The sequence below is a fragment of the Amycolatopsis sp. genome (assembly GCF_025464955.1).
Taxonomy (GTDB): domain Bacteria; phylum Actinomycetota; class Actinomycetes; order Mycobacteriales; family Pseudonocardiaceae; genus Amycolatopsis.
The window spans coordinates 1-110,095 of the sequence record NZ_JAODNM010000089.1 but is presented as its reverse complement, the minus strand read 5'-3'; the positions used below and the strand labels follow the sequence as shown (position 1 = coordinate 110,095).

The window sequence follows — 110,095 nt, the reverse complement described above, 5'->3', positions numbered from 1 at the left end:
GAGGGTCACCACATTATTTTCTGGATCCTCGGCGGGCCAACCGACCTGGACAACCTGACCCTCCTCTGTGAACGCCACCACCGTCTTGTCCATTGCGGTGGTTGGGAAGTGCGGATGGGTGGTGACGGGAGACCGGACTTCATCCCGCCTGCCCATCTTGATCCGCTTCGAAGACCGAGGCGTAACACCATGCACGTGTAACAGAATATCCCGTACCAGGGCTCGTGAGTGTCGCGACCGGATCATCCGGCCGCGACACTGACGAGCCCTGACTGCATTCCCGGCACACCAGCAACTCGCCGTCGAGTTGCGAACGCGCCGCAGCACTACTGACTCCGTCCCCCGATACGAATGGGACAGGGCGCGGCGAGCTTGAGTGGTCACATCGGCACCGGTGTCACCACTGCGTGACGGGAGTGGCGCTCGGATCCGTACCACGCGCCCGCTCCGCCCCGGTCCTTGCTTCAGTAGATGGAAGCTCGGGCACTATGGCACGCCTGAACCCTCGGGCTTGTCCTGCCAATCGGTGGTCCAGAACTTGCTACAGTCGTTCGAGTTCATCCGCCCGACGCAGATCCTTGGGACGTCCGACCGCGCGGCGCATGCGAATCAAGTCAGCTCGACACAGGTAGTGGACCTCGAACCCATCCGGGTCGGCGGTAGTGTGCGCACGGTTCAGGAAGTCCCGGACGGCCAGTTTGCCCCACGGCAGCGCCGGAGTGCAGCAATCGCCGCTCACCCGATCAGACTCGAACTGGACTTTGGGTAGTAGGAACGCATCCGGGCTCGTCGGGACGGGAACGCCGTCATCGTCGATCAGTCTGCTGCCCACGGCAACGAATGCGGCAGCCAGAGCCTCGGCTTGGGCTTGATCGCCATCCCAGAGCAGGTCCAGGTCTCCGGTCAGCTCGGCGGATCCGTGCAGGATTCCGGCCACCTGTCCTATCACGACAACGCGGGCGCCGGCCGAGTGCAACGCCCTCAGGATCGGAAATGGATCGAATCCCCGCGCACTGAGGTGATCTCACCAAGATCGGGTCAGCTTGGGCCGGGTGACGCTGGATCCGGGTGGCGGCAGGGGATCCGGTGTAAAGACGGACGTGGAGTCCCTGGTAGAAGAACGCTCGCCAAAGTGATCTTCGCCCGAAGGACTCCACGTGATCGCCTATCGTGCCATGCTCGACGTGCCACGCGCACTCGCCCAGTACCTCAGCCAGCTCCTCAACGCCGAGCGTCGCGCGCGAGGTACCCGACGCCGCAGCCGCGCGTTGACCTGCTTTCAGCACGCGGTGTTCGGATTGCGCTGGTTTCGGGAAGGCCGGGACGTGCCCGCACTGGCACGGGACTGCGGTATCTCGCGGGCGACCGGTTACCGCTATCTGGACGAGGTCATCGAGGTGCTCGCCAACCAAGCCCCGGACCTGCACGAAGCGTTGCAGCGCGCCAAAGACGACGGGCTGACACACCTGATCCTGGACGGCAAACTGTTCACCTGCGATCGGCTCGGCGAGCAGGCCACCAGCGTCAAGGGCGAGCAGATCGACGCCTGGTACTCCGGCAAACACCGCGAACAGGGCGGAAACGTCCAGGCGCTGATGGAACCCGACGGGTTCCCACTCTGGTGCTCCGAGGTCGAGCCGGGCTCAACTCACGACATCACCGCGGCCCGAGAACATGTACTCGGCGCCTTGTACTGGGCCTATTCCCATCTGGACCTGCCCACGCTGGCTGACGGCGGCTACACCGGCACCGGGATCGGTGTGCACACACCGATCAAACAACCCGCCGGTAGCCAAGTGTTGGATGTAGACAACCGCACCTACAACGCCCTGCTCCGAGGATTGCGCTGCCTCGGTGAACGCGCCTTCGCGCTCCTCATCGGCCGCTGGCGAGCACTCCGCCACATCACCACCAGCCCCCGCAGGATCGGCACCATCGTCAAAGCCGCACTCGTACTCACCCATTTCGAACACGGCCGCCTGAACTGAAAGTTGATGAGATCACCTCAATCAGGACTCCTCATTGCCGACCGGGTCGATCCCAACAGCTTCGCCGATAAGGTCATTAAAATGGAAGCTCGCATCGTAAACCTGCTGCCGAACTGGTTCTGGATAGAGTTCTGCCGCCCCCTGAGTTGCGATCACGAGATCAACCATCACGTTGACAGCCAGTCTCGGAATACAGTCTTCAGACTGCCATTGAACCGCACATTCAGAGAGAACAGAAGTCAAGGCATCATACAAATTACTTTGAAACCCGTCGTTCATACGCAGAGCGACCAGGAAATCTCCCGACGCTTGAGCCAAGCGCTGTTCAACACTGTCGACCATCATATCTGCCCTATCCATGTAATAGCGTCCGGTGACACGAAGCCAACCAGCAACACTTCACTGTCCGTGCCGATGGTGCCGGCGCTTTCGTCGGCGTCGCCGTGGGTGCGGCCAGTGGCCGGCCGATCGCGCGTCAGCTCACCAGTACGCCGTACCGCGTCACGCAACAGCTCCAAGGGCATTATCGGCGCAGCACCAGGATGTCGGCCGGGAATCGGGGATCGATTTCGTAATGGGTGTCGTACTGGCTGCTGAAGCCCACCACCCGCACCAGCTGCCCGGCCGCGAGACCGGACAGGGTGATGTCGGTCTGGGTGTTGACGTAGATGGTGACCTCGCCCGAACCGTCGTTGACGAAGAACTTGTAGCCATACGGCAGATCCGACGCTGGCGCTTGGGTGATGGTGGCGACCACCCACACCAGTTTGCCCTCCGACGACTCGTTGACCGACCCGGTCAGCCTCGGTGTCGGCAGCGCAGGCAGCCACGTGCCGTGGGTGACGACCTTGGACAGGTCGCTGGGTACCACAGCAAGCAGGCCGACGCTGTCGGTCAGTGTGCCGGTGACCCGCACGAGGGTGCGCGGAGCGATATGCGGGTTGGTCGGCAGACTCACGTAGATCCCGCCGGTGAAGTCTTGGAGGCCGAAACCGTCGTCTCGGCTGGACTCGAAGGCGCCCGATGGTGTCGTCGCTGTGCCATCGACGGTGACGACGGTGCCGAGCGGCAGGGCGCGGGCCTGAGCCATCGACACGACGTGGTGGGGCGCCGGGGCCGCCGCCGCGGGCAACGCGAGCGTGCCGGAAGCGAGCACCAACAGGACAACCGAAGCGAAACGCCGCCACGAGGACATGCGGTTCCTTTCCACGCCGTGGGTAGATTCCCTTGCGCGCGAAAGAATAGCCGGGGCGTGGGCCGCCGCGCAGCTACTTCCAGCGGAAGTGGACGAAGACTCGGCCGAAGTTGTCGGAGTCCTTTTCGACGCGGTGGTAGAGGGCTTTGATCTCCTTCTGCGCGAGGAACCGCAGGACGCGTTTCTTCAGCTGGCCGGAGCCCTTGCCGGGGATGATCTCGACCAGCGGTGCCTTTTTCGCGACGGCTTCGTCGATGATTCCGCGCAGAGCCTTGTCGATGTCGCCGCTGCGGTTGTAGATGTCGTGCAGGTCGAGTTTGAGCTTCATCGCCGGTCCCCGATCAGCCGAGTGTCTGCCACCAGCCGTCGACCGCGGGTGGGTCGTCGACGTCGACGCGTTCGCCGGGGCGGGGGATGGCGAGGGAGACATCCTGCGCCTTCGCTTCGCGCCAGACCCGGTCGGCCGGTTCGGTCCAGGGGTGCAGGGCCAGGTTGAACGTCGCCCAGTGCACCGGGACCAGCAGCTTCGCCCGGAGGTCGACGGCGGTCGCAACGCCTTCTTCGGGGGTCATGTGGATGTCCGGCCAGGCCGGGTCGTACGCGCCGATCTGGATCAGTGCCGCGTCGAACGGGCCGTGCTCGGCGCCGATAGCGGCATAACCGTCGAAATAGCCCGAGTCGCCGCTGTAGAACACGCGCCGGGTGGGGCCTGCGACGACCCACGAGGTCCACAGCGTGTCGTTGCGGGTCAGCGTGCGGCCGGAGAAGTGCTGGGCGGGCGACGCCGTCAGCCGCAGCCCTGCGACGTCGGCGTGCTCGCCCCAGTCGAGCTCGATGATGCGCGCGGCCGGCACGTGCCAGCGTTCGAGGTGCGCGCCGATGCCCAGCGGCACGAGGAACGGCGCGGTCTGGGTGCGGACGAGGTCGAGCACGGTGGCCCGGTCGAGGTGGTCGTAGTGGTCGTGGGAGATCACGATCGCGTCGACCTGCGGCAGCGAGCCGAGTGAGACCGGCGGTTCGTGCAGCCGCCGCGGTCCGGCGAACTGGGCGGGCGACACCCGTTCGCTCCACACCGGATCGCACAGCACCTGGGCGCCGTCGAGTTCGATCAGCGCCGAAGCATGCCCGTACCAGGTGATGTGCAGCCCGGCCGAGTCGTTATCGGTCGGCGTGACCAGCGGGATCGGTCCCGACGGCCGCCGCAGTTTCCGGTTCTCCCCGAAGAGCATCTCCCGGGCGAGCCTGCGGTAGTTGACGCCTTCCGCCAACACCGGTGGCGCGGCGTTGCGGAAGACCCCGTCGGCGTACTGGGGCGAGTTGCGCATGCGTTCCGCACGCGCCCCGGTGGCTCGTTCGCCGAGCTCCGCGGGAACATCGCGGAGCGCCCAGGCCGTACCGGCTGCGGCCAGCCCGAGCGCCACCGCGAGTTTTCTCTTCGACATGGTTTCGAAACTACGCGTTTTCCCGGATCGGCGCCCCGACGTGGTTCAGGTGTTGCAGCGCCTGCCTCCACGACTCGATGAGGCCCGTGGTCAGGTAGGACACGCCGAGTTCGGCACAGTACGCCTCGACGAGTGGTTGCGCGCGGCGCAGGTACGCCGACGGCATGCTCGGGAACAGGTGGTGTTCGATCTGGTAGTTCAGACCGCCCATGGCGTTGTCGATCAGCCAGTTGCCGTTGACGTTGCGCGAGGTCAGGACCTGACGGCGGAGGAAGTCGGGCCGGTCGTCGCCGGCCAGCGTCGGCATGCCCTTGTGGTTCGGCGCGAAAATCGAGCCCATGTAGATGCCCCAGAGGCACTGGTGGACCAGGATGAAGACGATCGCCTTCCCGGGGGACAGCACCAGGAAGACCGCGGTGAGGTAGGCGGCGACGTGGACGACCAGCGTGGCGCCTTCGATCCAGCGGTTCTTCAACGACGGGCTGAACAGCGCGCGGAAGCCGGACACGTGCAGGTTGAAACCTTCGAGGGTGAGCAGCGGGAAGAACAGGTAGCCCTGCCACCGGCCGATGAAACGGGGGATTCCCCTGGACGCCTTGGCCTGGCCGTCGGTCCAGACGAGCACGTCGGGGTTGAGGTCGGGGTCGAGGTCCTCGTGGTTGGGGTTGGCGTGGTGGCGGGTGTGCTTGTCCATCCACCAGCCGTAGGACATCCCGATGCCGAGGTTTCCGGCGATCCAGCCGGCCAACTGGCTCGGGCGACGGGTGCGGAACACCTGGCGGTGCGCCAGGTCATGGGAGACGAGCGCGATCTGGGCGAACATCACGGCAAGGAACGCCGCGATGGGCAGTTGCCACCAGGAATCGCCGATCAGGAAAAACGCGGCCCAGGCAGCGGCGAAGAGAACGGCGATGATGCCGATCCTCGCCACATAATAGCCCGGCCGCCGGGCCATCAGGCCGGCGCTGGTGATCTCACGGCACAGCCGGGCGAAGTCGCTGCCGGTCGCCGCTGGAGGCGCCGGTTGGACGATATTGTCTGTGGTCACACGTGAGAGTGTGGACAGTCTCCCGATCGTGCACAATCAGGGGCACCCCAGTTCTCAGGGTGGGGCCTGCCCCCGGTGACACACCGTCACGCTCTCGAGCCTCACTCGGACGTGGTGTCGAGGGCTACTGGCAGCTCCCTCAAGCGGGCCAGATGCTCGTGTGGCCGTCCGAAAAGCTGTGAGCTTCCGTGTGCCCTTTTGAGGTATCGGTGCGCCGGGTGATCCCAGGTGATCCCGACCCCGCCGTGCAGCTGGATCATCTCGGCCGCGACCTGTTCGAGGGCTTCGGAACAGTGGACTTTCGCCACCGTGGCGGCCCTTTCCGAGTCCGGCGCGGCATACGCGGCCGAGCGCGCGGTCTCCACCAGGATGTGGAGGTTGGCCATGCGGTGTTTCAGTGCTTGGAAGCCGCCGATCGGCCGGCCGAACTGGTGCCGCTGCTTGGTGTGTTCGACGGTGATCTCGAGGGCTCGCGCGGCGGCTCCGGCCTGCTCGGCGGCGAGGACCGCGCAGGCGCCATTGCGTACTCTCCGCAATGCTACGGAAAAGTCACTCTCACCCAACTGCCGGGCCTGAGCACCGTCGAATTCGACGGTCGCCAGCCGCCGAGTCTGGTCCAGACCAACTTTGGAAGTGCGGCGGACCCCGGTCGATGTGACGTCCACCTCATACAGGCCCAGTCGGCCTGGGCTTTTCGCGATGACAAGCAGGATTTCGGCTCGGTCGCCGTCGAGAACGTAGTGCGCGTGCCCGGTCACCCGGTCATCCGACGTGGCTCGAAGGGGGACGTCCTCAGTGGGCCAGCCGCCTTCCTGTCCGCACCAGGCCAGCGCGCCGATTGTGCCTTTCACCAGGAGTGGCAGTAGTCGCGCGCAAGCCTCGTCCTCGCCGGAGGCGAGGATCGCTTGAGTGGTGACGATCGCCGAACCCAGAAACGGCACCGGACTCAGCACCCGGCCGAGTTCCTCGGCGACGATCTGAGCCTCCCTCAAGCCCGTGCCGAGGCCGCCGAACCTTTCCGGTACGCCGAGGCCGGCGACGCCGATTTGCTCGCACAGGGGCGCCCACGGCGCGGATTCGCGGCTGAGCAGCGCGCGTACCGCGGCACGCAGTGCCTCTTGCTCCTCGGTGAACGTCACGGTGCCACCGCGCGCAGCACCCGTGCCCGGTGGAACGACGGCGTCCCCCAAGCCCCGGCCAGTGCGCGAATCCTGGTCAGCCGCAGGCCCAGTGGGTATTCCGCGGTGTAACCGAGGGCGCCGTGGACCTGCAGGCCGGTGCGTGCGGCCAGCGTCGACGCGCGGTTCGCGGCGACCTTTGCGGCGGACACGTCACGACTGTCCAACGTGATCGCTGCCGCATACAGGAGCGGCGTGGCGAAGTCCAGGCTTGTCACGACATCCGCGAGCAGATGTTTGACCGCCTGGTAGTGCCCTATCTCTTTTCCGTACTGGCGTCGCTGTTTTGCATAGGACACCGATGTATTCAGTAGCCAGCGACCGGCTCCGAGTTGCACAGCCGCCGTCGTCAGCGCACCCAGGTTCAACGCCCGCGCCACGTCCGGTTCACCTGGCCGTCGCTCGCCCAGGGTCGTTTCGAAGAGCCGTCGGGCCGCGTCCACGGAGTCCAGTCGGCGGATCGGTGTGAAGGTGTGAAGGCCGTCGGTCTCGAGGGAAATCCGAATGTCGGCGACGTCGGCATCGAGCGCGTAGGGGACGTGGGGAGCCGCGACGATCGATGCCAGCGTCTCGCCCTCGGCGACCGCGACGAGGTCGTCGTCCTGGATCAGCGACGGCAGGACCGCCACGGTGTCGACCCATGGACCAGGGACGGCGTGGTACCCCAACTGCTCGAAGACGACCACCAGATCGGTTGTTTCGGCGTCCAGGCCGGCGAACTTCTCGGGCACGCCGAGTGCCGTGACGCCCAGCCCGGCGAGGCTTCGCCAAATCTCCAACCCGGCTTCCGGTTTGCCCTCGGCCCAAAGCCGATTCGCGGTCGCCGTGTCCGCATCGGACAGCAGTGCGGTGATACTGGCGGCGAAATCTTTCTGCTCAGCGGAAAGCGCGAACTTCATCGGTCACCCCTGGGCAGGCCCAGCAGTCGTTCGGCGACGATGTCGCGCTGGATCTGGTCGGTGCCGCCGTAAATCGGACCGGCGAGCGAGAACAGCCAGCCGTCCGTCCACTTCGGATCGATTTCGGCCGTCGCTCCGAGGAGGTCCAACGCCGTTTCGTGCAAGGCGACGTCGAGATGTGACCAGAAGAGCTTGTTGACACTGGACTCCGGACCGAGCTGACGGCCCTGCGCCAGGTCGGTCACCGTGCCGTAGGTGTAGAGCTGGTAGGCGCGGGCGTCGATCCACGCGTCGGCGACGGCGTCGGAAAACGCCGGGTCGCGAGTTTTGGCCCACAACGTGACAAGCCTGTCGGCGGCGGCGAGAAACCGGCCTGGGCTCCGCAACGACAGGCCGCGTTCGTTGCCGGCCGTGGTCATCGCGACCCGCCAGCCTTGGTGGACTTCGCCGACGACGTCGTCGGCCGGAACGAACACGTCGTCGAGGAAGATCTCCGCGAAACCGGGTTCGCCATCAAGTTGGGCAATCGGCCGGACGCTTACGCCGGGTGCGTGCAGGTCGAACAGGAAGTACGTCAGACCGTGATGCCGTGCGCTGTCCGGGTCGCTCCGGAACAGACCGAAAGCCTTGTCCGCGAACGCGGCCCGCGAGCTCCATGTCTTCTGCCCGGACAGCAACCAGCCATTGCCCGTGGGCGTGGCTCGGCTTCGAACCGAGGCGATATCGCTGCCCGCGTCAGGTTCCGACCAGGCCTGAGCCCAGATTTCCTCGCCTCGCGCCATTTTTGGCAGGATGCGACGTCGTTGGGCCTCGCTGCCATGGGCGAACAGGGTCGGCGCCAGCATGAAGATACCGTTCTGGCCGACCCGTCCCGGCGCACCTGCCGCGTAGTACTCCTCCTCGAACACCAACCAGTCCAGCAGGCTCACGTCCCGGCCGCCGAATTCCTCCGGCCACGAAACCACCGACCATCGGTCGTCGGCAAGTTTCGCTTCCCAGCCGCGGTGCTGGGCGAATCCGGATTCGGTGTCGAACGACGCCAGCGGCTCGTCCGGAACGTTGTCCGCCAACCACGTTCGTGCCTCCGCGCGAAAAAGCGCTGTACGCTCATCGAAGTCGAGGTCCATCAGCGGGTGTCCCGCATCGAGCGCGCGTTCTGGCCGCCGAGGGAATCGCCACCGGACACCTCGGCGTTGTGCGCGTGCGCGAGGTGGTGCAGGCCGAACACCGAGTCCATTCCGGACCGCAGGCCCATCAGATCCTCGGCCTGGTTGACCGCTTTCTTGGCCAGCGCCAGGCCGAACCGTGGCATGGCGGCGATCTTCCCGGCCAGTGCCAGCGTTTCCGATTCCAGGTCCGCGCGGGGGACGACCCGGTTGAGCATTCCCCATTCCTTTGCCTGGTGCGCGGTGAACCTTTCACCGGTGAAGAGGATTTCTTTGGCCACCCGCGGACCGAGGACCCACGGATGAGCGAAGTACTCGACCCCGGGAATGCCCATCCGCACCACGGGGTCGGCGAAAAACGCGTCGTCGGCGGCGACGATCAGATCGCACACCCAGGCCAGCATCAGCCCACCCGCGATGCACGCGCCCTGCACGGCGGCGATGGTCGGTTTCGGGATCTCCCGCCACCGGCGGCACATGCCGAGATAGACCTCGGCCTCGCGGGCGAACCGCGCGTCGCCGCCTTCGGCACCCACATGATCCCACCACAGCAGGGACTTGCGATCGAAGGAGACGTCCACGTCTCGCTCCGGAGACCCGATGTCGTGTCCGGCGGAGAAATGCTCGCCCGCGCCGGCCAGCGCAATCACGTTGACCTCGTCGTCGTCGACCGCTCGGGTGAATGCGGCGTCCAAGGCATAGGTCATCGCCGAATTCTGCGCGTTGCGGTACTGGGGACGGTTCATCGTGACCATGGCGACCGGCCCGCGCCGCTCGTAGCGGACTTCGTTCATCGGAACTCCTCCCGCAGGATTCGTTTGACCACCTTGCCCGAAGGGTTCCTCGGCAACGCGTCACGTAACTCGACTGATCTGGGCAGTTTGTAGTTCGCCAGGTTCTGCTTGCAGTGCGCGAGGATGTCCTCAACGGACAGTCGTGAACCTGCTCGCAGGACGACGTATGCCTTGCCGACCTCACCGAGGCGCTCGTCCGGAACACCGATCACCGCAGACTCGGCGACCCCGTCGAGAGTGGCGAGTGTCTGCTCGACCTCCGCCGGGTAGACGTTGAACCCGCCGCAGATGTACATGTCCTTCAATCGGTCGGTGATCGTGAGGTAGCCGTGCTCGTCGAGTACGCCGACGTCACCGGTGTGCAGCCAGCCGTGCTCGTCGATCGCCTCGGCTGTCGCACTGGGATCGTCGAGGTAGCCGAGCATGACGTTCGGCCCGCGCAGGAGGACTTCCTCGCGCTCGCCAATAGCGACTTCGAACCCGGAAGCTGCTCGTCCACAGGTGCGGGCGACCGTCTCGACGTCGTCGTCCGCGCGGCACATCGTCGCGACCACGGCTTCGGTCAGGCCGTACGCCGTCAGCACGGTGTCGAAGCCGAGTTGCGTATACAGGCTGTCGACCAGGCTTACCGGCACGGTCGCGGCGCCGGTGACCGCGAGCCGCAGGCTGGACAGGTCGCATGCCGCGCGGGCCGGATGGTCGAGCAGCATGCGGTAGACGGCCGGTGCACCCGGCAGCACGGTGATGCGCTCGGATTCGATCAGCCGCAGGGTTTCTTCGGCGTCGAACACGGCTTGCGGGACCAAAGTGGACCCGCGCAGGAGCGCCGCCAAGATGCCCGCTTTGTAGCCGAAACTGTGGAAGAACGGGTTGAGGACCAGATAGCGGTCGGTCTCGGTGAGCTCGGCGCAGTCCGCCCAGGCTTCGGCGACTCCGAGCGACTGGCGGTGACAGCTCATCGCGCCCTTGCTGCGACCGGTCGTGCCCGAGGTGAACAGGATGTCGCAGACGTCGTCCGCGTGTACCTCAGGGATTGTCGCGGTGCGCCCACGGATATCCCACGCGGCCGAACGGCTTGCGAGAGGAATGCGCACAGTGATCGGAGGTGATGGCCTACTCGCTTCAGCGAGTCTGTCGACGCCGAGGAATTCGTCCGCGACGAGGAACGCCTTGGCCTGGCACCGGTCGAGAATGTCCCGGATCTCCGGATCGGTGAACCGCGTACTGACCGGCACGAGCGTCGCCCCGGCGCTCAGGGCGCCGAGTGCGGCGACGACCCAGTGCCACGTGTTGGGCGAGCACAGCGCCACCCGGTCTCCGGGTTGGAGTCCTTCGGAGCTGAGGAATCGCGCGAAGTCCAGTGTCCGGGAATGGAGTTCGGCGTAGGTGAACCGGGTTTTGCCGTCCACCACCGCTTCGCGCTCGCCGAACCGTTCGGCCGCGCGAGCCAGCGCGGCCGGAACCGTCTGCGGTGAACTCGCCAAGATCCCTCCCGTGGGATCGCACGAACCTAGCAAGTGCTTGGTAGGGTAGCCTACGCACGACGTCCCCGTTTGACCAGACGTTTGACCAGAGGAGCCGCCGTGGTCGACACCGAGTTCAGGCAGCGGGTTCGCCGATGGCTCGAGGAGAACCTCATCGGCGAGTTCACTACGCTGCGTGGCCTCGGCGGTCCCGGCCGCGAGCACGAGGCGTTCGCTGAGCGCGTCGCCTGGGAGCGGCACCTCGCTGCCGCCGGGTTCTCCTGCCTCGGCTGGCCACCGGAGTACGGCGGCGAGTCGCTGGAACGGCAGGTGATCTTTCATGAGGAGTACGCGCGTTCGGGCGCTCCGGCGAAGGTGGGCCACATCGGCCAGGAGCTGCTCGGGCCGACGTTGATCGCGTTCGGCACACCGGAGCAGCAACGGCGGTTCCTGCCGCCGATCGCCGCGGTGGAGGAGCTGTGGTGCCAGGGCTATTCCGAGCCCGGTGCCGGATCCGACCTCGCGGCGGTGTCGACCAAGGCCGTGCTCGACGGCGACGAGTGGGTGGTCACCGGCCAGAAGCTGTGGACGTCGCTGGCGCATGTCGCGGACTGGTGTTTCGTCTTGGCTCGCACCGAATCGGGGTCGACACGGCATCGCGGGCTGTCGTTTCTGCTGGTGCCGATGCGGCAGCCCGGGGTCGACGTCCGCCCGATTCGCCAGCTGACCGGCACTTCCGAGTTCAACGAGGTGTTCTTCGACGGCGCGAGGACCGGCCGCGCGATGGTCGTCGGCGAGCCCGGTGACGGCTGGCGCGTCGCGATGGGCACGTTGGCGTTCGAGCGCGGAGTCGCCACACTCGGCCAGCAGGTCGGCTTCCGGCGGGAACTGCAGGCGTTGACCGAACTCGCCGAGTCGGACGGTTCCGCGCGTGACCCCGTGATCGCCGAAGGGCTCGCGCGGGCGTGGGTGGGACTCGACGTCATGCGCGCGCACGCGCTGCGGACGTTGGGGTCGCGGGAACCCGGTGTCGCCGAGGTGTCCAAAGTGGTCTGGTCGAGGTGGCATCGCTCACTGGGAGAGCTGGCCATGCGCATCCGCGGCGCCGCGTCGATGGTCGAGGAGGACGGGCCGGACGAGTGGCAGCGGTTGTTCCTGTTCAGCCGCGCGGACACGATCTACGGCGGCTCGACGGAAATCCAGCTCAACATCATCGCCGAACGTGTGCTCGGGCTGCCAAAGGAGGCGAGGCCGTGATCGTTGTCCCGGACTACCCGCGCGGGCACGACCTGCTACGGGACAAAGTGGTCGTCGTGACGGCTGCCGCGGGTACGGGTATCGGGTCGGCGGCGGCGAAACGGTGTCAGGAAGAGGGTGCGCAGGTCGTCCTCAGCGACTGGCACGAGCGGCGGCTCGCTGAGAAGGCCGATGAGCTGGGTCTGCCCGCCATCGCTTGTGATGTCACCCGGGAGGACCACGTTCAGGCACTGATCGCTGGGACCGTAGCCCGGTTCGGCCGGATCGACGTCCTGATCAACAACGCCGGTCTCGGCGGCACGAAGTCCGTTGTGGACATGACCGACGACGAGTGGACGCGGGTCATCGACGTCACGTTGAATGGCACTTTCCGCGCGACCCGCGCCGCGATCCGGCAGTTCATCGCTCAGGGCGGCGGTGGGGCGATCGTGAACAACGCGTCGGTGCTCGGCTGGCGGGCGCAGGCTGGGCAGGCGCACTATGCGGCGGCGAAGGCGGGCGTGATGGCGTTGACGCGGTGCGCGGCCGTCGACGTCGCCGAGCACGGGATCAGGGTCAACGCCGTCGCCCCCAGCCTCGCGATGCACCCGTTCCTGGCGAAGGTCACCAGCGACGAGCTGCTCGCCGAGCTGACCGCGCGCGAGGTGTCGGGGAGGGCGGCCGAACCGTGGGAAGTGGCGAATGTGATGGTGTTCCTCGCCAGCGAGTACGCGTCGTACCTGACCGGCGAAGTCGTGTCCGTGAGTTCCCAGCATGCGTGAGGTAGCGATGAAGACGTCCACCGGCTCCCGGCGAGCGGAACTGCTGGCGCTGGCGGCGAGTCTGTTCGCCGAGCGCGGCTATGTCTCGACGACCGTGCGGGACATCGCCGACGCCGCGGGCATCCTGTCCGGCAGCCTGTACCACCATTTCGACTCGAAGGAGTCGATGGCCGAAGAGATCCTCACCGGGTTCCTGGACGAGCTTTTCGGTACCTACGCCGAGATCCTCGCGGCCGGCCAGAGTCCACGGGAGACGCTGGAAGCCGTGGTCGCGGCGTCGTTCGAGTCGATCCACCGGCGTCCGGCCGAGGTCGCGATCTACCAGAGCGAGGCCAAGCACCTCATGCAGCTGCCGCGGTTCGCCTACCTCAACGACCGCAACGCCGAGTTCCGCGCACTGTGGAACGGGATTCTGACCGACGGCGTCACAGCCGGCGTCTTCCGCGCGGATCTCGACATCGAGCTGGTGTACCGGTTCATCCGCGACACCGTGTGGGTGGCGGTGCGCTGGTACAACCCCGACGGCGCATTGTCGGCCGAGGCCGTCGCGGAGCAGTACCTCGGCATCTTGCTGGACGGTATCGCGACGAAGAGGCGGCCCGCGAAGAGAAGGTAGGACACATGGCGGAGGCGTACATCATCGACGCGGTCCGGACGCCGGTCGGCCGGCGCGGTGGGGCGCTGAGCGCCGTCCACCCCGCGGACCTCGGCGCGCACGTGATCAAGGCGGTCCTCGAGCGGGCCGGCGTCGACCCGGCGCTGGTGGACGACGTCGTCTTCGGCTGCACGGACACGTTGGGGCCGCAGTCGGGCAACATTGCGCGGACGGCGTGGCTGGCGGCGGGGTTCCCGCACCACGTGCCGGGGGTGACCGTCGACAGGCAGTGCGGGTCGAGCCAGCAGGCTGTCCATTTCGCCGCGCAGGCGGTGCTCTCCGGGACGATGGACCTCGTGCTCGCCGGCGGCGTGCAGAACATGAGTGCCATCCCGATCGGCGCCGCGATGCTCGCCGGGCGGGAGTACGGCTTCGACGGCCCGTTCAGCGGTTCGAAAGGATGGCAGGAGCGGTACGGCAATGGTGAGGTCTCACAGTTCCGCAGTGCGGACATGATTGCCGATCACTGGGACATCTCGCGCGAGACAATGGAAGAGTTCGCGCTACGCAGCCATATCCGCGCTATTGTCGCGATGGACGAAGGTCGCTTCGACGCCGAAACCGTGCCGTTCGGGGATTTCCGTCACGACGAGGGGCCGCGACGGGAGACGAGCCTCGGGCAGATGGCCCGGTTGAAGCCGTTGAGCGAGGGATCGAGACTGACCGCCGCCGTGGCAAGTCAGATTTCCGACGGCGCCAGCGCGGTGTTGCTGGCGTCCGAAGCCTTTGTCGCCGCGCACGGGCTGGTGCCGCGTGCTCGTGTGCACCACCTGTCCGTGCGCGCGGCTGATCCGGTGTGGATGCTGACCGGGCCGATCCCGGCCACAGCCCACGCCCTGCGCGCGACCGGACTGTCCATCGGCGACATCGACCTGTTCGAGGTCAACGAGGCGTTCGCGTGCGTGGTGCTGGCGTGGCTGGAGGAGACCGGCGCCGACCCCGAGCGCGTCAACGTCAATGGCGGCGCGATCGCGCTGGGCCATCCGATCGGCGCGACCGGCACCAAGCTCCTGACGACCTTGCTGCACGAACTGGAGCGCCGCGGCGGCCGGTACGGCCTGCTGACCACCTGCCAGGGCGGCGGCACCGCCAACGTCACCGTCATCGAACGTCTCTCGTGAGTGTTCCGGCGCGTTAGAACCGGCCGCGACACTCACCAGATTTTACCAAAGCGCGACTTTGGTGTGCGGCGCTCCGGGCCGTGGTGAGGGATGCTGTGGCCTCGAAGATCGACTGCCGAGGAGGCTTCGTGCGTGCCTACCACTGGATACCGGTACTTCCCGCTCTCGCGCTGATCGTCATGCCGTTCCTGCCGTTCGTGAACTCCGACGGCCTGTGGCTGGGCCTGCCGAGGATGCTCGTGTGGGGCGCGTTCTGGTGCATCATGGTCACCCCGGCCCTGCTCATCAGCGAGCGCATGATGGCGCGCCGGGGTGAGGACCAATGACCACGATCGGCGTCTTCACCTTCGGCGGGATCCTGCTGATCGGCGTGCTCGGTTTCGTCGGCCGCCGCAAACCGGCCGCGGACCTCGCGGAATGGACCCTCGGCGGCCGCCGGTTCGGCGCGGTGACCATGTGGTTCCTGCAGGCCGGCGAGGTGTTCACCACCTTCACCTTCCTCGGCATGGCAGGGCTCGCGTTCAGCGGCGGCGTGGCGGCGATGTACGCGCTGCCGTATGTCCCGATCGGTTACATCATCTTGTTTTTCCTGGCCAAACGCATTTGGACGATGGGCCGGGACCGCGGCTATCTCACCCAGGGCGACTTCATCGAGGACCGCTATTCGAGCAAGGCGCTCGGCACACTGGCAGCGGTCCTCGGCGTGCTGTTCGTCCTGCCGTACCTGCAGCTCCAGATCACCGGGCTCGGGCTGATCGTCCGGCTGATCACCGGCAACGCCGCGTCCGGCACGCTGAGCATGGTGATCGGCTCCGCGCTGGTGGTGGCGTTCGTGCTCTGGGCCGGCCTGCGCGGGGTCGCGACGACGTCGTACTTCAAGGACGCGATCATGCTCGTCGTCCTGGTGGTGCTGATCGTCGCCATCCCGACGCACGTGGCAGGCGGGGTGTCGTCGGTCTTCGAGAAGATCAACCAGCTGCACCCCGAGAAGCTGATCGTCCACGCCGGCGTCAACGACCACACCTGGTTCATCACCAGCATGGTCGTCAGCGCGCTCGGGATCGGGTTCATGACGCTCCCGCACAGCTGGCCCGCGCTGATGTCCGCGCGCGATCCCAAAGTCCTGCGCCGGAACTACACCTGGATGCCGCTGTACGAACTGTGCCTGCTGATGCCGATGATCGTCGGTTTCGCGGCGATCCTGGTGATAAAAAAGGGCACGGACTCGAACGGCGTCCTGCTCACCCTGAGCAAGGACGCATTGCCGCCGTGGGCCGCCGGGCTGGTCGTGGTCGCCGCTGTCGCCACCGCGATGGTGCCGGCCGCCGGGATCCTGATCGGCATCTCCTCGCTGGTCGCGCGCAACATCGTGCGGGTCGACGCGGGTCGCAAGCAGTTCTGGGTCAACCACGGCACTGTCGTCGTCGCGTGCACGCTGGCGTTGATGCTCGGGATCTACCGGCCCGACCTGCTGGCGAACCTGTTGCTGCTCACCTACAGCGGTTCCGTGCAGCTCGCCCCGGCGAACGCGCTGGGCTTCCTGAACCGGGTGCCGGTGGGCAAGGTGCCGGTGCTGCTGGGGCTGATCGTGGGCGAGATCGTCGTCATCTGGCTGACCTTCGTCGACAAGACCCTGGTCGGGACGGTGAACGTCGGCCTGGTCGGACTCGGGCTGAACCTGGTCGTCCTGGCCGTGGCTACTCTCGTGGAAAGGAGCGTCGGACGGGCACCTGTAGCGTCGGACAAGACGGGAGAATTCGTATGACACGCACGGTTTTCACCGGTGGACTGGTGTTCGACGGCACTGGGAGCGACCTCGCCCCCGCCGACGTCGCCATCGCCGACGGCCGCATTGTGGACGTCGGCCCCGGCCTCGACGGTGACGAGGCTGTCGACTGCACCGGCAAGACCCTGCTGCCCGGGCTGTTCGACTGCCACGTGCACGTCACGGTGTCCCAGCTGAGCCTGGTCAGCCGGGTCCAGACGCCGTTTTCGTACCAGTTCTACGAAGCCGCGCGGAACCTCAAACGCACGCTGGACCTGGGCATCACGACCGTGCGCGACGCCGCCGGCGCGGACCTCGGTATCAAGCAGGCCGTCGACGACGGGTTGATCCCCGGGCCGAGGCTGCAGATCTCGGTCGGCCTGATCAGCCAGACCGGCGGACACGGTGACGGCTGGAACCCGTCCGGGCACTGTGTCCCGCTCTCGGTCGAGCATCCGGGCCGTCCGAGCGGGCTGGCCGACGGTCCCGACGAGATGCGGCGGGTCGCGCGGACCCTACTGCGAGCCGGGGCCGATGTGCTCAAGGTGTGCACCACCGGGGGTGTGCTGTCCCCGCGCGACGACCCGAGGCACTCGCAGTTCACCCCGGCCGAGCTCGACGTCCTCGTCGCCGAGGCGGCCATGCAGGGCAAGTACGTGATGGCGCACGCGCAGGGCGTCGAAGGCATCAAGAACGCCGTGCGCGCCGGCATCCGGTCGATCGAGCACGGCATCTACCTCGATGACGAGGCGATCGAGATGATGCTGGAGCGCGGCACCTGGCTGGTGCCGACGCTGGTCGCGCCGGTGAACGTGATCCGCGCGGTCGACGCGGGCGCGGACCTGCCGGATGCGATCGTCCGCAAGGCCAGGGAGGTCGTCGACATCCACCGCGAGGCCATCCGGCGCGCGATCGAAGCCGGGGTGCGGATCGCGATGGGCACGGACAGCGGGGTCGGCCCGCACGGGACGAACCTCGAGGAACTCGCGTTGATGGAAGGCTGCGGGATGAGCCCGGCCGCCGTCCTCGAAGCCACGACCGCGTCGGCCGCGCAGCTTCTCGGCCTCGACAGCGAACTCGGCCGGATCGCGCCCGGCCTGCGCGCGGACCTCGTCGTCGTCGAAGGCGACGCCTACGACCTGCCGGCTCTCGGCGGCAACATCCGCCAGGTCTGGAAGGACGGCGTGCTGGCGGTGGGGTAGCGGCGGCGTTCCCTCGGGGCCACCCTTGCGGCGTTGAACGCCACGGGGGTGGTGGCCCCGAGGGGTCTCTAGTTCGTGCCCGCGGCCGCCAGGAGGCCCGGGACCTGCATGACGTCGCCCGAGGGATAGCGCAACCTGAAGGCGCCGCAGTACTTCTCGCTCGTTCAGAGTTCGGGGGTCCGACCCCAGGCGGCGATCGCGGTCTTGTTGCAGGAGATCAGGGTGCCGTCCTTTTCCAGGACGTAGATGCCGACCTCGATGTCGTCGACGGCCGCCTGGTCACCCAGCAGTCCTCCGGGCACAAGGTGTCCGTCGGTGACGTCACCCTGAAAGGTGAGGTTCTCCAGGTCTCCCGCGGCGATTTGTTCCTTGATTCCCATGATGATCCCTTCGAGTAAAACGTTGGGGTGGGCTGCTGATCGAAGATCCAGTGCGAAGCTAACGCCAGGGATGCGGGTCGTCAACGTCGTGTTTATCCGCAGTGGCAACGCTTTTTCGGCCGAAGTGACACGTGGTTACGTGACCGTTCGGAATGTCGTCTTTGGTGCTTCCGTTCGGGGTGGTGGAAAAGAGAATGGTTCGCCACTGCGCCGAAATATCTTCGACAACTCACCGCCCGGTAATTTCCCGGACGACTCGTGCTCCATGGGGGAAGTACCTCTGGACGACCCTCGCCGGCGCATTAAGGGAACGCTAGAAATCCTAGCGCTGCTAGACTTCGGGTTCCCCGAAAACGGCGACAGGCTGCGACGGAGTGGCTACTGTTGGCTGGATCCGAGCGGCTGAAGGGGCGTCGTGGGTGATTCGAAACGGACGACCTTCCGGTCCGCGTTCGCGGTGCGGGAGTTTCGGGCGCTGTGGGCGGCGGAGGCGTTTTCCCAGGCTGGCGACCAGTTGGCGCGTGTCGCGTTGGCCGTGCTCGTGTATCAGCGGACGCAGTCGGCGGCGCTGACGGGCTTGACGTACGCGCTGACGCTCGCTCCCGCGTTCCTCGGTGGCGTGTTCCTGTCCGGCCTCGCGGATCGGTTCCCCCGGCGGGAAATCATGGTGCTCGCCGACGTGCTGCGGGCGGTGTTGATCGGGTTGGTCGCCGTGCCGGGAGTGCCGTTCGGAGTGCTGTGCGTCCTGGTGGCCGGGGTGTCGTTTTTCCAGGCACCGTTCAAGGCCGCGCAGCTGGCCCTGCTGCCCGCGGTGCTGCCGGGCGACCTCTACGTCGTGGGCATGGGCATCCGCAGCATCACGATGCAGTCCGCGCAGATGATCGGGTTCGCCGGTGGTGGCGTGCTGGTCAGCGCGATCGATCCGCATGTCGCGCTGGGCTTGGACGCCGCGACGTTCCTGCTGTCGGCGGTGTTCGTCCGTTCAGGGGTGCGCAGCAGGCCGGCGACGGCCTCCCCGGCGGAACGCAAGCCGTCGTTCGGGTCGTCCGCGGTTGCCGGAGCGAAGCTGATCTGGCGGAGTCCGGGTTTGCGGACGCTGGTGCTCGTCGGGTGGCTGTCGGCGTTCCTGATCGTCTACGAGGGCCTCGCCGCGCCGTACACCGCGGAAATCGGCGGCGGCGCGGTCGCGATCGGACTGATTCTGGCCGCCGACCCGCTGGGCAGCGTGGTCGGCGCGATGCTGTTCAGCCGGTTCGTGTCCGAAGCTCGCCGGCCCCGGATCCTCGGCGCTTTGACCGTGGTGAGCTGCCTGCCGCTGCTGGTGTGCTTCCTGAAGCCGGGTTTGGTCGCGTCGATCGCCGTGTTCGCCGTGGCAGGTGCGCTGGGGACGGCGGTGATGATGCAGTCCACAGCGTCGTTCACCCGCGGCGTTCCCGACCACAGCCGCGCGCAGGCATTGGGCCTTTCGCAGTCGGGCGTCGCGACCATCCAGGGCCTGAGCCCGCTGTTCGCCGGAGTGCTCGCCGACCGGATCGGTACGGCCCAGACCGTGGGCATTGTCGGGCTCGTCGGGCTGGTGGTGGCGGTTCCGGCGGCGGTGGCGTGGAAACGCGCGACCGCCGCCCGTCCCGACGTCTGGCTCGCTTGATTCTGTGCTTGATTCAGCCTTCACGGGTACGCATCTCAGGCCTCCTTAGGGGATGGGAACAGACCGGTTGGCCGACTGACACCGTCCGGCACAACATCTAGCCTGGGGTTATCGGACTTTTGGGCAGGACACCACGAGTATGAGTCGTTTCCGGCGTACCGCACAGCTGACCGCCCGCAAAACGCTCGCCTGGGCGTCGCGGCCGGCTCGGTGGGACGTGTGGACGACCGTTCGGCCGCGGTGGCTGGTGTACGCGCTCGCGAGCGAAGTCGGTGCTGTCGTCCTGGCCGTGTTCGGTCTGGTCACAGAGTCAGGCCGGTCGGACGTCGGGTGGTTCTCGGTGCTGCTGGTCCTGGGGGTCGCACAGGCCGAGATGTCCAGCCGGATCGAACGGATGCGGCGCTGGATGGGCGGTCAGACCCATATCAACGTCACCTCGGTCTGGTATCTGGCCGGCGCCGTCCTCCTTGATCCCGGCTGGGTGGCGCTGCTCTCGGCAGCCCTCTACCTGCACCTGTGGTTCCGCGTGTGGCGTCATGTGCGCAGCCGCCCCGTTCACCGGATCGTGGCCAGCACCGCTTGGGCCGTCCTTTCGTGCCTGGCGGCGTCGTACGTCGTTCGCGCCGTCGGCCTGGGCGGGCCGGCCGACACACCGGGCATGGGCGGCCGCGGCACGGCGATCGTCCTCACCGCGGCGGTGGTCTTCGAGGTCGTCAACGCCCTCGTCGTCTCGACCGGTATCTACCTCTACACCCGCGAGCGGTCGGTCTCGGACCTGTTCGGCACCTGGGAAGACAACGTCCTCGAGCTCGTCACACTCTGTCTGGGCGGGTTGACCGCGCTCGCGTTGGTGTACCAGCCGGTCCTGGTGCTTCTCGTTCTTCCGCCGCTGATGCTGCTGCACCGCCACGTGCTGCTCAAGCAGCTCGAGATCGCGGCCGCGACGGACGAAAAGACCGGGCTGCTCAACACCACGGGCTGGCATCGGCTGGCCACGCGCGAGCTCGCCAGGGTGGGCCGCACCAGCGGCGCCACACTCGGCGTGCTCATGATCGACCTCGATCATTTCAAGCGCATCAACGACACCTACGGCCATCTCGCCGGGGACGTAGTGCTGAAGGAGGTCGCGACGGCGATCGGCACGGCAGTCCGCGCCTACGACTCCGTCGGGCGGTTCGGCGGGGAGGAGTTCGTCGTACTGCTCCCGGAGGTCTCCGAAGCGGCCGTCGTTGTCGTCGCCGAACGGATCAGGGCGGCCATCTCGGGGTTGACGGTCCGGGTAGACCTCGGCGAGGCGCCCGTGCGGGTCACCGGGCTGTCGGCGTCGATCGGGGTGGCGATCTACCCGGACGCCGGTACGGCCGTTGAACGGCTTCTCGCGTCAGCCGACGCTGCCCTCTATCGGGCGAAAAGCACCGGTCGCAACAAGGTGGTCAGCGGGAGCTGATCACGGCTCGAGGAACAGTCCGCGCAGCGCTTCCGCGAACTGCGCGGGGTTGCGTTGCGGGGCGAGGTGGTTGCCGGGCACCTCGACGAACGGCAGGCCCAGCTCCAGCGCGAGGATCTTCGCCGGCTGGTAGTGGTACCGCCCGCGGCTGCCCACCCCGGCGATGGGCGTGATGTCCACGCGCGACTTCCGCAGGGCGGCCAGGTCCGGCAGGTAGCCGAGGAACGACGTCACCTCGCGGTCGAACAGGAAGGCCCACTCCTGCTTGTTCGACAGCCGGACCGTGCGCAGACCGGGCAGGCCGGCGCCGGCGATCTGGCTGGCGAACAGGGTGAACGCACCCAGCAGGTCACCCGATCGGGCCAACGACACCTGCTCGGCGGCCTCGGCGAGCCAGCGGTCGGCGTCCGGCATCAACCGGACCGCCGGCGGCTCGTGGGCGACCAGTTCGACCAGCGCCTCGGGGTGCCGGACGGCGAGTTCCAGACCGATCTGCGCACCCGCGCTGGTGCCGAAAACGGTCGCCTCGCCGGCGTCGATGTACTCGATGACGGCGAAGGCGTCTTCAGCGTGCCGCCGGACCGAGATGGGTCCCTCGGTGTGGTCCGTGCTGCGGAAGTGGCCTCGCCGGTCGTAGGTCACCACGGTGTACTCGTCGCTGAACTGCTTGACGAGCGCGCGGTAGTCGTCGGCCGCGCCGATCCCGCCCGAGATCATCAGCAGCGGCGGCCCGTCCCCGGTACTGCTGACGTACAGCTCGCCGCCGTCGACCGGGCAGCGGCCTTCCGTGACGAGACCTTCCGAGATCATGAATCCAGTCAAGCACAACGTTTTGTGCGCTCAGAGGTTGCCCAGCCGGTGGAGGATCCGGGCCGCGTCCGCGGTGACGGCCTCGATGAGCTCGCCGACCGCGGGCAGGTCTTCGAGCAGCCCCACGACCTGCCCGGACGCCAGTACGCCCGCGTCGGTGTCGCCGTCGACCAACCCGGCCCGCAGCAACATGGGGGTGTTGGCGGCCATCAGCACCTGTGACCAGGTTCGATCGCCGGAGCGTTGGAGCGACAGCCCGTCGCGGGCCAGTGATCGCCACGAAAGTCCGGTCAGCCGCCGAAAGCGCACGGCGTTGTGTGCCGCGCGGGCAAAACCGCTCACCGGGCCGGCGCCTTCGAGCGCGTCGACCAGGCTGGTGCGGAGGACCCGGTGCGGCAGCCCGTCCACCTTTCGGGTGACAACGGTGCCGTTCAGTCCATGCTCGAGGTAGAGGCGTTTGACGGCGTCCGGCACCGTGCTTTCCCTGGTCAGGAGGAATCGGGTGCCCATCGCGATGCCCGCGGCACCGTAGGCGAGGGCGGCGGCGAGCCCTCGTCCGTCGAAGAAGCCGCCCGCGGCGACCACCGGGATGTCGACGGCGTCGAGTACGGACGGCAGCAGGAGCGTCGTCGCGACGCCGCCAGTGTGGCCGCCGCCCTCACCGCCCTGCACGATGACGGCGTCGGCGCCCCAAGCGGCCACTTTCTCGGCGTGCCGGGCCGCGCCGACCGACGGGATGACAACGATGCCATGGTCTTTCAACCGGGCGATCAGTTCTCGGCTCGGAGCGAGCGCGAACGACGCGACCCGCACGTTTTCCCTGATCAGCAGGTCGACGCGCTGGGCGGCGTCGGAAGCGTCGGCGCGCAGGTTCACCCCGAACGGACGTGTCGTGCGGCCGCGGGTCTCCTTGATCGCGGCCTCGAGCTCGTCGAGGGTCATCGTCGCCGACGCGAGGATCCCGAGCCCGCCGGCTTCCGCGGTGGCCGAGACCAGGCGCGGCCCGGCGACCCAGCCCATGCCGGTCTGGACGATCGGGTGCTCGATTCCGACGAGTGCGGTGATTGCCGTCTTCACCCCGGGACCTCTTTGTCGCGCAAGGACTTCGGATCCAGGACTTCGCGCAGCAGGCGAAGTTCCTCTTGCGTCGGCTGCCGGGTTTCGATCGTGATCGACGTGTCGAGCGTGAACGACGTCGCGTCGGTGACTTCGTCCACGGACACGCCCGGGTGGGTCGACAGGAGCCGCGGCGCGTGGTCGGTGCCGCCGAAGTCGAGCACGCCGAGGTTGGTCACCACGCGATGGACGTCGTGGAACCGTTGGCCCGCCGCGCGTGCGAAACCGACCCCGCACACGACGTCGACCTCGTTGACGAACACCCGGGTCGCATGGCGCGGAACCCAATAGCTGGTGCGGTGGTTGACCGTGTTCCCGGGCCCGCCGCGGACACCGAGCAGCTGCTTACGGGGACGGTCGTGCCTGCCGATCGCGGAGATGTTCTGGTTGCCGTGCCGGTCGATCTGGTTGGCACCCATCACCACATGGCGTTTCCCTTGCGGCACCACGGTTTCCAGGACCTTACGGAAGGGTTGCCAGCCTTCGACCAGCTCGTCCGGAGTCAGCAGGTACGCCTCGCCGTCGGAGAGCAGGAGGTCCGGTTCGAAAGTCAGTCTGGCCAACTGCGCGCCGAGCGAAGGCAGGAAACCCATCGGGCTCGCCACGATCTCGCCGTCGCCGCGGAACAGGTCCGCACAGGCGGCGGCGACGACTTCGGCGCGAGCCGCGGTCATGCCGCGGCCCCGAACTTGGCGACTTCGGCTTGGTACCGTGCCTCGCCGCCGGACAGGAACCGGTCGACGAACGCGGGCCAGGCGTCGGGGTCTTTGGCGCTTTCGACGTAGTGGCGTTGGAAGCGCTCGTCTCGGCTGTAGTCCGGGGCCGCGGTGGTGAAATGTGCGCCATGCGGGGTTTCGACGACGCCGTCGACGTTCGCGCGGCTCAGCAGCAGGCTTTGCACTGGGCCGGACGTGCAGAGTTCGGCGGTGTCGACGACTTTTTCCACTGACACGTAACAGCGTTGGGCCGCGAGCGCGTACAGCTCGTCGAAGTACGGATCCGGGCCCAGGTACTGCGCGTTTCCGCGGGAGTCGGCCCGATTGAGGTGGATGAGCGCGGCGTCGAGCTTCAATGCGGGCACGGCGAGAAGCTCCTCCCCGTCGTCGTAGGGGGAGCGGACGGTCTTCAGTTCGGAGCTGAAGCGCACGACGTCCGAACCCATCCCGGCACGGGTCGGCAGGAAGGGAAGTCGCTGGGCGGCAGCGGAAAGCCCGAGTCCGAGCATGCCTTCGTCGTACTCCGTGACGTCGATCTCCCCGGCCTCGCGGACGCGGTTGAACCACGGGTCGAACGGGATGGTGTCGAGCGTGACGAACCCGAACACCAGCCGCCGGATCCGGCCCGCGGACGCGAGCAGCCCGACGTCCGGGCCGCCGTACGACACCACCGTCAGGTCCGTGAGGCGCGACCGCAGGATCGCCCTGACCAGTGCCATCGGTTTGCGGCGCGACCCCCAGCCGCCGATGCCGATGGTCATTCCGTCGGCGAGTTCGGCGACGACCTCGTCCGGGGTCATGCGTTTGTCAGCCATGGGTCCCCTTGCTGTTTATGAAGTCCTGGCGTGCCGCGGCGGAGGCGCCGGCCAGGTTGAGTTCGAAGGTGAAGCCCTGTTCGTACCGATAGCTGCGGTGTACCGGTTGGACGTCGATGCCGTTGATCGCCTGTTTCGCCGCGCGGATGACACGGGTGTCCTTGGCCGCAATCTGTCGCGCCAGCTTCAGCGCCGCCGCGTCGAGTTCGGCTCGCGGGACTACGGCGTACACCGAACCGTGGTGGTGCAGTTGCGCCGCGTCGATCGTGCCGGCGGTGTAGTACAGCGCGCGCATCAGATGCTGCGGGACCAGCCGCGAGAGGTGGGTCGCGGCGCCCAGCGCGCCTCTGTCCACTTCGGGCAATCCGAAGGTCGCGTCCTCGGCGGCGATGACGACGTCGGCGTTGCCCACCAGCCCGACTCCGCCGCCGAGGCAGAATCCCTGGACGGCGGCGATCACCGGGACTTCGCAGTCATAGACGGCCGAGAAAGCCGCGGCGCAACCCTGGTTCGCGCCGATGAGCGCGGCGTGCCCGGTATCGCGCTGGATCTCTTTGATGTCGACGCCCGCGTTGAACCCGCGTCCCGCGGCGCGCAGGACGACGACATGGATCGCCGGGTTCCGGCCCGTGCTCGTTACGGCGTCCGCGAGCGTGAACCAGTCGTGCACGGTCAGCGCGTTCACCGGCGGGACGTCGACGGTGACAACGGCGACGTGCGGTTCGGGACAGTCCAGGGTTACCGGCATTCGCGCCTCTTCGGGTTACAAACCTAGCACTTGCTTGGTACGTTAGCAGGGTGCCGGTGGCCCGGTACAGACCCGCGAGGAGGTTCCCGGTGTCGATCGAGCTGGGGCTGGAGGGCGCGGTCGTGCTGGTCACCGGTGGTGTCAGCGGGGTCGGGGCCGGCATCACCCGGGTCTTCCGGCGGGCCGGGGCGCAGGTGGTGACATGTGCCAGGACTCCGTCGGAAACGCTGGGATTCCGGCAATGCGACGTCCGCGAGCCGGACCAGGTCGACGGACTGATCGACGCGGTCGTCGGTGAATACGGCCACCTGGACGTGGTGGTGAACAACGCGGGTGGCGCGCCTTTCGCCCCTGCGGCAACGGCTTCACCTCGGTTCCACGCCAAGGTCGTCGGGCTGAACCTGCTCGCTCCGCTGACGGTGTCCCAGCGGGCGAACGCTGTCATGCAGACGCAGCCGTCGGGTGGGGTGATCGTGAACGTGAGCAGTGTCAGCGGTGGCAGGGCGTCGCCGGGGACGTCGTCGTACGCGGCCGCGAAGGCCGGGCTCGACAACCTGACGAAGACCCTCGCGGTGGAATGGGCGCCGAAGGTGCGGGTCGTCGGGATCGCCGCCGGCCTGGTTCGGACCGAGCGGGCGTTGCCTCACTACGGCGGCGAGGCGGGACTGGCGGCCGTCGCGGCGACTGTCCCGTTAGGACGTCTGGCTGAGCCGGACGAGATCGGCAACTGCGCGCTGTTCCTCGCGTCGCCGCTCGCTTCGTACGTCACCGGCACGACGCTCACTGTCCATGGTGGAGGCGAAGTTCCGGCGTTTCTCGGTGCCCTGGGAGGCTTTTCGTGAGCGGGATCGTTGAGGGCCGGGTGGTTGTCGTCACCGGCGCCGGCCGGGGAATCGGGCGGGCGCACGCGCTGGCGTTCGCGGCTGAGGGGGCGCTGGTCGTCGTCAACGACCTCGGTGTCAGTGCGGACGGCGGCGGCGGTTCCACCGGACCGGCTCAGGACGTCGTCGACGAGATCATGGCGTCGGGCGGCAAGGCGGTGGCGAACACCGACGACGTGGCGGACTGGGCGGGCGCGTTCCGGTTGGTGCAGCAGGCGATCGCGACCTTCGGCCGGTTGGATGTACTGGTCAACAACGCGGGATTCGTGCGTGATCGGATGCTGGTCAACCTCGGCGAGGACGAGTGGGACGCCGTTGTCCGAGTGCATCTCAAGGGGCACTTCGCGCCGTTGCGACACGCTGCGGCTTACTGGCGTGCGGAGGCCAAGGCGGGTCGGGCGCCGGAGGCGCGGGTGGTCAACACCGGTTCTGGGGCGGGGTTGCTCGGCAGCGTCGGCCAGAGCAACTACGCGGCAGCCAAAGCCGGTATCGCGGGGCTGACCGTGACCGCGGCGGCCGAACTCGCGAGGTACGGCGTGACGGTCAACGCCATCGCGCCGGCCGCGCGGACGCGGATGACCGAGACGACGTTCGCCGACGCAATGGCTGCCCGCGCGGGCGTTTTTGACGCGATGGCGCCGGAGAACGTCTCGCCGTTGGTCGTCTGGCTCGGCAGCGCGGAGTCCGCCGGGATCACCGGCCGGGTGTTCGAAGTGGACGGCGGCCGGGTGTCGCTGGCCACCGGCTGGCAGCACGGCCCGGCCGAGGACAAGGCCGCGCGGCGCCTCCCAGCCGAACTCGGCCCCGTCGTCGCCCGCCTCATCGCCGCCGCCCCCACCCCACCCTCCGCCTACGGCACCTAGCCCCTCCCCGACCCACCGCAACTCGCCGTCGAGTTGCGGTCCTTAGCGTCCGCAACCATCGCAACTCGCCGTCGAGTTGCGGTCCTTGCGTGCGCGGGTTACGCGCGTGTGCAACGGGGGAGGGGGTTAGAGGCGTTCTAGGAGGGTGGCGGTGGAGAGTGCGCCGCCGGCGCACATGGTGACCAGCGCGGTGCTGCCGTCGCGGCGTTCCAGCTCGTGGAGAGCCGTCGTGAGCAGCCGGGCGCCGGTGCTGCCGACGGGGTGGCCGAGGGCGAGGGCGCCACCGTTGACGTTCACCTTGTCCTCGTCCGGCTGATGGACTTGCTGCCAGGACAGGACAACCGACGCGAAGGCTTCGTTGACTTCGAACAGATCCGGGTCGCCGATCGTCATCCCGCTGCGTTCGAGGACGCGTTCGGTCGCCTGGACCGGACCGTCGAGGTGGTAGTACGGCTCGGCACCGACGAGCGCCTGCGCGACAATCCGCGCGCGGGGTCGCAGTCCCAGTTCGCGGGCGCGATCGGCGTCCATCAGGAGCAGCGCCGCGGCGCCATCGGAGATCTGTGACGACGTTCCGGCAGTGTGGATGCCTTCTGGAACAACGGGTTTGAGCCTCGACAAGCCTTCAAGGGTCGTCTCACGCAGACCTTGATCCTGGCTCACTGTGCCGCTGTCCGTCTTCACCGGGACGACCTCGCGCGCGAATCGCCCGTCGGCCCACGCGGCGGCGGCCTTCGCCTGCGACGCGACGCCGAACCGGTCGACGTCCGCGCGGGTCAGTCCCCGCCGGACGGCGATCCGCTCGGCGGCGCGGAACTGGTCCGGTAGGTCGATCGACCACGAATCCGGACGCGGGCGGCCGACTCCCTCGCCGCGGTTCGACCCCAGTGGCACCCGGCTCATCGCCTCGACGCCGCAGGCGATGCCCACCCTGATCGCGTCGGCCGCGATCAGCCCCGCGACGAGATGGACGGCTTGTTGCGCGGACCCGCACTGCGCGTCGATCGTGGTGGCGCCGGTCGCCTGCGGGAGCCCGGCGTGCAGCCACGCCGTGCGGGTGACGTTGCCGGCCTGCTCTCCGGCCTGGGTGACCGCGCCGCCGATCACCTGCTCGACGAGTGCCGCGTCCAGCCCCGCCCGGGTCAGCAGTGCCACCTGGGCCGCGCCGAGGACTTCGGCCGCGTGCAAGCCCGACAGCGCGCCGCCGCGCTTGCCGATCGGAGTCCGCACGGCTTCGACGATCACAGGGGTGGCCATCCAGTAAAACTAGAACACGTTACTATTTTTGGCAAGGACTCCCTGGGCTGGGCGGTATTTGATCACTCCCTGTCAAAACTGGTCCGACCAGCGCTTTCGTCTTCTCGATCGGTGAAGTAAACGGGTATCACCCAAGACTCTTCACTTAGTTAACACCGTATGCTCTAATCAGCTGTAGAACGTGTTTCAACGACAGGGAGGTCGTCGTGGTCGCTCCGCTGCTCCCGACCGGTTTCGATTTCACGGACCCGGACCTGTACGCCACGAGACTGCCGGTGGAGGAGTTCGCGCGGCTGCGGAAGACCGCGCCGGTCTGGTGGAATCCACAGCGACGCAACCTCGCCGGCTTCGGAGACGACGGCTACTGGGTCGTCACCCGGCTCGAGGACGTCAAAGAGGTCTCACGCAACACCGAGCTCTTCTCCTCGCACGAGAAGACGGCGATCATCCGCTTCGACGAGCACATGACCGAGGACAACCTCAACGCCAACCGGCTCGTCCTGCTCAACATGGACGCGCCCCAGCACACGAAGCTCCGCCGCGTCGTCTCGAAGGGCTTCACCCCGAAATCCATCGCGAAGCTCGAAGACGCCTTGCGCGAGCGAGCTGAGCGGATCGTTCACGACGCCAAGGCGAAGGGCTCCGGCGACTTCGTCACCGACGTCGCGTGCGAACTGCCCTTGCAGGCCATCGCCGAGCTGCTCGGCATCCCGCAGAAGGACCGGCTCAAGATCTTCGACTGGTCCAACCAGATGGTCGCCTACGACGACCCCGAATACGACGTCGAACCGCTCGCGGCCTCGGCGGAGATCGCCGGTTACGCCTGGAACATGGCCGAAGAGCGGCGCAAGTGCCCGATGGACGACATCGTCACCACGCTCATCCAAGCCGATATCGACGGCGAGTCGATGGCGTCCGACGAGTTCGGGTTCTTCGTGATCCTGCTCGTCGTCGCCGGCAACGAGACGACCCGGAACGCGATCACCCACGGCATGAAGGCGTTCATCGACCACCCCGACCAGTGGAAGATCTTCCAGGAGCAGCGGCCGAAGACCGCGCCCGACGAGATCGTCCGCTGGGCCACCCCGGTCGTGTCCTTCCAGCGCACCGCGACCAGGGACACCGTGCTCGGCGGCCAGCGGATCGCCCGCGGTGACCGCGTCGGGATGTTCTACAGCTCGGCGAACTTCGACCCGGAGGTGTTCGACGGTCCGGAGCGGTTCGACATCCTGCGGAAGGACAACCCGCACGTCGGATTCGGCGGCACGGGCTCGCACTACTGCATCGGCGCCAACCTCGCCCGGCTCGAAATCGACCTCATCTTCAGCGCGCTAGCGAAGACGATGCCCGACATCAGCGAGCTCTCCCCGCCGGAGCGGCTGCGGTCGAGCTGGCTCAACGGCATCAAACATTATCAGTGCAAGTACTCGTGACTCGACGTCGCGGGGGATGATGGGGCGATGACCCCGCGCTGCCTGATCGATGTCGAACTCACCCTGCGCGTGACCAAGCCCGGCAAGATGGTCTTTTCGGTGGCCGTCGCGGACCGGGCCGAGACCGAGGAGCTCCTTTTCCTCAACTCCTTTCAGACGTCCGGTCCCGGCTTTGTGCCCGAGGCCGTCGAGTTCGAGCACCGCACCCGCGCGCACATCGTGGACCTGCCGCTGGGGGAGTACTCCGTGCGGTACCGGGCCGAGCGCGAACTCGGCCCGGCCGTGCCGGAGAAACTCACCGGCGCGGACCTCGTCACCTACACCCGTCCCAGCCGGTACTGCCCGTCCGACCGCATGGGCGGGCTCGCGATGGCGCGGTTCGGCTCGCTACCGAACGTGCGCGCACAGGTCGACGCGATCGTCCGGTACGTCGCCGAGAACCTCGGGTACGTCATCGGCGCGGGCGGCCCGAACGACGACGCGATCGACAGCCTGCTCGAGGGCCAAGGCGTCTGCCGCGACTTCGCGCATTTGTGTATTTCGCTGTGCCGGGTGGTCGACATCCCGACACGGTTCGTGGCCGTCTACGCGCCGGGACTGTCCCCGATGGACTTCCATGCCGTGTTCGAGGCGGCGATCGACGGCCACTGGTACGTGTTCGACGCGACCGGCCTGGCGCCGCGGCAGAGCCTGACCCGCATCGCGACCGGACGTGACGCGGCGGACACGGCGTTCCTCGCCACCCTCGGCAGCGAGATCGAGTTCCTCGGCAGCACCGTCCTCGTCACCGCCGAGCCTGAACTCCCCGAGGACGACGGCACCACCCTCATCGCCCTCGCCTGACGCTCAGGCCGGTTTGTCGCGGCCCACTACCCACATCGAGAAATACTGCGAGCCGCCACCGTAGGCGTGGCCGAGGGCGATGCGAGCGCCGTCGACCTGGTAGTCGCCCGCACGGCTCATGACCTGTTTCGCCGCCTCGGAAAACCGGAGCATGCCGGATGCGCCGATCGGGTTCGACGACAGCACCCCGCCCGACGGGTTGACGGGCAGGCGTCCGCCGAGCGCCGTCTCTCCGGCCTCGGTGACCTTCCAGCCCTCGCCTTCGGCGGTGAAACCCAGGTTCTCCAACCACATCGGCTCGAACCAGGAGAACGGCACGTAGATTTCGGCGACGTCCACTTCGGACAGCGGGTCGGTGATCCCCGCCTGCTTCCACAGCTCGGCCGCCGCGTCCCGGCCGGCCTGCGGGTTGACCTGGTCGCGCCCGGAGAAGGTGGTCGGTTCGGTGCGCATCGCGGTGGCGTGGACCCACGCGGCGCCGCCCGGCACGGCGTCCCCCGCGGCCTCGTCGCCGATCACCATCGCGCAGGCGCCGTCCGACGACGGGCAGGTTTCGTCGTACCGGATGGGGTCCCACAGCATCTTGGACGCCCGCACCGATTCCACGGTGATGTCCGCCTGCCGAAGATGGGCGTACGGGTTCAGTGCGCCGTTGCGGCGGTCCTTCGCGGCCACGATCGCGCCGATGTGCTCGGGCGCGCCGGACCGCCGGATGTAGGAGCGGATGTGCGGGGCGAAGTACCCGCCCGCGCCCGCGCCGACCGGCATCTGGAACGGCGGCAGGATCGACAGGCCCCACATCGCGTTGGACTCCGACTGCTTTTCGAACGCGACGGTCAGCACCCGCCGGTGGATCCCGGCCTGCACGAGCGACGTGGCCACGAGCGCGGTCGACCCGCCGACCGAACCCGCGGTGTGCACCCGCAGCAGCGGCTTTCCGGTCGCGCCGAGCGCGTCGGCGAGGAACAGCTCCGGCATCATGACGCCCTCGAACAGGTCGGGCGCTTTGCCGAGGACGACGGCGTCGATCTCGTCCCACCCCACCTGCGCGTCGAGCATCGCGCGGTCGATGGCTTCCCGGAGCAGGCCGGGCATCGAGACGTCGAGTCGTTTGGCCCGGTGGTGTGTCTGGCCGGTGCCGAGTACCGCGGCGAGTTGCTTGCCCATCAGCCGATCCCTTCCAGCACGGCGACGAGGTTCTGTTGCAGGGCGGGCCCGCTCGTCGCGTGGGCGAGGGTTTTGCGTGCCTGACCGTTGAGGATCCGGTCGGCTGCTTCGCCGATGCGCGCCAGACCGGCGGAGAACATCGGATTCGCGGTGAGGGCGCCGCCGGACGGGTTGATCCGCACGTCGTCACCGAGGCCGAGGGCCGAGCGCAGGATCAGCTCCTGGTGGGTGAACGGAGCGTGCAGTTCGGCGATCTCGACGCCGTCGAGGTCGAGGCCGCGCGCGGCGGATTCGGTCGACGCCGAGCGGGTCAGATCGCGTGCGCCGAGCACCGGTGAATCGACGCGATGCTCGATCCCGGTGATCACGGCAGGGTGTTCCACGAGCTCGCGGGCACGGTCGACCGACGCCAGCACGATGACCGACGCGCCGTCGCTGATCGGCGGAATGTCGTGGGCACGCAAGGGATCGGCGACGTACGGGGTGTCGAGGAGCTCGGCGCTGTCGACCTCGCCACTTACCTGCGCGAACCTGTTGCCGACGGCGTCGGTCCGGCTGCGCGCCGCGACCCCGGCCATGTCCTGTTCGGTCCAGAGCCCGGTTTCCAGTCCGAGCCGTGCCTGGATCCCGGCGATGGCCACCGGATCCGGCCAGAGCGGCGCGACGACGTACGGGTCGAGCTGCAGGGCGAGGACTCGGCGCAGGTCCCCGGCCGACGACTTGCCGAACCCGTACACGAGCGCGGTGTCGACCTCGTCCATCCGGATCTTCAGCCAGGCTTCGTAAAGCGCCCAGGCCGCGTCCATCTCGACATGCGATTCGTGGATCGGCGGGACGGCACCGATCGCGTCCACCGCCGCGATGAACGAGAACGCGCGCCCCGCGAGGTAGTCCGAGGAACCCGAGCACCAGAACCCGATGTCCGATTTGGACAGTCCGGTGCGCGCGAAGACCTCGGCGAAGATCGGCACCAGCAGCTCGACGCCGTTGGTCGTCCCGGTGCTCGCCCGCACGTTCGGCGCCTGGGCGAATCCCACGATCGCGACTTCGGCCATGGACGACTCCTAGAGGTGGTGGGCGAACGACGCGTAGGGCGCGTCCGGTTCACCGGTCGGCTCGAAGTGGTCGATGTTCTCCAATGAAGTCCCCCATTCGTCCCGGGGCTTCCACTGGGCGCGGACACGCAGTCCCATGCGGACGTCGGCCGCGTCGCAGCCGAGCACGAGGTGCAGGAACGCGATGTCCGCGCCGTCGAGCAGGATGTACGCGGCGACGTACGGCGGTTTGATGCGCTGGCCGAGGAACGGGACGTTGACCACGCAGAACGTCGTGACGATGCCGGTGTCGGGGAGTTCGACCTCGTCGGTGGTCGGCACGCCGTCGGTGGGACACGCGCCGCGTGGCGGGAGGTAGACCTTCTCGCAGGCCGGACAGCGTTGGCCGATCAGCCGTCCTTCCCCCAGCGCGCGCAGGTAGCGGCTTTCCTCGGGGGAGACGGAGTGCTGGTAGCGCAGGTGGATCGGGGTGATCACACTGGTGACCGGCTCGCCGTCGCGCACCGGGGGCTGGGGCTTCTCGGGCCTGTCCGCCGGCTCGAAGCAGACGATGTCGCGGATGTGGCCGACCGGTTCGGCCGCCCATCGGGCGCGCACCCGCATACCGCTGCGGACATGCTCAGGATCGCCGGCGTCGACCGCGTGCAGCAACGCGGTGTCCGCGCCGTCCAGCCGGATCAGGGCCCAGGCGAACGCGTGGGAAAGCGGTTGTCCGTCAAGGGGTTCCGGTGCCCACGACCAGGAGAGGACGGTTCCTTCGTCGGCCACCGGGACGAACTCGTCCAGCGGCGCGGCGTCGACGGGGTCGTACTCGACGGGCGGCACGTGTATCCGGCCGTCGCTGCCTCGGATGCCCTCGATCCGGCGGTGCCGCAGGCCGTCGGCGAACCGGCCGAGGACCGGCCCGAGCGAGCGCGTGTAGTCGAAGCCGACGTCGAGCGGCGCGGAGAGGGGCGCTTCGATACCGGTCATCTTCGAAGTGAAACACGTTCTCGAATTGTCCGCAATGGTAGGCCCGAGACGGTTGCGCCTCGCATGGAACACGTTCTAGATTTGTGGGATGGACACCTCGCTGGGACTGTGGACCATCGCCGCCGGCGAACCGGAGCGCACGGCTGTCGTCGAGCCGGACGGTCGAGAGGTCGGCTACGGCGAGCTGGCCGCGAAGGCCAACGCGTACGCGCGTGGCTTGCGGTCGCTCGGTCTCGAAACCGGCGACGCAATCGTCGTCCTGCAGCCGAACGGGGTCGAGCTCCTGGCAGCGCAGTTCGCAGCCCTGCAGACCGGGCTGTACATCGTCGTCGTCAACTGGCACCTGATCGCGCCTGAGGTCGCGTACATTCTCGCGGACAGCGGCGCCAAGGCGTTCCTCGCACACGAACGCTTCGCCGAGGTGGCCGTCGCGGCGGCCGACGAAGCCGGCATCCCTGTCCGCGCGCGATTCGCAGCCGGACACATCGACGGCTTCCGCCGCCTAGAGGAGCTCGGCGCGGGGGAGGGCGATGGTCGCCCGAACGAGCGCACCGCGGGCTCGCCGATGCTGTACACCTCCGGCACGACGGGCCGGCCGAAAGGCGTCCGGCGTCCGCTCACGGGCGCCGACCCCGATCAGGTTCCCGGTGCGTCGACGTGGTTCTTCGGGATCTTCGGGCTCAAGCCGTTCGACGGACACGTGCACCTCTGCGGCTCCCCGCTCTACCACACGGCCGTGCTCAACTTCGTCGCGATCTCGATCCAGCTCGGCCATACCGCGGTGCTGATGGACCGCTGGGATTCCGAGGAAGCGCTGCGGCTGATCGAGCGGCACCGCGTGACACACAGCCACCTCGTGCCGACGCAGTTCAGGCGTCTGCTGGCGTTGCCCGAGCCGGTGCGCGAGCGCTACGACCTGTCGTCGCTGCGTGTCATGATCCACGGCGCCGCGCCTTGCCCGCTTGAGGTCAAACGCCGGATGCTCGACTGGTGGGGCCCGGTTGTCACGGAGTACTACGCCGCGACCGAAGGGGGCGGCACGGTCATCACCGGCGCGGACTGGTTGCGGAAACCGGGATCCGTCGGCACACCGTGGCCGGGTTCGACCGTCAAAGTGCTCGACGACAACGGCTCGGCGGTACCGCCGGGGGAGATCGGCACGGTCTACCTGAAGATGGGCGACTCGCGGTTCGAGTACCACAAGGACCGGGAGAAAACCGAGCAGACGCGGGTCGGCGACCTGTTCACGCTCGGCGACGTCGGCCATCTCGACGAGGACGGTTACCTGTTCCTGCACGACCGGAAAGCGGATCTGATCATTTCCGGCGGGGTGAACATCTACCCGGCGGAGATCGAAGGTGAGCTGATCACCCACCCCAAGGTCGCCGACGTGGCGGTGTTCGGTATTCCGCATGCCGACTGGGGTGAGGAGATCAAAGCCGTTGTGCAACCCGCGCCGGGGGTCGAAGGCGGTGACGAGCTCACCGCGGAACTCCTCGTCTTCGCCCGCGGCCGGCTCGCGAAGTTCAAGCTGCCCAAGACCGTCGACTACGTCGCCGAACTCCCGCGCGACCCCAACGGGAAGCTGTACAAGCGGAAGCTCCGCGAGCAGTACTTGGCGGATGGGGTGCGCTGAACGGAACTTCGAGCGTTCCGTCCAGCGCACGTTTCCCCGGGTTGCTCACGCCGCCGCCGTCAAAACGAGCACCCCGAAGTAGTTGGTGTAGGTAGTTAGGAAACTTTACTTACGAACAGTGCTCAGAGTAGGCCCGCGGAGACACGCGGTCAAGAATCCGGCCATCTTGAACGATCTTGGTGCCGCCGGTGGCCTACTTCCCCTGAAAGCGCGGTTTGCGATGTTCGGCGAAGGCGCGCGGTCCTTCCTTGGCGTCTTCGCTGGTGAACACTTCGATTCCGTAGCGTGATTCGACGTCGAACGCCTTTTCTTCCGGCATGCCTTCGGTGTCGCGCATCGTCCGCAGGATCGCCGAAACGGCCAGCGGGCCGTTGGCCGCGATCTGGTCCGCGAGCCCCAGCGCGTAGTCCAGCGCCGAGTTGTCCGGTACGACATGACCGATCAAGCCGATGTCCTTCGCCTCGGTGGCGGTGATGTGCCGTCCGGTCAGCAGGAGGTCCGCGGCCACCGTGTACGGGATCTGCCGGGGGAGCCGGACCGCGGAGCCGCCCATCGGGAACAGGCCCCAGCGCGCCTCGGACACGCCGAACTTCGCGCTTTCCCCGGCCACGCGGATGTCCGTGGCTTGCAGGATCTCGGTCCCGCCGGCGATCGCCGCGCCCTCGACCGCGGCGATCAGCGGTTTCGTGAGCCGCCGGCCCTTGAGCAGTCCTTCGATCCGCGACGGGTCGAAGGCGCCGCGCTCGTACGCGTCGCCCGGGGAGTTGCCGGCCATCGACTTCAGGTCCGCGCCCGCGCAGAACGAGCCCCCCGCGCCGGTCAGGACGCACACGCGGATTTCGGGATCGGCGTCGACCTGATCCCAGGCCGCGGTCATGATCGACAGCATCTCGCCGGTCAGCGCGTTCCGGGCGGCCGGGCGGTTCATCGTCACCACCAGTGTGTGCTCGCGCTTGTCGACCAGTGCGTGCGGTTCGGCCATTTCGTCATCCTTCGCCCGGGATGTTTGCCCAGAACGATAACATGTTCTACTTTGATCGGGTGGCACTCAACATCGCGGACCTCATCGAGCACGCCGTCGACGCCGTGCCGGACCGCGTCGCGGTCATCTGCGGCGACCGGCGGGTCACCTTCGCCGAACTTGAAGCACGCGCCAACCGCCTGGCGCACCACCTCGCGGCCCATGGTGTGAGCCGCGGTTCGCATGTTGGCGTATACGCCAAAAACTCCATCGAGACGGTCGAAGCGATGATCGCGGCGTACAAGCTGCGAGCCGTCGCCGTCAACGTCAACTACCGTTACGTGCACCCGGAGCTCCGGCACCTGTTCACCGACGCCGACCTCGTGGCGCTCGTCCACGAACGGCAGTACGCCGACAAGGTAGCCGGTGTCCTGCCCGAGACGCCGAAAGTGAAACACGTTGTCGTCATCGACGACGGCAGCGGCGCCGACTACTCGGGTTACGGCGGCGTGGACTACGAGACGGCGTTGGCAGAAGGCTCGCCGGATCGCGACTTCGGCGAACGCAGCGCTGACGACCTGTACATCCTCTACACCGGCGGTACCACCGGCTATCCCAAGGGCGTGCTCTGGCGCCACGAGGACATCTGGCGCGCACTCGGCGGCGGCATCAACTTCGTCACCGGCGAGTACGTGGCGGACGAATGGACGTTGTCTGAGCAGGGCAAGGCGGGCTGCCTGGTGCGGCTCCCGGCGGCACCGCTGATCCACGGCGCGGCGCAGTGGGCCGCGTTCGGCGCGCTGTTCACCGGCAGCCCGGTGGTGTTCGTGCCGCGGTTCGACGCGCACGACGTGTGGCGGGCCGTGCAGGACCATAGCGTCCAGGTGCTGACGATCGTCGGGGACGCGATGGCACGCCCCCTGATCGAGGCCTACGCCGAAGGCTCCTACGACGCCTCGTCGCTGGTCGCGGTGTCCAGCCATGCCGCGCTGTTCTCCCAGAGCGTCAAGCAGGAGTTCCTCCGGACCCTGCCCCATGTCGTGATCACCGACGCCATCGGCGCCTCGGAGAGCGGCTTCACCGGGATCGGCATGGTGAGCAAGGACGCCGACCATTCGGCAGGCCCCCGGGTCAGTTTCGGCAAAGACGCCGTCCTCCTCGACGAACTGGGCCGCCGTGTCGAGCCTTCGGCCGGCGCTGTCGGCCTGATCGCCCGGCGAGGACACGTCCCGCTCGGGTACTACAACGACCCGGAAAAGAGCAAGACGATCTTCGTCGAGCTGGATGGCGTCCGCTACGTCGTTCCCGGTGACTACGCGCGATACGAAGCGGATGGCACGGTCACGCTGCTCGGCCGCGGTTCGCAGTGCGTCAACACCGGAGGCGAGAAGGTCTATCCGGAGGAGGTCGAGGGCGCGCTGAAGTCCCACCCGGACGTATTCGACGCGCTCGTTTTCGGCATCCCCGACGACCGGCTCGGCCAGCGCGTTGCCGCGGTGATCGAGCCACGGCCCGGCCGGCCCCTGGACTTCCCCGCCATCGAGTCCCACGCCCGCGCGGAGATCGCCGGCTACAAGGTCCCCCGGACGTGGTGGGTCGCCGACGAGATCGGCCGTTCGCCCAGCGGCAAACCGGACTATCCGTGGGCGTGCCGGTACGCCGGAGAACACGAACCCGCGTTCGGCGCGAAAGGGTGAGCCATGCGGACTCCGTTGTGTGACAGATTCGGCATAGGCCTCCCGATCTTCGGTTTCACGCCGTCCGAACACGTCGCGGCGGCGATCAGCCGCGCGGGCGGACTCGGCGTGCTCGGCTGCGTCCGGTTCAACGACGCCGACGAGCTCGACGGCGTCCTCTGCTGGATGGACGCCCACACCGGCGGAAAGCCCTACGGCGTCGACATCGTGATGCCCGCGAAGATCCCGACCGAAGGCACTCCGGCCGACCTGTCGGCGCTCATTCCGCCTGGCCATCTGGCGTTTGTCGAACGCACGCTCCTCGACTTGGGTGTCCCGCCGCTGCCGGACGGCTCCGGCGAGCGCGACGGGGTCCTGGGCTGGCTGCACTCGGTCGCGCGTTCGCACGTCGAGGTCGCGCTGAAGCACCCGATCGCCCTGATCGCCAACGCTCTTGGTTCACCACCTCCTGATGTCATCGAACAAGCGCACGCGAAGGGCGTGCCTGTCGCCGCGCTCGCCGGTAAGGCCGAACACGCCGTCCGGCACGTCGAGCAGGGTGTCGACCTCGTGGTGGCGCAGGGATACGAGGCCGGCGGCCACACCGGCGAGATCGCTTCGATGGTGCTCGTGCCGGAGGTCGTCGACGCGGTGGGCGAAGTACCGGTGCTCGCCGCCGGGGGTATCGGCTGCGGGCGCCAGGTCGCCGCCGCGCTGGCGCTGGGCGCCTCCGGGGTGTGGATGGGCTCGTTCTGGCTCGCCACCGAGGAGTACACCGAGACGATGACCCAGTCCGGTGCCCTGCACCGGGCGCTGATCGCCGCCGGCTCTTCCGACACCGTGCGTACCCGGATCTACACCGGGAAACCCGCGCGCCTGCTCAAGACCCGCTGGACGGCCGCCTGGTCGGCACCCGGCGCGCCGGAGCCGCTGCCCATGCCCTTGCAGAACCTCCTTGTCTCCCACGCCCACAACCGGATCCAGGCGGCGGCCGATCCGACGGTGGTCGCCATGCCGGTGGGGCAGATCGTCGGCCGGATGGACCGGGTGCGCCCGGTCGCCGAGGTGATGGCCGAGCTCGTCGATGGTTACGACGAGGCGTTGGTACGTTTGGGGAAGACCCAGTAACCCCCAGCCCGGTAGGCCCGGTGGCGCGGTCAGAGTGCCGCGGCCGCCGCGGCGATCTTGTCCGCGAACGTGCTCACCTGCGTGTACACGCCCGGTGCGTTCTTCCGAGCGCAGCCGTCACCCCAGCTGACGATGCCGACCTGGACCCACTTGCCGTCGCCGTCAGGCCGGAACATCGGGCCGCCTGAGTCGCCCTTGCAGGTGTCGACTCCGCCCTCGGCCAGCTCTCCCGCGCAGATTTCGGCTCCGGGGATGAGCTTGCCGTAGCTCCCGCCCGCCGTGGCGCAAGCGTCGTCGTCGACGAACGGGACCTGTGCCTTGCGCAGATACCGTTGCTGGCCACCGGTTTCGCTGGTGGAGCCCCAACCTGCGATGTCGAACGTGCCGCTGTCCAACGCGGGGGACGTGGTGATGGGTAGGGTGGGGATCGAGGTGACTGGGGTAGCCAGTTTGACCAAGGCCCAATCGCCACCGGTGACGCTGCCGTAGGTCGGCGATCGGTAGGTCGAGCTCGATCTCAGGGTGATCGCTTCGCCGCTCTTCAGGTCGACCACCCCGAGGGTGGCCGTGATGGCGGTGTTCGGACCGGCCTTGACGATGCAGTGGGCCGCGGTCAGGACGATCTGCGGGGTGTACAAAGCGCCGTCGCAGCCCACCGACAATCGGACCATCCAGGGGAATTCTCCTTGTACGGCGCGAGAACCACCGACGATGCCGGGTCGCGCGGTTGCCTGGGTGGCGGCCGACGCCGGGGCGGCCACGGCAATCGCTGCCGCGGCGCAGATACCTACGACGGCGAGGTTTTTGAGCAGGCCGAACCATTTCATGGCATGCATGGGTTGGTCCTTTCACTGTCTACAGTGGAGTTTCGACGGCCGGGGAGCCCCGCGCCGGTAGATCAACTACAGCAGAGCGAGACCGCTTGGGGCAATCGCCGAGGGTGGAAGTTCTTGCCGGAAGGCGGCAATTGCCTCTTGTGGGTGAACAAAACGAAGCAAAACCTCCACTCGCGCGGCACGACTTGCCCTTTCGCTCGCAGGTCGCCATGAGGCTCTAAGCTCGCTCCTTGTGGAGCCATCCCAGTCGTTCTCCCCGGCCGAAGGCCCGGTTCGTGCCGGTATCCCCGAGCACGGGCGCATTCCGCGCTACTACGCGGTCAAGGTCGAGCTGCTCGACGTGATCGCCGAGCTGGGCGTCGGCGCCGCGCTGCCGACCGAGCGTGAACTGTGCGAACGGTTCGACGTTTCGCGGGCGGCTGTCCGTCAGGCCGTTGGCGAACTCGTCCTCGAAGGCCGCCTTCGCACGCGTCAGGGCAGTGGCACGTTCGTCGCCGGGCCGAAGCTGGTGCAGCCCCTTGCCCTGGTCAGCTACACCGAAGGCCTCCGGCTGCAGGGCATCGAGCCCGGCCGTTCGGTGATCACGCTGGAGCGTCGTCCGGCGGATCCCGGCCTCGCTGCCGAACTCAGGATCGAGCCTGGCGACGAGGTCGTGCACATCGAGCGGGTGCTGCTGGCCGATTCCGAACGGGTGGGGCTTGAGTCGACCTACCTGGTCTCGGCGCTGTTTCCGACCTTGCTGGACGTGTTCGACCCGGCCGGCTCGCTCTACGCGTGCCTGCGCGACCAGCTCGGTGTTGTGTTCGCCGGCGGTGAGGAGAGGCTGGAGACCGTGCTGGCCACGCCCAGGGAGGCGCTGCTGATCGGCACGAACCCGGCGCTGCCGATGCTGCTGATGCACCGCGTGTCGTGGGGTTCGGACGGGCGTCCGTTCGAGCGGGTGCGGTCGCTGTTCCGCGGCGACAGGCTGAGCTTCACCAGCCGCCTCGATCCGGCTTAGATAACAGAACGGTAACTCATCTGATCCAATATTCCGAGGCGCTTGGCCCCCGGTTAGCCTGGTCTCCACTTGCTGTTCGTCTTGACGGGAGACCTTTTCCTCGTGCGAATTCTCATTGTCGGTGGCGGCGTGCTGGGCACCATGCACGCGTGGCAGGCGGTCGAACGAGGCCATGACGTGGTGCAGCTCGAGCGCGAACCCGAAGCGCGCGGTGCGTCCGTGCGGAACTTCGGGCTCGTGTGGGTCGGCGGCCGGGCGTCCGGGCTCGAACTTGCGACGGCGTTGCGCGCGAGGGAGCTGTGGGCGGGGATCGGCGAGCGTGTCCCCGGCATCGGCTTCCGGGCGAACGGCTCGCTCACCGTGCTGAAGACGGACGCCGAATACGCCGTCGCGCGGGAGGTCGCCGCCGGTGGCGAGGCCTCGGACCGCGGCTACAAGCTGCTCGATCCCACCGAGGTTCGCGAGCTGAACCCCGCGCTGCGCGGTGACTTCCTGGGCGCCTTGTGGTGCGACAGGGACGCAGCCGTCGAGCCGCGCGTGACACAGCCTGCCCTGCGCGCGGCCATGGCGGCGAGCGGCCGCTACGAATGGTTGCCCGGGCGGGAGGTCCGGGAACTCACCGATCGCGGCGTCGTCGACGACCGGCGTGAGCGGCACGACGCCGACGTCGTCGTGCTGTGCACGGGCGCCTGGCTCGGCGGGCTGGTCAAGGAGATCGCCGGCGAAGTCCCGGTGCGCCGGGTACGGCTGCAGATGGCGCAGACCGAACCGCTGGGTGAGCGGCTGACGACGTCGGTCGCGGACGCGGACAGCTTCCGCTACTACCCGGCGTACCGCGGAGCGTCACTGGACGCGCTCAAGGAGGGGCAGCCGCAGGCTCCCGTCGCCGCCGGAAACGCCATGCAGCTGCTGCTGGTCCAGCGGGCCGACGGCGGCCTGACCATCGGTGACACCCATGAGTACGACGAGCCATTTTCCTTCGATGTCACCGAAGACCCGTACGACCATCTGTCCGAAGTGGCCGGTTCGCTGCTCGGCCGGCCGCTTCCCCGGATCGCCCGCCGCTGGGCCGGCGTCTACGCGCAGGCCACCGACCCGTCGGCGATCGTGCACCGCGCGCAGGTCGCCGGCAACGCCTGGCTCGTCACCGGACCGGGCGGTCGCGGCATGACCTGCTCACCTGCCATCGCCGAAGACACCGCGAAGGAACTAGGACTATGACCTCGATCGAACTCGTCGTACTGGACATGGCCGGGACGACCGTCGAGGACGGCGGGCTCGTCGAACAGGCCTTCACCACTGCGATCGGCGTCGCCGGAGTGTCCGAATCGGACGAGCGGTACGCCGGAATGCTCGACCACGTGCGGAAAACCATGGGCCAGTCGAAGATCACCGTGTTCCGGACGCTGCTCGGTGGCGACGAGGGCGCTGCGCAGGGCGCGAACGCGGAGTTCCAGCGGGCGTACGAAAAGCTCATCGCGGACGGACACTGCACGCCGATCGCCGGCGCGGAAGACACCATTCGCGGCCTGCGCGACGGCGGCATCCGCGTGGCGTTCACGACCGGGTTCGCGCCCTCGACGCAGCACGCCATCCTCGGTGCGCTGGGCTGGGAGAACCTCGCGGACCTCGTCCTCGCACCCGGCGAAGGCGTGCGCGGGCGGCCGTACCCGGACCTCGTGCTCACCGCGGCACTCAAGCTGGAGGTCACCGATGTACGGCGTATCGCCATCGCCGGGGACACCCCGTCCGACGTGCTCACGGGTGTCCGTTCCGGCGCTTCGGTGGTGGCGGGGGTCCTGACCGGCGCCGGGCGGGCGGACGACCTCGCGGCCGCCGGAGCGACCCACGTCCTCGATTCCGTCCGTGACCTGCCCGCCGTCCTGAATTCCTGACGCTGATTCTCGGCCGCGTGCAACCCGATCGGGTGGCCGATCCGTCTTCAGGGGCATGAGGCACACAGCGAAGGTCATCGGCGCGGGGCTCGTGCTGGTCGCGGCTACGGCCTGCGGTTCCCCGGCCGGCAACGCCAGTCCAGGGAGCCCGCCGACCTCGTCGACCAGCAGCCCATCGCCATCGAGCAGTGACTCGCCGACCTCGGCACCGACGTCGTCCAGCGCCCCGGAAAAGCCCACTGTGCCGAAGCAGGCTGTTCCCCCCGGTGACGCTCCTGTCCCGGCCGGGCAGGTCGACGCGTCGGCCCTGCCTCCCGGCTACCCGAGCCAGGTGTTCACCGGCAACGGCGGAACGGTGCTTTCGGTCGTCGCCGAGCAGGGCGGCTGTGAGCACGTCACGGCGGCTCCGCCGGAGCAGAACGCCCAGCACGTGGTCGTCAACCTGGTCAAGACGATCGCGCACACCGGCCAGATGTGCCCGGACTACATCAGGAACGTCACCATCTCGGTGACCCTGTCCGCGCCGCTCGCCGCACGCACCGTCGTGCTCAAGGCCACCAGCGCCTGACCCCCTCAGCCACCCGGCCGCGCCAGTACGACTCGGGGGACCTTTCGTACAGAACCGCTGTACGAAAGGTCCCCCGAGTCGCTTGCGGGAGGTCGGCTAGCTGAGCGTTAGGGCGGTGTCGTCCAGTACGAACGACGTCTGCAGTGACGAGTCCTCCGTGCCGCTGAAACCGACGGTGACGGTCTGTCCGGCGAGCGAGGAGACGTCGAACGTCTTCTGCGCGAAACCGGTGTTCGCGTTGACGTTCGAGTATGTCGCCAACGTGGTCGTGCCGGCCTTGACGGTCAGCTTGTCGTAGGCCGTCGAGCCGCTTTCCGCGGTATCGATGTGCAGCCAGAAGGTCAGCGATGCGTGGCAGCCACTGGGAATCTTCACTGACTGGGACAGCGAGTCGGTGTGCGTGGAGCCGTAGCCGTTCAACCAGGCCAGGTAGCTACCGGAGTGGGCGGCTTCGCCGGCGGACGCGTTGCTGATCACGCCAGAGGTCTGGGTCCATGGCGTGGTTCCCGTTTCGAAACCGGCGTTGCCGAGCACCTGACCGGAGCAGCCGCCACCTCCACCCGTGGGCGAGATCGTCCAGCTGAACGAGGCACTGGCGGTCGCGTTCGCGCTGTCCTTGGCCGTAGCGGTCACCGAGGACGTGCCGGCGGTGGTGGGCGTGCCGGAGATGACGCCGGTCGACGCATTCAGCGTGAGACCGGCAGGAAGCCCGGTCGCAGTCCAGGTGTACGGCGACGTGCCGCCCGACGCTGACAGCGTGAGGCTGGTCGCCGTGCCCACGGTGCCGCTCTGGCTACCCGGGTTGGACACGCTGACCGGGCCAGGACCGCCGCCACCGCCGGCGGTGAAGGCCGCGGTGCCGTTGGGTGTGCCCAGGCCGGTCGGACCGTCCCAGCCGCTGCCCGAGTTGCAGAGGACGCTCACCGAGCAGCTGCCGTTGCTGCCCGACGTCACGTCGTAGAGGTTGCCGGTGTGGGCGTACGGGTAGGTGTTGGGGGTGTCCGACGCGCCGGGGGTGCCGGCGAGCGCATAGACGGACGCGATGATCGGCGAAGACGCGCTCGTGCCGCCGTAGACGGCCCAGCCGCTGCCGCCGTAGGTCTGGTAGACCGCGACACCGGTGTTCGGGTCGGCCACCGCGGACACGTCCGCGTTGGCGCGGTTGGCGCAGTTGGTGGTGACCCCGTTCTGGACCGCGGGCTTGGCGACGTCGCTCGAGCAGCCGCTGCCGGAACCGGACCACGCCGTTTCCGACCAGCCGCGCGTGCCGCCGCCGCTGTGGTTGAGCGAAGTACCGCCGACGGCGGTCACGTACGCCGAGGACGCGGGGTAGCTGATGCCGTAGCCGCTGTCTCCGGTGCTCGCGGTGATGGCGACGCCGGGGTGGTGGAAGTAGCTGCTGTCGCTGGTGTTCTCGGTGCCGTCCTCACTACCGCCGTAGCTGTTGGAGACGTACTTCGCGCCGAGCGACACGGCGGTGTTCACCGCGGTGCCGAGGTCCGCTGTGGACGGTTGGCTCGCTTCGACCAGCAAGATGTGGCAGTTCGGGCAGATCGCCGAGACCATGTCGACGTCGAGCGAGATCTCGCCTGCCCAGCCGCTGTCCGCGGTCGGCAGCGGGCTCGTCTGGCCGTTTTCGTTGACCTTCTTGAAACATCCGTTGGCCGTGGTGCAGGCGGGCAGGCCGTAGGTGGACCGGTAGGAGGCGAGATCGGACTCGGCCGCGGGGTCGTCGTTGGAGTCGACGATCGCCACCGTCGCGCTCGCGCTGCCCGACGACGTCAGGCTGTAGGCCGAGCGGAGGTCGGCCGGGCCGTAGCCGCTGGGGGCGGCGTTCGGCGCGAGGTGGGCTTGCATGGTGTCGGTCTGCCTGATCGCGAAACACGTCGCCATCCCGGGTTTGACGACCTGGGAACAAACGTTGGCGGTCGGATGTGCCGCGGGCTGGTTTACCTGCGGACTCGCGAGCGCCGGTGCTGCCGGCGCGGCGAGCACCACAGCGGCCAGTCCCGCGATGCTGAACAGTCTTCGTTTGACACTGCGCACGATCCCTCCTCGGGGTCGATTCGATAGGGGGTCACCCATCGGTGTCAGTTGTCTACAAGGAGTGGGAAACGCGCGGTGTCACGTTAAGGTCAGTGGCGCAAAAGTGTCGTTCCACTGGACCGGAGGAGCGCTGCATGGTCGCCAAGGCAGTCGGTCATCTCATCACACTGGGGTTGAAAAGGGACGACGCCGAGGTCTACCTGACATTGCTGGCTGGTGGTTTGTCCACTGCTGAGCAGATTGCCGCAAAGACCGGACTTCCACCGAAAGTCGTGAGTGGATGTTTCAGCGCGCTGGCCACCGCGGGGCTGGTGAGCCTGGCGAAGATGAACTTGGATTCGGCGCGCCCGGTGCCACCGAGTCTCGGTCTCGACCTGTTGTCCCGCCACCGTGAGGCCGAACTGGCCCAGGCTCGGATCGACGTCACCAGGGCGTTCGACTCCTACCGGCGGTCCTCCACCGGCGACGCGGCCGACCAGCTGATCGAAGTCGTGGTGGGGCCTGCCGTCAGCGACCGGATCCATCAGCTGGAAAGCGCGGCGAGGGTCGAAGTCCGCGGCCTGGATTCCCCGCCTTACTACGCGGATGCCGACGGAAACGACGTCGAACTGGACAACCTGCGCGGCGGCGTCCGCTACCGGGCCGTGTACGGCAAAGTCGCGCTGGAGCGGCCCGAGTACCTCGCCGACAACGTTCTGCCCTGCGGCAAGGCCGGCGAGGAAGCGCGCATCCTGCCCGACGTCCCGGTCAAGCTGCTGATCATCGACGACGAATGCGCGGTCGTTTCGCCGTCCGTCGCCGAGGCCGACGTCGGCCTGTCGGCGTTCCTGATTCGGCCGTGCAGCCTGCTTTCCGCGTTGATCGGCCTGTTCGAGATGTGTTGGCGGGCCGCGCTGCCGCTGAACTTCGCCGAGCAGCCGAACGGTTTGCACCTGCTGCCCAGCGAACGGCGGATGCTCGCCCTGCTGGCCGCCGGACTCGGTGACGACCAGGTCGCCAGGAGCCTCGGTGTCAGCCGCCGGACGGTCTTCCGCTACCTCGAAAGCCTGATGGCGCGGACCGGCGCGGCGAACCGGTTCCAGCTCGCTCTGCACGCCAAGCGGAACGGCTGGTTGTGATGCAACCCCGCGGGCGGTTCGTTCCGTCTCCACAACCATGAGGTACCTAACGAAATTCGCGGGTGCGGGTCTCCTCCTGATCGCGGCGACGGCCTGTGCCGGTCAACCAGCCCCTGCCAACCCAGCCGCGGCGGGTCAGCCGCCGGCTTCGAACGTCGACAAACCGGCGGCTCCGGGAGGAGGTCCCGCCGAAGCTCCGGCGCAGTCGGTGCCGGACGGCAGCGTCCCGGTGCCCGCCAAGCAGATCGACGCGAGCTCGCTGCCCGCCGACTATCCGCGGATCGCCTTCGTAAGCCGCGGCGGCACCGTTGTTTCGGTCAAGGCGCTGGAAGGCGGTTGCAGCCACGCCAGCGCGACGACGTCGCTGCAGGACGCGCAGAAGGTAGTCGTCAACCTCGCCGAGAGCACGCCGAACCGGCACCAGATGTGCACGATGGACATCCGGTATCCCATGGTTTCGGTGCCGCTGGGCGCCGCGCTCGGTGACCGGACCCTGGTCATCAAGCTCGCACCGAGTGCGCCGAGCATGCCCTGACGGTGAGGCTTAGGCTGCCCGTTATGGGAAAACGGCAGGTTTCGGTCACCAGGACCGTCGGCACCACCCCGGACAAGATCTTCGAGCTGCTCCTCGACCCGGCCAAGCACGCGCTGATCGACGGTTCGGGATCGGTGCGGGCAGCGCGTCCCGGCGGCCCGCAGCGGCTTGAGCTGGGTTCGAAGTTCGGCATGGAGATGAAGATCGGCGCGTCCTACAAGATCGACAACACCGTGGTCGAGTTCGAGGAGAACCGGCTGATCGCGTGGCGCCACTTCAACGGGCACCGCTGGCGCTGGGCGCTCAAGCCCGTCGACGGCGGGAAGACGGAGATCACCGAAACCTTCGACTGGTCCACGGCGAAGGCGCCTTACCTGATCGGCATCAGCCCGTTCCCGCGCAAGAACAAGGACGGCATCGAGAAGACCCTCGCCCGCCTCGCGGAGATGTTCCCCGGCTGAGTGCGGCTGTTCGATCCGTGGAGGCCTCCGCCCGTCGGCGGAGACCTCCACGAAAACTCAGCTCAGTACGGGTGGGACGTACTGGCACTTCGGGGTGACCGCGTGCGCCGGGTCGAGGGCGTTGAGCACGAGGGTGCCGGTGATCGGGTCGTACGGGATGCCGAGGTGGTCGGTGTTGTCGAGCGCGCACAGGTCCTGCAGCAGGACGTTGTGTACATTCGGCGCCGGCTTGAGGAACGCGTTCGTATACGGCGTGACGACCTCGTCGTACCTGGTCTCGATCACCGTGTAGTCCACGCCGGGCACCGTGTCGCCGCCCGCGTTGAGCGCCTTGAGGAAGCTCGAATTCGTCGCCTGCTGGTTGCAGGACGCGCACGCCAGGCCGAGGACGCCCGGCACCCCGGGAATGGCTTCGAGCGTGGTCAGCAGGCCGAACAGGTTAGTGCCGTAGTTCGACGGCGCGAGCCCGATCAACTTCCCGATCTTCTTGTCGCCGCCCAGGTTCTTGATCCAGTAGCGGATGTTCATACCGCCCTGCGAGTGCCCGACGACGTCGAGCTTCTTCGCGCCGGTCGCTTGAAGGATCCTGTCGCCGAACGCGGCGAGCTGGCTCGCGGTCGTCTCGATGGGGCCGACGGTCTGCAGGAAGCTGCCGGGGGAGCCGCCGAAGTTCCCGGCGAACACGCAGTAGCCGGCATCGGCGAGCCGCTGGGACAGGTTCGACCAGTTTTCGTAGGCGTTGGCCGTGGTGCCGTTGGAAAGCAGCACAGGGTCCGGGTGCGCCGCGCTGGGTTGGCAGCCCCAGTCGTTGGTGCCGGGTGGGGACAGGGTCGGGTTGCTCAGGGAGTACAGCGCCGCCGCGATGATGTTCGGCTGCACCGGTCCGGTCGCGTCCTGCGGTGCGGCCTGCGCCGCCCCGGTACTGAAGAGCAACCCCGCCAGCGCCGCGACGGCTACCAGTCCGCGTGATCGTCGTCGTCCGAAGATCCGAGCACCCATGCCCATCCACCTCTCTGTGGAAGACCTTTGGGGTGACTCATGTCACCCGAGTACTTAACGGGTGAGTAGCCAAGGAGTTACGCGCTGTCCTGCGGATTTGGCAACGGATTCGCGTTTTCGTGGTGGAACAGGCAGGAGCGCAGGAACGTCATGCTTCGAGCACCGTCACACCGGCTGCCGTCAGCGCGGCTTTTTCCTCCTCCGGAACGGTTTCGTCGGTCACGACGGCGTCGAGCGAGGCGGCGGACACGACAAAGGCCAGTGCGGTGCGGGAGAACTTCCCTCCGTCGGCCACGGCGATGACCCGGCGGGAGCTGGTGATCGCGGCGCGTTTGGTCGCCGCGTCCGCCAGGTCGTAGGCGGTCAGGCCCTCGGCGGCGCTTAGTCCGCAGCAGGCGATGACGGCGGTGTCGAAGCGCAGGGCGGAGAGCGACGCCTCGGCCAGCGGGCCGGTCACTCCCAGTTCGCCCGGCCGCGGTTCACCGCCCGGCAGCAGGAGTTTCACCTGGGACGCGCCGGTCAGCGCGTTCGCGGCGTGCAGCGACAGCGGCATCACCGTCAGGCGGCGGTGTTCGAGTGCTCGCGCGACCTCCAGGCACGTGGTGCCGCCGTCGAGGACGACCGCCTCGCCGTCGGCGATCAGTTCGGCGACCTTCGCGCCGATGCGCCGCTTGACGTCCAGCCCTTCCTGCGCCCGCATCGCGAATGGTGGCTCTTCGCCTCGCAGCAGCAGGCTTCGGGCTCCTCCCCGGAAGCGTTCCAGCACACCTTGGTCGGCCAGGAGCTCCAGGTCGCGGCGAATGGTCATCTCCGAAGCGCCGGTGAGCTCGGAGAGTTCGCCAACGCTCATCTGTCCTGCGTGTTTGGTCGCTTCGGTGATCTGCCGAAGTCGCTCAATGCTGGCCATACTCCCATTGAACAGCAACCATGTGTGCTAGACAACCTTTCGAACATGAAAATTGTTTGTTATGTTCGAAACATGGACAGATCACTGCGAGCCGCCCGGCTGGCCACGTTCGCCTTCTTCGCCCTCTACGGCTTCGTGCTCGGCATGTGGATCGTCCACATCCCCACGGTGGAACAGCGGGTGGGGATCGACCACGCGGTGCTCGGCCTCCTGCTGCTCCTGCTCGGCGGAGGCGCCTTCGTCGGAATGCAGGTGGTCGGACCGCTGATCGATCGGTTCGGCCCCCGCCGGGTGATGCCCGTCAGCGCGGCGTTGTGCAGCGTCGCGCTGATCCTGCCCGGGCTCGCCACCGGGGTTTGGGGGCTCGGTGCCGCGTTGCTGGTGTTCGGCTTCTTCAACGGCTGCCTGGATGTCACCATGAACGCCCACGCCGTCACGGTCGAACGCGGTTACCGGCGGCCCGTCATGTCCGCCTTCCACGCGGCGTTCTCCCTCGGGGGTGTGCTTGCCGCACTGGTCGGCGCGCGGACGTTGAGCTGGGGCTGGAGCATGCCGGCGACTCTCGTCGGGGTCAGCGTGCTCGGCCTGGCTGTCACGTTGTCTGCCTCGCCTTCGCTGCTGCGGCCGGAACCCGCGAGCCGGCCGGACGCCGCCGTCCAGGCCAGGACGAAGCGCAGGATGTCTCCACGAATCTGGGCCATGGCCGCGCTCGCGTTCATGCTGATGCTCTGTGAGGGCGTCGCCAACGACTGGAGCGTGCTCGACCTGCGGACGGTACTCGACGCACCTGCCGCGACCGCCGCGCTGGCCTACGGTGCCTTTGCGACCGCCATGACGATCGGACGCCTGTTGGCCGATCGGGTGGTCGCGCGGTTCGGCCCGGTCGCTCTGGTCCGTTACGGAGCCGCCCTGGGCGCGGTCGGGCTGGCCATGGTCGCGATTTCTCCGTGGATTCCGCTGGTACTCATCGGCTGGGCGGTGGCCGGCATCGGGCTGTCCGGCTGTGTCGCGCAGCTGTTCAGCGCCGCGGGCCACGCCGACGAGGGCGCGGCCGGGGTCAACATTTCCCGGGTGGCGGGTCTCGGTTACGTGGGCATGCTCGCCGGCCCGGCCGTCATCGGACCGCTCACCCACTTCATCCCGCTGAACCTGACCTTCTTCCTGCCCGCGGCTTTGTGCATCGCTGCCGCAGGTGCCGCGAGGGTGCTGCGGTCGCCGGCTCAGGTCCCGGTGGAGCGGGTCAGCGGCGGAATCGGGTGACGTAGACGTCGTCCTTCTTCGGGCCGGTGACGGACCACGCCAATTGCCACCTGTCCGGCCCCAGGATCCGGTACTCGCCGCGGTACTGGTCGTCGGCGCACGGATGGGTCGACGACCACTGTCCCTCGCGCAGGTCGACGTCGTGGAAGAAGCCGCCGTGGTCGAAGTACACCGACGCTTGACCCGGGCCCGTCAGCCGGTACTCCAGGACGCGCGTGACCGGACCGCGGTACAAGCCGGTGTCGAGTACGCCCTCTTCCCGGTAGCTCAACGACTCGCCGTCCAGGGCGAACTCGGCCGAACCGGTGACCTTGCCGGCCGCGCCATCGGCGTCGTACAGGTCTCGCTCCAGCAGCCAGCGCCCGGTGAAGTAGCCGGCGAGATCGGTTACGGGGTACACGTCCGCCACGTTATTGGATGGACGACTCAGCCGCGGTCGTGGACCCTGACCGCATGGACGACTATTTGGTGATCAACAAGGCGAGATGGGACGAGCGAGCCCCTGCGCACGCCGCGTCCAGTGACTACGGCTTCGATCGCTTCATCGCCGAGCCCGACTTCCTGAGCAGGGTCGTCCGGTTCGACCGCGCCCGCCTCGGTGACGTCACCGGGCTGCGAGGGGTCCATCTGCAGTGCCATATCGGCACCGACACGTTGTCGCTGGCGCGGCTCGGCGCGCGGATGAGCGGGCTCGACTTGTCCTCGGCCTCGCTGACCGAAGCGCGCAAGCTGGCCGCGAGCACAGGCACGGACATCGACTACCACGAAGCGACGGTCTATGACGCCGTCGACGTCCTCGGCGCCGGGTCGTTCGACCTCGTCTACACCGGCGTCGGCGCATTGTGCTGGTTGCCGGACGTGGCCCGATGGGCTCGCGTCGTCGCGGACCTGCTTCGCCCCGGTGGTCGCTTGTTCATCCGTGAAGGGCATCCGATGCTGTGGGCGCTCGACGAGACGGCCGAGCTGCCGACCCTCGGGTATTCGTACTTCGAGACGAAGGAACCGCTCGTCTTTGACGAACCGGGCACATACGTCGACACCGACGCGACCTTCTCGAACGGGCTGTCGCACTCGTGGAACCACGGGCTCGGCGAGATCATCACCGCGTTGATGACCGCGGGACTCAAGCTGACGCAGTTCGTCGAGCACGACAGCGTTCCGTTTGAGGGGCTTCCCGGGCACATGGTCCGCGACGACGCCGGCGAATGGCGGCTGAGCGCCAATCCCGAGCGTCTCGCCGCGAGCTATACGATCCAGGCGGTCAAGGAGCCGTAGTACACGAAACGCGCGGGCGTGCGCGTGGAACGCACACGGCCGCGCGTGAAGTGCACAACACTCAGCTCCGGAACGAGATTTGCAGCAAGGGTTCCGAGGTTTCCTCGAAGAAGTCGTTGCCCTTGTCGTCGATCACGATGAACGCGGGGAAGTCTTCGACTTCGATCTTCCAGACCGCTTCCATGCCGAGTTCGGCGTACTCGACGACCTCGACCTTCTTGATGCAGTCCTGCGCGAGACGCGCGGCCGGGCCGCCGATGGAACCGAGGTAGAAGCCGCCGTGCTCCTGGCACGCGGCCGTCACCTGCTTGGACCGGTTTCCCTTGGCCAGCATCACCAGCGAGCCGCCCGCCGCCTGGAACTGCGCGACGTAGGAATCCATCCGGCCGGCGGTGGTCGGTCCGAAGGAACCGGACGCGTAGCCCTCGGGCGTCTTCGCCGGGCCTGCGTAGTACACGGGGTGGTCGCGGAGGTACTGCGGCATCTCTTCGCCCGCGTCCAGCCGTTCGGCGATCTTCGCGTGCGCGATGTCCCGCGCCACCACGAGTGTCCCGGTCAGCGAGAGCCGCGTCTTTACCGGCAGCTGGGACAGCTGCGCCCGGATCTCGGCCATCGGCCGGCCCAGGTCGACGGCGACGACCTCGTCGGACAGGTGCTCGTCGGTCACCTCCGGCAGGAACCGCGCCGGGTCGCGCTCGAGCTGCTCGAGGAACACGCCGTCCGCGGTGATTTTCGCCTTCGCCTGGCGGTCCGCCGAGCAAGACACCGCGATGCCCACCGGGCACGACGCGCCATGGCGGGGGAGCCGGATCACGCGGACGTCGTGGCAGAAGTACTTGCCGCCGAACTGCGCGCCGATGCCGAAGTGCCGCGTCATCTCGAGCACCTGCTGCTCGAGATCGACGTCGCGGAATCCGTGCCCCAGCTCGGATCCTTCCTGAGGAAGGTTGTCGAGGTAGCGCGCGGACGCGAGCTTGGCGACCTTCAGGTTGTACTCCGCCGACGTGCCGCCGACCACGATCGCGAGGTGGTACGGCGGGCAGGCGGCGGTGCCCAGGCTGCGCAGTTTCTCGTCGAGGAACTTGGCGAGCCGCTTCGGGTTGAGGACGGCCTTCGTCTCCTGGTAGAGGAAAGTCTTGTTCGCGCTGCCCCCGCCCTTGGCCATGAACAAGAACTCGTAGCTCGGGTCGGCCGCGCCGGGGTCGTCGCGGTGGTACAGCTCGATCTGCGCCGGCAGGTTCGTGCCGGTGTTGCGCTCGTCCCAGAAGTTCACCGGCGCCATCTGCGAGTAGCGCAGGTTCAGCCGCTGGTAGGCGTCGAAGATGCCCTCGGACAGCGCTCGTTCGTCGTCGCCGCCGGTCAGGACGCCTTCGCTGCGTTTGCCGATGACGATCGCGGTACCGGTGTCCTGGCACATCGGCAGTACCCCGCCCGCCGAGATCGCGGCGTTGCGGAGGAGGTCCATCGCGACAAATCGGTCGTTGCCGCTCGCTTCGGGGTCGTCCACGATGGCGCGCAGCTGCGCCAAGTGTGACGAACGCAACAGGTGCTGGATGTCGGAGATGGCCGTTCTGGCCAGGTTTCGCAGCGCTTCGGGCTCTATTTCGAGGAACCGGCGCCCGGCGGCCTCGACCACGCGTACGCCGTCCGAGGTGACCAGCCGGTACTCAGTGTGTTCGTCCTTGCCCAACGGCAGGACTTCGGTGTGCTTGAACGTGGTGGTGGGCAGCTTGGGAGGCACTTCTTTAGAGGGCACTGCGTGAGAAGGCACTGCGCGGGCTCCTTTGCGCGCGGGCGGGCGTGCCTCCGACCGTACCGGAGCGCCTTCGCCCGCCCTCGTGCCACATCCTCGCCGCGTCGGCTCACCAAGTAGTCGGAAGGCCGGGTCCACCCCGACGGACCCGACCTTCCGGGGAAAGCGGCTCGGGTGCGAACACCCTGACCGCGTGGCTCATGCCTGGCAGACGCCCGAGGCCGTAAATATCTGTGCCCTCGACCGTCTCGTGACCCAGGTCATAAGTCAACGCTGCCGATTGGGTATTGCGCACCGTGATCGATGCCCACTGGCGATTTAGCCCGCTTAGCTGGCGTACGCGCGGAGCCGTTCGGCCCGCTCGCCCTGCCGCAGCTTCGACATGACCTCGCGCTCGATCTGGCGGACGCGCTCGCGGGAGAGCCCGAAGTGCTTGCCGATCTGGTCGAGCGTGCGCGGCTGGCCGTCGTCCAGGCCGTAGCGCAGGCGGATGACGTGCTGCTCACGGTCGTCCAGCGTCGACAGGACACGGCGGAGGTCGTCCTGCAGGAGCCCGGAGATGACCGCGCTCTCGGCGTCGACGGCTTCGGAGTCCTCGATGAAGTCGCCCAGCGGGGCGTCCTCTTCGGTGCCGACCGGCATGTCCAGGCTTACCGGGTCACGCGCGTGATCAAGCAGGCTGGAGATCTTCTCCGCCGGGATGCCGGACTCGGCCGCCATCTCCTCGTGCGTGGCTTCACGCCCGAGCTGCTGGTGCAGGTCGCGCTTGATCCTGGCGAGCTTGTTGACCTGCTCGACGAGGTGGACCGGGAGCCGGATGGTGCGACCCTGGTCGGCCATCCCCCTGGTGATGGCCTGCCGGATCCACCAAGTGGCGTACGTCGAGAACTTGAACCCCTTGGAGTAGTCGAACTTCTCCACCGCGCGGATCAGACCCAGGTTCCCCTCCTGGATCAGGTCGAGCAGCGGCATACCGCGCCCCGTGTAGCGCTTCGCGAGCGACACGACCAGGCGCAGGTTGGCCTCGAGCAGGTGGTTCTTCGCCACCAGCCCGTCGCGGACCAGCGCGGTCATCTCGGAGCGGCGCTTCGGCGTGAGCTTTTCGGCGGTGTCGAGGACGTGCTGGGCGAAGACGCCGGCCTCGATCCGCTTCGCCAGCTCGACCTCGTCGGCCGCGCTGAGCAGGGCGGTCTTGCCGATTCCGTTGAGGTAAACACGGACGAGGTCGGCCGCGGGACTCTGGGCGTCCAGGTCCGCGTCGCCGAGCAACGTCGGCCCGGTCGAATCTTCGGTAGACTGCGCAGGAATGGTGCGCTGCCTGATCCCCCTGGCCTCGCGTTCGAGAGTCTGGACTGACATTCTGCCTCCCCGGTCACGGGCTGACGTGGTGCTGTGCGTCACGTCTGTAGCTCTGCTTCGCGACACCGAGCCTGTGGAACTCGGAGCCGCGCTTCCAGCTTGCTGGCTGGACACTTGGTGTAACGCTCCGGTTTTCGATTTCGTTCCCGGGCCGCTCACTAGAGAGACGGCCCAGTACGACAGGCGGTTGCTCGACAAATACTGAGCTTTTCCTGAGAAGGCAGGCCTGCGCGGAGATCAGCCCGAACCCGCGCCGAACGCAATGGTTCAGACCAATGTGGGAACGGGTCGGAGCGGGTCAGACCTCGACCAGAACGGTGAAGGGGCCGTCATTCACGCTCTGGACAGCCATCATCGCGCCGAACTGTCCGGTTGACACGGTTGCCCCGCGGCGCTCGAGTTCGGCCACGACGGCGTCCACGAGCGGCTCGGCGACCTCGCCCCGGGCAGCCGCCGTCCAGGACGGTCTGCGTCCTTTGCGGGTGTCGCCGTACAACGTGAATTGGCTCACTACGAGCAGCGGCGCGCCCGTCTCGGCGCAGGATCGCTCTTCACGCAGTATCCGCAGTTCGTGCAGTTTCCGGGCCATCACCGCGGCTTTGGCACTGTCGTCGTCGACGTGGATTCCCAGCAGTACCAACAAACCGGGCTCGTCGATCGAGCCGACAACGGTGTCTTCGACGGTGACGGCCGCCCGGGTCACCCTGGCGACGACAGCCTTCACAAGGCGCTCGAACCCGCCGGGACCAACATCCCGTGCCGGACGAGTTCCCGCACAACGGGAAGTGCCGACGCGGCGAGCTCTTCGGCGTCGAGTCCTTGCGCCGCCGCGAGCAGCTCGATGAGGTCCTCCAGCGGCAGCGCGCCGCGGCAGCCGGCCAGCAGCCTCGACGCGAGCTCGTCGACCTCATGCTGCCAACCGGGTCCGTCCGTCCGGTGCAGCCTGCGCACGGTGGTGAGCCAGCCCTCGTCACTGGGCTCGTCGACACTTTCGAGAAGCACCGTCGGTGGCACCACAAACCGGACATCCAGCAGCGAACCACCGTTGGCGCGTAACCATTCCACCCGATCGAGCCACCGCGCGGCCTCGGCCCCCAGCGGGTCGTCGTAGGCCTGCCGGAGGTCCTCGCACACAACAGTGGGAGTTTGCCCGCCCGCGCGACGCAGGGTCACGAACCCGAAGCCGATCCCGTCGACCTTCTGCTCGGTGAACCAGTCGAGCCAGTCGCCGGACTTCGCTCGGCCCTCGGGCGAACGCGGGTCGATTCCCGCGTCCCGGAGCCAGGTGCCGACGTAGAGGCCCGGGTCGGCGACATCGCGTTGCACGAACCAGGCGTCGGTCTCGGCGGGCAACCAGCGAGCCACCCGTTCGGCCCAGTCTTCGCCGTCGACGTGTAGCCAGGAGGCGAGCAGCTGGCCGACCCCGCCTTCGTTGAGGAACCCGGGGAGCTGCCGGACGACGAGCGCGCTCGCGTCGTCGCCTGCCAGCCCGGAGTCCCGGTAGGTGTAGTCGACCCGAGGCGGACCGACGACGAACGGCGGGTTGCAGACGATCTGGTCGAACCGGCGGCGCGCGACCGGCGCGAACCACTCGCCGTGGCACAGCTCGACGTCGAGCTCGTTGAGCCGGAACGTGGCCGCGGCCAGCGCGAGCGCCCGCCCGGAGACGTCCGTCGCGGTGATCCGGCGGGCGTGCTTGCTCGCGTGTAGCGCCTGGACACCGTTCCCCGTGCCGACGTCGAGCAGCGTGTCGACGTCCTGCCTGCTGGTCGCCCTGACCAGGCTGAGGGAGGCGTGCCCGACACCGAGCACGTGGTCCTCGCCGACCGGGTGGCCGAGCACGTCGGAATCGAGGTCGGAGATCACCCACCAGGAGCTCTCGTCGTCTCCGTGCGGGCGCACGTCGAGCGCGGCGCGGTAGCCGTCACTGTCCGCGCGCAGCAGCTCGGCCTCGACCGCGTCCTCGACCGACAGCGGCGCGAAAGCGGCGGTGACGGCCTTGGCCGGCTCGGTCAAGCCGAGCAGGAACAGCCGGATCAGCGTGCCCAGCTCGCCCGCGTCGCGGCTGGCCCTGGCCGCCAGCTCGGGCTCACCTCGGCCCAGCGCGGCGTGCGCGACGCCGCCGAGCGCGTCGACCACCCCGTCCACGTGGTACCCGGTTCGGAGGAACGCTTCGCGGAGCCGGGCGCAGGTGCCGGCCGAAATCTGGGGATGAACGGTGCTCACGGTCGGTAATGCTGCCACGATGGCCTGGTGACCACCCAACAGCTCCTCGCTCGCCATCGGCAGAGTGTGTTAGCCCCGCTCGCCGACCGGCTCGCCGATCTGGAGGCGCTCTACCTCGACCTGCACAGTCACCCCGAGTTGTCCTTTGCCGAAACGCGGACGGCGGCCGAGCTCGCCCGGCGGCTTTCTGACGCCGGGTTCGAGGTGCACACCGGGGTCGGCGGCACCGGGGTGGTCGGGGTGCTGCGCAACGGTCCTGGTCCGACGGTGCTGCTCAGGGCCGACATCGACGCGCTGCCGGTCGAGGAGAAGACGGGCCTGCCGTACGCGAGCACGGTTCGCGCCACCGCCGCCGACGGCACCGAAGTACCGGTGATGCACGCCTGCGGGCACGACATGCACGCCACCTGGCTCTCCGGCGCGGCCGACCTGCTCGCCGGCGGGCGCGAAAACTGGTCGGGAACGCTGCTGGCGGTGTTCCAGCCGGGGGAGGAGACCGGGAACGGCGCGGGCGGCATGATCCGCGACGGTGTGCTCGAGCTGGCCGGCAAACCCGCCATCGTGCTGGGGCAGCACGTCGTGCCGGGACCGGCGGGCTGGGTGCTGACCAGGCCAGGGGTGATCATGGCGGCCACCGACGCGCTGCGGATCGTGCTGCACGGGCGAGGCGGGCACGGTTCGCGCCCGGAGACCACGGTCGATCCGGTCGTGCTGGCCGCGTCGATCATCCTGAAGCTGCAGACGATCGTGGCGCGGGAGATCGCGGCCACCGAGTCCGCGGTGGTCACGGTGGCTTCGGTGCACATCGGGACAGCCAACAACGTGATCGCCGACCAGGGTGTGCTGGAGGTCAACATCCGCACGTTCGACGACCAGGTCCGGCAAAAGGTCCTGGCCGCGGTGCATCGGATCGTGCTCGGCGAGGCGGAGACGGCAGGAGTGCCGAAGCCGCCCGAAATCACGGACATCGGCAGTTTCGCCGTCACCTCGAACGACGAGACGGCGAACGGCGAGCTGACCGACGTCTTCCGTGAGCACTTCGGCGTCGAGCGCGTCGTGCCGGCGCCGCTGGTGACCGGCAGTGAGGACTTCAGCGAGTTCGGCCGCGCTGCCGGGGTGCCTTCGGTGTTCTGGCTGGTCGGCGGCGCGGACGCGGAGGCGGTGCTGACCGCGATGGGGGCAGGCCGGTTCGAAACCGACATCCCGTCGAACCACTCACCGCTGTACGCGCCGGTGCTGCACCCGACGTTGTCCACCGGGGTCGAGACGCTGGTCACCGGTGCCTTGAAGTACCTGGCCGCGCCGGCTATCGGATGAACGTGCAGAGTGGGAGCATGAACGTGGAGGTGGTGTCGTGAGTACACCCGCTCAGACGCCTGAACCGCGTCCCGAGCCGCGGGAGGCCGCTCCGGTGCTGATCACCGAAGCCGCCCCGTCGTACGACGAGCAGTTCGCCACCCGGAAACGTAAGTACATGACGATGATGGCGTTCCGGATCCCGTGCCTGGTACTGGCCGGCGTGTTCTATCACACCTGGTGGCTCGCGCTGGCGTTCGTGGTGATCTCCATCCCGCTGCCGTGGATCGCGGTACTCGTCGCGAATGACGGGCCGCCGCGGAAGGCGGAGGAAGTCAACCGCTACGAGAAGCCCGCGAAGATCATCGAGAACTCCGCGCACCCGATCATCGAAGGCTGAAACACGAGTCAGGGCTGCGCGCCCACTTTGCCGACCGCGGACGCGCCGAGCCGGACGCCCGACCGTAGAACCTCGACCGTGGACTCCCCGGCGAGCCATGCCGAGAGCACCCCGGCGTCGAACGCGTCGCCCGCGCCCGTGGAGTCGACGCACTGGGCCGGCACCGCGGGCACCGTGGTGATCCCGTCGGCGTCGACCCAGCTGGCCCCGTTCAGCCCGGCGGTCACCGCTACCGCGCCGACCGTGCCGAGCAACTCCTTCGCCGACTCCGGATCGGCGGATCCGGTCAATGCCACCAGTTCCTCGGTGTTCGGCAACAGGAGGTCGATCCCGCGGACGTCGTCGAGGAACGCCGCGGGATCGGTGAGGTGGGTCGCGGCCTGAGGGTCGACCGAGGTGGTCAGCCCCGCCTCCTTCGCCGCGGCGAGCGCCGCCAGCCCGGCCGGCCGCGACGACGGGTCGAGCAGCACGTAGCCGGACAGGTGCAGGTGCCGCGCGCCGTCGAATTCGGACGTGTGGATGTCGCTGGGGACGAAACGCGCGTTGGCCCCGCGGTCGGCCAGCATGGTGCGCTGGCCCTCGGCGTCGACGAGCACGACCACGACGAACGTCGAAGCCTCCTCGTCCACGGCGAAGGCGCACCGCACCCCCGACGACTCGAGTTCGGCGCGGATCAGCCTGCCGCCGGGGTCGTCGCCGATCCTGGCGATCAGCGTCGTGTCGACGCCTGTCGACCGCATCCATAGCGCGGTGTTCGCGCCCGCGCCACCGCTGACGAAGCCGATTTGCGCGCGGGTGTCGCCGCCGTAGACGATCGGTCCGTCGTGCTGCGCCACCATGTCGAGGCCGGCGTCGCCGACGACGATGACCTTCATGACAGCTTCACCGCGACCTCCGCGGCCAGCTGGGCGTTGGACACCACGAGGGCTTCGTTGGCGTCGAGGCTCACGCCGCCGCTCGCGGTGTGGAAGTGCTCCAGCAGCACCGGAGTGACGTCCGAGCCGTGCACGTTCTTGGTGCGCAGGAGTTCGAGGCCTTCCGCGAGCAGCCGGTCGTGCAGTTCTTTGTCCATTTCGGACTCCGCTGGGATCGGGTTTGCCAGCAGTACTCCGGAATCCGACCGCTCCCGGTGTGCCGCGACGACGGCAGCGGCTTGGGCCGGGTCCTCCACCCGCCACGGCACCGGCAGCCCGGACGAGCGGAGGTAGAACGCGGGGAAGTCGTCGGTGCGGTAGCCCAGCACCGGCACCGAGTTCGTTTCGAGCACCTCCAGCGTCGCCGCGATGTCGAGCACCGACTTCACCCCCGAGCACACGATGAGCGTCGGAACCCGGGCGAGCACGCCCAGGTCGGCCGAGACGTCCCAGGTGGCCGAGGCGTTGAGGTGGACGCCACCGAGCCCGCCCGTGGCGAACACCCCGATCCCGGCGGCCGAAGCGAGCGACGCGGTGCTCGCGACCGTCGTCGCGCCCGACCGGCCGAGGCCGATGGCCGGCCCGAGGTCGCGCAGGGACAGCTTGTCGAGATCGGCGTCAGGCGCGCAGACCCGCTCCAGCTCCGCCCGCGACAGCCCGACGAGCGGGCGGCCGTCGAGCACCGCGATGGTGGCCGGCACCGCGCCCGCGTCCCGGACGACCTGCTCCAGCCGCAACGCGACCTCGAGGTTCCGGCCGGGCGGCAGGCCGTGGGAGAGCAGGGTGCTTTCGAGAGCGACGATCGCGCGGCCGTCGTGCAGCGCGCTCGAGACTTCGTCGGTGAGGAATGGGGTAGTCACGACTGGACATCTTCGGCGATGGGTGGCGCCGACCAGGCACTGGGGCAGGACTCGTGAGTGTTCCGGCCGGTTAGAAGCGGCCTGACCACTCACGAGTCCTGGCCCGGCGCCCGTCCTTGCCTCGCAGGTGAGGCATTATGGGTGGGTGAGCACACAGACTCTGCCGGAGGTTGACTCCGACACCAGGCACAGCACGGGCGACGACACCCCGAAGATGTTCCACTACGTGCGCAAGAACAAGATCGCGGAAAGCGCGGTCATGGGTACGCACGTGGTGGCGCTCTGCGGTGAGGTGTTCCCGGTGACGAAGGCCGCGAAGCCTGGTTCCCCGGTTTGCCCCGACTGCAAGAAGATCTACGAAGGTCTCCGCCCCGGCGGCGACGAGTAGTCGACTTCGACGTCCGAAGCGGGTAGGGCGTGACGCCCTGCTCGTTTTGTCGTGCGCGCGCGAGTCCGTCCACTGTGGACGGGCGGACTCAGCTGCTGTAGTACTTCCGGGGCTCGTCGGACTGTTCGGCGTCGCTGTCCAGTTCAGTTGTCGACGCCGTGTCGACGGTCTCGCTCGCCGCGTCGGACGCGTCACGCGCGGCAGGCACTTCAGGCTCGGCAAGCACGTTTTCGTCGTCGTGCTTGCGCGGCCTGCGTAGCGGGATGGTGCTGCGGTCCCACAGTTTCCGGCCGTCCTCGGAGCGGATGCGTTCGTTCGCGCGCTCCATCTCCAGCCGCCGCCATTTGCGGCGCTGGCGCCGGGTCATCTTCGCCGGCCAGAGTTCCTGGATCGCGCTGTTGAAGTAGGCGCCGCCGACCACCGCGAGCCCGATGAAGAACATCAGCAGCAGGAACGCGATGGGGGCCGCCAGCGCGCCGTAGGTGTAGCCGGTCTTGGTGATCTGGCTGAGGTAGATCCGCAGCCCCACGCTGGACAGCAGGAAGATCACCATGGCCAGTAGCGAGCCGGGCAGCCCGCGATGCCACGGCAGCTTCCGAGGCAGCGCGAGCTTGTAGAGCGTGGCGAGCGCGAGGGTGATGACGAGGGCGAGGATCGGGAAGTACAGCGTCCCGACCCACGACGAAACCGTCGGCTGCCAGCTGACCGGGAAGAACTTCGGCAACAGGTCCGGCCCGATCGCCACCAGCGGCAGGCCGACCACCAGGAGCACCAGCCCGCACAGGTAAAGCAGCAGCGCGAAGATCCGTTGCCAGACTTCGTTGCGCACGCCGTACTGCCCGTGCGCCACGGTGATCGCGTCGACGAACGAGGACATCGCCGACGAGCCCGCCCACAACGAGATCACGAACCCCACGGAGACGATCTCGCCCTTGCCGGTGGTGAGGATGCTGTTGACGGTCGGCTCGATGATCTGCTCGACCGCGTTGGTGCTGAAGATCGACCGCGAGAACCCGATGATCTGGGTGTGGGCCGCGGTCACCACGGACTGGCCGAACCATTCGCCGATGTAGCCGAGGCTGCCGAGCAGCCCGAGCAGCAGCGGCGGCAGCGACAGCGTCTGCCAGAACGCGGCTTCGGCGGCCTCCGAGAAGATGTTGCCGCCCCAGGCCTTGGCGAAGGTCCGACGGATCAGGGTCCACGGCGTTTTGCGGGCCACCCCCGGCTCGGGTGCCCGCTCGGCGCCGTCCTCCGGCGCGTCGGCCTGCTTCTCGCTCATCGCACCGCCAAGCATGGTGCATTGCTCCTGGTTTGGCTCGCCGCCCCGCCCCGGCGAGCCGCGGCGCGGGACGAATCACCCCCGCCGGTACCCGCCGCTGTCGGTGCCGGAAGGTACGATTGCCTCAGCGCCCTCACCCGCGCAGCTGTGGATAGACCGTGAGCACACTCTGGGCCACGGTGGGCACCGGCGGCGTCGCAGTGGGGGCTCTTCTCTGTCACAGTCCCGTGTGTCAATGCAGGTGGAGCAGGGGTTTTCTAGCCCGCGAGAGGAGTTGGACCTTCCTTGTCGGAAACGGCCCAACACGCTCCGACGGGCTCGGCGCTGGGCGCGCCACCCGCGGAGAAGGATTCGACTGCCCGGCCGTTGCGTGCCTGGCAGCGGCGAGCGCTGACCAAGTACCTCACGACCGGGCCGAAGGACTTCCTCGCGGTCGCCACGCCCGGAGCCGGCAAGACCGTGTTCGGGCTGCGCATCGCCGCGGAGCTGCTGTCGGACCGCACCATCGCCGCGGTCACGATCGTGACGCCGACGGAGCACCTCAAGCACCAGTGGGCCGAGGCCGCGTCGTTCGCCGGGATAGCCATCGACTCGAACTTCCGCAACACCGCCGGCGCGACCTCGTCGGACTTCCAGGGCGTGGCGGTCACCTACGCGCAGGTCGCGGCTCATCCCACGCTGCACCGAGTGCGGACGGAGAACCGCAAGACGCTGGTCATCCTCGACGAGATCCACCATGGCGGCGACGCGAAGTCGTGGGGTGACGCCGTCCGTGAGGCGTTCACGCCCGCGGTCCGGCGCGTGGCGCTGACCGGGACCCCGTTTCGCAGCGACGATTCGCAGATCCCGTTCATCAGCTACGAACCGGACACCGAAGGCCTGCTGCGCAGCCGGGCCGACCACTCCTACGGTTACGCCGACGCGCTTGCCGACGGCGTGGTCAGGCCGGTCGTCTTCCTCGCCTACTCCGGCGAAGCGTCTTGGCGGACCAGCGCGGGTGAGGAGTTCACCGCCCGCCTGGGCGAGCCGCTGACGGCGGAGCAGAACGCGCGGGCCTGGCGGACGGCGCTCGACCCGGCGGGCGAGTGGATCCCCGCGGTGCTGCACGCGGCCGATACGCGGCTGAGCCAGATGCGCTCCGCCGGCATCCCCGACGCCGGCGGTCTGGTCATCGCGTCGGACCAGGAGTCCGCGCGGGCGTACGCGAAGATCCTGCACAGGCTGTCGCTGACCGGCGAAGAGCCGACGGTCGTGCTCTCCGACGACCCTGGCGCGTCTGCGCGGATCGCCGAGTTCGGCGAGTCCTCGGACCGCTGGATGGTGGCCGTCCGGATGGTGTCCGAGGGCGTCGACGTGCCCCGGCTCGCTGTCGGCGTCTACGCCACGAGCGCGTCGACCCCGCTGTTCTTCGCCCAGGCGATCGGCCGGTTCGTGCGGTCGCGGCGCAAGGGCGAGACGGCCAGCGTGTTCGTCCCGAGTGTCCCCGTGCTGCTCGAGCTGGCGAGCGAGCTGGAAGCGCAGCGGGACCACGTCATCGGGAAGCCGCATCGCGAGAAGGACGGCTGGGACGACGAGCTGCTCGCCGCGGCCAACCGGACCGAGGACGAGCCAGGGGAGGAAGAGAAGGCGTTCACCTCGCTGGGGGCGTCCGCCGAGCTTGACCAGGTGATCTACGACGGCAACTCGTTCGGCACCGCAGTGTTCTCCGGCAGTGACGAGGAGCAGGAGTACCTCGGACTGCCCGGGTTGCTCGAGCCGGAGCAGGTCCGGGCGCTGCTGCGCAAGCGGCAGGAGGAGCAGGTCGCGGACTCGAGCCGGCGCAAGCCGAAGGCCGAGGCGCCGGCTCCGGTGGCCCGGCCGCAGACGGTCAGCCAGCGGCTCGCCGCGCTCCGCAAGGAGCTCAACGCGCTGGTGGGGATGTACCACCATCGCACCAAAAAGGGTCACGGAGCGATCCACAACGAGCTCCGCCGAGTGTGCGGTGGACCCCCTACCGCCATGGCCACGGTAGAGCAATTAGAAGAACGGATCGTCACCCTCCGTTCGTGGTAGGCCCGCCATTCGAGGGACACCGGTGACCGGTCCATGACAATTCTTGACAACGTCTGACAATTCTTCACTCGATCCGGCGCCCGGTGGACTGAGGTCCCCATTCGGCTCGCGGTTCTGAAACGCAGCGTGGCAGGTAATCGTTTGCCGGTGGCATATCCGGGGGGCGAACCCGGTGCGGTGAAGACCTTTCCCGAACCGGGCTGACCCCGGGCAATGCTGACGTGGCAAGGATTAACGACGGCGTTGCGGCCGCGCGTTCCGTCGGAGGCGACTGATCGCGAGGTCAAGCCGCAGCTGCGCGCAATAAGCGATCGCTTTTGTGCGGCACTTCCGTCCGGGTGTCCGATCCGGTCAAGGTTCGAATACGTCCGGAGCGCGCGGAAGAAGGGCGTGCGACACTTCCCTTTGCCGAAACCGGCTGGGTTCGTCGCTCTGTGTGACTTCCCACTGTCGGCAGCGTCACCGTCTTGGCCTCTTGTGCGGGATGAAAACGGCACGTTGCCAAACCGTGTCCATTCTGTGTGGCTTAATTGATCCAGCCACCTTCCGTATCGGGACCTCCACGGCATATGTTGTCGGCCACAACATATGCGCGACGGTGCGCGGTCCTCCCGGATCGCCGCTCCGCCGGCAGGACCCGGAAGGACCGAGGATGCGCACCAAGACCCTTACCCTCCTCGCCATCACGGCGACGGTCAGCCTTGTGCTGACCGGCTGTGGGGCCAACAGTTCATCTAGCGGGGGATCGGGATCCTCGTCGTCGAACACGCCGGCGGCGGCCGGCGGTGGCGCCAACGGCAAGGTCGGCGTCATCCTCCCGGAGACCGCGACCTCCGCCCGCTGGGAGGGCTTCGACAAGCCCATGCTCACCGCGGCACTGCAGGCGCAGGGCTTCTCGGTGGACATCCAGAACGCCCAGGGTGACAACCAGAAGTTCTCGACCCTGGCCGACGGCATGATCAGCGAGGGCGTCAAGGTCCTCGTGCTCGCGTCGTCCGACCCGTCCGTCGGTGCGGCGGTGGAGGCCAAGGCCAAGCAGGCCGGCATCCCCACCATCGACTACGACCGGCCGAGCCTCGGCGGCAGTGCCGACTACTACGTCTCGTTCGACAACCAGAAGGTCGGCGCGCTGCAGGCCCAGGGCCTGGCTGACGACCTCAAGGCCAAGCCCGGTGCCCAGATCATCCAGATCGAGGGTGCGCCGACGGACAACAACGCCACGTTGTTCGCCGCGGGTCACGCCCAGATCCTCAAGCCGCTGTACGCCTCGGGCGCGCTGAAGCTCGTCGCGAACCAGGCCATCGACAACTGGGACAACCAGAAGGGCGGCCAGACCTTCGAGCAGTTGCTGACCGGCAACGGCGGCAAGGTCGACGGCGTGGTCGCGGCCAACGACGGTCTCGCGGGCGCGATCATCACCGTGCTGATCAAGGACCACCTCAACGGCAAGGTCCCGGTCACCGGCCAGGACGCCACCGCGGACGGCCTCATGGCCATCATGCGCGGTGACCAGTACCTGACCATCTTCAAGCCGATCAAGCAGGAGGCGGAGTCGACCGCGAAGCTCGCGGCCGCGCTCGCCAAGGGCGACAAGGCCGCCGCGGACGCCATCGCGACCGGCACCCTGCACGACCCGGTGGGCAACCGCGACATCAAGTCGGTGCTCCTCGAGCCGCAGCTGATCACCAAGGACCAGGTCAAGACCGTCGTGACCCAGGGCTACGTCAAGGCTTCCGACATCTGCGGCGGAACACTGGCGGCGACCTGCTCGCAGCTCGGCATCTCCTGACCGCTAGTCCGCTCCACCCCTGACCACCGGGCTGGGATGTGTTCCCCGACGACGCATCCCAGCCCGGTTACCACGGTCTACGGCGACAGTGCATCCAACGCAGGAGATTTCGATTCATGAGCGAACCCATTCTTGACATCAAAGGCCTGAACAAGAGCTTCGGACCGGTCCACGTCCTCCATGACGTGGACTTCTCCGTTCGAGCCGGTGAGGTGACGGCGCTGGTCGGTGACAACGGTGCCGGCAAGTCGACGATGGTGAAGTGCATCGCCGGCATCCACCCGTCCGATTCGGGCACAGTGCGCTTCGAGGGCAAGGACGTCCACATCCACGGGCCCAAGGAAGCGGCCGACCTCGGCATCGAGGTCGTCTACCAGGACCTGGCATTGTGCGACAACCTCGACATCGTGCAGAACATGTTCCTCGGCCGCGAGCGCGGCAGCGGTTGGCTGCTCGACGAGTCCAGCATGGAGAAAGCCGCGCGGGAAACCCTCGCGTCGCTGTCCGTGCGCACCGTGAAGTCCGTGCGGACCCCGGTTTCGGCGCTGTCCGGTGGACAGCGGCAGACCGTGGCGATCGCCAAGTCGGTGCTGTGGGACAGCAAAGTCGTGCTCCTCGACGAGCCGACCGCCGCGCTCGGCGTGGCGCAGACCCGGCAGGTGCTGGACCTGGTGCGGCGGCTGGCCGAGCAGGGCCTCGGGGTTGTGCTCATCAGCCACAACATGGCCGACGTCTTCGAGGTCGCCGACCGGATCGACGTGCTCTACCTGGGCAGGCTCGTGGCGGAGGTACACACCAAGGACGTCACGCACAACCAGGTCGTCGAACTGATCACCGCGGGCCGGTCGGGTGAGCTCGGTCTGGCTCGCCCCGAAGCCGTCGTACTGTGAGCAACGAGAAAGAACCGGAAATGACTGAGACACCTGCCAAATCCGTTTCACCGGAAACGGCTTCCGCGGCGATCACGGACTTCGGCATCGACACCACCTCGATGTCCACCGGTGAGGCCGTGAAGGACTACTTCTCCAGGTTGAGGGCCGGCCAGCTGGGTTCGCTGCCCGCCCTGTTCGGCCTGCTCGTGCTCGTGATCCTGTTTTCGCTGCTGTCGAACCAGTTCTTCACCCTGAACAACATCGCCAACCTCTTCGAACAGGGCGCGGGCCAGACCATCATCGCGATGGGCATCGTGTTCGTGTTGCTGCTCGGCGAGATCGATCTTTCCGCCGGTACCGCCTCGGGTGTGTGCGCCGCGGTGATGGCGCTGCACTACGTCAAGAACGCCAACCTGCTCGGTTCATTGGGCAGTGGCGTCTTCATCGCCTTCTTGGTGGTCCTGGTAGCCGGCGCGGGGCTCGCGATCCTGCAGCGCATCTGGGCCGGTGCCGTCATCTCGCTGCTCGGCGTCGTGCTGATCCTCACGGGATTCGGCGGCCCGTGGATCGGGATGCTGCTCGCGATCTGCGTCGGCACCGCGATCGGCTGCTGGACCGGGTTCCTGGTCTCGAAGATCGGGATGCCCTCGTTCGTGGTGACGCTGGCCCTGTTCCTGGTCTGGCAGGGCGTGATCCTGCAGTTCATCGGTCAGGGCGGCACGCTCGCGATCTTCAACTCGCCGGTGCTCAACGAGGTCGCCAACGGCAACCTGTCGACGGCCGGCAGCTGGGTCCTGTTCATCCTCGGTGCGGGCGGTTTCGCCGCCGCGCAGCTGGGGCAGCACTTCTCCCGGCTCAAGCGCGGCCTGGTCACCCAGCCGACCCCGTTGGTAGTGACCAAGGTCGGCGTCGTCGCGGTGGTCGCCGCGGTCGCGACGTACCTGCTCACGACGAACCGTTCGCAGAACAACCTCGTCGTCATCGCCGGTGTGCCGTTCGTCGTACCGATCGTGCTCGTGCTGCTGGTCATCGGTACGTACACGCTGAACCGCACCCGCTACGGCCGGCACATCTACGCCGTCGGTGGTAACCAGGAAGCCGCCCGCCGCGCCGGGATCAACGTGCCGAAGATCCGGTCCAGCGTGTTCGTGATCTGCTCCAGTGCCGCCGCGATCGGCGCGATCGTGTACTCCTCGAAGGTCGGTTCGGTCGACCCGCAGGCCGGTGGGCTCAACACCCTCCTGTTCGCGGTCGGCGCGGCGGTCATCGGTGGTACGTCGCTCTTCGGCGGTAAGGGTCGGGTCTTCGACGCGGTAGTCGGTGGCCTCGTCCTCGCCGTGGTGAGCAACGGGCTCGGCCTGCTGCACCAGAATGCGGCGGTCGTGAACATCATCACCGGGCTGGTCCTGCTCTTGGCGGCGAGTGTGGACGCGCTGTCCCGCCGTCGGGCGGCCGCGGCCCCGCGCTAAGTGGGTCCGGATGGAGTGATCCGGACCGTGACCAGCTCACCGGTGGCGCGGCCGGACGAAGTGCGCCGGCACAACCGGACGACACTGCTCCGGCTGCTCCACGTGAGCGGTCCGCGCACGCGGGCCGTGCTCGCCACCGAGTTGGGGCTGAACCGCAGCACCATCAAGACGCTCGTCGACGGGCTCGCCGAAGCCGGCGTCGTCGAGGAGAAGGTGCCCAGGCCGGGGCGGGGGGCAGGACGCCCCTCGCTCCTGGTCCTGCCCCAGCCCCAGGCCGCGGTGGTCCTCGCGGTCGACCTGAGCGTGGAGCACGTCGCCATCGCGCTGGTCGGCCTCGGCGGGCAGATCCTCGGTCGCAACAGCTGGAACCTGCGCGGCCGGATGCGCGAGCCGGAAGAAGTCATCACGCACATCATCGAGTCGGCGGCGATCCTGGCCGGCGACCTCCACCTCACCCCGGCCGCCGCCGGGGTCTCGGTGCCCGCTGTCGTCCGGCGGTCGGACGGCTACGTCCACGAAGCGCCGAACCTGCGGTGGACCGACATCGCGCTGGGTGAACGACTGCGCAACGTGATGCGCATCCCGGTCCTCGTCGGTAACGACGCCGAGATGGGCGCGGTCGCCGAGCACATCAGGGGCATCGCTCGCGGAGCTTCGGACGCCGTCTACATCTCGGCGGATGTCGGCGTCGGCGGCGGTGTCATCGCCGATGGCTCGTCATTGCGGGGCGCGGCCGGTTATGTCGGCGAGATCGGGCACATGGTGATCCGTCCCGGCGGCCGTCCTTGTTACTGCGGCAACGTCGGCTGCTGGGAGACCGAAGTGGGGGAGGCCGCGATGTGCCGCGCACTGGGCTTGGCAGAGGGCACTCCGCGCGGCGCGATCCTGGTCGAACTGCGCAGTCTCGGCAACGACGCCGAAGCCGCCTGGGAGCGGCTCTCGGAGTTCGCCGAGTGGATGACGCTGGGCCTGGTCAACGTGGTGAACCTGCTCGGACCGCAACTCGTGGTCCTCGGTGATCTGCTGACCGTGCTGCCCGAATCGGTGCTGACCCGCATCGCCGACGAGGTGCGCAAGCGCAGCCTGGTCAGCCGCGCGGTGGGCGGTATCCGGATGGTGAGCTCGGCGCTCGGCGCCGACGTCAAGCTGCTCGGCGCCGCCGAGGTCGCCTTCGAACAGGTCCTCGACACCGTGTGAGTGCGCCGCTGATCAGGTAGGACCCGAGAAAATACGACGGGCGGGGACCCGAGGGTCCCCGCCCGTGTTGCGTACTTAGTAGGGCTCAGCCGCGCTGGATATCGGCTGCCATTTCCTTGAGCTTGGTTTCGTGCTCGCGGGCGTGGTGTCCGCAGAAGAGCAACTCGCCACCGGTGCTGAGAATGGCCCGTACCTGGGCTGCCGCGCCGCAGCGATCGCAACGGTCGACAGCGGTCAGTTCGGGGCGGGTGAGCGTCGGTGTGGTCATTGGAGTCCCTCCGTCCCGGCACCGGTTACCCGATGCCATCGATCCAGCCACGACCACTTCGGCAATGACTCCGGTGACGGGGTCGCCGCCGGCTCCTCGGTGTTCGCTGCTTCTACTCTTACAGACGTTTCCCGAGCCGCAAGTGTTCCCGCCCCCTTGGGAGGTGTGTCACGCGGAATTAGCCCGGATGCCGTAAATCCATCCCGGTGAGTAGGACGAGTTAACCCGAATGACATCGTTTCGACTGGTCAGGCACTATGCGGGCATGGGTGTTGTAGCGGCTGGACGCCGGGTCGGAACCGTGCCGGCGCCGATCTTGTTCGTTCTCAGCGGAATTTCGATGTACGGCGGAGCCGCTGTCGCGATCACTTTGTTCCCCGTCGCGTCGCCCGCGGCCGTGGCCTGGCTGCGGTGCCTGGGCGCAGCCATCGTGTTGGTGGCCTGGCGGCGCCCGGGGCGGGCGAGCTGGCGCGGTCGAGAGTTCTGGCTCGCGGCCACTTTCGGCCTGGTCACCGCGGGAATGAACGTGGTTTTCTACGAGGCGATCGCGCGGTTGCCGCTGGGGACAACGGTGGCGCTGGAGTTCGCCGGACCGGTGGCCGTGGCCGCGATCGGTTCGAGGTCGAAGCGGGACGTCTTCGCCGTGGCACTCGTGGCCGCAGGGGTCGTGGCCATCGCCGACGTCCGGCTGTCCGGTAGTGGGCTTGGCGTGCTGTTCGCCCTGCTCGCGGCCGCACTCTGGGCCGGGTACATCGTGCTCGGCAAACAGGTCGCGCTCGGCGGGAACGGGATCGACAGCCTGGCGGTCGGCTTCGCGGTGGCGACCGTGGCGCTGTCCCCGCTCGCGTTCGGCGCTGCGGCGGTGTGGGCTTCACCACGTTTGCTGGGACTCGGTGTCGGCGTGGGCGTTTTGTCCACTGTGGTGCCGTATGCGCTCGATCAGGTCGTCCTACGGCGCCTCGGCCAATCGACGTTCGCGGTGCTGTTGGCGCTCCTGCCGGTTACCGCGGGGGTGACGGGCTTCGTGCTCCTCGCTCAGGTTCCCAGCTTGCCGGAGGCTCTCGGCACGCTCGCGGTCGTCGCGGGCTTGGTACTGCGCTCCCGCGACGAACGGACCAAGCCGACCGGGCTGCCGATCGAGCCTCCGTGAGCCGGGTCACCGCCTGCGCGACATACTGTGCGCGTCATTCCCGACGGCCGGAGGGGACGGGTTTCGCGATGAGCAAGGCGGCATCGGCCGCGGCGAAGGACCTCGCCGCGGAGGGCGTGACCGGGGTCCACCTCGCGTGGGCCGACAACAACGGCATCCCTCGCTCCCGGATCGTGCCCATCACCGGTTTCGCCGGCGCGGCGGTGCGCGGGGTCGGGGTCACGTCGCTGTTCGCCGTCTTCGACACGCACGACGTCATCACCTACGGCCATGCCTCGTTGTCGACGCCCTCAGGGGACGTACGGCTGCTTCCGGTGGTCGAGCGCGTCCGGCGGCTCGCCGGGCAGCCTGCGTTGGCCTGGGCCCCCGGGCGGCAGGTTGCCGCAGACGGCTCACCGTCGCCGTACTGCCAGCGGACCGTTCTCGAGCGCCAGGTCGCGAAGGCCGCGGAGCAGGGCCTCGAAATCCTCGCCGGTTACGAGCTCGAGTTCGCGGTCGCGCCGATCGGGAGTCCGGACATCCTGTCGTCGCCTGGGCACACCGGCCCGGCGTACAGCCCCCACGCGCTCGTCCCGCTCGACGGGTTCATCACCGAGCTGCTGCACGACCTCGCGGCGAACGGGCTGGACATCGGGCAGCTGCACGCCGAATACGGGCCTGCCCAGCTCGAACTGGCGCTCGCCGCGACGGACCCGGTCTCCGCCGCGGACGACCAGTTGCTGGCCCGGCAGACGATCCACGCGGCGGCGCACGCGCACGGCCTGAGGGTCAGTTTCGCGCCGTTGATCAGCGCCGAGGTCGTCGGCAATGGCTGGCACCTGCACACGTCGGTCCGGCGGGAAGGACGCAACCTGCTCGCGGGCGACGGAACACCGACCGCCGAAGGCGCTTCGTACGTCGCCGGCCTGCTTCGTGAGCTTCCCGCGCTGACCGCCGTGACGGCGCCGAGCGTGCCGTCGACGCTGAGATTGCGCCCCGGCTACTTCTCCAGTGCGTATGCCTTCTGGGGCGTGGAAAACCGGGAAGCACCGCTGCGGTATGTCCCGGGTTCGCCGCTGCTGGGCGAAGGTCACGCGAACGTCGAGCTGAAGCCCTCGGACGCTTCTGCCAACCCGTACCTCGCACTGGCGGCGGTTATCGCTGCCGGGCTCTCCGGTATCGCCGACGGGCTCACGCTCGGCGAGCCGATCGGCGAGGACCCGGGGACCTGGACCGAGGACGAGCGCGTGGCGCGAGGCGTGACCAGGTTGCCGGCGTCCTCCGCCGAACAGCGTGCCGCGCTGCTTGCGTCGCCGCTGCTCGTCGGCGTCCTCGGCGAGGAGCTGGCCGGCGCGTTCCAAGCCGTGCGTGCGTCGGACGAGGCGTGGGCGGCCGACAAGAGCGTCGAGGAGATCGTCGCCGCACATCTGTGGCGGTACTGAGTGGCGCTGCTCGACTACGTGCGCCAGTTCCCGGCGCCCGGGCTCGTTCCCGCGGACACCGTCCTGGCCGCCAGGGGAGCCTGGGACATCGACAACTTGACCGCGCTGCTCGAAGGGACGCACGGGCTGGCCGAGGTGAAGGTGTTCGCCGAACTCGACGCCGCCGAACTCGCCGCCGTGGACACCCCCGAGCGCGCCTTGTCCGACTTCCTCGAAACCGGGGTGCCGCCGCTGTGGTCTTCGCAGCACCGGGGCGTCAAGACGGTGAAGCTCGGCGGCACGCTTACCGGAGCCGGCGGGACCCTGGTGTCCATTGTGGGCAGTGAACCGCGGCTGGCGGACGACCAAGCGCATCTGCAACCGCTGAACTGGATCGTCGCCGCTTTGCGCCGCGACGACGGTGACCCCGGCGTGGTCGTTTTCGTGGTGCCGGGCGAACTTTCCGGCGACGTCGCCCAGGTGATCTCCGACGCCGGCCTGCGCGTCGAGTCCTGGGACTGAGCCGCCGTCCATCGCAACTCGCCGTCGACTTGCGAGCGATGTGAGGGCACTTTCGACAAGAGTTGGGCGTGGGTTACTTGCCGGCGAGGCGGGAGTGCTTGCGGCCGTAGAAGAAGTAGATGGCGAGGCCGAGCGCGAGCCAGACGGCGAACCGGATCCAGGTGAGCACGTCGAGGTTCAGCATCAGGTACAAGCACGCAAGCGCGGCCAGGATCGGGACCACCGGCGAAAACGGCACGGTGAACGGACGTTTGAGATCCGGGCGCCGCCGTCGCAGGACCGGCACCGCGACGGCGACGATGATCATCGCGGACAACGCTCCGATGCTGACCATGTCCGAGAGCTGGCTGATCGGGATGAGCGCGGCGAGGATCGCGATCAGGGCCGCGCCGAGAATCGTCATCCGGTGCGGGGTACCCCACTTCGGATGGACCGTGCCAAGGGCTTTCGGCAGCAGGCCGTCGCGGCCCATGGCGAACCCGATCCGGCCGATGGTCACCAGTTCGACCATCATCACCGAGGTCAGTCCGGTCACCGCGCCGAGCGAGATGAGCGCGCTGACCCAGTGCTGGCCGACGAAGTCGAACGCCGACGCGAGCGGCGCGCCGGTGTCGATGTTCTGGAACGGCATCATCCCGGTCAGTACCAGGGAGACCCCGATGTAGAGCACCGCACAGATCGCCAGTGCGCCAAGGATTCCGACGCGGAGGTCCTTACGCGGGTTCTTCGTCTCCTCGCCGAGGTTGGCCAGCGCCTCGAACCCGGTGTAGGCGAAGAACACGATCGCCGCCGCGGTGACCATGCCACCGATGCCGTACACGGACTGCTCGAGTCCCAGCGCCGCCTGCACCAGCGGCTGCCGGAGCGTTTCGGTGCCACCGGGCGGCGCCTGGGCCGCCGGGATGAACGGCGTCAGGTTGGCAGCCTTGATGTAGAACACGCCGACCACCAGTATCAGCACGCATACCGCGACCTTCACCAGTACCAGGATGTTGGTGAACCGCGAGGACTCCTTGATGCCCGCCACGGCGATGACGGTGAGTACGGCGATGATCAGCACCGCCCCGATATTGACCGGCGCGGACTCGCCGAAGAGGTCGTCCGGCAGCCCGAGGAGGTTCGCCAGATAGCCGGACCAGCCCCGCGAAACGACCGCCGCGCCCAGCGCGAACTCGAGCAGCAGGTCCCAGCCGATGATCCAGGCGAAGATCTCGCCGAGTGTGGCGAACGCGTAGGTGTATGCGCTGCCTGCCGTCGGCACACTCGAGGCCAGTTCGGCGTAGCACAGTGCCGCGAGAGCCGCGACGACCGCGCCGATGACGAACGAGAGCGTCACCGCCGGCCCGGCGTGGGTCTTCGCCTCCACTCCGGCGAGGGTGAAGATCCCGGTGCCGATGATGATGCCGACGCCGAAACCGATGAGGTCCCGCCCGCGCAGATGGCGTTTCAGGTCCCCGGATTTCTGCCGTTCCAGTACCTCGTCGAGATCCAGTGTCCGAAACACTCCCATGCGTGACGACCCTAGAAGATCGTGGACCGGTCCGCACAGCGGCCGTATGATGAGCTATGGCCACCGGGAGCGGGGCCCTCGCCGGGAACCTGCTTTTCTTCGCCGCGATCGTGCTGGCACCGACCGCGTTGTGCTGGGCCGTGCTCAAGCTGCCGTCCGCGGTGCGTTGGCTCCGCGGCCGCCGGACGCCGCCGCCGGTGCCGGACCATCCGCCGATCCAGACCCTCGCCGCCGACCTCCGCCGGCTGCATCGCACGCTGGCGGACTTCGAACCGGGTACGCCGATGGCACGCCGTCTGGGCACCAGGCAGGCGTACGACGCGGTGCTGGCCGAGACCTGTGACGCGGTCGAGGTCGAGCAGCGGCTCACCGACCTCCCCGAGGGGATCGAACGCGAGATGGAACGGCTCCGGCTGGAGGAATCACTGCGGTCCGCCGGTCTGTCCATCCCGTAAACCTCTTGCCCCGCAACAGAATTCCGACCGTGAACCAGAAGCGGCCCCGCCACCGAAGTGACAGGGCCGCTTTCCGCTGGTCTTGCTCAGTCGAGATAGTCCCGCAGCACCTGCGAACGCGACGGGTGACGCAGCTTCGACATCGTCTTCGACTCGATCTGCCGGATCCGCTCACGGGTGACCCCGTAGACCTGGCCGATCTCGTCGAGGGTGCGCGGCTGGCCGTCGGTCAGGCCGAAGCGCAACCGGACGACGCCGGCTTCACGCTCGGACAGCGTCTGCAGCACCGACTGGAGCTGGTCCTGCAGCAGCGTGAAGGAGACCGCGTCCACGGCCACGACCGCTTCGGAGTCCTCGATGAAGTCACCGAGCTGCGAATCGCCTTCGTCACCGATGGTCTGGTCCAGTGAGATCGGCTCACGGGCGTACTGCTGGATCTCGAGGACCTTCTCCGGGGAGATGTCCATTTCCTTCGCGAGTTCCTCGGGGGTGGGCTCGCGACCGAGATCCTGGAGCAGCTCGCGCTGTATGCGGCCGAGCTTGTTGATGACCTCGACCATGTGCACCGGGATCCGGATGGTGCGGGCCTGGTCGGCCATCGCGCGGGTGATCGCCTGACGGATCCACCAAGTGGCGTACGTGGAGAACTTGTAGCCCTTGGTGTAGTCGAACTTCTCGACCGCGCGGATCAGCCCGAGGTTGCCCTCCTGGATCAGGTCCAGGAACGCCATGCCACGACCGGTGTAGCGCTTGGCCAGCGAAACCACGAGCCGGAGGTTCGCCTCGAGCAGGTGGTTCTTGGCGCGCTCGCCGTCACGGACGATCCACTTGAGATCGCGCCGCATCTGGGTGACGAGCTTCTCGCCCTCCTCCTCGGCGTTGCGCACGCGCTCGGCGGCGTAGAGACCCGCCTCGATGCGCTTGGCGAGCTCCACCTCCTCCTCGGCGTTGAGCAGCGCGACCTTGCCGATCTGCTTGAGATAGGCGCGGACGGAGTCGGCCGACGCGGTGAGCTCGGCGTCCTTACGGGCCTGGCGCAGCGCCTCGGACTCCTCCTCGTCCCAGACGAAGTCCGGGTTGTCGGAGGTCTTGCCGGCGTTCTTGTCGACGGTCGTCCGACGGGCGCGAGGGGCCGTCTCGACGGCTTCCTCCGGCTCTTCCTCGGTCACCGTCGCGTCGACGACGTCGACCTCCACCTCGACCTCTTCGAGATCGGCGAGGTCCGGTGCTTCGAGGTCGGCACCGTCCGGGCCGTCGGGTTCGCCGTCGGCTGAGGGGCCGGCCTTCTTCGCGGGCGCCTTCTTGGCGCCCGCCTTGGTCGCGGCGGGCTTGCGTGCCGTCGACTTGGCCGTGCCGTTCGGCGCGGCGGCCTCGTCGACCGTCTCACCGGTGGTGTCGGCTGCGCTCGATGTCTTCGTACCGCTTCGGGTTGCGGTTCTTGCGGCTGCCACTTACGCCCTTTCGCAGCGGTCGATCATGACGAGCAGGGGCACTACGGCCTCGGCTGACTCACATTCGGGGAACACGCCCCGGCCTGCGGTTTTGTCCTCCGCAGCCGTGGGCCGTGTTCCATTGTAACGACGTCGCGCGCGTGCGTCGCGAAGCGATCACTTCTCGGTTCGGCGCGAGGCCCTCTTCAAGGCCTCTACAGCGGTCCTCGAGTGATCATCGAGCGGCGCCTGCCCGCACCCGTTTTCCGTCCGCGTCAGTGCTGGATTCCTTCGGCCGCGGCGGCCGCCGCACCGACGATCCCGGCGTTGTTCTGTAGTGAGGCCACCACGATCGGTGTGCGGATGTCGAGCAGCGGCACCCACTTCTCGGCCTTCCTGCTGACCCCGCCACCGACGATGAACAAATCAGGCCAGATCAGGTTCTCGAGCACGGTCAGGTAACGCTTCACGCGCTTGGCCCAATCGTGATAGGACAGGCCCTCGTTGTCCTTCACCGAAGCCGCCGCCTTCTTCTCGGCATCGTGGCCGTCGACCTCCAGATGGCCGAACTCGGTGTTCGGGACGAGCACGCCGTCGTGGAACAACGCGCTGCCGATCCCGGTTCCGAAGGTGAGCAGCGCCGTGACGCCGGTGCGGGCGACGGGATCGCCGAAGCGGATCTCGGCCATGCCGGCGGCATCGGCGTCGTTGAGCATCGCGACCTCGTCCACCGACTTGCCGACGCGCTTCGCGAAGAGGGCGTCCGCGTCGGTGCCGATCCAGCCGTGGTCGATGTTCGCCGCGGTGTGCGCGACACCCTTCTTGACCACGGCGGGGAGGGTGACCCCGACCGGGCCCGCCCACTCGAAGTGGTGCACGATCTCGGCGACCACGTCCGCGACCGCCTCCGGGGTGGAGGGTTGCGGGGTGTCGATCCGGAGCCGTTCGCCGATGAGCTGTCCACGCTCCAGGTCGACGAGAGCACCCTTGATCCCGCTGCCGCCGATGTCGATTCCGAAGCCTCGGGTGGCCGTCACTGGGTGGTCCCTTCTCTCACGATTCAGAAGCCTGGTTCGGAGACTTTAACCGGATGTGGTCGGATGGCCTCCGTGGGAGCTAACGAGCGTGAGCTGAAAGACGTTGCCGAGCGGGTCGCGGCCGAGGCCGCCGAAGTGGTCCTAGAGGCTTGGCAGGGCATGCAGGCCGGGCGGGAAGTCCGCGTCGACACGAAGTCCGGCGAGACCGACGTCGTGACCGCGGTGGACCACGAGTCCGAGCGGCTCATTCGCGCTCGCCTCGCCGAGCTGAGGCCGGGCGACGGGTTCATCGGCGAGGAAGGCGGCGGGGAAGCCGCGGCCGGCGGGGTCACCTGGGTGGTCGACCCGATCGACGGCACGGTCAACTTCCTCTACGGGCTGCCGTGGTTCGCCGTGTCGGTGGCGGCACAAGTGGACGGCGAGTCGGTGGCGGGCGCTGTCGTAGAACCCGTCAGCGGTCGGCGCTGGACGGCGGCGCGCGGGGAGGGCTCGTGGCTCGACGGCCGGAGGCTGGCCGTGAGCGCCCCGGAACGCCTGGAGGTGACGCTGGTGGCCACCGGGTTCGCCTACAACGCCGAGAGGCGGGTTCGGCAGGCGCGGTTCGCCGCCGAGCTGCTCGGCCATGTCCGGGACATCCGGCGTCCGGGCTCGGGGGCACTCGACCTCTGCGCGGTCGGCGCCGGCTGGGTCGACGCCTCCGTCGAGCACGGGCTCAGCCGGTGGGACTGGGCCGCCGGCGCGCTCATCGCGGCCGAGGCGGGCGCGGTGGTCAGTATCAGCGGCGCGGACCGGGCACTCGGCGCGGACGCGACCTTCGCCGCGGCGCCGTCCATCGCAGGTCCCTTGCGCGACGCGCTCATCGCGTCCGGCGCCGCTGACGTCTGAGCGGGCTCACGAGTCCTAGCAGCTGACGTCGCGGGCGGCCTTGAGCAACGCGGGGTCGATCGTCGGGGCGGCGCTCGCGGACTGCTCGCCGCCGCCACCGCCCTGGTGCGCGGCCGACCACGTCTTCAGCTGGTTCAGGATCTGCGTCGCCGCGGCGCTGGGCCGCACGTCGCTGAACAAGGTGCCGATGGACAGGTCGACCGTGGAGTCCTTGCGGTTGTCCTTGACCAGCTCCAGGCAGGGGGTGACGAGGCTCAGCGTCCGGGCCGAGGACGTGCCGTTCTCGCCGAACCGGATCTGACCGCGGCACTTCGCGTCCTGCTTCGGGTACACCGGGTCGTTGGCCGGGTCCGCGATCTGGCTGAAGCCGAGGGCGCGCAGTGACTCGGTGGCGATGGAACCCTGGCCGCGGGTGCTCGAGGCGTTGAGGACCTTCACCGCGATTTTGTCCTGGGGAGTGGGCACCCGGTCGTCGAGCGTGCTGTGGTCCAACGGGGTGAATGTCACACCCGCGGGCGGGGTTGGCGCGGGTGTGCAGCGGATGGCGTCGTTGATGTTGGAGCCGGAGACGATCGCGTGCACCCAGACCACCACCGCGCCGAGTCCGAGCACGGCGATGACGATCAACGCGGGCAGCGGCCGACGCTTACGGTATGGCCGCGTACCGCGCTCCCCGAAGCCGTTACCCGAGGCCACCTTCCCCGTCCCTTCCCGAACGGCGAACCCGCCCGCCGCGGCTCGCCTGCCTACCTGCACTTCGCTCTGAACAACCCTAGGCGTTACAACTTTCCCAGGTCGGTGCGGGTTCCCCTGTGATCGGCCGGGTTCGGCGGCACGTCGGCGACGGTGACCGGGCCCCAGTGATCGGTGCTCCACCGATCGCACCACGAGGCGGCGCCCGCGGGCAAGGAAGACGAGCCGTTCAGCGCCATTTGGTGACGTTCGGTACTCGCAGGCAACCCGGACGGGGGCTCGTGCGTGCCGCTTCCGGCATACCCCCTGATGGGTGACGTCTGCGCATCGAAGGACGGCACGTTGCGGGGCACAGTACGTCGTGAGCTACCCTCCTGCGAGCTCGGCGGCAGAATGAGGCACAAAATCGAGACCTCGCTCACTGCGATGCCGGGCACAAACAGGGGCCCTGGAACGTTGACCAGCGGCACGAAGGACTTACGAGAAGGCACGTGAGTCCGGGCCATGTGATATCAGAAGCTGATCGCAGGGGTGAGGAACAATGGCGACCGACTACGACGCTCCGCGCCGCAGCGAAGCCGACGAGCTGGCCGAAGACTCGTTGGAAGAGCTCAAGGCACGGCGCAATGAAAACCAGTCCGGTGTCGTCGACGTCGACGAGGACGCGACCGCCGAAAACTTCGAACTTCCCGGTGCGGACCTCTCCGGACTTTCCGGCGAGGACCTGACCGTCAAGGTGGTGCCCAAGCAGGCCGACGAGTTCACCTGCTCGGTGTGCTTCCTGGTCCACCACCGCAGCAGGCTGGCCGAGGAAAGCGGCGGCCGCCTGATTTGTCGAGACTGCGCCTGAGCCTTCACGCTCGGGGAACACACAGGCAAGACAGGGGTTCGGGGTAGAAGTCAGGAGAAGTCAAAGGGCCGGGTGGCCGCGTCTCGACGCGGCCACCCGGCCCTTTTCGCTCGGCGGGGCGGGTACAGCTCGTGAGTGTTCGGGCTGGTTACTGTGCCCTGCGGGACACCCGCACCCGGGCGAGCCGGAACACTTACGAGTCCTCAGCCCTCGTCGCGCAGGAGTGCGGCTACGACCTGGGGTTTGCGGGTGCTGAACAGCCAGTACGGCGTCGGGTCCGAAGGATCGGTCAGGCCGATCCGCAGTACCGGGCCGACCCAGCCGCGGTGCATCGAGTACGACGCCGGATCACCTTCGGGACCGAGCGCCTTGCGCTTGCGTTCGCGGTCGATGATCTCGACCTCGCCGACATAGCGCAGCGGCAGGTGGGCGTCGCCGACCCACAGCTCCGGCTCGTCGCCGCCGGTGACCCGGACCCGGCTCCGCCCCATCGTCACCAGGAAGATCGCCATCAATGGCAGCAGGACCACGTACGGCACCCAGAACGGGATGGCGGTGTAGCTGGTGTTGATCTCGGCGCCGATCAGTGCCGCCCCGAGCATCGGAAGCGGCCAGCTCCACCATGGGAGGTAGAGCCGTTCCGAATACTTGACGGTGCCTTGCACGGCCGCGCTTGCGCTGTTACCCACGCGACCAGGGTAGTCTCGCCGCCCGTGTCCAGCGTTCAGGTACTGCTCTCGAGGATCGACCCGGGTGTCCCGGCGCCCGCCTATGCCCGCCCCGGCGACGCCGGCGCCGATCTCGTCACGACTTCGGACGTGATCCTCGGGCCGGGGGAGCGCGTCGTGGTCGGCACCGGCATCGCGATCGCGTTGCCGCCGGGGTTCGCCGGGTTCGTCCATCCGCGGTCCGGGCTGGCCGCCCGCGCGGGGCTTTCGGTCGTCAACACCCCCGGCACGATCGACTCCGGCTACCGCGGCGAGATCCGCGTCTGCCTGATCAACCATGATCTCTCCGAGCCGATCAAACTGGTCCGCGGCGACCGGATCGCGCAGCTCGTCGTGCAGCGGGTCGAGCACGCCGAGTTCGTCGAGGTTCCCGACGTCGCGGCCGTCGAGCCCAGCGACCGCGGGGCCGGCGGTTACGGCTCCACCGGCGGACACGCCACACTGGGCACTGACACTGGGGAAGGAACGGAGAAGTAGTGGCGATTTTCGGACGCAAGCGGCGAGGCGAGCCGGACCGGCCCTCCGGCCGGCACGCCGCGCCTGAGGTCGACGAGCTCGAGGACGACGAGTTCGAGGACCGGCTGGGACCGGCCGGGACCGACGGTCCGTACGACATCGCCGATGTCGAAGAAGACGAGATCCCGCGGATCGACCTCGGTTCGGTCCAGGTGCCGGTGCCCGACGGTTCCCAGGTCCAGGTCGAGATGGACCCGGACAGCGGTGGCGTGCGCGCGGTGCACGTGGTCACCGAGCAGGGCCAGGTCACCGTCAGCGCCTACGCGGCGCCGCGTTCCGGCGGGCTCTGGAAGGACGTCGGCAACGAGCTGGCCACCCAGCTGCGCGCCGACGGCGCCCAGGTGCAGACCGGGGACGGCGAGTGGGGCCTCGAGCTGTCCGCCATCGTCGGGGAGGTCGCGCTGCGGTTCATCGGCGTCGACGGACCCCGGTGGATGTTGCGCGGGGTCATCGCCGGTCCGCAGTCGCAGGCCGCGCGGGCGCCTGACGTGCTGCGCGAGATCGTCCGGCACACCATCGTCAAACGGGGTGGCGACCCGATGCCGGTGCGTACGCCGCTCACCATCACGCTGCCGCCCGCGGTGGCGGAGCACATCGCCGAGCAGCAGCAGGCACAGCAGTAGCAGGCACACCAGTAGTTTCGAACCGACTCAGTGGACCTTTCGGACAACGAAAGGTCCACTGAGTCGGTTTTGCCGCACGGCCCGGAGCCAGGCGAGCACCGTCGCGCGGCCGAGTGAGGCGAAATCGGTGCCGAGCGCGGTGAGGGTCGTCTCACCGATCGACGACATCGGCAGCGCCGAAGCCCACTCGTGGGCGACTTTCGGAGGGTGTATCGGGTCGTCGACACAGGTGGCGACGCCGGCGGGCACCCGCAGTCCACTCAATGCGGCCAAACTCGGCGCGGGACGCCTTGCCGCGGCGCGCAGGCGGCCGGCGAGACCGTCGCCGTGTCGGCGCCACGCCCTGCTCAGCTCTTCGGCGAGCCACGGCGGCACGTCGGCCACCGAACCCGCCAACGCCGCCTCGAGGCCGTCACGAGCCACCAGATCGGCTGAGAGCGTCGCCGCGAGCGATGCGGGTGCTGAGCCGGGCGACGAGTTCCAGGCCGGCAGCGCGGCCAGCAGGCCCGCGCAACGGCCCGGATGAGCGACCGCCCACTCCGCGGCGAGGTGTGCGCCGAAGGAGATCCCGCCGACCACGATCGGCGCGTCCGTTTCGGCCGCGACGGCGTCCAGCGCGGCCAGGTAGCCCTCGGCGAGCTCGGCGTCGCGGGGGATCCCCGGGGTGACGAGACGGACCCCGATCCCGCTCAGCGGGTCGCCGAACACCGCTCGGACGAAGACTTCGTCCGAGCCGGTGCCGGGCAGGAGCACGGCCGTGCGGGCCGGGATAGCGGAGGTCACGTTGCGATCTTGGCGCAAACCCGTTTCCCTGGTGTGAACTCCAGCTACGCTGGACAAGCACGGGCCTTCGAAAATCCGGGAGGCCCCGGAGCACGGGAGCACCGCATATGTCCGCCAAAGAAGGCGGCTACTTCAGCCGGTTGGTTCGCAAGCTGACCAGCGACGTCGAGGTACTCGACGCCGACGATCTATCCGAGAAGTCCGAGGCGAGCGGCGCGAAGCGCGCCTGCGACTGCCGATCGGGTGAAGAAGTCACCGTCTTGGGACGTCTGCGCAGCGTGGAGCTGTGCCCGACGAACGAAGCGGCGACACTGCAGGCGGAGCTCTTCGACGGCACCCAGGGCGTCACGCTAATCTGGCTCGGAAGACGCCGGATCCCCGGCATCGAACCGGGACGCACCATCATGGTGCGCGGCCGGATGGCCGAGCGTGATGGCCAGAAGGTGCTGTACAACCCGTACTACGAGCTCCAGACGACCTCCTGAGTGGTAACCACATCGTGACTGAACCCGCCCCCAGCGGTGACGAGAAAGAACCGGTAGCCGGCGAAGAGACCCCGCCGACGATGCTCGAGCAGATGGGCGGCATCGCCGGTCTGCTGTATTCGTCCGTGCCGGTGTTGGTGTTCGTGCTGGCGAACACCTTCTTCGGGCTGACGGTGGGCATCTGGAGCGCGGTGGGCAGCGCGGTGGCCATCGTCGTGCTGCGCCTGGTCCGCAAGGAGTCGTTGCAGCCGGCGATCTCCGGGTTCTTCGGGATCGCGATCGCGGCGTTCATCGCCCACCGGACAGGCTCGGCCAAGGGCTTCTTCCTGTTCGGGATCTGGGCGAGCCTGGTCTACTGCGGCGTTTTCCTGCTGTCCGTAGCCGTCCGCCGCCCGCTGGCCGGCGTCATCTGGAACCTCATCAACGGCACCGGGCAGGCCTGGCGCAACGACAAGCCCTCACGCTTCGGCTACGACGTCGCCACTCTGGCCATGGCCGCGGTGTTCGGCGCGCGGTTCATCGTCCAGCGCTGGCTCTACGACGCGAACTACACCGGCTGGCTGGCCTTCGCGAAGATCGCCATGGGGTACCCGCTCTACGGGCTGGGTCTGCTGGTCGTGGTCTGGGCCGTGCGCCGGTCCGACAAGCGGCTCAAGGCGATCGAGGAAGCCGCGGCCGAGGCGCCGAAGCCCGAGACCGACGCCGAAGCCGAGGCGCGGCTGCGGGAGAAGTACGCCCAAGCGCCGGCCTCCGACCTCTGATCTTCAACTGAAAGTAAAGGCCCTCACCCGGATTCGAGTGAGGGCCTTTACTTTGCCTGGTTCAGTAACCGAGCGCGGTCCGGATTTCCGGCTCGACGTCGGAGGTCGCGACGAACAGCAGTTCGTCGCCCGCCTCCAGCGGGTCCTCCGGGGTCGGGACGATCACCCGGTCACCGCGGAGGATGGTCACCAGTGCCGCGTCGCGGGGCAGTTCGAGCTCGCTGACCGACTTGCCCGCGAGCGGGGTCTCCTCCGGGAGGGTGATTTCCACCAGGTTCGCCTGGCTCTGCCGGAAGGTCATCAGCCGCACGAGGTCACCCACGCTGACCGCCTCTTCGACCATCGCGGCGAGCATGCGCGGCGTGGACACCGCGACGTCGACCCCCCAGGCGTCGTTGAAGAGCCACTCGTTGGCGGGGTTGTTCACCCGGGCCACCACGCGCCGCACCGCGAACTCGGTCTTGGCCAGTAGCGACACGACGAGGTTGGCCTTGTCGTCGCCGGTGGCCGCGATGACGACGTCGCACTCCTGGAGCCCGGACTCCTCCAGCAGCGAAACCTCGCACGCGTCCCCGAGCACCCAGTCGGCCTGCTCGACGATCGCGGGTTCGAACTGGTCGATCTCCCGCTCGATGAGCATCACCTGGTGCCGTCCGTCGATCAGCTCGGCGGCGATCGAACGCCCTACGGCGCCCGCGCCGGCAATCGCGACCCGCATCAGCCCTCCTCTTCCGGCGCGCGCTGGGCGACCGCCGTCACGTCACTGACCGTGCCCGACCGCGCGGCCACGTAGACCTCGTCGCCGTCCTGCAGGACGGTTTTGGAATCCGGCAGCACGCAGGTGCCGACCCGGACGATGAAGGCCACGCGTGAGCCGGTGGCGCTCTGGAGGTTGCTGACGCTGTGGCCGTACCAGGAGCTGTCGACCGGCAGCTGCAGCAGCGCCACGTTGCCGGACGGGTCACGCCACGCCGACGCGACACCGTCGGGCAGCAGCACCCGCAGGAAGCGGTCGGTCGTCCACGGCACCGTCGCGACGGTGGGGATGCCCAGCCGTTCGTAGACGGCGGCGCGCTTGTGGTCGTAGATCCGCGCGACCACCTTCTCGACGCCGAAGTTCTCTCTGGCCACCCGCGCCGAGATGATGTTCGAGTTGTCACCGCTGGACACCGCGGCGAACGCGCTCGCCCGCTCGATCCCGGCGTCGATCAGCACCTTCCGGTCGAAGCCGACCCCGACCACCTGCTGGCCGTGGAAATCGGTCCCCAGCCGCCGGAAGGCCTGCGGGTTCTTGTCGATGACGGCCACTTCATGACCGAGGCGCTCCAGCGCCGCGGCCAGGGATGCGCCCACCCGGCCGCAGCCCATGATCACCACGTGCACGCCCAGCCTCCTCATTGGAATCAAGTACAGCGATCCACGCGGTGAACCGCGCGCCAAGCCCACGGCATGCCCTCGACATACCAGCGCCGAACCTACCGTGTACCGCATGGGGTTAGGCTCTCGCCGTGTCGAAGTTTCCGACCGCGCTGAAAAGGCTGGTCCTAGGCCAGCCGTTCCGCAGTGACCGGTTATCCCATACGCTGTTGCCCAAGCGCATCGCGCTGCCCATCTTCGCGTCCGATGCGTTGTCATCTGTCGCATATGCCCCGGAAGAGATCTTTCTGACGCTGAGCGTGGCGGGCCTGTCCGCCTACGCGCTCGCGCCGTGGATCGGGGTCGCGGTTGCCATCGTGATGCTGGTGGTGGTCGCCTCCTACCGGCAGAACGTGCATGCCTATCCCAGCGGCGGCGGTGACTACGAGGTCGCGACGACGAACCTGGGCGGCAGGTTCGGCCTGACCGTGGCCAGCGCCCTGCTCGTCGACTACGTGCTGACGGTGGCAGTGTCCACTTCGTCCGGTGTCGCGAACATCGGGTCGGCGGTGCCCTGGGTCGACCAGCACAAGGTGATCGTCTCGGTGGTGATCGTGGCGGTGCTCGCCGCGCTGAACCTCCGCGGCATCCGGGAGTCGGGGAAGGCCTTCGCCATCCCGACCTACGGGTTCATCATCGGCATCATGATCATGGTGGCCTGGGGCCTGGTCGAGGCCGCGACGGGGACCAGCATCCGGGCCGAGAGCGCCGGGTTCACCCTGCACGCCGAGGCCTCGCCGGTCGGGTTCGCCTTCGTCTTCCTGATTCTGCGGTCGTTCTCCTCCGGAGCCGCGGCGCTGACCGGGGTCGAGGCGATCAGCAACGGCGTCCCGGCCTTCCAGAAACCCAAGTCGAAGAACGCGGCGACCACGCTGCTGCTGATGGGCGTGCTCGCGGTCACCATGCTGATCGGGATCATCACGCTGGCGGTCCTGACGAAGGTCAACTTCGCCGAGGACCCGGCCACCCAGCTGGCCGGCGCGCCGGCGGGCTACCAGCAGAAGACCATCGTCGCGCAGATCGCGCACGCGGTGTTCGCGCACTTCCCGCCGGCGTTCTACTACATCTCCTTCAGCACCGGCATCATCCTGCTGCTGGCCGCGAACACCGCGTTCAACGGCTTCCCCGTGCTGGGCTCGATCCTGGCGCAGGACCGGTATCTGCCGCGCCAGCTGCACACCCGCGGTGACCGGCTGGCCTTCTCGAACGGCATCATCGGCCTCGCCGCGTTCGCGCTGGTGCTGATCATCGCCTTCGACGCCGAGGTCACCCGGCTCATCCAGCTCTACATCGTCGGGGTGTTCGTCTCGTTCACGGTCAGCCAGACCGGCATGATCCGGCACTGGAACCGATTGCTGGCCAAGGAAAAGGACCCGAACATCCGGCGCCGGATGCGGCGCTCGCAGACGGTCAACGCGGTCGGCCTGACGATGACCGGGACCGTGCTGGTGATCGTGCTGATCACCAAGTTCCTGCTCGGCGCGTGGATCGCGATCGCCGCGATGGTGGCGATCTACCTGTTGATGACCGCGATCCGCCGGCACTACGACAGGGTGTCCGCCGAGCTGGCGGAGACCGACCAGAAGCCGGCCGTGCTGCCTTCGCGCAACCACGCCATCGTGCTGGTCTCGAAGATCCACAAGCCGACCCTGCGTGCTCTCGCCTACGCGATGGCCGTCCGCCCCGATGTGCTCGAGGCGGTCACCGTCAACGTCGACGACGCCGACACACGGGCGCTGGTCGCCGCCTGGGACAAGCACGGTTTCAAGGTGCCGCTCAAGGTCGTCGAGTCGCCCTACCGCGAGATCACCAAACCGGTCCTCGACTACGTCAAGCGCGTCCGCGGCGACAACCCGCGCAACGTCGTCACCGTGTTCATCCCGGAGTACGTCGTGGGACGCTGGTGGGAGCAGGTGCTCCACAACCAGAGCGCGCTGCGGCTCAAGGGAAGGCTGCTGTTCCAGCCCGGAGTCATCGTGGCGAGCGTGCCTTGGCAGCTCGAGTCCTCGGTGAAGCGGCTGGCGCGGGACAAGCGCCGGTCGCTGGCCGCGGCCGGTGACGTGCGCCGCGGTTATTCCGCCGACGCCGTGCGGTCCGCCGCCCAGGCCGCGGCGACCAAGAACGCCGCTGTCAAAGAAGCTGCTGCCAGCCCGAAAACGCCCCAGCAGGAAACGTCCGATAAAGAAAGTACTCAGTGACTAAAGAAGACTGGACCGGCCGCACGCTCGAGCTCGAGGTAGGGCCGGTGGCCCACGGCGGCCACTGCGTCTCCCGGGCGGAGGGCCGGGTGGTGTTCGTCCGGCACGCGCTCCCTGGCGAGCAGGTCCTCGCCGAGGTCACCGAGGACAACGGCGGTTCGTTCTGCCGGGCCGATGCCGTCCGGGTGGTCAAGCCGATCCCGGAGCGGGTCGAGGCACCCTGTCCACTCGCGGCGCCGGGGCTCTGCGGCGGCTGCGACTGGCAGCACGCCACGCCGAAGTTCCAGCGCGAGCTCAAGGGCCGCGTGGTCGCCGAGCAGCTGCAGCGGCTCGCCGGGATCGAACGTGAAGTCACCGTCGAGGAGATGCCCGGCGGTGCGCTGGGCTGGCGGAGCCGCGTGCGGCTGGTCGCCGATGGTGACGGCCGCGCGGGACTACGCGCGCACCACAGCCACCGTGTCGTGCCGATCGACGACTGCCTGATCACCGTCCCCGGCACGCTGGACGAGGTTCTGGCGCGCAAGTGGCGGCCGGGCGCGGAGATGGAGGTCACCAGCGATGGTGACCAGAAGGTGCACGTCCGGGAGCTCTCGACCGTGCGCGGGAAGGTCCGAGCCCGTCAGCTCAAGGGCGGAAACGCCATGCAGCACGCGGTGGGCCGCGACTGGCGGATGGACGCGCACGGGTTCTGGCAGGTGCACCCGGCCGCGGCCGAGACCCTCGCCGGGCTCGTCGCTGAGTGGGCGGAGGCGCCGAAGGGTGGCCGCGCTTGGGATCTCTACGCGGGCGTCGGGCTCTTCGCGTCCGTGCTCGCCGAGCAGGTCGGCCCTGAGGGCGAGGTTCTCGCCATCGAGTCCGGCCGGCGCGCGGTGACCGACGGCGAGGCCGCGCTGACGGACCTGCCGCAGGTCCGCTGGCGGAACGGCCGTGTCGAGCAGGAACTGCGCACCGCGGTGCGGCCCGTCGACGTCGTCGTCCTCGACCCGCCGCGCAAGGGCGCGGGCAAGGCGGTCGTGGAGGCCATCGTCGAAGGCGCCCCGGACCGGATCGTCTACGTGGCCTGCGATCCGGCCGCGCTGGCCCGTGACATCGCCACCTTCGCCGAGCACGGCTACGCCCTCGCCGACCTCCGCGCGTTCGACACCTTCCCGATGACCCACCACGTGGAGTGCGTCGCCCTGCTCCAGTGACCCGAGTGCACTTCGCGCGCGCCCGAGTGCGTTTGACGACCGGCTGAGCGCGTTTCGCGCTCAGCCGGTTTTCGAGACCAACGTGAGTGACGGTTTCAACGCGGCGATCCCGGCGGAGACGGCGGCACGGCCCTTCGCGTAGCTCGTGTACGCGGATTGGCTGGTCATCAGCACTACGACGTACCGGTTGTCGGCACCGACGACACCCGTCGTGTTCAGTACGACCGCGCTCTTGAGGATCATCCAGCCCTGCTTGATCGACCAGGTCGAGTTCGGCAGTCCGGCAGGGATGCCGAAGTACTGCGGGAAACCGTCGTCGGCGGTCTCCTTGGCGTGGTACAGCGCGTCCATGATGGTCGATTTCGCGCTGGCCGGCATGGTGTTGTCGATGAACTGGTAGACCGCGACGACGTCACTCGCGCTCATCTTCGCCATGCCCCACTGGCCGACGATGCTCGGCAGGAGCGTGTGTTTGAGCCCGATGAGGCCGACCATGCGGGTGATGATCGCATTGCCGCCGTCGCGCTCCCAGAACGCCGAGGCGTCGCCGTCGTTGCTCCCTTCCAGCATCTCGGCGAGCTCGTCGCTGTCGGTCGCCGAAAGCGGCTGCCAGTTGTTGCTGTGCAACGCGTCGATGGCGATCAGGAGCTTGACGACGGACGCCGTGTAGAGAGGGGTGTCAGCGTTCGAGCCGGCCAGCACCTCCCCGCTCGTCCCGAGATCCCGGTCGTACACCTCGAAGCCGACCTGGGCGCCCCGCGACGCTCCCACCACCGCACCGGTGACCTGTTTGACGAGCATTTCCTGTGCCGATTCCGACAGCGGCTGGGCAGTGGGCGTGGGGGTCGGACTCGGCGTCGGCGTCGGCGTGGGGGTGCTGGTCGGAAGCGGGATGCTCGACGTCATCAGCGGTGTCGGCACCGCCGCGGCGGCATCGTCCTGTCGGCGCGGATCGCCGGCGCGACCACGAGCGTCGCGGTCAGGATGACCGCGGCTGTGGTGGCACCGGCGAGGCTGAGCAGGATCGGCCGTTTGCGCATACCCCATCACGCCAGGAGAAGCTGGGAGCAACGCGGGTTTCAGCTGTCCGTCCCCTGTGACTTGCTGTGAAAACCCCATGATCGCCGCTGCTCAGTGTGGGACTCGGCTCCGTGAACGTGGGACTCGCCGAGCACACGCGCGCAACGCCGGCTTGCCTTCGGTGACCAACTGCGGCTGCTCCGCGACTCTGCCGACGTCTCCGGCAAGAAGCTCGCGCAGCAGCTCGGTTGGCAGGCTTCGAAGATATCTCGAATCGAGAACGCGAAGCAGTCCGTCACCGACGCCGACATCGTCGCGCTCGGCGAAGCCCTCGATATCGGACCCGAACAGAAGGAAGAGCTGCGCAACGCGCTCCGTGCGATCCGCATTGAGGAAGCCCGCTGGAATCGTCAGCTACGGGTCGGGCATCGCGCTGTGCAGGAGAGTGTTGGCCAAGCCGAGCAAGCAGCCCACCGAATCCGAGTCTTCTCACTCACGCTGGTCCCGGGCCTCCTGTAAACCGCTGAGTACGCTCGCTGCGTTTTCGAATCCCTGAGCAAGTTCCACTCGTCGCCAACCGATACCGACCAGGCGGTCAAGGCGCGCATGGATCGACAGCAGGTGTTGCACCAGGAGGGAAAGCAGGTCGAGATCCTGGTGACCGAAGCTGCGCTTCGCGCACGGGTTGCGCCAGCACGAGTACAGCTCTACGGCAGGTACTTCGATGCACTCTGGGAGTGCGTCGGAAGGAGACGATGCCAGGGCCTTGTTGGTTCGGATCCTGGAGTCCTTCGTCCACGCTCTGTGAGATCAGGAACTCGCTTGCCACGGCCGTTGCGACCAGGTAGCGGGCTGGCCTGATGAGACAGTTCGCATGATCGCGCAATTCTTCTCACCTGCGTGACTCCCCGGCGCCAGCTCAGCCCGTTGCATCCTCCGTGATCAGGTCGGCGCATTTTTCGCCGATCGCCATCGTGGTGATGCACGGGTTCACCGCGACCAGGAACGGCATGGCCGAGCCGTCGGCCACCCGTAGTCCGTCCACCCCGCGCACGCGCAGGCGCTCGTCGAGCACGGCCAGCGGATCGTTGTCACCGCCCATTTTCGCGGTGCAGGAGGGGTGATAGACGGTGTTGTGCGTCTTGCGGAGGTAGTCGGCGATCTCGTCGTCGGTCTTCACGTCGCGGCCGGGCGCGAGTTCGGTGCCCGCCCATTCGTCCATCGCCGGCTGCTCCACGATTCGGCGCGCCAGCTTGATTCCGTAGGTCATCACGCGGATGTCGTGCGGGTCGCTGAAGTAGCGCGGGTCGACCTTCGGTTTGTCCCGGAAGTCCCTGCTGCGCAGCCGAACTGTGCCCGTGGAGCGGCTTCGGGTGACGTTCGGTGTCAGGCAGAAGCCGTTTTCGGTGGTCGGGTAGCCGTGGCGCAGCGTGTTCATATCGAACGGAACGGAGCCGTAGTGGAACATCAGATCAGGCCGGTCGAGGCCGTCCTCGGTGCTGGTGAAGATGCCGATTTCCCACCACTGGGTGGAGTCGGTGACCATCGGCTGCAACGCGTCCCACTGGATCACACCTTCGGGATGGTCCTGCAGGTTCTCGCCGACACCGGGGGAGTCGACAAGCACGTCCACTCCGACTTCGCGCAGGTGCGCGGCGGGCCCGATTCCCGAGAGCATCAGCAGTTTCGGGGTGTCGATCGCGCCGGAGCTGACGATGACTTCGCGGCGCGCCTTGAGGGTCACGTGGTGGATCAGGTCCTCGGCGAGGTACTCGACACCGGTGCAGCGCTTGCCGCCGAAGGTGAGCTTCTTCGCTCGCGCCCCGGTGCGGATCTCCAGGTTGGTCCGCTCACCGATGATCGGGTGCAGATAGGACACCGACGCCGAAGAGCGTGTCCCGTCCTCACGCGCGTTGATCTGGAACCAGTTCGCCCCATGGGTGACGGTCTTGCCGGAGTTGAACTCGGTGCGCGGGATGCCGGCTTCCTCGCACGCGCGCAGCAGCGCGACCCCGGCCGGGTCGTGCGGTGGGACCGAGCGGATCGTCACCGGTCCGGAGCGGCCGTGGTGGTCTCCGGGGCCGTCGTTGGTCTCCAGCCGTTTGTAGAGCGGATGGATGTCGGCGGCGGACCACCCGGGCAGTCCGAGCGACGCCCACTCGTCGAGGTCCTCGGCCGGCGCCCAGAACGCGATGCAGGAGTTGTGCGATGAGCAGCCGCCCAGCACCCGCGCCCTGGCGTGGCGCAGGAACGAGTTGCCCGATTCCTGCGGCTCGACGGGGTAGTCCCAGTCATAGCCCGATTCCAGCAGCGCCATCCACTTGGTCAGCTCCAGCACCGCCGGATCGTCCACATCGGACGGGCCGGCCTCGAGCAGGCACACCGTCACGGCCGGGTTCTCCGAAAGCCTCGCCGCGACAACGGATCCTGCCGTCCCGCCGCCGACGATCACGTAGTCGAACTCTTCGATCACTGCTGAGTCGCCTCCTCGGCGTCGGTGGTCAGTACTTCTTCGGCCGCGGCCGCGAGCGGGTCGGCGACCGAAGCGTGATCGGCCAGCACCCCGACCTTGTGCCGTTGCACGAACCAGTAGTAGGCGAAGCCGCCGAGCGCGAAGACGCCCACGAACAGGACCGAGCTCCAGCGCAGGTACCAGTGGTAGGGCGGATCCGCGTTGTAGATCTCGTTGCGCGGCCAGGCCAGGTTGATCGTCATCGCGCCGCCCCACAGGATCGCCAGGATGTTCACCGGCAGGCCCCAGCGGCCCAGCGAGAACCGGCCGGCCGGGGCGTTCTTCAACGGCCACTGCCCGCGCAGCCGTTTGACCAGCAGGGGCACTGTGACCAGCAGGTAGGCGAGATAAATCAGGATGATCGCCAGGCTGGTCACAGCCGAGAAGATCTGCGCGGAGTTGATGTTGACCGCGAGCAGCGCGATCGCGATCACGCCGATGATCACCGCGGGCAGCACCGGGGCACCGGTTCGCTTGTTCACCTTCGCGAGCTTCGAGCCGCCGGGCAAAGCGTTGTCCCGCGCCATGGCGAACGCGATCCGGATCGCCGCGGTGTGCACGGCCAGCACGCACACCGTGATCGCGATGAACACCACGAACAGGAACACCCGGCCGATGGTCGAGCCCAGTGCGTCGGTGAGCACGTACTGCAGGCCGACCGTGCTGAGCTGCGGGGCGCGGATGTTGCCCACCGCCATCAGCGCGAACAGGATGATCAGGCCGCCGAGGATGAACGACGCCACCAGCGCCCGCAGGATCGCCTTCGGCGCGTTCTTGTGCGGGTTCACCGACTCCTCGCCGAGCGAAGCCGCCGTGTCGAACCCGTACATGACGTACGAAGACGCAATCGCCGCGATCAGGAACGCGCCGAGATAGCCGCTCGAATGACTGTTGCCGGTGCCGAGTGTCTCGGTGACCACCCCGGGGCCGCGGGTGAAGTGCGCCGCCAGGAAGATCACCAGCAGCACGGCGAAGAGCAGCTCGATGAAAACGCCAGTGCTGTTGATCCTGGCCATCAGCTTCACACCGAAAGCGTTGACCAGCATGGTGAACAGGATCAGCACAGTGGCCAGCAGCACCCCGTTGGCCGCGTCGCTCGTGCCGCTGCCGTCTCCGATGAACTGGAAGAAGCTCGAGATCTGCGGCAGTGTCCGCTGGTAGGCGAGTGCCGTGGCCGAGATCGACACGATCGACGCCAGCAGCATCATCCACCCGGCCAGCCAGGCGACGTGCGAGTTGCTGAGCTTCTTTGCCCAGTTGTAGATCGAGCCCGCGACGGGGTAGTGCGCGGCGAGTTCGGCGAAACTCAGCGCCACCATCAGCTGGCCGGCGAACACCAATGGCCAGGACCACCAGTATGCCGGCCCGCCCTGGGAGATCCCCAGATAGGACAGCTGGAACACGCCGGTCAGCACCGAGATGTAGCTGATGCCCGCGGCGAAGGTCTGGAAACTGCCCAGAGTGCGCTTGAGCTGGTTCGTGTAGCCGAAGTCGCTGAGTTCCTGGTCGCCGGAGTCGGAGGTCAAGGCGATCCTTTCCCTTCTGCTGCGCGGACTACTTGGCTTCCCCGGAGAACCAGCCGGACGGCCCGGGACGCAGGTTCTGGTAGATGTGCTTGGCCTCCTGGTACTCGGCCAGCCCGGACGGCCCGAGCTCGCGCCCGAAGCCCGACTGCTTGAATCCGCCCCACTCGGCTTGGGGCAGGTACGGGTGATAGTCGTTGATCCACACCGTGCCGTGCCGAAGCCGGTTTGCCACCCGCTGCGCGCGAGCGGCGTCGTTGGTGAACACGCCGCCGGCGAGGCCGTAGTTCGTGTCGTTCGCGATGCGGATCGCGTCTTCCTCGTCGGTGAAGGTCTCGACCGTGAGCACCGGGCCGAAGGACTCGTCGATCACCGCGCTACTGCCCTGCTTGACGCGATCGAGGATGGTCGGCAGGTAGTAGTGGCCGTCGGCGAGTTTCGGGTCATCGGGACGTTTGCCGCCGGTCCGCAGCACTGCGCCTTCGGCCAGCGCCGCGGCGACGTAGCGCTCGATTTTCGCGAGATGTGCCGCGGAGATGAGCGGACCGGTCTCGGCACGTTCGTCGAACGGCCCGCCGAGACGGATCAGTTCCGCGCGGCGGACCAGTTCATCGACGAACCGGTCGTGCCACTCTTCGGCGACGATCAGGCGCGCTCCGGCTGAGCAGACCTGTCCGGAGTGCAGGAACACGGCGGTCAGCGCGTAGTCGACGGCTGTTTCGAAGTCGGCGTCGGCGAACACCACGTTGGGGTTCTTGCCGCCGAGTTCCAGTGCGACCTTCTTGACCGTGGCCGCGGCCGACGCGGCGATGATCTTGCCGGTGGCCAGGCCGCCGGTAAAGGACACGAGGTCGACGTCCGGGTGCTCGGACAGCGGCGCGCCCGCGTCGGGGCCGGCGCCGAGGACGAGGTTCGCCACCCCGGCCGGCAGTCCGGCCTCGGTGAGCAGCTTCATGAACAGGATCGACGTGTGCGGAGTGAGTTCACTCGGTTTGAGGACGAAGGTGTTTCCGGCGGCCAACGCCGGAGCGATCTTCCACACGGTCTGTAAGAGCGGGTAATTCCAGGGGGTGATGAGACCGCACACACCGACGGGCTCGTAGACGATCCTGCTGAAGGCGTCCGGCGTGCCCGCGTCGACCACACGACCTGCGTCGTTGGCGGCGAGCTTGCCGAAGTACCGCAGGCAGGCGGCGATGTCGGCCATGTCGAATTCGCTCTCGACCAGGCGTTTCCCGGTGTCGAGCGATTCGGCGCGGGCGAAGGTGTCCTTATCGCGGTCCAGCAGGCCGGCGGCTCGTAGCAGCAGGTCGCCGCGTTGGGCGGAAGGGGTGGACGGCCAAGGTCCGTGGTCGAACGCCTCCCTGGCCGCGGCGATGGCGGCCTCGGTGTCCTCCCTGGTCGCTTCGGCGACCACCGCCACCAGCGAACCGTCCGCCGGGCACCGGATCTCCCTGGTCCCGCCGCCGCGTGAATCGACCCACTGTCCGCCGATAAAGAAGTCCGCCATTCCGTCCTCTCCGTGTCCGTTCGATCTCGCTGCGTAGTGATCAAGGAGGTGCCGTGATCATGTTGTGATTATTGCGCCGAAGGAACCAACGCGCTTGTTACGCGGCGTCGCGACGACCACGAAGGGGGACAGCCGTACTGGACGGGGCTCCGTAGACTGTGCGGACGTCCCGGGCGAAGCGCGGGCGAGTCGAACAGGCAAGTGGAACAGGCGAGGTGGAGTGTGACGTTGCTGCAGTCCGTGCACGGACCGGCCGACTTGAAGAGCATGGACTACGGCCGGCTGGAGCTGGTGGCCGACGAGATCCGGGACTTCCTGGTCGACAAGGTCCGGCTTGCGGGCGGGCATCTCGGGCCCAACCTCGGCGTCGTCGAGCTGACGATGGCGCTGCACCGCGTCTTCGATTCGCCGACCGACGCGATCGTGTTCGACGTGGGGCACCAGTCGTACGTCCACAAGATCATCACCGGGCGGCAAGACGGCTTCGACCGGCTTCGTCAGACTGGCGGCGTCACCGGTTATCCCGCGCGGGACGAGAGCGAACACGACTTCGTCGAGAACAGCCACGCCTCCACCGCGTTGTCGTACGTGGACGGCCTGGCGAAGGCGTTCCGACTCGCCGGCGGTGGTCGCCACGCGATCGCCGTCGTCGGTGACGGCGCGCTGACCGGCGGTATGTGCTGGGAGGCGCTCAACAACATCGCCGCCGACCGCACCCGCCCGGTTGTCATCGTGATCAACGACAACGGACGGTCGTACTCGCCGACGATCGGCGGTTTCGCCGAGCACCTCGCCTCCCTGCGGTTGAGGCCCGGGTACGAGCGCTTTCTCGACCGCGGTCGTGCGCGGCTCCTGCGGACGCCGGTTGTCGGCAAGCCGATCTACGCGGCGCTGCATGCGGCGAAAGCCGGGATCAAGGACGCGCTGAGCCCGCAGATGATGTTCTCCGACCTCGGGCTGAAGTACCTCGGCCCGGTCGACGGGCATGATCTCGTGGCGCTGGAAAAGGCGTTCCAGAGCGCGCGGGACTTCGGCGGTTCGGTGATCGTGCACGTGGTCACCGAAAAGGGCCACGGTTACCCGCCCGCGGTGAACGACGCGAACGACCAGATGCACCAGACCGACCCGATCGACCCGGAAACGGGCCTGCCCCCCATCAAGGGCCTGAGCTGGACCGGGGTGTTCGGCGACGAGCTCGCCCTCATCGGTGCCGAGCGTGCGGACGTCGTGGCCATCACGGCGGCGATGCTGCGGTCCACCGGGCTGCAGAAGTTCGCCGACGCGTTCCCGGACCGCTGGTTCGACGTCGGCATCGCCGAGCAGCACGCGGTGACTTCGGCGGCCGGGCTCGCGATGGGCGGGATGCACCCCGTCGTAGCGGTGTACTCGACCTTCCTCAACCGTGCTTTCGACCAGCTGCTGATGGATGTCGCGCTGCACAAGCAGCCGGTGACCTTGGTGCTCGACCGCGCCGGCATCACCGGACCCGACGGACCGAGCCACCACGGCATGTGGGACCTGTCGCTGCTGGGCATGATCCCGGGCATGAAGGTTGCCGCACCTCGTGATGCCGAGACCCTGCGTGAAGAACTGCGCGAGGCAGTGTCCATTTCGGACGGTCCCAGTGCGTTGCGGTTCTCCCGTGGCGCGGTGATCGACTCCGTGCCAGCCGTCGAGCGTGTCGGCGCTGTCGACGTGCTGCGTCGCCCGGCCTCCGGGACCAACGCGGACGTCCTGCTCATCGCCGTCGGTGCGTTCGCCCCGCTGGGCCTCGCGGCCGCGGACCGGCTCGCGGACCAGGGCATCGGCGTCACCGTCGTCGACCCGCGCTGGGTCGTCCCGGTCCCGCCGGCGCTCGTGGCGCTCGCCGAGCAGCACCGGCTTGTCGTCACGGTCGAGGACAGCGGACGTCACGGCGGCTTCGGTTCGGCACTGTCGGCCGTCTTCCGTGACGCGGAATGTGACGTCCCGTTGCGGGATCTCGCCGTGCCGCAGGAGTTCCACGCCCACGGTTCCCGTGCCGAGGTGCTCGCCCGGATCGGCCTCACCGCCCAGGACGTCGCCCGCAAGGTCACCGAATGGGCGTCGACCACCCTCGGCGCCACCAAGGAACTCGCCAAGGACTCGTAGTCGCAATGGCCGGAAAGTCTCTGAGCTGACATGGCGGAGCGCAGATTTCGCGGTACCGGTGTGGCGGTTTCCCAGGGATTCACTGGGTTCCTCTGCGCGGGTGTGCTGGCTTTCGCCGGGGCTTTCGGCGTGCGAGAGGAGCATCTGCACGGGGGCGGGGCACTGGCTTGGCGCCTGAGCTGGTGGGGCGTTTCGGCTCTGTGCCTTCTTCTGGTCGTCACGGCGGTCCGGCAGCGGTTGGTTGTCGACGACCAAGGGCTCCAGGTGCGCAACGCGTTCCGCACCCGACGGCTGCCCTGGTCGGAAATCAGCGGGTTCTCCGTGCACAGCATGAAAGCCGGTCGGGGCCGGGTGTGGTGGTACGTGGCGGTCGAGCAGCGGTGACCGTCGCAGCGACCCGGGGCGTGATCTCGATCGTCGGTCGGTGCCGGACCGTGCGGCTCCGAGCGACGTCGTTGATTCCGCGCTTCACATCAACGCCTTCGCGACCTCACTGCTGACGACCAGCGGCAGCGCCGGGCTTCCTGGACCGCCGCCGCGAGCCGCTGGGACTAACCCCAGCGCGTCATGACGTGCTTCACGCGGGTGTACTCGGCGAACGCGTAGGCCGAGAGGTCCTTGGCGTGGCCGCTGAGGCCGAAGCCGCCGTGCGGCATTTCCGCGACCAGTGGCCCGTGCGTGTTGACCCAGACGCAGCCGAAGTCCAGCTCGCCGGACACCCGGACGGCCCGCGAGTGGTCGTTGGTCCACACCGAGGACGCCAGGCCGTACGGGACGCCGTTGGCGAGCGCCAGCGCTTCGGTCTCGTCGGCGAAGGACTGCACGGTGATGACCGGCCCGAAGATCTCCTCCTGCACGATTTCGTCGTCCTGGCGCAAGCCGGAAACGACCGTGGGAGCGAAGAAGAACCCCCGCTCGGACGCGGGCTTGCCGCCGGTCTCGAGTCGAGCGTGCGAAGGCAGCCGTGCCAGCAGTCCGCGGACCCGGTCGAACTGGGCGGCACTGTTGAGCGGGCCGAAGTCGACGCCCGCGGTGTTACCGGCGGCGACCTTCGTCAGCTCGGCGACGAACGCGTCGTGGATCGACTCGTGGACGAGCACCCGGCTGCCCGCGGTGCAGTCCTGCCCGGCGTTGTAGAACGCGGCGCCCACGATCCCTTCCGCGGCTTCGGCCAGGTCGACGTCGTCGAAGACCAGCAGCGGTGCGTTGCCGCCGAGTTCGAGGTGCGTGCGCTTGAGGTCGGCGGCGGCCACCGTGGCCACGTCGATACCGGCGCGGGTGGACCCGGTGATCGACACGAGCTCGGTGATCGGGTGCCGCACCAGCGCACGGCCGGTGTCGCGGTCACCGCACAGCACGTTGAACGCGCCCTGCGGCAGGAACTCCGCCGCGACCTTCGCCAGCAGCACGGCCGTGCTCGGGGTCGTTTCGGCCGGCTTGAGCACCACGGTGTTGCCCGCGGCCAGTGCCGGGGCGATCTTCCACACGCCCATCATCAGCGGGTAGTTCCACGGCGCGATCTGCGCGCACACCCCGATCGGCTCGCGGCGGATCACCGAGGTGTGCCCGACCGCGTACTCGCCCGCGGCGGTGCCGTCGAGGTTCCGCGCGGCGCCCGCGAAGAACCGCAGGGCGCTGACGCTTTCCGGGATTTCTTCGTCCAGGACGACCTGCCGGATCTTGCCGGTCTCGGCGACTTCGGCGTCCGCGAACTCTTCCGCGCGCGCCTCGACGGCGTCGGCGATCTTCAGCAATGCCAGCTGCCGTTGTGCCGGCGTGCTTTTGCGCCACACGGCGAACGCCCGCGCGGCCGCTTCGAGCGCGGCGTCGACGTCGGCTTCCTCGGACAGCACGCTGCTGCCGGACACCTCGCCGGTCGCCGGGTCCACCAGGTCGAGCGTCCGCCCGCCGGCGGCCGGAACCTCCCGCGAGTCGACGAAGTTCAGGACCGTCATGATTTCTCCAAGTGGGTCGGCTCGAACATCTTCAGCAGCGCGGGAAGCACGACGACGTGGGGGCCTGGCGTGCGCAGCGCCTCGGCGAGGTCGGCGCCGACGGTGTCCAAAGTGGACAGATTCGCCGGCACCCCGAACGACTTCGCCAGCGCGACGAAGTCGGGCCGGGCCAGTTCGGTCGCGGTCGATTGGCCGAACGCGCCGGTCAGGTACTCGCGCAGGATGCCGTAACCGCCGTCGTCGACGATCAGCCAGGTGACGTCGAGTTGGTGCTGGACGGCCGTCGCGAGCTCCGCGAGGCCGTACATCGCGCCGCCGTCGCCGGACACCGCCAGCGTGGCGCCGCCCGTGGCCGCCGCGCCGCCGAGGGCACCGGGCAGGCCGTAGCCCAGCCCGCCGGCACCCTGCGCGGAGTGGATCGGCGCGTGGTCGGGGTTCCACACCGACCACGCCCAGTACGCGGCGATCGTCATGTCCCAGAACGTCTGCACGCCGTCCGGAACCGCGGCCCGGATGTCCGCGAGCAGCTTGCGCTCGACGTCGAGGGGCTGCGCGTCGAGTCGGTCGCCCACCTTACCGAGCAGCTCGGCGACGGCCTTTTCGGCGCGGCCGTCGGACTTCCGGATCGGCACCCATTCCAGCAGCGCTTCCACCGCGAGCTTGACGTCGGCGTGGATACCCAGCGCCGGGTAGTTGGATTCCAGCTTCCCGAGATCGGCCTCGACCTGGATGACCTTCCCGCGCGGCGCGAATTCCCGGTAGTTGCTCGACAGCTCACCGAGCCCGGAACCCAGTACCAGCAAGACATCCGCGTCGGCGAGGAACTCCGTCGAGTGCCAGTCCTCCAGCCAGGACTGGCCGGACAGCTCGTGGTCCCAGTCGAAAATGCCCTTGCCACCGAACGTCGAGAGCACGGGCGCGCGCAGGGCCTCGGCGAGTGCCTTCAGCTCGATGTAAGTGCGAGACCGCTGCGCGCCGCCTCCGGCGAGGATCACCGGATTCCTTGCCTCGCCAAGGAGTTCGGCTGCCGCGGCGATGAGCTCGGGCAGCGGTTCCAGCGGGGCGGGGGTCGCTGTGGCCGAGGTGATCCGCGGCAGTGTGGTCTCTTCGAGCAGCACGTCCTGCGGGATTTCGACCCACACCGGGCCGAACGGCGCGGTCGACGCCGACGTCCATGCTTCGCGCAGCGCGGTCGGGATCTGGCTCACGGTACGGACGACGTGGACGGACTTGACGATGCCCGAGAAGCTCGCCTGCTGGTCAGGGAGCTCGTGGAGGTACCCGTGCCGTCCGCCGCCGAGCCCGGCGACCGGGATCTGGCTGGAGATGCCCAGCACCGGCACCGACGCGGCGCGTGACTCCTGCAGCGACGCCAGCGTCAGCAGCGCGCCCGGGCCCGTCGACACGATCATCGGGGTGACCGGCACCGGATCGTCCGAATCGCCGGCGAGGCGTGCGCGAGCGAACCCGTCGGCGGCGAACGCGAGGTTGTTCTCCACCCGCGAGCTGATCAGCGCCAGGTCGGGTGCGCGTCGCAGGGCTTCGAACAGCCCGAGCGCGTGCTGGCCGGGGAGACCGAACACGGTGTCCGCGCCGAGCGCGCGCAGGGTTTCGACGACGACGTCGCCGCCGATCCGCCGCGGTGGTTCCAGAACCGTCATGCGCCCTTCCTCAGGCTCAGCAGACTCACCAGGTCATACGCCACGTGCGAAGCCGCGACGGCGGTGATCTCCGCGTGATCGTATGCCGGGGCGAGCTCGACGACATCGGCGCCGATCAGGTTGCAGTCCCGCAGTCCGCGCAGGATTTCCAGCAGCTCTCGGCTGGTCAGCCCCCCTGCTTCGGGGGTGCCGGTGCCCGGCGCGTGGGCGGGGTCGAGGACGTCGATGTCCACTGAGACGTACAGCGGACGATCGCCGACTCGCTGGCGGAGCGCGTCGATCGTCTCGTCGACGCCACGGCGCAGGACGTCACCGGAGGTGATGATGCCGAAGCCGAGCCGCCGGTCCTCTTCGAGGTCGCGCTTGCCGTACAGCGGACCGCGCGTGCCGACGTGCGAGAGCGCGCTGGTGTCGAGGATGCCTTCCTCCGACGCCCGCCGGAACGGCGTGCCATGGGTGTACGGCTCGCCGAAGTAGGTGTCCCAGGTGTCGAGGTGCGCGTCGAAATGCAGCAGCGCCACCGGGCCGTGCTTCTTCGCCGCCGCGCGCAGCAGCGGCAGCGCGATGGTGTGGTCACCGCCGACGGTCACCAGTTTGGTGTCGCCCGCGGTGAGCGTTTCGGCCTCCTGCTGCAGCGTCTCGATCGCTTCGCCGATGTTGTACGGGTTGAGCGCGACATCACCGGCGTCGACGACCTGCGTGCCCTCGAACGGCGAGACGTCGAGGCCGGGGTTGTACGGACGCAGCAGCCGGCTCGCCTCGCGCACCGCGGCCGGGCCGAACCGCGCGCCCGGCCGGTACGACACGCCCGCGTCGAACGGCACGCCGAGCACGGCGATGTCCGCATGCTCGACCTGGTCCATCCTCGGCAGCCGTGCGAACGTCGCGAAGCCCGCGTAGCGGGGCACCTTCGACGCGTCGGTCGGGCCGATCGGGGCGTTACTCACTTTTGCTGCTCTCTCTTCTTGGTTGGGGTTCAGGCTTTCACAGCGGCGAGTGCTGCTGCTGCTGCTTCTTCTTCTTCTTCTTCTTCTTCGACGGCGCTGCCCTTCAGCCGCCGGTTCCACACGCTTATGACGGAGTCCGGCGTGCGCGGACTGAGCAGGCTGCCCACGACGTACGCGACCAGGCTCGAGCCGAGGCCGTAGTAGATCGGCGAGTTGGCTTCCATCCCGTCGATGACCATGAACGCGACGACCACGACGGTGCCGGTGATCATCGACGAGAGCGCGCCGACGCGGTTGCCGCGCTTCCAGAACAGCGCGCCGAGGATCGCCACCAGCAGGCCGCCGACCAGGATGTTGTAGGCGATGGTCAGCGCGTTGACGACATCGGTCACCACCATCGCGATGCCGATCGCGAGCAGGCCCAGCACCAGCGTGGTCCACCGGTTGCCGTTGACGTCCGCCTCGGGATCCTTGCCGGAGCCCTTCAGCCCCAGCTTGCTGAGCAGGTCGGACGTGCTCACCGTGGAGCACGCGATCAGCGCGCCGCTCGCCGTCGACATCATCGCCGACAGCGCCGCGGCCAGCACCAGCCCGCGGACTCCGGTCGGCAACAGGCGTTCGACGATGGTCGCGAAGGCGTCCTGCGCGCTGCCGAGATCCGGGTAGAGCGACTTCGCGGCGGTGCCGATCAGCGCGCCCGCTACGGCGTAGACCAGGCAGTAGACGCCGGAGATGATGCCGCCACCGGTGGCGACCCGCGGGGTCCGGGCGGTGAACACGCGCTGCCAGATGTCCTGGCCGATCAGCAGGCCGAAGCTGTAGATCAGCACGTAGGTGAAGATCGTGCCGCCGCCGATCGCGGTGAACTGGAAGTAGCTCTCGTCCAGGCGTGCCCGCATGCCGCTGAAGCCGCCTGCCGAGTGAATCGCGACCGGCAACAGGATGAACAGGATGCCGATGGTCTTGATGACGAACTGCACGATGTCGGTCAGCGTGATCGACCACATGCCGCCGAGGACCGAGTAGAGCACCACGATCGACCCGCCGATGCCGATCCCGATCCAGTTGTCGACGTTGAACAGCACCTTGAAGATCGTCGCGAACGCGAGCGTCGAGGTCACCGTCAGCATCAACGTGTACGCCCACATCACCACGCCCGAGATGGCGCTGGTGGACCCGCCGTAGCGGAGGTCGAGCATCTCGCCGACGGTGTAGACGCGAAGCTTCACCAGCCTCCGGGCGAACCCGGCGTGCAGCACCAGGATGCCGATCCCGATGGTGATCACCAGCCACGCGCCGGAGACGCCGAACTGGTAGCCGAGCTTGACCCCGCCGACCGTCGACGCGCCGCCGAGGACGACCGCCGACATCGTGCCGGAGTACATGAACCAGCCGAGTCGCCGGCCCGCGACGAGGTAGTCGGACTTGGTCTTGGCGAGCCGCAGGCCGATCCAGCCGACCCCGAGCATTCCCGCGATGTACACCGCGATCACCGCGTAATCACCGGCCACGGTGCCTCCAATCTTCGTTGTGGGGTCACCGTAGGTTCACCGAAGCACGCAGAGACATGGGACAATCTGACCCATTCCGACGTATCCTTGGGTTGAAATGACCACAAACCTCGATTCGTTCGACGCCGAAGTGAATGTCCCGTTACGGGCGGTTCTGGGCAACTCGGAGCTCGCGCTGGACGTCGTCGCCGAGACCCTGCGCCCCGGCGCGCTGGACCTGCCCGTCCGCTGGGCCCATGTCAGCGAGCTCCTCGACCCCGCGCCGTACCTCCTCGGGGCCGAGCTGCTGCTCACCGCCGCCGTGAACCTGCCGGACAATGCCCGCGAAGTCGATCTCTACGTGCGTCGCCTCCGAACCAGTGGGATCACCGCGCTCGGCTTCGGGCTCACGCCGCCGCTGCACGAAACGCTGCCGCCTGCCCTGCGGCAGTCCTGCATCCGGCACGGCGTGCCGTTGCTGGTCGTGCCGCCGTCGACGCCGTTCCTGGCGATCTGCCGCGCGGTCGCCGTCGCGCTCAGTGAGGCGAGCCGGCGCGAGCAGCGCCTGGTCTCCGACGCCAGGGAGGCGCTGACACGAGCCGCTGGTCGCGGACTCGGTGAGCTCGCGACGACGTTGTCGGCCCGAACCGGCGGTTGGGTCGCGCTCGTCGACCCTTCGGGTGAGCTCGCGGCCGGGAACCGGGCTCCGGCGCCACTGCCGGAAGCGGTCCGTGAACTGCTCGAAACACTGCGTTCGGGCACCGGTATCCGCAGCGCGACGACGGAACTGGCCGACGGCACGGTCGTCGTCGCCCAGCCGGTGCATCCGCAGGCCGCGTCGTCGCCGCTGCTCGTCGTCGGCCGTGAGCGGCGGTTCGACGGCACCGATCGCACGATCGTCGCACTGGGTGCCGGACTGCTCGGGCTGGTCGGCCGCGCGGGATCCGACGCCGCCGAGCTGGGCGCCGCCGCGACGGCGTTGCTGCTCGGTCGTTCCGAGGTCGACGCCGTGCTGCCTGAACTGTTCGGAACGGCCGAGTGCCGCGTGGTCGCGGGCGTCGCGCGGCGGCGCGGGCCCAGCGAGGTCGCCGTCCGCTACGACTGGCTGCGCGCGCGGCTCGACACTCCGCTGGTCCAGGTGCTCCCGGGCCTCAGGTTCGTCGCGATCGCCGCGGTAGCGCCGGACGCGGACGCGCTCGACGAGCTTCGCGGCGAAGGCTGGCTGACCGTCGTCGGCAGCGCTGGGCCGGCGTCGCGGTTGCCTGCGGGTTGGGCCGAGGTCGAGACGCTGCTGCGGCGGGCTCGGTCGCTGGACCGCCCGGTGACCGCTTCGGCGTCCGGTCTGAGACTTGCCGACGTCGTCGCGCCCGTAGCGGCGGGCGAGTTCGCTGCGCGCCTGCTGGGGCCGCTGCTCGAACTCGATCGGGTGAGGGACGGCGATCTGGCGCCCACCCTGCGATCCTGGCTCGCCCAGCACGGCGGCTGGGACCGCACGGCCGCCGAGCTCGGCGTGCACCGCAACAGCGTCCGGCACCGGATCGGGCAGGCCGAGCGTGCTCTCGGCGTCGACCTGGCGGACCCGGAGGTGCGGATGGAGCTCTGGTTCGCCCTGCGCTGGGCTGATCAATAATGTCCTTAAAGGCCACTCTCAGGAAACTGTGGCACCTTGGTGACGTGCGCATTCTTGTAGTGGAAGACGAAGAGCCCCTCGCCGACGCGATCGCGCGTGGACTGCGCCGGGAGGGGATGGCGGTCGACATCGCGTTGAACGGTGACGACGGCCACGAAAAGGCAACCGTGACCCGGTATGACGTCGTGCTGCTCGACCGTGACCTCCCCGGGATGTCCGGGGACGAGCTCTGCCAGGAGATCGTCGCGTCCGGCGAACTCACCCGCGTGCTGATGCTGACCGCGAGCAGTTCGGTGTCCGACCGGGTCGACGGCCTGTCCCTGGGCGCCGACGACTACCTGGCCAAGCCGTTCGCGTTCCCCGAGCTGGTCGCGCGGGTGCGCGCGCTCGGGCGCCGCGCCACGCCGGCAGCGCCGCCACTGCTGACCGCGGGCGACGTCGAACTCGACCCGGCCAAGCGCACGGTGCGCCGTACGAGCGGTCCGATCGAGCTCACCCGCAAGGAGTTCGGCGTCCTCGAGGTGCTGCTGTCGGCCGGTGGTTCGGTGGTGAGCAGTGAGGAACTGCTCGAGCGGGTGTGGGACGAGAACGCCGACCCGTTCACCACGACCGTCCGCGTCACGGTGATGACCTTGCGGAAGAAGCTGGGCGAACCGGGCATCATCGAGACCGTGGTGGGCTCGGGGTACCGGGTTCCCGACGGTAAAAAAGCCGGGTGAGCGGCGGGGCCAGGCTGCTTTCGGTGCGCGGTCTGCGCGCCCGCATCACCCTGCTGGCGACCGGGCTGGTCGCCGGGGTGAGCTTGCTCCTGCTCTGGCTCGCGTGGACGCTGGTCGGCGATTCGGTGTCCGCGGTGCCGCAGATGCCGCCGGGCACGCTGGTGCGCGTCGACGGCGTCGACGTCGACGCTTCGGCGCTGGCCGATCATCTGCGCGCCCACGCCCGGGACAAGGTGCTGCTGTTCGGTTCCCTCGCGTTCTTCTTCGTCGTCGCGGCCGCCGCGATCCTGGCGTGGACGTTCACGTCCCGTGTGCTGCGGCCGCTGCGGGAGATCACCGGTGCGGCACGTCGGCTGTCGATCGAGTCGATGGGCGAGCGGATCGGGCCGATCCGCTCGAAGGACGAGCTGTCCGAGCTCGCCGGCACTTTCGACGACATGCTGGACAGGCTCCAGGCCGCGTTCGAAGCGCAGCGCCATTTCGTCGCGAACGCGAGCCATGAGCTGCGCACCCCGCTGTCCGTCATCAGAACCGAGTTGGACGTCACCCTGGCCGACGACGACGCCGACGAAGCCGAATTCCGCCGCATGGCGAGGGTTGTGCGCGAAGCGACCGATCGGGCGGGCCAGCTCGTCGGGTCGCTGCTGCTGCTCGCGCGGACGGATGGCGCCGGACTTGTCACGGGGGAACCGGTCGACCTCGCCGTGCTGGTCGCGAGCGCGTGGTCGGCCGTTGACGCCGAAGCCGCGAAACGCAGTATCCGCGCGGAGTTCGCCACGGCGTCGGCGGCGACTTTCGGAGATTCCGCGTTGCTGGAGCGCGTCGCGGGGAACCTGCTGGAGAACGCCGTACGGCACAACGTCGATGGCGGCTGGATCGACGTCGCGACCGTCGCCGGGCCGCAGTGGTCCACCTTGCGTGTTCGCTCGTCCGGCGGGCTGCTGGACCCGGCCATCGTGCCGGAGCTGTTCGAGCCGTTCCGCCGGGCGGGCGTCGCGAGGACGGCGCGTTCGGGCGCCGGGCTCGGGCTGTCCATCGTGCGTGCCGCCGTCCAGGCACACGGAGGTTCGGTGTCGGCCGAGCCGGTGGTCGGCGGCGGGCTGTCGGTGACCGTGCACCTGCCCGCACTGCGCTGAATCCGGGCGCCGGGTTACCGTGCTGGCATGGTTCCCGCGATCGAACTCTCGCCCGGCGTGTCCCTGCCACAGGTCGGTTTCGGGGTCTACAAGATCCCTGACGACGAGGTCGGGGCGGCGGTTCGGACAGCGTTCGATGCGGGCTACCGCTGCGTCGACACAGCGACGCTCTACGCGAACGAGCGTGGCGTCGGCGAAGCAGTCCGATCGAGCGGCCTTGCGCGTGAGGACGTGTTCGTCACGACCAAGCTGTGGAACACCGACCATGGTTACGACGAAGCCTTGCGCGCCTTCGACCGGAGTCTCGGCGAGTTGGCACTGGACCAGGTCGACTTGTATCTGATCCACTGGCCCGTACCGAGCGCCGACCGGTATGTCCAGACGTGGCGGGCGCTGGGCAAGATCCTCGCCGACGGCCGGGCACGCGCGATCGGTGTGTCGAACTTCGGCGAGGAACACCTGGCCCGCCTGCTGGACGAGACGGGCGTTGTTCCGGCGGTCAACCAGGTCGAGCTGCACCCGTGGCTGCAGCGGTCCGCGCTCGTCGACTTCCACCGCCGCACCGGGATCGCCACGCAGGCCTGGAGCCCCCTCGCCCGCGGGAAGCTGTTCGACAACGAGACGATTCTGGCGATCGCCGCCAAACATGGGAAGACCCCGGCGCAGGTCGTCCTGCGTTGGCACGTCGAGAACGGCCACGCCGTGATCCCGAAGTCCGTGACCCCGCACCGCATCGCGGAGAACATCGCGCTGTTCGACTTCGCCCTCGACACCGACGACCTCGCCGCCATCGCGGCCCTGGACGCCGGCCGCCATGTCGGCTCCCAATCCCGCGGCTGACCGCCCGGGCGACGTCGCGTCCTCGCCGGCCGTCATCACCGGTGTCCTCGGTCAACGTGAAGCAGTGGGCGGTCGAGCTGCGCGCTCAGTTCCCCTCGGCGACCGGTGTCGATTCCATCGCGGACTCCGACTTCGTCGACGATGCGCGACCGGCCGCGAAACCATGCCCGGCGAGTGGCGAGTGGCCACAGCCCTAGCGACCACAGCGATCTGAGGTCGGTAGCGCACACTTAGCACATCGGGAAGGCTGCGCAACGACAACGCGGAGATCATGCGCCGTGTCGAGGCAGGTGAGAGCTTCACGGTGACTCGGAATGGGAAGCCTGTCGCTGATCTTGTGCCGCATCAGGCGACCGACGGGCCGCGCGGACGTTGGCCAGGGCTCAAGCCGACTTTCGCGCCTTGCCGTCGGTTGATCTCGCCAAATGGAACAGTGATCGGGCAGCTGATGACGAAGTCTTCGGCCCGGATGATCTCGGCGAGCCGAGCTGATGGTTGGTCGCGTTGTGCTCGATACCTGCGTGAACACTGCCCCTGTTGACACGCAATGCCGCTGACTTCAACGGACTTGAGCGGCTGGTACAGGTCATACCTGTCTGACGGCTCGCGGTGTGCGAGTCCGCTCAGGGCCACACCAGTGGCGTTGAACGCCGCTGCCTGGAATGTGGAGGGCTGGCTGGTGCGGCAGGTCCTGTTTACGGCAGCGAGGACCGGGGCCGGCGGGTGAACGCCGAGCGGTCCTGAGGGCCTGTCACGCCGTGCTGCTGGTGATGTGACTGCTGGGCCGGTCCGCGAGGCTACGGACGAGCTGCCGAACCCGCCGCCTCGACCACCCCCGACACCCTGGCGTTCAAGGGATTGGCGTTCAAGGGAGCGCTGTGCTGTGTTGGATTGCTTGTCGTGCGGAGTTCCGGTCTAGGGCAGCAAGGCCGGGGCGCCTGCGGCACAGGGACCGGATCGGCGGGCCGCATCCTGCCGCTGGTGGTGTGGGTGGGGTGTTGCCGCCAGGGGTGAAAGGGACGTTCTTTGCATCCAACGTAAGTGAAACGCCGTGCGCAGTTCGCCACTCACGTTAAGCAACCGGGCTCGTTTGCCTGGTGTATGCGTGAGTGACGTGGCAAGCAGTTGCAGGCGGCGAGCGGGCGTATTTCGTTGCGGTGGCAGCCTTTCCGAATATTCGATGACTACGTTCCGCGATAGTGTGTATCACCTGAACGTGTTCCGAATAAACGTTCGATCCGTAGTAGAATAAAGGAGTGCCCAGCGTAACGATCACCCTCCCTGATCCCGCCGATATCCGGCGTGCGGATCCGGCGACGCTGGTCGAGTACGCCCGCGTGATCACCCGGGAGATGAACCGGTACACGGCGTTGCTGGGGCTCGTGGTCACCAAAACCGAGACTGATGGCATCAAGGCGACTCACCAGTACAACTCGGCGGTGCAGTGGCTGATGCATACAACGGGGATGGCCGAGCCCGCAGCACGTCAGATCGTGGTCCGTGCCCGCGGCACCAACTCCTTGTACGCCATCGACGGGACAGAGATTCCCGCAGTCGCACCCCTGACCGGTCTTGCGGCACTGGCCGGTGTCCTCACTCCCGCGCATGTGGACGTGATCGTGAAAACGATGACGGCCATGCCTGCGACGGTGTCGGAGGAGGATCGGGTGGCGGCGGAGAAAATCCTGGTCAACCTCGCCGTTAACGCGTCCCCGGTCGAGGTGAAGAAGGCCGGCGACCGGCTGTTGGACACGGTGGATCCGGATGGGCCGGAGCCGAAGGATCCGCCGGAGAGACCGGAGCGGGAGTTGTCGTTCCAAGAGCACCGTGACGGGTCCGCGACCCTCAAAGGCAAGCTCGACAACCTCGCCTACGCCCAACT

Annotated in this window: 107 protein-coding genes and 2 pseudogenes; 57 read left to right on the top strand and 52 right to left on the bottom strand. The window is 68.2% G+C overall.

Annotated features, from left to right (window positions below; all coding sequences use genetic code 11):
* On the top strand, positions 1-201 hold a 201-nt coding region (locus tag JWQ81_RS19805), incomplete at its 5' end, for an HNH endonuclease signature motif containing protein (RefSeq protein ID WP_297543629.1).
* Positions 202-541: 340 nt separating this feature from the next.
* On the opposite strand, the gene JWQ81_RS19800 is transcribed toward JWQ81_RS19805, so the two are convergent.
* Positions 542-937: a hypothetical protein gene (locus JWQ81_RS19800; protein ID WP_297543628.1), complete on the bottom strand. Its 396-nt coding sequence runs from the start codon at positions 935-937 to the stop codon at positions 542-544.
* Between the two features lie 220 nt (positions 938-1,157).
* On the opposite strand from JWQ81_RS19800, the gene JWQ81_RS19795 reads away from it, so the two are divergent.
* Positions 1,158-1,988, top strand: a complete 831-nt coding sequence (locus JWQ81_RS19795; protein WP_297543627.1) for a transposase family protein — start codon at positions 1,158-1,160, stop codon at positions 1,986-1,988.
* A 21-nt stretch (positions 1,989-2,009) separates the two neighbouring features.
* On the opposite strand, the gene JWQ81_RS19790 is transcribed toward JWQ81_RS19795, so the two are convergent.
* From JWQ81_RS19790 to JWQ81_RS19745, 10 genes are all read right to left on the bottom strand, one after another.
* Positions 2,010-2,333: a hypothetical protein gene (locus JWQ81_RS19790; protein ID WP_297543626.1), complete on the bottom strand. Its 324-nt coding sequence runs from the start codon at positions 2,331-2,333 to the stop codon at positions 2,010-2,012.
* Positions 2,334-2,511: 178 nt separating this feature from the next.
* Positions 2,512-3,183: a hypothetical protein gene (locus tag JWQ81_RS19785; protein ID WP_297543625.1), complete on the bottom strand. Its 672-nt coding sequence runs from the start codon at positions 3,181-3,183 to the stop codon at positions 2,512-2,514.
* 73 nt (positions 3,184-3,256) lie between these two features.
* Positions 3,257-3,511, bottom strand: a complete 255-nt coding sequence (locus JWQ81_RS19780) for a Smr/MutS family protein (protein ID WP_297543624.1) — start codon at positions 3,509-3,511, stop codon at positions 3,257-3,259.
* A 13-nt stretch (positions 3,512-3,524) separates the two neighbouring features.
* Positions 3,525-4,625 (bottom strand): MBL fold metallo-hydrolase, encoded by a 1,101-nt coding sequence (locus JWQ81_RS19775; protein ID WP_297543623.1) that lies wholly within the window; start codon positions 4,623-4,625, stop codon positions 3,525-3,527.
* 10 nt (positions 4,626-4,635) lie between these two features.
* The gene (locus tag JWQ81_RS19770; protein ID WP_297543641.1) at positions 4,636-5,580 is read right to left on the bottom strand and encodes an acyl-CoA desaturase; all 945 of its coding nucleotides are present in this window, start codon (positions 5,578-5,580) and stop codon (positions 4,636-4,638) included.
* 194 nt (positions 5,581-5,774) lie between these two features.
* Entirely contained in the window at positions 5,775-6,812 is a 1,038-nt protein-coding gene (locus JWQ81_RS19765) for an acyl-CoA dehydrogenase family protein (protein WP_297543622.1), read from the bottom strand.
* Positions 6,809-7,750, bottom strand: coding sequence for an acyl-CoA dehydrogenase family protein (locus JWQ81_RS19760; protein WP_297543621.1), 942 nt, complete (start codon positions 7,748-7,750; stop codon positions 6,809-6,811). The genes JWQ81_RS19765 and JWQ81_RS19760 overlap by 4 nt, the downstream gene beginning before the upstream one ends.
* Complete coding sequence (locus JWQ81_RS19755) at positions 7,747-8,877, bottom strand: acyl-CoA dehydrogenase family protein (protein WP_297543620.1); 1,131 nt, start codon at positions 8,875-8,877, stop codon at positions 7,747-7,749. Before JWQ81_RS19755 ends, JWQ81_RS19760 begins: the two co-directional genes overlap by 4 nt.
* Positions 8,877-9,710, bottom strand: a complete 834-nt coding sequence (locus tag JWQ81_RS19750) for an enoyl-CoA hydratase (RefSeq protein ID WP_297543619.1) — start codon at positions 9,708-9,710, stop codon at positions 8,877-8,879. Before JWQ81_RS19750 ends, JWQ81_RS19755 begins: the two co-directional genes overlap by 1 nt.
* Positions 9,707-11,194 carry a FadD3 family acyl-CoA ligase gene (locus JWQ81_RS19745; RefSeq protein WP_297543617.1) on the bottom strand — a complete coding sequence of 496 codons (1,488 nt, stop codon included), beginning with the start codon at positions 11,192-11,194 and terminating at the stop codon, positions 9,707-9,709. The genes JWQ81_RS19750 and JWQ81_RS19745 overlap by 4 nt, the downstream gene beginning before the upstream one ends.
* A gap of 99 nt (positions 11,195-11,293) precedes the next feature.
* Between JWQ81_RS19745 and JWQ81_RS19740 the strand changes: the two genes are divergently transcribed.
* The 7 genes from JWQ81_RS19740 (at position 11,294) to JWQ81_RS19710 (ending at position 17,934) form a co-directional block, all read left to right on the top strand.
* Positions 11,294-12,430: an acyl-CoA dehydrogenase family protein gene (locus JWQ81_RS19740; protein WP_297543615.1), complete on the top strand. Its 1,137-nt coding sequence runs from the start codon at positions 11,294-11,296 to the stop codon at positions 12,428-12,430.
* Positions 12,427-13,191 carry an SDR family oxidoreductase gene (locus JWQ81_RS19735; protein ID WP_297543613.1) on the top strand — a complete coding sequence of 255 codons (765 nt, stop codon included), beginning with the start codon at positions 12,427-12,429 and terminating at the stop codon, positions 13,189-13,191. The genes JWQ81_RS19740 and JWQ81_RS19735 overlap by 4 nt, the downstream gene beginning before the upstream one ends.
* Before the next feature lie 7 nt (positions 13,192-13,198).
* Complete coding sequence (locus JWQ81_RS19730) at positions 13,199-13,807, top strand: TetR/AcrR family transcriptional regulator (protein WP_297543639.1); 609 nt, start codon at positions 13,199-13,201, stop codon at positions 13,805-13,807.
* Positions 13,808-13,812: 5 nt separating this feature from the next.
* On the top strand, positions 13,813-14,967 hold the full coding sequence (locus JWQ81_RS19725) for an acetyl-CoA C-acetyltransferase (RefSeq protein ID WP_297543612.1): 1,155 nt from the start codon (positions 13,813-13,815) through the stop codon (positions 14,965-14,967).
* A gap of 128 nt (positions 14,968-15,095) precedes the next feature.
* Positions 15,096-15,293 (top strand): hypothetical protein, encoded by a 198-nt coding sequence (locus tag JWQ81_RS19720; protein ID WP_297543610.1) that lies wholly within the window; start codon positions 15,096-15,098, stop codon positions 15,291-15,293.
* A complete protein-coding gene (locus JWQ81_RS19715; RefSeq protein WP_297543608.1) occupies positions 15,290-16,732 on the top strand; it encodes a sodium:solute symporter in 1,443 nt (480 codons plus the stop codon). The genes JWQ81_RS19720 and JWQ81_RS19715 overlap by 4 nt, the downstream gene beginning before the upstream one ends.
* Positions 16,729-17,934, top strand: a complete 1,206-nt coding sequence (locus JWQ81_RS19710; protein WP_297543607.1) for an amidohydrolase family protein — start codon at positions 16,729-16,731, stop codon at positions 17,932-17,934. Before JWQ81_RS19715 ends, JWQ81_RS19710 begins: the two co-directional genes overlap by 4 nt.
* A 164-nt stretch (positions 17,935-18,098) precedes the next feature.
* Here JWQ81_RS19710 and JWQ81_RS19705 read toward each other — a convergent pair whose 3' ends face one another.
* On the bottom strand, positions 18,099-18,314 hold the full coding sequence (locus JWQ81_RS19705; protein ID WP_297543605.1) for a hypothetical protein: 216 nt from the start codon (positions 18,312-18,314) through the stop codon (positions 18,099-18,101).
* Between the two features lie 415 nt (positions 18,315-18,729).
* On the opposite strand from JWQ81_RS19705, the gene JWQ81_RS19700 reads away from it, so the two are divergent.
* Together JWQ81_RS19700 and JWQ81_RS19695 are read left to right on the top strand one after the other, a co-directional pair.
* Positions 18,730-19,962 (top strand): MFS transporter, encoded by a 1,233-nt coding sequence (locus JWQ81_RS19700; RefSeq protein WP_297543603.1) that lies wholly within the window; start codon positions 18,730-18,732, stop codon positions 19,960-19,962.
* A 139-nt stretch (positions 19,963-20,101) separates the two neighbouring features.
* On the top strand, positions 20,102-21,409 hold the full coding sequence (locus JWQ81_RS19695) for a GGDEF domain-containing protein (protein ID WP_366942317.1): 1,308 nt from the start codon (positions 20,102-20,104) through the stop codon (positions 21,407-21,409).
* On the opposite strand, the gene JWQ81_RS19690 is transcribed toward JWQ81_RS19695, so the two are convergent.
* From JWQ81_RS19690 to JWQ81_RS19670, 5 genes are read right to left on the bottom strand one after another with little or no spacing between them, the layout of a single operon-like run.
* Complete coding sequence (locus JWQ81_RS19690; RefSeq protein ID WP_297543601.1) at positions 21,410-22,219, bottom strand: alpha/beta hydrolase; 810 nt, start codon at positions 22,217-22,219, stop codon at positions 21,410-21,412.
* A gap of 30 nt (positions 22,220-22,249) precedes the next feature.
* Complete coding sequence (locus JWQ81_RS19685; RefSeq protein WP_297543599.1) at positions 22,250-23,296, bottom strand: nitronate monooxygenase; 1,047 nt, start codon at positions 23,294-23,296, stop codon at positions 22,250-22,252.
* Complete coding sequence (locus JWQ81_RS19680; protein ID WP_297543597.1) at positions 23,293-24,009, bottom strand: CoA-transferase; 717 nt, start codon at positions 24,007-24,009, stop codon at positions 23,293-23,295. The genes JWQ81_RS19685 and JWQ81_RS19680 overlap by 4 nt, the downstream gene beginning before the upstream one ends.
* Positions 24,006-24,866 (bottom strand): CoA transferase subunit A, encoded by an 861-nt coding sequence (locus JWQ81_RS19675; RefSeq protein WP_297543595.1) that lies wholly within the window; start codon positions 24,864-24,866, stop codon positions 24,006-24,008. The genes JWQ81_RS19680 and JWQ81_RS19675 overlap by 4 nt, the downstream gene beginning before the upstream one ends.
* Complete coding sequence (locus tag JWQ81_RS19670) at positions 24,859-25,614, bottom strand: enoyl-CoA hydratase family protein (RefSeq protein WP_297543593.1); 756 nt, start codon at positions 25,612-25,614, stop codon at positions 24,859-24,861. Before JWQ81_RS19670 ends, JWQ81_RS19675 begins: the two co-directional genes overlap by 8 nt.
* An 89-nt stretch (positions 25,615-25,703) precedes the next feature.
* Between JWQ81_RS19670 and JWQ81_RS19665 the strand changes: the two genes are divergently transcribed.
* Both JWQ81_RS19665 and JWQ81_RS19660 read left to right on the top strand, forming a co-directional pair.
* Positions 25,704-26,456 (top strand): SDR family oxidoreductase, encoded by a 753-nt coding sequence (locus tag JWQ81_RS19665; protein ID WP_297543591.1) that lies wholly within the window; start codon positions 25,704-25,706, stop codon positions 26,454-26,456.
* Positions 26,453-27,358: an SDR family oxidoreductase gene (locus tag JWQ81_RS19660; protein WP_297543589.1), complete on the top strand. Its 906-nt coding sequence runs from the start codon at positions 26,453-26,455 to the stop codon at positions 27,356-27,358. The genes JWQ81_RS19665 and JWQ81_RS19660 overlap by 4 nt, the downstream gene beginning before the upstream one ends.
* Positions 27,359-27,484: 126 nt before the next feature.
* On the opposite strand, the gene JWQ81_RS19655 is transcribed toward JWQ81_RS19660, so the two are convergent.
* Positions 27,485-28,615 carry a steroid 3-ketoacyl-CoA thiolase gene (locus JWQ81_RS19655; protein ID WP_297543586.1) on the bottom strand — a complete coding sequence of 377 codons (1,131 nt, stop codon included), beginning with the start codon at positions 28,613-28,615 and terminating at the stop codon, positions 27,485-27,487.
* Positions 28,616-28,821: 206 nt separating this feature from the next.
* Between JWQ81_RS19655 and JWQ81_RS19650 the strand changes: the two genes are divergently transcribed.
* Entirely contained in the window at positions 28,822-30,048 is a 1,227-nt protein-coding gene (locus JWQ81_RS19650) for a cytochrome P450 (protein WP_297543584.1), read from the top strand.
* Between the two features lie 27 nt (positions 30,049-30,075).
* A complete protein-coding gene (locus tag JWQ81_RS19645; RefSeq protein WP_297543582.1) occupies positions 30,076-30,891 on the top strand; it encodes a transglutaminase family protein in 816 nt (271 codons plus the stop codon).
* Between the two features lie 3 nt (positions 30,892-30,894).
* Here JWQ81_RS19645 and JWQ81_RS19640 read toward each other — a convergent pair whose 3' ends face one another.
* From JWQ81_RS19640 to JWQ81_RS19630, 3 genes are read right to left on the bottom strand one after another with little or no spacing between them, the layout of a single operon-like run.
* Positions 30,895-32,058 (bottom strand): thiolase domain-containing protein, encoded by a 1,164-nt coding sequence (locus JWQ81_RS19640; RefSeq protein ID WP_297543580.1) that lies wholly within the window; start codon positions 32,056-32,058, stop codon positions 30,895-30,897.
* Entirely contained in the window at positions 32,058-33,113 is a 1,056-nt protein-coding gene (locus JWQ81_RS19635) for a thiolase domain-containing protein (protein WP_297543578.1), read from the bottom strand. The genes JWQ81_RS19640 and JWQ81_RS19635 overlap by 1 nt, the downstream gene beginning before the upstream one ends.
* Before the next feature lie 9 nt (positions 33,114-33,122).
* On the bottom strand, positions 33,123-34,085 hold the full coding sequence (locus JWQ81_RS19630) for a Zn-ribbon domain-containing OB-fold protein (RefSeq protein WP_297543576.1): 963 nt from the start codon (positions 34,083-34,085) through the stop codon (positions 33,123-33,125).
* An 88-nt stretch (positions 34,086-34,173) separates the two neighbouring features.
* Between JWQ81_RS19630 and JWQ81_RS19625 the strand changes: the two genes are divergently transcribed.
* On the top strand, positions 34,174-35,721 hold the full coding sequence (locus tag JWQ81_RS19625; protein ID WP_297543574.1) for an acyl-CoA synthetase: 1,548 nt from the start codon (positions 34,174-34,176) through the stop codon (positions 35,719-35,721).
* 193 nt (positions 35,722-35,914) lie between these two features.
* Here the strand turns inward: JWQ81_RS19625 and JWQ81_RS19620 are convergent, their stop codons facing one another.
* Positions 35,915-36,703, bottom strand: coding sequence for a crotonase/enoyl-CoA hydratase family protein (locus JWQ81_RS19620; RefSeq protein ID WP_297543572.1), 789 nt, complete (start codon positions 36,701-36,703; stop codon positions 35,915-35,917).
* 59 nt (positions 36,704-36,762) lie between these two features.
* Here JWQ81_RS19620 and JWQ81_RS19615 point away from each other — a divergent pair, with 59 nt between their 5' ends.
* Both JWQ81_RS19615 and JWQ81_RS19610 read left to right on the top strand, forming a co-directional pair.
* Positions 36,763-38,379 carry an acyl-CoA synthetase gene (locus JWQ81_RS19615; protein ID WP_297543570.1) on the top strand — a complete coding sequence of 539 codons (1,617 nt, stop codon included), beginning with the start codon at positions 36,763-36,765 and terminating at the stop codon, positions 38,377-38,379.
* Between the two features lie 3 nt (positions 38,380-38,382).
* Complete coding sequence (locus JWQ81_RS19610) at positions 38,383-39,486, top strand: nitronate monooxygenase family protein (RefSeq protein ID WP_297543568.1); 1,104 nt, start codon at positions 38,383-38,385, stop codon at positions 39,484-39,486.
* Positions 39,487-39,515: 29 nt separating this feature from the next.
* Here JWQ81_RS19610 and JWQ81_RS19605 read toward each other — a convergent pair whose 3' ends face one another.
* Complete coding sequence (locus JWQ81_RS19605; protein WP_297543566.1) at positions 39,516-40,322, bottom strand: serine protease; 807 nt, start codon at positions 40,320-40,322, stop codon at positions 39,516-39,518.
* A gap of 232 nt (positions 40,323-40,554) precedes the next feature.
* Here JWQ81_RS19605 and JWQ81_RS19600 point away from each other — a divergent pair, with 232 nt between their 5' ends.
* The 4 genes from JWQ81_RS19600 to JWQ81_RS19585 all read left to right on the top strand — a co-directional run bounded on the left by JWQ81_RS19600 (position 40,555) and on the right by JWQ81_RS19585 (position 43,785).
* Positions 40,555-41,322 (top strand): GntR family transcriptional regulator, encoded by a 768-nt coding sequence (locus JWQ81_RS19600; protein ID WP_297543564.1) that lies wholly within the window; start codon positions 40,555-40,557, stop codon positions 41,320-41,322.
* A 102-nt stretch (positions 41,323-41,424) separates the two neighbouring features.
* Entirely contained in the window at positions 41,425-42,543 is a 1,119-nt protein-coding gene (locus JWQ81_RS19595) for a TIGR03364 family FAD-dependent oxidoreductase (protein WP_297543561.1), read from the top strand.
* Entirely contained in the window at positions 42,540-43,217 is a 678-nt protein-coding gene (locus JWQ81_RS19590) for a phosphonatase-like hydrolase (RefSeq protein ID WP_297543559.1), read from the top strand. Before JWQ81_RS19595 ends, JWQ81_RS19590 begins: the two co-directional genes overlap by 4 nt.
* Positions 43,218-43,272: 55 nt before the next feature.
* Complete coding sequence (locus JWQ81_RS19585) at positions 43,273-43,785, top strand: hypothetical protein (protein WP_297543557.1); 513 nt, start codon at positions 43,273-43,275, stop codon at positions 43,783-43,785.
* Positions 43,786-43,881: 96 nt separating this feature from the next.
* On the opposite strand, the gene JWQ81_RS19580 is transcribed toward JWQ81_RS19585, so the two are convergent.
* The gene (locus tag JWQ81_RS19580) at positions 43,882-45,678 is read right to left on the bottom strand and encodes a putative Ig domain-containing protein (RefSeq protein WP_297543637.1); all 1,797 of its coding nucleotides are present in this window, start codon (positions 45,676-45,678) and stop codon (positions 43,882-43,884) included.
* A gap of 287 nt (positions 45,679-45,965) precedes the next feature.
* On the opposite strand from JWQ81_RS19580, the gene JWQ81_RS19575 reads away from it, so the two are divergent.
* Genes JWQ81_RS19575 through JWQ81_RS19565 form a run of 3 tightly spaced genes read left to right on the top strand, consistent with a single transcriptional unit; the run spans position 45,966 to position 47,945 of the window.
* The gene (locus JWQ81_RS19575; RefSeq protein WP_297543555.1) at positions 45,966-46,949 is read left to right on the top strand and encodes a helix-turn-helix domain-containing protein; all 984 of its coding nucleotides are present in this window, start codon (positions 45,966-45,968) and stop codon (positions 46,947-46,949) included.
* A gap of 37 nt (positions 46,950-46,986) precedes the next feature.
* Positions 46,987-47,484 carry a hypothetical protein gene (locus JWQ81_RS19570; RefSeq protein ID WP_297543553.1) on the top strand — a complete coding sequence of 166 codons (498 nt, stop codon included), beginning with the start codon at positions 46,987-46,989 and terminating at the stop codon, positions 47,482-47,484.
* Between the two features lie 23 nt (positions 47,485-47,507).
* Positions 47,508-47,945, top strand: a complete 438-nt coding sequence (locus JWQ81_RS19565) for an SRPBCC family protein (protein WP_297543551.1) — start codon at positions 47,508-47,510, stop codon at positions 47,943-47,945.
* A 57-nt stretch (positions 47,946-48,002) separates the two neighbouring features.
* Here the strand turns inward: JWQ81_RS19565 and JWQ81_RS19560 are convergent, their stop codons facing one another.
* Both JWQ81_RS19560 and JWQ81_RS19555 read right to left on the bottom strand, forming a co-directional pair.
* Entirely contained in the window at positions 48,003-48,944 is a 942-nt protein-coding gene (locus tag JWQ81_RS19560) for an alpha/beta fold hydrolase (RefSeq protein ID WP_297543550.1), read from the bottom strand.
* A gap of 148 nt (positions 48,945-49,092) precedes the next feature.
* Positions 49,093-49,851, bottom strand: coding sequence for a DeoR/GlpR family DNA-binding transcription regulator (locus JWQ81_RS19555; RefSeq protein ID WP_297543548.1), 759 nt, complete (start codon positions 49,849-49,851; stop codon positions 49,093-49,095).
* Positions 49,852-49,923: 72 nt separating this feature from the next.
* Between JWQ81_RS19555 and JWQ81_RS19550 the strand changes: the two genes are divergently transcribed.
* Positions 49,924-51,111: an MFS transporter gene (locus tag JWQ81_RS19550; RefSeq protein WP_297543546.1), complete on the top strand. Its 1,188-nt coding sequence runs from the start codon at positions 49,924-49,926 to the stop codon at positions 51,109-51,111.
* Here the strand turns inward: JWQ81_RS19550 and JWQ81_RS19545 are convergent.
* Entirely contained in the window at positions 51,092-51,511 is a 420-nt protein-coding gene (locus JWQ81_RS19545; RefSeq protein WP_297543544.1) for a DUF6314 family protein, read from the bottom strand. The two genes, JWQ81_RS19550 and JWQ81_RS19545, sit on opposite strands and share 20 nt — an antisense overlap.
* Positions 51,512-51,564: 53 nt before the next feature.
* On the opposite strand from JWQ81_RS19545, the gene JWQ81_RS19540 reads away from it, so the two are divergent.
* On the top strand, positions 51,565-52,386 hold the full coding sequence (locus tag JWQ81_RS19540) for a bifunctional 2-polyprenyl-6-hydroxyphenol methylase/3-demethylubiquinol 3-O-methyltransferase UbiG (RefSeq protein ID WP_297543542.1): 822 nt from the start codon (positions 51,565-51,567) through the stop codon (positions 52,384-52,386).
* A 61-nt stretch (positions 52,387-52,447) separates the two neighbouring features.
* Here the strand turns inward: JWQ81_RS19540 and JWQ81_RS19535 are convergent, their stop codons facing one another.
* From JWQ81_RS19535 to JWQ81_RS19520, 4 genes are all read right to left on the bottom strand, one after another.
* The gene (locus JWQ81_RS19535; RefSeq protein WP_297543635.1) at positions 52,448-54,115 is read right to left on the bottom strand and encodes a fumarate hydratase; all 1,668 of its coding nucleotides are present in this window, start codon (positions 54,113-54,115) and stop codon (positions 52,448-52,450) included.
* 351 nt (positions 54,116-54,466) lie between these two features.
* Positions 54,467-55,498 carry a sigma-70 family RNA polymerase sigma factor gene (locus JWQ81_RS19530; protein ID WP_297543540.1) on the bottom strand — a complete coding sequence of 344 codons (1,032 nt, stop codon included), beginning with the start codon at positions 55,496-55,498 and terminating at the stop codon, positions 54,467-54,469.
* Between the two features lie 298 nt (positions 55,499-55,796).
* Positions 55,797-56,222: a D-aminoacyl-tRNA deacylase gene (dtd, locus tag JWQ81_RS19525; protein ID WP_297543538.1), complete on the bottom strand. Its 426-nt coding sequence runs from the start codon at positions 56,220-56,222 to the stop codon at positions 55,797-55,799.
* A complete protein-coding gene (locus JWQ81_RS19520; protein WP_297543536.1) occupies positions 56,219-57,781 on the bottom strand; it encodes a methyltransferase in 1,563 nt (520 codons plus the stop codon). The genes dtd and JWQ81_RS19520 overlap by 4 nt, the downstream gene beginning before the upstream one ends.
* On the opposite strand from JWQ81_RS19520, the gene JWQ81_RS19515 reads away from it, so the two are divergent.
* Both JWQ81_RS19515 and JWQ81_RS19510 read left to right on the top strand, forming a co-directional pair.
* Positions 57,752-59,041 (top strand): amidohydrolase, encoded by a 1,290-nt coding sequence (locus JWQ81_RS19515; RefSeq protein WP_297543534.1) that lies wholly within the window; start codon positions 57,752-57,754, stop codon positions 59,039-59,041. The two genes, JWQ81_RS19520 and JWQ81_RS19515, sit on opposite strands and share 30 nt — an antisense overlap.
* Positions 59,042-59,078: 37 nt before the next feature.
* Positions 59,079-59,420 carry a DUF3099 domain-containing protein gene (locus tag JWQ81_RS19510; RefSeq protein WP_297543532.1) on the top strand — a complete coding sequence of 114 codons (342 nt, stop codon included), beginning with the start codon at positions 59,079-59,081 and terminating at the stop codon, positions 59,418-59,420.
* 8 nt (positions 59,421-59,428) lie between these two features.
* On the opposite strand, the gene JWQ81_RS19505 is transcribed toward JWQ81_RS19510, so the two are convergent.
* Positions 59,429-60,295 carry a carbohydrate kinase family protein gene (locus tag JWQ81_RS19505; protein WP_297543530.1) on the bottom strand — a complete coding sequence of 289 codons (867 nt, stop codon included), beginning with the start codon at positions 60,293-60,295 and terminating at the stop codon, positions 59,429-59,431.
* Complete coding sequence (locus tag JWQ81_RS19500; RefSeq protein WP_297543529.1) at positions 60,292-61,194, bottom strand: pseudouridine-5'-phosphate glycosidase; 903 nt, start codon at positions 61,192-61,194, stop codon at positions 60,292-60,294. The genes JWQ81_RS19505 and JWQ81_RS19500 overlap by 4 nt, the downstream gene beginning before the upstream one ends.
* Positions 61,195-61,339: 145 nt before the next feature.
* On the opposite strand from JWQ81_RS19500, the gene JWQ81_RS19495 reads away from it, so the two are divergent.
* Positions 61,340-61,582 carry a DUF3039 domain-containing protein gene (locus tag JWQ81_RS19495; RefSeq protein WP_297543527.1) on the top strand — a complete coding sequence of 81 codons (243 nt, stop codon included), beginning with the start codon at positions 61,340-61,342 and terminating at the stop codon, positions 61,580-61,582.
* 88 nt (positions 61,583-61,670) lie between these two features.
* On the opposite strand, the gene JWQ81_RS19490 is transcribed toward JWQ81_RS19495, so the two are convergent.
* Positions 61,671-62,861 (bottom strand): YihY/virulence factor BrkB family protein, encoded by a 1,191-nt coding sequence (locus tag JWQ81_RS19490; protein WP_297543525.1) that lies wholly within the window; start codon positions 62,859-62,861, stop codon positions 61,671-61,673.
* A 324-nt stretch (positions 62,862-63,185) separates the two neighbouring features.
* Here JWQ81_RS19490 and JWQ81_RS19485 point away from each other — a divergent pair, with 324 nt between their 5' ends.
* The 5 genes from JWQ81_RS19485 to JWQ81_RS19465 all read left to right on the top strand — a co-directional run bounded on the left by JWQ81_RS19485 (position 63,186) and on the right by JWQ81_RS19465 (position 70,240).
* Entirely contained in the window at positions 63,186-64,913 is a 1,728-nt protein-coding gene (locus tag JWQ81_RS19485; RefSeq protein ID WP_297543633.1) for a DEAD/DEAH box helicase, read from the top strand.
* A gap of 652 nt (positions 64,914-65,565) precedes the next feature.
* A complete protein-coding gene (locus JWQ81_RS19480) occupies positions 65,566-66,702 on the top strand; it encodes a substrate-binding domain-containing protein (RefSeq protein WP_297543523.1) in 1,137 nt (378 codons plus the stop codon).
* 116 nt (positions 66,703-66,818) lie between these two features.
* Positions 66,819-67,592, top strand: a complete 774-nt coding sequence (locus JWQ81_RS19475) for an ATP-binding cassette domain-containing protein (RefSeq protein WP_297543521.1) — start codon at positions 66,819-66,821, stop codon at positions 67,590-67,592.
* 20 nt (positions 67,593-67,612) lie between these two features.
* The gene (locus tag JWQ81_RS19470) at positions 67,613-69,043 is read left to right on the top strand and encodes an ABC transporter permease (RefSeq protein WP_297543519.1); all 1,431 of its coding nucleotides are present in this window, start codon (positions 67,613-67,615) and stop codon (positions 69,041-69,043) included.
* A 27-nt stretch (positions 69,044-69,070) separates the two neighbouring features.
* Positions 69,071-70,240: an ROK family transcriptional regulator gene (locus JWQ81_RS19465; protein WP_297543517.1), complete on the top strand. Its 1,170-nt coding sequence runs from the start codon at positions 69,071-69,073 to the stop codon at positions 70,238-70,240.
* 85 nt (positions 70,241-70,325) lie between these two features.
* Here JWQ81_RS19465 and JWQ81_RS19460 read toward each other — a convergent pair whose 3' ends face one another.
* Positions 70,326-70,508 carry a hypothetical protein gene (locus tag JWQ81_RS19460; RefSeq protein ID WP_297543515.1) on the bottom strand — a complete coding sequence of 61 codons (183 nt, stop codon included), beginning with the start codon at positions 70,506-70,508 and terminating at the stop codon, positions 70,326-70,328.
* Between the two features lie 340 nt (positions 70,509-70,848).
* Here JWQ81_RS19460 and JWQ81_RS19455 point away from each other — a divergent pair, with 340 nt between their 5' ends.
* The 3 genes from JWQ81_RS19455 (at position 70,849) to JWQ81_RS19445 (ending at position 73,580) form a co-directional block, all read left to right on the top strand.
* Positions 70,849-71,658, top strand: coding sequence for an EamA family transporter (locus tag JWQ81_RS19455; RefSeq protein ID WP_297543630.1), 810 nt, complete (start codon positions 70,849-70,851; stop codon positions 71,656-71,658).
* Between the two features lie 68 nt (positions 71,659-71,726).
* The gene (locus JWQ81_RS19450; protein ID WP_297543513.1) at positions 71,727-73,079 is read left to right on the top strand and encodes a glutamine synthetase family protein; all 1,353 of its coding nucleotides are present in this window, start codon (positions 71,727-71,729) and stop codon (positions 73,077-73,079) included.
* Positions 73,080-73,580, top strand: a complete 501-nt coding sequence (locus tag JWQ81_RS19445; protein ID WP_297543511.1) for a hypothetical protein — start codon at positions 73,080-73,082, stop codon at positions 73,578-73,580. It abuts the gene before it with no gap.
* Between the two features lie 73 nt (positions 73,581-73,653).
* Here the strand turns inward: JWQ81_RS19445 and JWQ81_RS19440 are convergent, their stop codons facing one another.
* Positions 73,654-75,090, bottom strand: coding sequence for an amino acid permease (locus JWQ81_RS19440; RefSeq protein WP_297543509.1), 1,437 nt, complete (start codon positions 75,088-75,090; stop codon positions 73,654-73,656).
* A 56-nt stretch (positions 75,091-75,146) separates the two neighbouring features.
* On the opposite strand from JWQ81_RS19440, the gene JWQ81_RS19435 reads away from it, so the two are divergent.
* Positions 75,147-75,545, top strand: coding sequence for a hypothetical protein (locus JWQ81_RS19435; RefSeq protein WP_297543507.1), 399 nt, complete (start codon positions 75,147-75,149; stop codon positions 75,543-75,545).
* An 86-nt stretch (positions 75,546-75,631) separates the two neighbouring features.
* Here JWQ81_RS19435 and JWQ81_RS19430 read toward each other — a convergent pair whose 3' ends face one another.
* Together JWQ81_RS19430 and ppgK are read right to left on the bottom strand one after the other, a co-directional pair.
* Complete coding sequence (locus JWQ81_RS19430; RefSeq protein WP_297543505.1) at positions 75,632-76,996, bottom strand: RNA polymerase sigma factor; 1,365 nt, start codon at positions 76,994-76,996, stop codon at positions 75,632-75,634.
* 254 nt (positions 76,997-77,250) lie between these two features.
* Positions 77,251-78,012 (bottom strand): polyphosphate--glucose phosphotransferase, encoded by a 762-nt coding sequence (gene ppgK / locus JWQ81_RS19425; RefSeq protein WP_297543503.1) that lies wholly within the window; start codon positions 78,010-78,012, stop codon positions 77,251-77,253.
* 63 nt (positions 78,013-78,075) lie between these two features.
* On the opposite strand from ppgK, the gene JWQ81_RS19420 reads away from it, so the two are divergent.
* Positions 78,076-78,897: an inositol monophosphatase family protein gene (locus tag JWQ81_RS19420; RefSeq protein ID WP_297543501.1), complete on the top strand. Its 822-nt coding sequence runs from the start codon at positions 78,076-78,078 to the stop codon at positions 78,895-78,897.
* Positions 78,898-78,912: 15 nt separating this feature from the next.
* Here the strand turns inward: JWQ81_RS19420 and cei are convergent, their stop codons facing one another.
* A complete protein-coding gene (cei, locus tag JWQ81_RS19415) occupies positions 78,913-79,593 on the bottom strand; it encodes an envelope integrity protein Cei (protein WP_297543499.1) in 681 nt (226 codons plus the stop codon).
* A gap of 538 nt (positions 79,594-80,131) precedes the next feature.
* On the opposite strand from cei, the gene JWQ81_RS19410 reads away from it, so the two are divergent.
* Positions 80,132-80,440 (top strand): DUF4193 domain-containing protein, encoded by a 309-nt coding sequence (locus tag JWQ81_RS19410; RefSeq protein ID WP_005164528.1) that lies wholly within the window; start codon positions 80,132-80,134, stop codon positions 80,438-80,440.
* Positions 80,441-80,643: 203 nt separating this feature from the next.
* On the opposite strand, the gene JWQ81_RS19405 is transcribed toward JWQ81_RS19410, so the two are convergent.
* On the bottom strand, positions 80,644-81,129 hold the full coding sequence (locus JWQ81_RS19405) for a DUF3093 domain-containing protein (RefSeq protein WP_297543486.1): 486 nt from the start codon (positions 81,127-81,129) through the stop codon (positions 80,644-80,646).
* 24 nt (positions 81,130-81,153) lie between these two features.
* On the opposite strand from JWQ81_RS19405, the gene dut reads away from it, so the two are divergent.
* Both dut and JWQ81_RS19395 read left to right on the top strand, forming a co-directional pair.
* Entirely contained in the window at positions 81,154-81,645 is a 492-nt protein-coding gene (dut, locus tag JWQ81_RS19400) for a dUTP diphosphatase (protein ID WP_297543484.1), read from the top strand.
* Complete coding sequence (locus JWQ81_RS19395) at positions 81,645-82,307, top strand: DUF3710 domain-containing protein (protein ID WP_297543482.1); 663 nt, start codon at positions 81,645-81,647, stop codon at positions 82,305-82,307. The genes dut and JWQ81_RS19395 overlap by 1 nt, the downstream gene beginning before the upstream one ends.
* A gap of 27 nt (positions 82,308-82,334) precedes the next feature.
* On the opposite strand, the gene JWQ81_RS19390 is transcribed toward JWQ81_RS19395, so the two are convergent.
* The gene (locus JWQ81_RS19390) at positions 82,335-83,090 is read right to left on the bottom strand and encodes an alpha/beta hydrolase (protein ID WP_297543480.1); all 756 of its coding nucleotides are present in this window, start codon (positions 83,088-83,090) and stop codon (positions 82,335-82,337) included.
* A 107-nt stretch (positions 83,091-83,197) separates the two neighbouring features.
* On the opposite strand from JWQ81_RS19390, the gene JWQ81_RS19385 reads away from it, so the two are divergent.
* Both JWQ81_RS19385 and JWQ81_RS19380 read left to right on the top strand, forming a co-directional pair.
* Positions 83,198-83,575 (top strand): OB-fold nucleic acid binding domain-containing protein, encoded by a 378-nt coding sequence (locus JWQ81_RS19385; protein ID WP_297543478.1) that lies wholly within the window; start codon positions 83,198-83,200, stop codon positions 83,573-83,575.
* Positions 83,576-83,589: 14 nt separating this feature from the next.
* A complete protein-coding gene (locus tag JWQ81_RS19380; RefSeq protein WP_297543476.1) occupies positions 83,590-84,336 on the top strand; it encodes a DUF3159 domain-containing protein in 747 nt (248 codons plus the stop codon).
* Between the two features lie 61 nt (positions 84,337-84,397).
* On the opposite strand, the gene JWQ81_RS19375 is transcribed toward JWQ81_RS19380, so the two are convergent.
* Together JWQ81_RS19375 and JWQ81_RS19370 are read right to left on the bottom strand one after the other, a co-directional pair.
* Positions 84,398-85,054 (bottom strand): TrkA family potassium uptake protein, encoded by a 657-nt coding sequence (locus JWQ81_RS19375; protein WP_297543474.1) that lies wholly within the window; start codon positions 85,052-85,054, stop codon positions 84,398-84,400.
* Positions 85,054-85,719: a TrkA family potassium uptake protein gene (locus tag JWQ81_RS19370; protein WP_297543472.1), complete on the bottom strand. Its 666-nt coding sequence runs from the start codon at positions 85,717-85,719 to the stop codon at positions 85,054-85,056. Before JWQ81_RS19370 ends, JWQ81_RS19375 begins: the two co-directional genes overlap by 1 nt.
* A gap of 125 nt (positions 85,720-85,844) precedes the next feature.
* On the opposite strand from JWQ81_RS19370, the gene JWQ81_RS19365 reads away from it, so the two are divergent.
* On the top strand, positions 85,845-87,950 hold the full coding sequence (locus JWQ81_RS19365) for an APC family permease (protein WP_297543470.1): 2,106 nt from the start codon (positions 85,845-85,847) through the stop codon (positions 87,948-87,950).
* Complete coding sequence (locus tag JWQ81_RS19360; protein ID WP_297543469.1) at positions 87,947-89,140, top strand: class I SAM-dependent RNA methyltransferase; 1,194 nt, start codon at positions 87,947-87,949, stop codon at positions 89,138-89,140. Before JWQ81_RS19365 ends, JWQ81_RS19360 begins: the two co-directional genes overlap by 4 nt.
* Positions 89,141-89,200: 60 nt before the next feature.
* Here the strand turns inward: JWQ81_RS19360 and JWQ81_RS19355 are convergent, their stop codons facing one another.
* Both JWQ81_RS19355 and JWQ81_RS19350 read right to left on the bottom strand, forming a co-directional pair.
* Complete coding sequence (locus JWQ81_RS19355) at positions 89,201-90,046, bottom strand: hypothetical protein (protein WP_297543467.1); 846 nt, start codon at positions 90,044-90,046, stop codon at positions 89,201-89,203.
* The gene (locus JWQ81_RS19350) at positions 90,046-90,180 is read right to left on the bottom strand and encodes a hypothetical protein (protein WP_297543465.1); all 135 of its coding nucleotides are present in this window, start codon (positions 90,178-90,180) and stop codon (positions 90,046-90,048) included. Before JWQ81_RS19350 ends, JWQ81_RS19355 begins: the two co-directional genes overlap by 1 nt.
* A 166-nt stretch (positions 90,181-90,346) precedes the next feature.
* Here JWQ81_RS19350 and JWQ81_RS45030 point away from each other — a divergent pair.
* Both JWQ81_RS45030 and JWQ81_RS45025 read left to right on the top strand, forming a co-directional pair.
* A pseudogene (locus JWQ81_RS45030) lies at positions 90,347-90,679 on the top strand (helix-turn-helix transcriptional regulator); the annotation flags it as partial.
* A 12-nt stretch (positions 90,680-90,691) separates the two neighbouring features.
* Positions 90,692-91,021: pseudogene (locus JWQ81_RS45025) on the top strand (Scr1 family TA system antitoxin-like transcriptional regulator); the annotation flags it as partial.
* Between the two features lie 58 nt (positions 91,022-91,079).
* Here JWQ81_RS45025 and JWQ81_RS19345 read toward each other — a convergent pair.
* Genes JWQ81_RS19345 through JWQ81_RS19335 form a run of 3 tightly spaced genes read right to left on the bottom strand, consistent with a single transcriptional unit; the run spans position 91,080 to position 95,705 of the window.
* Positions 91,080-92,633, bottom strand: a complete 1,554-nt coding sequence (locus tag JWQ81_RS19345; protein WP_297543463.1) for a GMC family oxidoreductase N-terminal domain-containing protein — start codon at positions 92,631-92,633, stop codon at positions 91,080-91,082.
* Complete coding sequence (locus tag JWQ81_RS19340) at positions 92,630-94,198, bottom strand: amino acid permease (protein WP_297543461.1); 1,569 nt, start codon at positions 94,196-94,198, stop codon at positions 92,630-92,632. The genes JWQ81_RS19345 and JWQ81_RS19340 overlap by 4 nt, the downstream gene beginning before the upstream one ends.
* A gap of 28 nt (positions 94,199-94,226) precedes the next feature.
* Complete coding sequence (locus JWQ81_RS19335) at positions 94,227-95,705, bottom strand: aldehyde dehydrogenase family protein (RefSeq protein WP_297543459.1); 1,479 nt, start codon at positions 95,703-95,705, stop codon at positions 94,227-94,229.
* 222 nt (positions 95,706-95,927) lie between these two features.
* Between JWQ81_RS19335 and dxs the strand changes: the two genes are divergently transcribed.
* Complete coding sequence (dxs, locus tag JWQ81_RS19330) at positions 95,928-97,835, top strand: 1-deoxy-D-xylulose-5-phosphate synthase (protein ID WP_297543457.1); 1,908 nt, start codon at positions 95,928-95,930, stop codon at positions 97,833-97,835.
* Positions 97,836-97,895: 60 nt separating this feature from the next.
* A complete protein-coding gene (locus JWQ81_RS19325) occupies positions 97,896-98,219 on the top strand; it encodes a PH domain-containing protein (RefSeq protein WP_297543455.1) in 324 nt (107 codons plus the stop codon).
* 167 nt (positions 98,220-98,386) lie between these two features.
* On the opposite strand, the gene JWQ81_RS19320 is transcribed toward JWQ81_RS19325, so the two are convergent.
* Genes JWQ81_RS19320 through JWQ81_RS19305 form a run of 4 tightly spaced genes read right to left on the bottom strand, consistent with a single transcriptional unit; the run spans position 98,387 to position 103,909 of the window.
* Complete coding sequence (locus tag JWQ81_RS19320; RefSeq protein ID WP_297543453.1) at positions 98,387-99,790, bottom strand: aminobutyraldehyde dehydrogenase; 1,404 nt, start codon at positions 99,788-99,790, stop codon at positions 98,387-98,389.
* Positions 99,787-101,451, bottom strand: a complete 1,665-nt coding sequence (locus JWQ81_RS19315) for a thiamine pyrophosphate-binding protein (RefSeq protein WP_297543451.1) — start codon at positions 101,449-101,451, stop codon at positions 99,787-99,789. Before JWQ81_RS19315 ends, JWQ81_RS19320 begins: the two co-directional genes overlap by 4 nt.
* Positions 101,448-102,398, bottom strand: a complete 951-nt coding sequence (gene speB / locus JWQ81_RS19310; RefSeq protein ID WP_297543449.1) for an agmatinase — start codon at positions 102,396-102,398, stop codon at positions 101,448-101,450. Before speB ends, JWQ81_RS19315 begins: the two co-directional genes overlap by 4 nt.
* Before the next feature lie 29 nt (positions 102,399-102,427).
* The gene (locus JWQ81_RS19305) at positions 102,428-103,909 is read right to left on the bottom strand and encodes a sodium:solute symporter (protein WP_297543447.1); all 1,482 of its coding nucleotides are present in this window, start codon (positions 103,907-103,909) and stop codon (positions 102,428-102,430) included.
* A gap of 97 nt (positions 103,910-104,006) precedes the next feature.
* On the opposite strand from JWQ81_RS19305, the gene JWQ81_RS19300 reads away from it, so the two are divergent.
* The 6 genes from JWQ81_RS19300 to JWQ81_RS19275 all read left to right on the top strand — a co-directional run.
* Entirely contained in the window at positions 104,007-105,518 is a 1,512-nt protein-coding gene (locus tag JWQ81_RS19300) for a PucR family transcriptional regulator (RefSeq protein WP_297543445.1), read from the top strand.
* A 44-nt stretch (positions 105,519-105,562) separates the two neighbouring features.
* Entirely contained in the window at positions 105,563-106,237 is a 675-nt protein-coding gene (locus tag JWQ81_RS19295; RefSeq protein ID WP_297543443.1) for a response regulator transcription factor, read from the top strand.
* Positions 106,234-107,373, top strand: a complete 1,140-nt coding sequence (locus tag JWQ81_RS19290) for a HAMP domain-containing sensor histidine kinase (protein ID WP_297543441.1) — start codon at positions 106,234-106,236, stop codon at positions 107,371-107,373. The genes JWQ81_RS19295 and JWQ81_RS19290 overlap by 4 nt, the downstream gene beginning before the upstream one ends.
* 27 nt (positions 107,374-107,400) lie before the next feature.
* A complete protein-coding gene (locus JWQ81_RS19285) occupies positions 107,401-108,213 on the top strand; it encodes an aldo/keto reductase (RefSeq protein ID WP_297543439.1) in 813 nt (270 codons plus the stop codon).
* A 271-nt stretch (positions 108,214-108,484) separates the two neighbouring features.
* A complete protein-coding gene (locus JWQ81_RS19280) occupies positions 108,485-108,754 on the top strand; it encodes a hypothetical protein (RefSeq protein ID WP_297543437.1) in 270 nt (89 codons plus the stop codon).
* Between the two features lie 715 nt (positions 108,755-109,469).
* Positions 109,470-110,095, top strand: a 626-nt coding sequence (locus tag JWQ81_RS19275; RefSeq protein WP_297543435.1) for a DUF222 domain-containing protein, incomplete at its 3' end; no start/stop codon positions are given.

Coding starts and splice junctions, on each gene's coding strand:
- JWQ81_RS19790 (WP_297543626.1), bottom strand. CDS start 2,333: ATGATGGTCGACAGTGTTGAACAGCGCTTGGCTCAAGCGTCGGGAGAT.
- JWQ81_RS19785 (WP_297543625.1), bottom strand. CDS start 3,183: ATGTCCTCGTGGCGGCGTTTCGCTTCGGTTGTCCTGTTGGTGCTCGCT.
- JWQ81_RS19780 (WP_297543624.1), bottom strand. CDS start 3,511: ATGAAGCTCAAACTCGACCTGCACGACATCTACAACCGCAGCGGCGAC.
- JWQ81_RS19775 (WP_297543623.1), bottom strand. CDS start 4,625: ATGTCGAAGAGAAAACTCGCGGTGGCGCTCGGGCTGGCCGCAGCCGGT.
- JWQ81_RS19770 (WP_297543641.1), bottom strand. CDS start 5,580: ATGGCCCGGCGGCCGGGCTATTATGTGGCGAGGATCGGCATCATCGCC.
- JWQ81_RS19760 (WP_297543621.1), bottom strand. CDS start 7,750: ATGAAGTTCGCGCTTTCCGCTGAGCAGAAAGATTTCGCCGCCAGTATC.
- JWQ81_RS19755 (WP_297543620.1), bottom strand. CDS start 8,877: ATGGACCTCGACTTCGATGAGCGTACAGCGCTTTTTCGCGCGGAGGCA.
- JWQ81_RS19750 (WP_297543619.1), bottom strand. CDS start 9,710: ATGAACGAAGTCCGCTACGAGCGGCGCGGGCCGGTCGCCATGGTCACG.
- JWQ81_RS19730 (WP_297543639.1), top strand. CDS start 13,199: ATGAAGACGTCCACCGGCTCCCGGCGAGCGGAACTGCTGGCGCTGGCG.
- JWQ81_RS19725 (WP_297543612.1), top strand. CDS start 13,813: ATGGCGGAGGCGTACATCATCGACGCGGTCCGGACGCCGGTCGGCCGG.
- JWQ81_RS19715 (WP_297543608.1), top strand. CDS start 15,290: ATGACCACGATCGGCGTCTTCACCTTCGGCGGGATCCTGCTGATCGGC.
- JWQ81_RS19710 (WP_297543607.1), top strand. CDS start 16,729: ATGACACGCACGGTTTTCACCGGTGGACTGGTGTTCGACGGCACTGGG.
- JWQ81_RS19705 (WP_297543605.1), bottom strand. CDS start 18,314: ATGGGAATCAAGGAACAAATCGCCGCGGGAGACCTGGAGAACCTCACC.
- JWQ81_RS19695 (WP_366942317.1), top strand. CDS start 20,102: ATGAGTCGTTTCCGGCGTACCGCACAGCTGACCGCCCGCAAAACGCTC.
- JWQ81_RS19690 (WP_297543601.1), bottom strand. CDS start 22,219: ATGATCTCGGAAGGTCTCGTCACGGAAGGCCGCTGCCCGGTCGACGGC.
- JWQ81_RS19680 (WP_297543597.1), bottom strand. CDS start 24,009: ATGACCGCGGCTCGCGCCGAAGTCGTCGCCGCCGCCTGTGCGGACCTG.
- JWQ81_RS19675 (WP_297543595.1), bottom strand. CDS start 24,866: ATGGCTGACAAACGCATGACCCCGGACGAGGTCGTCGCCGAACTCGCC.
- JWQ81_RS19670 (WP_297543593.1), bottom strand. CDS start 25,614: ATGCCGGTAACCCTGGACTGTCCCGAACCGCACGTCGCCGTTGTCACC.
- JWQ81_RS19655 (WP_297543586.1), bottom strand. CDS start 28,615: ATGGCCACCCCTGTGATCGTCGAAGCCGTGCGGACTCCGATCGGCAAG.
- JWQ81_RS19645 (WP_297543582.1), top strand. CDS start 30,076: ATGACCCCGCGCTGCCTGATCGATGTCGAACTCACCCTGCGCGTGACC.
- JWQ81_RS19640 (WP_297543580.1), bottom strand. CDS start 32,058: ATGGGCAAGCAACTCGCCGCGGTACTCGGCACCGGCCAGACACACCAC.
- JWQ81_RS19635 (WP_297543578.1), bottom strand. CDS start 33,113: ATGGCCGAAGTCGCGATCGTGGGATTCGCCCAGGCGCCGAACGTGCGG.
- JWQ81_RS19630 (WP_297543576.1), bottom strand. CDS start 34,085: ATGACCGGTATCGAAGCGCCCCTCTCCGCGCCGCTCGACGTCGGCTTC.
- JWQ81_RS19625 (WP_297543574.1), top strand. CDS start 34,174: ATGGACACCTCGCTGGGACTGTGGACCATCGCCGCCGGCGAACCGGAG.
- JWQ81_RS19620 (WP_297543572.1), bottom strand. CDS start 36,703: ATGGCCGAACCGCACGCACTGGTCGACAAGCGCGAGCACACACTGGTG.
- JWQ81_RS19610 (WP_297543568.1), top strand. CDS start 38,383: ATGCGGACTCCGTTGTGTGACAGATTCGGCATAGGCCTCCCGATCTTC.
- JWQ81_RS19605 (WP_297543566.1), bottom strand. CDS start 40,322: ATGCATGCCATGAAATGGTTCGGCCTGCTCAAAAACCTCGCCGTCGTA.
- JWQ81_RS19590 (WP_297543559.1), top strand. CDS start 42,540: ATGACCTCGATCGAACTCGTCGTACTGGACATGGCCGGGACGACCGTC.
- JWQ81_RS19585 (WP_297543557.1), top strand. CDS start 43,273: ATGAGGCACACAGCGAAGGTCATCGGCGCGGGGCTCGTGCTGGTCGCG.
- JWQ81_RS19580 (WP_297543637.1), bottom strand. CDS start 45,678: ATGGCGACGTGTTTCGCGATCAGGCAGACCGACACCATGCAAGCCCAC.
- JWQ81_RS19575 (WP_297543555.1), top strand. CDS start 45,966: ATGGTCGCCAAGGCAGTCGGTCATCTCATCACACTGGGGTTGAAAAGG.
- JWQ81_RS19570 (WP_297543553.1), top strand. CDS start 46,987: ATGAGGTACCTAACGAAATTCGCGGGTGCGGGTCTCCTCCTGATCGCG.
- JWQ81_RS19565 (WP_297543551.1), top strand. CDS start 47,508: ATGGGAAAACGGCAGGTTTCGGTCACCAGGACCGTCGGCACCACCCCG.
- JWQ81_RS19560 (WP_297543550.1), bottom strand. CDS start 48,944: ATGGGTGCTCGGATCTTCGGACGACGACGATCACGCGGACTGGTAGCC.
- JWQ81_RS19555 (WP_297543548.1), bottom strand. CDS start 49,851: ATGGCCAGCATTGAGCGACTTCGGCAGATCACCGAAGCGACCAAACAC.
- JWQ81_RS19550 (WP_297543546.1), top strand. CDS start 49,924: ATGGACAGATCACTGCGAGCCGCCCGGCTGGCCACGTTCGCCTTCTTC.
- JWQ81_RS19540 (WP_297543542.1), top strand. CDS start 51,565: ATGGACGACTATTTGGTGATCAACAAGGCGAGATGGGACGAGCGAGCC.
- JWQ81_RS19530 (WP_297543540.1), bottom strand. CDS start 55,498: ATGTCAGTCCAGACTCTCGAACGCGAGGCCAGGGGGATCAGGCAGCGC.
- JWQ81_RS19520 (WP_297543536.1), bottom strand. CDS start 57,781: ATGGCGAGCGAGGAGCTGTTGGGTGGTCACCAGGCCATCGTGGCAGCA.
- JWQ81_RS19505 (WP_297543530.1), bottom strand. CDS start 60,295: ATGAAGGTCATCGTCGTCGGCGACGCCGGCCTCGACATGGTGGCGCAG.
- JWQ81_RS19490 (WP_297543525.1), bottom strand. CDS start 62,861: ATGAGCGAGAAGCAGGCCGACGCGCCGGAGGACGGCGCCGAGCGGGCA.
- JWQ81_RS19480 (WP_297543523.1), top strand. CDS start 65,566: ATGCGCACCAAGACCCTTACCCTCCTCGCCATCACGGCGACGGTCAGC.
- JWQ81_RS19475 (WP_297543521.1), top strand. CDS start 66,819: ATGAGCGAACCCATTCTTGACATCAAAGGCCTGAACAAGAGCTTCGGA.
- JWQ81_RS19470 (WP_297543519.1), top strand. CDS start 67,613: ATGACTGAGACACCTGCCAAATCCGTTTCACCGGAAACGGCTTCCGCG.
- JWQ81_RS19460 (WP_297543515.1), bottom strand. CDS start 70,508: ATGACCACACCGACGCTCACCCGCCCCGAACTGACCGCTGTCGACCGT.
- JWQ81_RS19455 (WP_297543630.1), top strand. CDS start 70,849: ATGTACGGCGGAGCCGCTGTCGCGATCACTTTGTTCCCCGTCGCGTCG.
- JWQ81_RS19450 (WP_297543513.1), top strand. CDS start 71,727: ATGAGCAAGGCGGCATCGGCCGCGGCGAAGGACCTCGCCGCGGAGGGC.
- JWQ81_RS19440 (WP_297543509.1), bottom strand. CDS start 75,090: ATGGGAGTGTTTCGGACACTGGATCTCGACGAGGTACTGGAACGGCAG.
- JWQ81_RS19435 (WP_297543507.1), top strand. CDS start 75,147: ATGGCCACCGGGAGCGGGGCCCTCGCCGGGAACCTGCTTTTCTTCGCC.
- JWQ81_RS19420 (WP_297543501.1), top strand. CDS start 78,076: ATGGCCTCCGTGGGAGCTAACGAGCGTGAGCTGAAAGACGTTGCCGAG.
- JWQ81_RS19410 (WP_005164528.1), top strand. CDS start 80,132: ATGGCGACCGACTACGACGCTCCGCGCCGCAGCGAAGCCGACGAGCTG.
- JWQ81_RS19385 (WP_297543478.1), top strand. CDS start 83,198: ATGTCCGCCAAAGAAGGCGGCTACTTCAGCCGGTTGGTTCGCAAGCTG.
- JWQ81_RS19375 (WP_297543474.1), bottom strand. CDS start 85,054: ATGCGGGTCGCGATTGCCGGCGCGGGCGCCGTAGGGCGTTCGATCGCC.
- JWQ81_RS19355 (WP_297543467.1), bottom strand. CDS start 90,046: ATGACGTCGAGCATCCCGCTTCCGACCAGCACCCCCACGCCGACGCCG.
- JWQ81_RS19350 (WP_297543465.1), bottom strand. CDS start 90,180: ATGCGCAAACGGCCGATCCTGCTCAGCCTCGCCGGTGCCACCACAGCC.
- JWQ81_RS19335 (WP_297543459.1), bottom strand. CDS start 95,705: ATGGCGGACTTCTTTATCGGCGGACAGTGGGTCGATTCACGCGGCGGC.
- JWQ81_RS19320 (WP_297543453.1), bottom strand. CDS start 99,790: ATGACGGTCCTGAACTTCGTCGACTCGCGGGAGGTTCCGGCCGCCGGC.
- JWQ81_RS19315 (WP_297543451.1), bottom strand. CDS start 101,451: ATGACGGTTCTGGAACCACCGCGGCGGATCGGCGGCGACGTCGTCGTC.
- JWQ81_RS19300 (WP_297543445.1), top strand. CDS start 104,007: ATGACCACAAACCTCGATTCGTTCGACGCCGAAGTGAATGTCCCGTTA.
- JWQ81_RS19285 (WP_297543439.1), top strand. CDS start 107,401: ATGGTTCCCGCGATCGAACTCTCGCCCGGCGTGTCCCTGCCACAGGTC.
- JWQ81_RS19280 (WP_297543437.1), top strand. CDS start 108,485: ATGCGCCGTGTCGAGGCAGGTGAGAGCTTCACGGTGACTCGGAATGGG.